The sequence below is a fragment of the Streptomyces sp. NPDC107559 genome, from assembly GCF_055657365.1.
Genome location: NZ_JBVKBD010000010.1, coordinates 1 through 112957 on the forward strand (window position 1 = coordinate 1; position 112957 = coordinate 112957).

The 112957-nt window shown below is 72.7% G+C and carries 104 protein-coding genes, 1 pseudogene and 1 riboswitch (1 of these 106 cut by a window edge); of the genes and pseudogenes, 59 read left to right on the forward strand and 46 right to left on the reverse strand.

Annotated elements, in window-relative coordinates:
• The 3 genes from ACZ7OY_RS27005 to ACZ7OY_RS27015 form a co-directional block, all read right to left on the reverse strand.
• Positions 1-877: RNA-guided endonuclease InsQ/TnpB family protein (locus tag ACZ7OY_RS27005; RefSeq protein ID WP_471913755.1), on the reverse strand; the 877-nt coding region annotated here is incomplete at its 3' end.
• A 111-nt stretch (positions 878-988) separates the two neighbouring features.
• Positions 989-1429, reverse strand: a complete 441-nt coding sequence (locus tag ACZ7OY_RS27010) for an Lrp/AsnC family transcriptional regulator (RefSeq protein WP_351606356.1) — start codon at positions 1427-1429, stop codon at positions 989-991.
• A gap of 54 nt (positions 1430-1483) precedes the next feature.
• On the reverse strand, positions 1484-2833 hold the full coding sequence (locus ACZ7OY_RS27015; RefSeq protein ID WP_471913756.1) for a transaminase: 1350 nt from the start codon (positions 2831-2833) through the stop codon (positions 1484-1486).
• 329 nt (positions 2834-3162) lie between these two features.
• A riboswitch (cyclic di-AMP (ydaO/yuaA leader) is annotated at positions 3163-3337 on the forward strand.
• Between the two features lie 8 nt (positions 3338-3345).
• Between ACZ7OY_RS27015 and ACZ7OY_RS27020 the strand changes: the two genes are divergently transcribed.
• Positions 3346-5205, forward strand: coding sequence for a C40 family peptidase (locus ACZ7OY_RS27020; RefSeq protein ID WP_471913757.1), 1860 nt, complete (start codon positions 3346-3348; stop codon positions 5203-5205).
• 173 nt (positions 5206-5378) lie between these two features.
• Here the strand turns inward: ACZ7OY_RS27020 and ACZ7OY_RS27025 are convergent, their stop codons facing one another.
• Positions 5379-7526: a DUF1996 domain-containing protein gene (locus ACZ7OY_RS27025; RefSeq protein WP_471913758.1), complete on the reverse strand. Its 2148-nt coding sequence runs from the start codon at positions 7524-7526 to the stop codon at positions 5379-5381.
• 310 nt (positions 7527-7836) lie between these two features.
• On the opposite strand from ACZ7OY_RS27025, the gene ACZ7OY_RS27030 reads away from it, so the two are divergent.
• The gene (locus ACZ7OY_RS27030) at positions 7837-9039 is read left to right on the forward strand and encodes a cysteine desulfurase-like protein (protein ID WP_471913759.1); all 1203 of its coding nucleotides are present in this window, start codon (positions 7837-7839) and stop codon (positions 9037-9039) included.
• A gap of 154 nt (positions 9040-9193) precedes the next feature.
• Positions 9194-9910 (forward strand): YoaK family protein, encoded by a 717-nt coding sequence (locus ACZ7OY_RS27035; RefSeq protein ID WP_471913760.1) that lies wholly within the window; start codon positions 9194-9196, stop codon positions 9908-9910.
• 7 nt (positions 9911-9917) lie between these two features.
• Here the strand turns inward: ACZ7OY_RS27035 and ACZ7OY_RS27040 are convergent, their stop codons facing one another.
• From ACZ7OY_RS27040 to ACZ7OY_RS27055, 4 genes are all read right to left on the reverse strand, one after another.
• Entirely contained in the window at positions 9918-10040 is a 123-nt protein-coding gene (locus ACZ7OY_RS27040) for a 50S ribosomal protein L36 (protein WP_469386588.1), read from the reverse strand.
• A gap of 72 nt (positions 10041-10112) precedes the next feature.
• The gene (gene rpmG / locus ACZ7OY_RS27045; protein ID WP_152889071.1) at positions 10113-10277 is read right to left on the reverse strand and encodes a 50S ribosomal protein L33; all 165 of its coding nucleotides are present in this window, start codon (positions 10275-10277) and stop codon (positions 10113-10115) included.
• Between the two features lie 71 nt (positions 10278-10348).
• Positions 10349-12799, reverse strand: coding sequence for an ABC transporter permease (locus tag ACZ7OY_RS27050; protein ID WP_471913761.1), 2451 nt, complete (start codon positions 12797-12799; stop codon positions 10349-10351).
• A complete protein-coding gene (locus ACZ7OY_RS27055; RefSeq protein ID WP_471913762.1) occupies positions 12793-13530 on the reverse strand; it encodes an ABC transporter ATP-binding protein in 738 nt (245 codons plus the stop codon). The genes ACZ7OY_RS27050 and ACZ7OY_RS27055 overlap by 7 nt, the downstream gene beginning before the upstream one ends.
• Before the next feature lie 302 nt (positions 13531-13832).
• On the opposite strand from ACZ7OY_RS27055, the gene ACZ7OY_RS27060 reads away from it, so the two are divergent.
• From ACZ7OY_RS27060 to ACZ7OY_RS27085, 6 genes are all read left to right on the forward strand, one after another.
• Complete coding sequence (locus ACZ7OY_RS27060; protein WP_471913763.1) at positions 13833-15122, forward strand: sensor histidine kinase; 1290 nt, start codon at positions 13833-13835, stop codon at positions 15120-15122.
• Positions 15122-15754 (forward strand): response regulator, encoded by a 633-nt coding sequence (locus ACZ7OY_RS27065; protein ID WP_471914001.1) that lies wholly within the window; start codon positions 15122-15124, stop codon positions 15752-15754. The genes ACZ7OY_RS27060 and ACZ7OY_RS27065 overlap by 1 nt, the downstream gene beginning before the upstream one ends.
• A gap of 290 nt (positions 15755-16044) precedes the next feature.
• Positions 16045-18579, forward strand: a complete 2535-nt coding sequence (locus ACZ7OY_RS27070) for a SpoIIE family protein phosphatase (RefSeq protein WP_471913764.1) — start codon at positions 16045-16047, stop codon at positions 18577-18579.
• 118 nt (positions 18580-18697) lie between these two features.
• Entirely contained in the window at positions 18698-21496 is a 2799-nt protein-coding gene (locus ACZ7OY_RS27075; protein WP_471913765.1) for a SpoIIE family protein phosphatase, read from the forward strand.
• 124 nt (positions 21497-21620) lie between these two features.
• The gene (locus tag ACZ7OY_RS27080) at positions 21621-22985 is read left to right on the forward strand and encodes an FAD-dependent oxidoreductase (protein WP_471913766.1); all 1365 of its coding nucleotides are present in this window, start codon (positions 21621-21623) and stop codon (positions 22983-22985) included.
• A 248-nt stretch (positions 22986-23233) separates the two neighbouring features.
• Positions 23234-24199, forward strand: a complete 966-nt coding sequence (locus ACZ7OY_RS27085; protein WP_471913767.1) for a DUF1152 domain-containing protein — start codon at positions 23234-23236, stop codon at positions 24197-24199.
• Positions 24200-24213: 14 nt separating this feature from the next.
• Here ACZ7OY_RS27085 and ACZ7OY_RS27090 read toward each other — a convergent pair whose 3' ends face one another.
• From ACZ7OY_RS27090 to ACZ7OY_RS27100, 3 genes are all read right to left on the reverse strand, one after another.
• A complete protein-coding gene (locus ACZ7OY_RS27090; protein WP_471913768.1) occupies positions 24214-25077 on the reverse strand; it encodes a hypothetical protein in 864 nt (287 codons plus the stop codon).
• A 91-nt stretch (positions 25078-25168) separates the two neighbouring features.
• Positions 25169-26347 carry a DUF2306 domain-containing protein gene (locus tag ACZ7OY_RS27095; RefSeq protein WP_471913769.1) on the reverse strand — a complete coding sequence of 393 codons (1179 nt, stop codon included), beginning with the start codon at positions 26345-26347 and terminating at the stop codon, positions 25169-25171.
• An 85-nt stretch (positions 26348-26432) separates the two neighbouring features.
• Positions 26433-26963, reverse strand: coding sequence for a PadR family transcriptional regulator (locus ACZ7OY_RS27100; protein ID WP_471913770.1), 531 nt, complete (start codon positions 26961-26963; stop codon positions 26433-26435).
• Positions 26964-27373: 410 nt separating this feature from the next.
• On the opposite strand from ACZ7OY_RS27100, the gene ACZ7OY_RS27105 reads away from it, so the two are divergent.
• Complete coding sequence (locus ACZ7OY_RS27105; RefSeq protein ID WP_471913771.1) at positions 27374-27799, forward strand: hypothetical protein; 426 nt, start codon at positions 27374-27376, stop codon at positions 27797-27799.
• 15 nt (positions 27800-27814) lie between these two features.
• Here ACZ7OY_RS27105 and ACZ7OY_RS27110 read toward each other — a convergent pair whose 3' ends face one another.
• From ACZ7OY_RS27110 to ACZ7OY_RS27125, 4 genes are all read right to left on the reverse strand, one after another.
• A complete protein-coding gene (locus ACZ7OY_RS27110; RefSeq protein ID WP_450664444.1) occupies positions 27815-28189 on the reverse strand; it encodes a roadblock/LC7 domain-containing protein in 375 nt (124 codons plus the stop codon).
• Between the two features lie 118 nt (positions 28190-28307).
• Positions 28308-28823, reverse strand: a complete 516-nt coding sequence (locus ACZ7OY_RS27115) for a roadblock/LC7 domain-containing protein (protein WP_471913772.1) — start codon at positions 28821-28823, stop codon at positions 28308-28310.
• 38 nt (positions 28824-28861) lie between these two features.
• The gene (locus tag ACZ7OY_RS27120) at positions 28862-29638 is read right to left on the reverse strand and encodes a hypothetical protein (RefSeq protein WP_384724540.1); all 777 of its coding nucleotides are present in this window, start codon (positions 29636-29638) and stop codon (positions 28862-28864) included.
• Entirely contained in the window at positions 29635-30063 is a 429-nt protein-coding gene (locus ACZ7OY_RS27125) for a hypothetical protein (protein WP_471913773.1), read from the reverse strand. Before ACZ7OY_RS27125 ends, ACZ7OY_RS27120 begins: the two co-directional genes overlap by 4 nt.
• Before the next feature lie 374 nt (positions 30064-30437).
• Between ACZ7OY_RS27125 and ACZ7OY_RS27130 the strand changes: the two genes are divergently transcribed.
• Positions 30438-31631 (forward strand): hypothetical protein, encoded by a 1194-nt coding sequence (locus ACZ7OY_RS27130; RefSeq protein WP_471913774.1) that lies wholly within the window; start codon positions 30438-30440, stop codon positions 31629-31631.
• A gap of 70 nt (positions 31632-31701) precedes the next feature.
• On the opposite strand, the gene ACZ7OY_RS27135 is transcribed toward ACZ7OY_RS27130, so the two are convergent.
• Positions 31702-32352 (reverse strand): TetR/AcrR family transcriptional regulator, encoded by a 651-nt coding sequence (locus ACZ7OY_RS27135; protein WP_471913775.1) that lies wholly within the window; start codon positions 32350-32352, stop codon positions 31702-31704.
• A gap of 73 nt (positions 32353-32425) precedes the next feature.
• Between ACZ7OY_RS27135 and ACZ7OY_RS27140 the strand changes: the two genes are divergently transcribed.
• The 4 genes from ACZ7OY_RS27140 to tgmB all read left to right on the forward strand — a co-directional run bounded on the left by ACZ7OY_RS27140 (position 32426) and on the right by tgmB (position 35157).
• Positions 32426-33139: a carboxymuconolactone decarboxylase family protein gene (locus ACZ7OY_RS27140; protein ID WP_471913776.1), complete on the forward strand. Its 714-nt coding sequence runs from the start codon at positions 32426-32428 to the stop codon at positions 33137-33139.
• Between the two features lie 384 nt (positions 33140-33523).
• Positions 33524-33805, forward strand: coding sequence for a YkvA family protein (locus ACZ7OY_RS27145; protein ID WP_351606533.1), 282 nt, complete (start codon positions 33524-33526; stop codon positions 33803-33805).
• A gap of 157 nt (positions 33806-33962) precedes the next feature.
• The gene (gene tgmA / locus ACZ7OY_RS27150; RefSeq protein WP_152887452.1) at positions 33963-34154 is read left to right on the forward strand and encodes a putative ATP-grasp-modified RiPP; all 192 of its coding nucleotides are present in this window, start codon (positions 33963-33965) and stop codon (positions 34152-34154) included.
• A gap of 16 nt (positions 34155-34170) precedes the next feature.
• A complete protein-coding gene (tgmB, locus tag ACZ7OY_RS27155; RefSeq protein ID WP_471913777.1) occupies positions 34171-35157 on the forward strand; it encodes an ATP-grasp ribosomal peptide maturase in 987 nt (328 codons plus the stop codon).
• Positions 35158-35191: 34 nt separating this feature from the next.
• Here tgmB and ACZ7OY_RS27160 read toward each other — a convergent pair whose 3' ends face one another.
• Together ACZ7OY_RS27160 and ACZ7OY_RS27165 are read right to left on the reverse strand one after the other, a co-directional pair.
• Positions 35192-35401, reverse strand: coding sequence for a hypothetical protein (locus ACZ7OY_RS27160; RefSeq protein ID WP_351606527.1), 210 nt, complete (start codon positions 35399-35401; stop codon positions 35192-35194).
• Between the two features lie 64 nt (positions 35402-35465).
• The gene (locus tag ACZ7OY_RS27165) at positions 35466-35768 is read right to left on the reverse strand and encodes a DUF5133 domain-containing protein (protein WP_471913778.1); all 303 of its coding nucleotides are present in this window, start codon (positions 35766-35768) and stop codon (positions 35466-35468) included.
• 140 nt (positions 35769-35908) lie between these two features.
• Here ACZ7OY_RS27165 and ACZ7OY_RS27170 point away from each other — a divergent pair, with 140 nt between their 5' ends.
• On the forward strand, positions 35909-36268 hold the full coding sequence (locus tag ACZ7OY_RS27170) for a hypothetical protein (RefSeq protein WP_471913779.1): 360 nt from the start codon (positions 35909-35911) through the stop codon (positions 36266-36268).
• A gap of 76 nt (positions 36269-36344) precedes the next feature.
• On the opposite strand, the gene ACZ7OY_RS27175 is transcribed toward ACZ7OY_RS27170, so the two are convergent.
• On the reverse strand, positions 36345-36890 hold the full coding sequence (locus tag ACZ7OY_RS27175) for a hypothetical protein (RefSeq protein WP_471913780.1): 546 nt from the start codon (positions 36888-36890) through the stop codon (positions 36345-36347).
• 562 nt (positions 36891-37452) lie between these two features.
• On the opposite strand from ACZ7OY_RS27175, the gene ACZ7OY_RS27180 reads away from it, so the two are divergent.
• Positions 37453-37683 carry a DUF397 domain-containing protein gene (locus ACZ7OY_RS27180; protein WP_471913781.1) on the forward strand — a complete coding sequence of 77 codons (231 nt, stop codon included), beginning with the start codon at positions 37453-37455 and terminating at the stop codon, positions 37681-37683.
• A 127-nt stretch (positions 37684-37810) separates the two neighbouring features.
• Positions 37811-38731: a helix-turn-helix domain-containing protein gene (locus tag ACZ7OY_RS27185; protein WP_471913782.1), complete on the forward strand. Its 921-nt coding sequence runs from the start codon at positions 37811-37813 to the stop codon at positions 38729-38731.
• A gap of 24 nt (positions 38732-38755) precedes the next feature.
• Here the strand turns inward: ACZ7OY_RS27185 and ACZ7OY_RS27190 are convergent, their stop codons facing one another.
• Positions 38756-39574, reverse strand: a complete 819-nt coding sequence (locus ACZ7OY_RS27190; protein ID WP_384724549.1) for an SAM-dependent methyltransferase — start codon at positions 39572-39574, stop codon at positions 38756-38758.
• Positions 39575-39827: 253 nt separating this feature from the next.
• Here ACZ7OY_RS27190 and ACZ7OY_RS27195 point away from each other — a divergent pair, with 253 nt between their 5' ends.
• From ACZ7OY_RS27195 to ACZ7OY_RS27225, 7 genes are all read left to right on the forward strand, one after another.
• Entirely contained in the window at positions 39828-40109 is a 282-nt protein-coding gene (locus ACZ7OY_RS27195; RefSeq protein ID WP_471913783.1) for a hypothetical protein, read from the forward strand.
• Positions 40110-40295: 186 nt separating this feature from the next.
• Positions 40296-41183, forward strand: coding sequence for a Gfo/Idh/MocA family protein (locus tag ACZ7OY_RS27200; protein ID WP_471913784.1), 888 nt, complete (start codon positions 40296-40298; stop codon positions 41181-41183).
• A gap of 270 nt (positions 41184-41453) precedes the next feature.
• The gene (locus ACZ7OY_RS27205) at positions 41454-42572 is read left to right on the forward strand and encodes a PP2C family protein-serine/threonine phosphatase (RefSeq protein ID WP_471913785.1); all 1119 of its coding nucleotides are present in this window, start codon (positions 41454-41456) and stop codon (positions 42570-42572) included.
• A gap of 194 nt (positions 42573-42766) precedes the next feature.
• Positions 42767-42973 carry a hypothetical protein gene (locus ACZ7OY_RS27210; RefSeq protein ID WP_471913786.1) on the forward strand — a complete coding sequence of 69 codons (207 nt, stop codon included), beginning with the start codon at positions 42767-42769 and terminating at the stop codon, positions 42971-42973.
• Between the two features lie 77 nt (positions 42974-43050).
• Positions 43051-44454, forward strand: coding sequence for a Si-specific NAD(P)(+) transhydrogenase (gene sthA, locus ACZ7OY_RS27215; protein ID WP_471913787.1), 1404 nt, complete (start codon positions 43051-43053; stop codon positions 44452-44454).
• 254 nt (positions 44455-44708) lie between these two features.
• Entirely contained in the window at positions 44709-46181 is a 1473-nt protein-coding gene (locus tag ACZ7OY_RS27220; RefSeq protein ID WP_471913788.1) for an APC family permease, read from the forward strand.
• Between the two features lie 11 nt (positions 46182-46192).
• Complete coding sequence (locus ACZ7OY_RS27225) at positions 46193-47158, forward strand: hypothetical protein (protein WP_471913789.1); 966 nt, start codon at positions 46193-46195, stop codon at positions 47156-47158.
• 71 nt (positions 47159-47229) lie between these two features.
• Here ACZ7OY_RS27225 and ACZ7OY_RS27230 read toward each other — a convergent pair whose 3' ends face one another.
• From ACZ7OY_RS27230 to ACZ7OY_RS27240, 3 genes are all read right to left on the reverse strand, one after another.
• Positions 47230-49572 carry a glycoside hydrolase family 65 protein gene (locus tag ACZ7OY_RS27230; RefSeq protein WP_471913790.1) on the reverse strand — a complete coding sequence of 781 codons (2343 nt, stop codon included), beginning with the start codon at positions 49570-49572 and terminating at the stop codon, positions 47230-47232.
• Positions 49569-49748 (reverse strand): hypothetical protein, encoded by a 180-nt coding sequence (locus ACZ7OY_RS27235; RefSeq protein WP_471914014.1) that lies wholly within the window; start codon positions 49746-49748, stop codon positions 49569-49571. Before ACZ7OY_RS27235 ends, ACZ7OY_RS27230 begins: the two co-directional genes overlap by 4 nt.
• Positions 49749-49836: 88 nt before the next feature.
• A complete protein-coding gene (locus ACZ7OY_RS27240) occupies positions 49837-51228 on the reverse strand; it encodes a TerD family protein (protein ID WP_471913791.1) in 1392 nt (463 codons plus the stop codon).
• 207 nt (positions 51229-51435) lie between these two features.
• Here ACZ7OY_RS27240 and ACZ7OY_RS27245 point away from each other — a divergent pair, with 207 nt between their 5' ends.
• Positions 51436-52071: a maleylpyruvate isomerase N-terminal domain-containing protein gene (locus ACZ7OY_RS27245; protein WP_471913792.1), complete on the forward strand. Its 636-nt coding sequence runs from the start codon at positions 51436-51438 to the stop codon at positions 52069-52071.
• A 99-nt stretch (positions 52072-52170) separates the two neighbouring features.
• On the forward strand, positions 52171-52890 hold the full coding sequence (locus ACZ7OY_RS27250) for a nucleoside/nucleotide kinase family protein (RefSeq protein ID WP_471913793.1): 720 nt from the start codon (positions 52171-52173) through the stop codon (positions 52888-52890).
• 23 nt (positions 52891-52913) lie between these two features.
• Here ACZ7OY_RS27250 and ACZ7OY_RS27255 read toward each other — a convergent pair whose 3' ends face one another.
• Positions 52914-54746, reverse strand: a complete 1833-nt coding sequence (locus tag ACZ7OY_RS27255) for a hypothetical protein (RefSeq protein ID WP_471913794.1) — start codon at positions 54744-54746, stop codon at positions 52914-52916.
• A gap of 406 nt (positions 54747-55152) precedes the next feature.
• Here ACZ7OY_RS27255 and ACZ7OY_RS27260 point away from each other — a divergent pair, with 406 nt between their 5' ends.
• Positions 55153-56961, forward strand: a complete 1809-nt coding sequence (locus ACZ7OY_RS27260; RefSeq protein WP_471913795.1) for an ArnT family glycosyltransferase — start codon at positions 55153-55155, stop codon at positions 56959-56961.
• Here the strand turns inward: ACZ7OY_RS27260 and ACZ7OY_RS27265 are convergent.
• On the reverse strand, positions 56949-57365 hold the full coding sequence (locus tag ACZ7OY_RS27265; RefSeq protein ID WP_471913796.1) for a DUF3662 domain-containing protein: 417 nt from the start codon (positions 57363-57365) through the stop codon (positions 56949-56951). The two genes, ACZ7OY_RS27260 and ACZ7OY_RS27265, sit on opposite strands and share 13 nt — an antisense overlap.
• A gap of 144 nt (positions 57366-57509) precedes the next feature.
• Here ACZ7OY_RS27265 and ACZ7OY_RS27270 point away from each other — a divergent pair, with 144 nt between their 5' ends.
• Both ACZ7OY_RS27270 and ACZ7OY_RS27275 read left to right on the forward strand, forming a co-directional pair.
• Entirely contained in the window at positions 57510-58457 is a 948-nt protein-coding gene (locus ACZ7OY_RS27270; protein ID WP_471913797.1) for a MurR/RpiR family transcriptional regulator, read from the forward strand.
• 287 nt (positions 58458-58744) lie between these two features.
• Complete coding sequence (locus ACZ7OY_RS27275; protein WP_471913798.1) at positions 58745-59128, forward strand: hypothetical protein; 384 nt, start codon at positions 58745-58747, stop codon at positions 59126-59128.
• A 249-nt stretch (positions 59129-59377) separates the two neighbouring features.
• Here ACZ7OY_RS27275 and ACZ7OY_RS27280 read toward each other — a convergent pair whose 3' ends face one another.
• A complete protein-coding gene (locus tag ACZ7OY_RS27280; protein WP_471913799.1) occupies positions 59378-60070 on the reverse strand; it encodes a peptidoglycan-binding domain-containing protein in 693 nt (230 codons plus the stop codon).
• Between the two features lie 62 nt (positions 60071-60132).
• Positions 60133-60960: an ATP-grasp domain-containing protein gene (locus ACZ7OY_RS27285; protein WP_471913800.1), complete on the reverse strand. Its 828-nt coding sequence runs from the start codon at positions 60958-60960 to the stop codon at positions 60133-60135.
• Between the two features lie 236 nt (positions 60961-61196).
• Here ACZ7OY_RS27285 and ACZ7OY_RS27290 point away from each other — a divergent pair, with 236 nt between their 5' ends.
• The 3 genes from ACZ7OY_RS27290 (at position 61197) to ACZ7OY_RS27300 (ending at position 65444) form a co-directional block, all read left to right on the forward strand.
• Entirely contained in the window at positions 61197-61919 is a 723-nt protein-coding gene (locus ACZ7OY_RS27290) for a TetR family transcriptional regulator (RefSeq protein WP_351616768.1), read from the forward strand.
• A gap of 151 nt (positions 61920-62070) precedes the next feature.
• On the forward strand, positions 62071-62484 hold the full coding sequence (locus ACZ7OY_RS27295) for a Zn-ribbon domain-containing OB-fold protein (RefSeq protein ID WP_351616765.1): 414 nt from the start codon (positions 62071-62073) through the stop codon (positions 62482-62484).
• Between the two features lie 161 nt (positions 62485-62645).
• Positions 62646-65444 (forward strand): alpha/beta hydrolase family protein, encoded by a 2799-nt coding sequence (locus ACZ7OY_RS27300; protein ID WP_471913801.1) that lies wholly within the window; start codon positions 62646-62648, stop codon positions 65442-65444.
• Between the two features lie 48 nt (positions 65445-65492).
• Here the strand turns inward: ACZ7OY_RS27300 and ACZ7OY_RS27305 are convergent, their stop codons facing one another.
• Complete coding sequence (locus tag ACZ7OY_RS27305; RefSeq protein WP_471913802.1) at positions 65493-65882, reverse strand: PPOX class F420-dependent oxidoreductase; 390 nt, start codon at positions 65880-65882, stop codon at positions 65493-65495.
• A 146-nt stretch (positions 65883-66028) separates the two neighbouring features.
• Complete coding sequence (locus tag ACZ7OY_RS27310) at positions 66029-67207, reverse strand: MalY/PatB family protein (RefSeq protein ID WP_471913803.1); 1179 nt, start codon at positions 67205-67207, stop codon at positions 66029-66031.
• 193 nt (positions 67208-67400) lie between these two features.
• Between ACZ7OY_RS27310 and ACZ7OY_RS27315 the strand changes: the two genes are divergently transcribed.
• A complete protein-coding gene (locus ACZ7OY_RS27315; RefSeq protein WP_471913804.1) occupies positions 67401-68789 on the forward strand; it encodes a S1 family peptidase in 1389 nt (462 codons plus the stop codon).
• 164 nt (positions 68790-68953) lie between these two features.
• Here the strand turns inward: ACZ7OY_RS27315 and ACZ7OY_RS27320 are convergent, their stop codons facing one another.
• Positions 68954-69139, reverse strand: a complete 186-nt coding sequence (locus ACZ7OY_RS27320; protein WP_351619541.1) for a hypothetical protein — start codon at positions 69137-69139, stop codon at positions 68954-68956.
• 235 nt (positions 69140-69374) lie between these two features.
• Between ACZ7OY_RS27320 and ACZ7OY_RS27325 the strand changes: the two genes are divergently transcribed.
• Positions 69375-70577 (forward strand): Gfo/Idh/MocA family protein, encoded by a 1203-nt coding sequence (locus ACZ7OY_RS27325; RefSeq protein WP_471913805.1) that lies wholly within the window; start codon positions 69375-69377, stop codon positions 70575-70577.
• A 23-nt stretch (positions 70578-70600) separates the two neighbouring features.
• Here the strand turns inward: ACZ7OY_RS27325 and ACZ7OY_RS27330 are convergent, their stop codons facing one another.
• From ACZ7OY_RS27330 to ACZ7OY_RS27350, 5 genes are all read right to left on the reverse strand, one after another.
• Entirely contained in the window at positions 70601-71296 is a 696-nt protein-coding gene (locus ACZ7OY_RS27330; RefSeq protein WP_471913806.1) for a L,D-transpeptidase family protein, read from the reverse strand.
• A 94-nt stretch (positions 71297-71390) separates the two neighbouring features.
• The gene (locus ACZ7OY_RS27335; protein ID WP_471913807.1) at positions 71391-72230 is read right to left on the reverse strand and encodes an SDR family NAD(P)-dependent oxidoreductase; all 840 of its coding nucleotides are present in this window, start codon (positions 72228-72230) and stop codon (positions 71391-71393) included.
• A gap of 3 nt (positions 72231-72233) precedes the next feature.
• A complete protein-coding gene (locus ACZ7OY_RS27340; RefSeq protein ID WP_471913808.1) occupies positions 72234-73148 on the reverse strand; it encodes an SDR family oxidoreductase in 915 nt (304 codons plus the stop codon).
• A gap of 142 nt (positions 73149-73290) precedes the next feature.
• Positions 73291-73920 (reverse strand): MBL fold metallo-hydrolase, encoded by a 630-nt coding sequence (locus ACZ7OY_RS27345; RefSeq protein WP_471913809.1) that lies wholly within the window; start codon positions 73918-73920, stop codon positions 73291-73293.
• Positions 73920-75008: an S-(hydroxymethyl)mycothiol dehydrogenase gene (locus ACZ7OY_RS27350; RefSeq protein ID WP_385531570.1), complete on the reverse strand. Its 1089-nt coding sequence runs from the start codon at positions 75006-75008 to the stop codon at positions 73920-73922. Before ACZ7OY_RS27350 ends, ACZ7OY_RS27345 begins: the two co-directional genes overlap by 1 nt.
• Positions 75009-75204: 196 nt before the next feature.
• Here ACZ7OY_RS27350 and ACZ7OY_RS27355 point away from each other — a divergent pair, with 196 nt between their 5' ends.
• Positions 75205-76608 (forward strand): rhodanese-like domain-containing protein, encoded by a 1404-nt coding sequence (locus ACZ7OY_RS27355; protein ID WP_471913810.1) that lies wholly within the window; start codon positions 75205-75207, stop codon positions 76606-76608.
• Entirely contained in the window at positions 76605-77351 is a 747-nt protein-coding gene (locus ACZ7OY_RS27360) for a sulfite exporter TauE/SafE family protein (RefSeq protein WP_471913811.1), read from the forward strand. The genes ACZ7OY_RS27355 and ACZ7OY_RS27360 overlap by 4 nt, the downstream gene beginning before the upstream one ends.
• A 78-nt stretch (positions 77352-77429) precedes the next feature.
• Here ACZ7OY_RS27360 and ACZ7OY_RS27365 read toward each other — a convergent pair whose 3' ends face one another.
• Positions 77430-77711, reverse strand: coding sequence for a metal-sensitive transcriptional regulator (locus tag ACZ7OY_RS27365; RefSeq protein WP_351619568.1), 282 nt, complete (start codon positions 77709-77711; stop codon positions 77430-77432).
• Positions 77712-77813: 102 nt separating this feature from the next.
• On the opposite strand from ACZ7OY_RS27365, the gene ACZ7OY_RS27370 reads away from it, so the two are divergent.
• Positions 77814-78395: a rhodanese-like domain-containing protein gene (locus ACZ7OY_RS27370; RefSeq protein WP_471913812.1), complete on the forward strand. Its 582-nt coding sequence runs from the start codon at positions 77814-77816 to the stop codon at positions 78393-78395.
• A 115-nt stretch (positions 78396-78510) separates the two neighbouring features.
• The gene (locus ACZ7OY_RS27375) at positions 78511-80268 is read left to right on the forward strand and encodes an ABC transporter ATP-binding protein (protein ID WP_471913813.1); all 1758 of its coding nucleotides are present in this window, start codon (positions 78511-78513) and stop codon (positions 80266-80268) included.
• Positions 80269-80344: 76 nt separating this feature from the next.
• On the opposite strand, the gene ACZ7OY_RS27380 is transcribed toward ACZ7OY_RS27375, so the two are convergent.
• A complete protein-coding gene (locus ACZ7OY_RS27380) occupies positions 80345-80638 on the reverse strand; it encodes a hypothetical protein (protein ID WP_471913814.1) in 294 nt (97 codons plus the stop codon).
• A 171-nt stretch (positions 80639-80809) separates the two neighbouring features.
• On the opposite strand from ACZ7OY_RS27380, the gene ACZ7OY_RS27385 reads away from it, so the two are divergent.
• Positions 80810-81175 carry a nuclear transport factor 2 family protein gene (locus ACZ7OY_RS27385; protein ID WP_471913815.1) on the forward strand — a complete coding sequence of 122 codons (366 nt, stop codon included), beginning with the start codon at positions 80810-80812 and terminating at the stop codon, positions 81173-81175.
• Between the two features lie 48 nt (positions 81176-81223).
• Here ACZ7OY_RS27385 and ACZ7OY_RS27390 read toward each other — a convergent pair whose 3' ends face one another.
• On the reverse strand, positions 81224-81739 hold the full coding sequence (locus ACZ7OY_RS27390; RefSeq protein ID WP_471913816.1) for a MarR family winged helix-turn-helix transcriptional regulator: 516 nt from the start codon (positions 81737-81739) through the stop codon (positions 81224-81226).
• 129 nt (positions 81740-81868) lie between these two features.
• On the opposite strand from ACZ7OY_RS27390, the gene ACZ7OY_RS27395 reads away from it, so the two are divergent.
• Positions 81869-82642 carry a hypothetical protein gene (locus tag ACZ7OY_RS27395; RefSeq protein WP_471913817.1) on the forward strand — a complete coding sequence of 258 codons (774 nt, stop codon included), beginning with the start codon at positions 81869-81871 and terminating at the stop codon, positions 82640-82642.
• Positions 82643-82715: 73 nt separating this feature from the next.
• On the opposite strand, the gene ACZ7OY_RS27400 is transcribed toward ACZ7OY_RS27395, so the two are convergent.
• A complete protein-coding gene (locus ACZ7OY_RS27400; RefSeq protein WP_471913818.1) occupies positions 82716-84674 on the reverse strand; it encodes an RICIN domain-containing protein in 1959 nt (652 codons plus the stop codon).
• Positions 84675-84966: 292 nt separating this feature from the next.
• On the opposite strand from ACZ7OY_RS27400, the gene ACZ7OY_RS27405 reads away from it, so the two are divergent.
• The 5 genes and pseudogenes from ACZ7OY_RS27405 (at position 84967) to ACZ7OY_RS27425 (ending at position 88175) form a co-directional block, all read left to right on the forward strand.
• The gene (locus ACZ7OY_RS27405; protein WP_471913819.1) at positions 84967-85866 is read left to right on the forward strand and encodes an LppP/LprE family lipoprotein; all 900 of its coding nucleotides are present in this window, start codon (positions 84967-84969) and stop codon (positions 85864-85866) included.
• Between the two features lie 300 nt (positions 85867-86166).
• Positions 86167-86418: pseudogene (locus ACZ7OY_RS27410) on the forward strand (DDE-type integrase/transposase/recombinase); the annotation flags it as partial.
• Between the two features lie 145 nt (positions 86419-86563).
• Positions 86564-87229, forward strand: coding sequence for a class I SAM-dependent methyltransferase (locus ACZ7OY_RS27415; protein ID WP_471913820.1), 666 nt, complete (start codon positions 86564-86566; stop codon positions 87227-87229).
• Positions 87226-87516 carry a sulfurtransferase TusA family protein gene (locus ACZ7OY_RS27420; RefSeq protein WP_471913821.1) on the forward strand — a complete coding sequence of 97 codons (291 nt, stop codon included), beginning with the start codon at positions 87226-87228 and terminating at the stop codon, positions 87514-87516. The genes ACZ7OY_RS27415 and ACZ7OY_RS27420 overlap by 4 nt, the downstream gene beginning before the upstream one ends.
• A 371-nt stretch (positions 87517-87887) precedes the next feature.
• Positions 87888-88175, forward strand: coding sequence for a hypothetical protein (locus tag ACZ7OY_RS27425; protein ID WP_471913822.1), 288 nt, complete (start codon positions 87888-87890; stop codon positions 88173-88175).
• A 376-nt stretch (positions 88176-88551) separates the two neighbouring features.
• On the opposite strand, the gene ACZ7OY_RS27430 is transcribed toward ACZ7OY_RS27425, so the two are convergent.
• Positions 88552-89166 (reverse strand): hypothetical protein, encoded by a 615-nt coding sequence (locus ACZ7OY_RS27430; RefSeq protein ID WP_471913823.1) that lies wholly within the window; start codon positions 89164-89166, stop codon positions 88552-88554.
• 285 nt (positions 89167-89451) lie between these two features.
• Between ACZ7OY_RS27430 and ACZ7OY_RS27435 the strand changes: the two genes are divergently transcribed.
• Positions 89452-90183: a hypothetical protein gene (locus ACZ7OY_RS27435; RefSeq protein WP_471913824.1), complete on the forward strand. Its 732-nt coding sequence runs from the start codon at positions 89452-89454 to the stop codon at positions 90181-90183.
• 529 nt (positions 90184-90712) lie between these two features.
• A complete protein-coding gene (locus ACZ7OY_RS27440) occupies positions 90713-90979 on the forward strand; it encodes a hypothetical protein (RefSeq protein ID WP_471913825.1) in 267 nt (88 codons plus the stop codon).
• 261 nt (positions 90980-91240) lie between these two features.
• Here the strand turns inward: ACZ7OY_RS27440 and ACZ7OY_RS27445 are convergent, their stop codons facing one another.
• Complete coding sequence (locus ACZ7OY_RS27445) at positions 91241-93103, reverse strand: cellulase family glycosylhydrolase (protein ID WP_471913826.1); 1863 nt, start codon at positions 93101-93103, stop codon at positions 91241-91243.
• Between the two features lie 67 nt (positions 93104-93170).
• Positions 93171-95141 (reverse strand): GTP-binding protein, encoded by a 1971-nt coding sequence (locus ACZ7OY_RS27450; RefSeq protein ID WP_471913827.1) that lies wholly within the window; start codon positions 95139-95141, stop codon positions 93171-93173.
• Between the two features lie 219 nt (positions 95142-95360).
• Here ACZ7OY_RS27450 and ACZ7OY_RS27455 point away from each other — a divergent pair, with 219 nt between their 5' ends.
• Positions 95361-96467, forward strand: a complete 1107-nt coding sequence (locus ACZ7OY_RS27455) for an XdhC family protein (RefSeq protein ID WP_471913828.1) — start codon at positions 95361-95363, stop codon at positions 96465-96467.
• A 73-nt stretch (positions 96468-96540) separates the two neighbouring features.
• Here ACZ7OY_RS27455 and ACZ7OY_RS27460 read toward each other — a convergent pair whose 3' ends face one another.
• Entirely contained in the window at positions 96541-97041 is a 501-nt protein-coding gene (locus tag ACZ7OY_RS27460; RefSeq protein ID WP_471913829.1) for a metallophosphoesterase family protein, read from the reverse strand.
• Between the two features lie 229 nt (positions 97042-97270).
• Here ACZ7OY_RS27460 and ACZ7OY_RS27465 point away from each other — a divergent pair, with 229 nt between their 5' ends.
• Genes ACZ7OY_RS27465 through ACZ7OY_RS27475 form a run of 3 tightly spaced genes read left to right on the forward strand, consistent with a single transcriptional unit; the run spans position 97271 to position 99761 of the window.
• Positions 97271-97750, forward strand: coding sequence for a MarR family winged helix-turn-helix transcriptional regulator (locus ACZ7OY_RS27465; protein WP_471913830.1), 480 nt, complete (start codon positions 97271-97273; stop codon positions 97748-97750).
• Entirely contained in the window at positions 97747-99174 is a 1428-nt protein-coding gene (locus ACZ7OY_RS27470) for an MFS transporter (RefSeq protein ID WP_471913831.1), read from the forward strand. The genes ACZ7OY_RS27465 and ACZ7OY_RS27470 overlap by 4 nt, the downstream gene beginning before the upstream one ends.
• 5 nt (positions 99175-99179) lie before the next feature.
• On the forward strand, positions 99180-99761 hold the full coding sequence (locus ACZ7OY_RS27475; RefSeq protein WP_471913832.1) for a hydrolase: 582 nt from the start codon (positions 99180-99182) through the stop codon (positions 99759-99761).
• A gap of 153 nt (positions 99762-99914) precedes the next feature.
• On the opposite strand, the gene ACZ7OY_RS27480 is transcribed toward ACZ7OY_RS27475, so the two are convergent.
• Positions 99915-100133 carry a hypothetical protein gene (locus ACZ7OY_RS27480; protein WP_471913833.1) on the reverse strand — a complete coding sequence of 73 codons (219 nt, stop codon included), beginning with the start codon at positions 100131-100133 and terminating at the stop codon, positions 99915-99917.
• Between the two features lie 892 nt (positions 100134-101025).
• Between ACZ7OY_RS27480 and ACZ7OY_RS27485 the strand changes: the two genes are divergently transcribed.
• Positions 101026-101634, forward strand: coding sequence for a hypothetical protein (locus tag ACZ7OY_RS27485; RefSeq protein ID WP_471913834.1), 609 nt, complete (start codon positions 101026-101028; stop codon positions 101632-101634).
• A 223-nt stretch (positions 101635-101857) separates the two neighbouring features.
• Here ACZ7OY_RS27485 and ACZ7OY_RS27490 read toward each other — a convergent pair whose 3' ends face one another.
• Positions 101858-104314: a SpoIIE family protein phosphatase gene (locus tag ACZ7OY_RS27490; protein ID WP_471913835.1), complete on the reverse strand. Its 2457-nt coding sequence runs from the start codon at positions 104312-104314 to the stop codon at positions 101858-101860.
• 227 nt (positions 104315-104541) lie between these two features.
• Here ACZ7OY_RS27490 and ACZ7OY_RS27495 point away from each other — a divergent pair, with 227 nt between their 5' ends.
• Complete coding sequence (locus ACZ7OY_RS27495; protein WP_471913836.1) at positions 104542-106701, forward strand: PP2C family protein-serine/threonine phosphatase; 2160 nt, start codon at positions 104542-104544, stop codon at positions 106699-106701.
• Positions 106702-106880: 179 nt separating this feature from the next.
• On the opposite strand, the gene ACZ7OY_RS27500 is transcribed toward ACZ7OY_RS27495, so the two are convergent.
• The gene (locus tag ACZ7OY_RS27500) at positions 106881-108263 is read right to left on the reverse strand and encodes a S1 family peptidase (RefSeq protein WP_471913837.1); all 1383 of its coding nucleotides are present in this window, start codon (positions 108261-108263) and stop codon (positions 106881-106883) included.
• 187 nt (positions 108264-108450) lie between these two features.
• Between ACZ7OY_RS27500 and ACZ7OY_RS27505 the strand changes: the two genes are divergently transcribed.
• The 5 genes from ACZ7OY_RS27505 to ACZ7OY_RS27525 form a co-directional block, all read left to right on the forward strand.
• Positions 108451-108864, forward strand: coding sequence for a PaaI family thioesterase (locus tag ACZ7OY_RS27505; protein ID WP_471913838.1), 414 nt, complete (start codon positions 108451-108453; stop codon positions 108862-108864).
• A gap of 477 nt (positions 108865-109341) precedes the next feature.
• On the forward strand, positions 109342-109557 hold the full coding sequence (locus ACZ7OY_RS27510; RefSeq protein WP_351619889.1) for a type A2 lantipeptide: 216 nt from the start codon (positions 109342-109344) through the stop codon (positions 109555-109557).
• Between the two features lie 170 nt (positions 109558-109727).
• Complete coding sequence (locus tag ACZ7OY_RS27515) at positions 109728-110534, forward strand: hypothetical protein (protein ID WP_471913839.1); 807 nt, start codon at positions 109728-109730, stop codon at positions 110532-110534.
• On the forward strand, positions 110531-112753 hold the full coding sequence (locus tag ACZ7OY_RS27520) for an NHLP family bacteriocin export ABC transporter peptidase/permease/ATPase subunit (RefSeq protein WP_471913840.1): 2223 nt from the start codon (positions 110531-110533) through the stop codon (positions 112751-112753). Before ACZ7OY_RS27515 ends, ACZ7OY_RS27520 begins: the two co-directional genes overlap by 4 nt.
• 1 nt (position 112754) lies before the next feature.
• On the forward strand, positions 112755-112957 hold the beginning of the coding sequence (locus ACZ7OY_RS27525) for an NHLP bacteriocin export ABC transporter permease/ATPase subunit (protein ID WP_471913841.1). It continues 2647 nt past the right edge of the window; only the first 203 of its 2850 coding nucleotides appear in the window; its start codon is at positions 112755-112757; its stop codon lies off the right edge, out of view.

Sequence of the window (112957 nt, forward strand, 5' to 3'; positions counted from 1 at the left end):
CGTGCACGGACTTGGCGAGCCGGGTGCGCGCGAGAGCGGACACCGCAAGGTCTTCCACATACACCGCTTGGGTCTCGCGGATGATCTTCGTGGATACTTTGTGGTGCCAGTCCCGGCGCCGGTCCGCCGCACGGGCGTGCTGGCGCGCGACCTTGGTGCGGGCCTTGGCCCGGTTCTTCGACCCCTTCGCCTTGCGGCTCAAGTCCTTCTGCAACCGCTTGAGCTTCTTCTCGGCGCGGCGCAGGAAGCGGGGGGAAGCGATCTTCTGTCCGTCGGAGAGGACCGCGAACGCGGACAGGCCGAGATCGATACCGGTCTCGGCGTGGGTCCGGGGCAGGAACTCCGGGTCGGTGTCCACGACGAACGATGCCCAGTACCGGCCGGCCGCGTCCATGATGACCGTGACCGAGGTAGGCACCGCCGGAAGCGGGCGTGACCAGCGCGCCCGCAGGTCCCCGACCTTCGCCACGTACAGGCGGCTGTTGCCGCGCAGCAAGAACCCGTTGGCGGTGAGCCGGATCGACTGCCGGTTGTCCCGCTTGGACTTGAACCGGGGCGGCGCAACCTTCGGGCCCTTGCGCTTGCCGGTGACGCAGGAGAAGAAGTTGCGGTAGGCGGTGTGCAGGTCCCGCAGGGACTGCACCAGCACCACCGACGACACCTCGGACAGCCACACGCGTTCCCCGGTGCGCTTGGCGGCAGTGATGACCTGCTTTTGAAGGTCGGTGTCCTTGATATACGGCAGCCCCGCCGCGTGTGCTTCCCGACGGGCCCGAAGGCCGTCGTTGAAGACCACGCGGGCACACCCGAACGCCCTGGCCAGCGCATCACGCTGTGCGGGCTCGGGGTACACGCGGAAGTTGTACCGGAGCTGCATGTGAACAAACTACTGCCCGGCACTGACAACACCGGCCTGGACAGCCTCGCCCTGCGGACCATTCCGACTTACCCTGCCCTGAAGGACGAGGCTTGCGCCGAGCCCAGCCCGTCAGCCGACGTCCCACAGGAACCGGTGGGTGTGGATCCCGAAGTACGGGAAGGACTGCACCTGCCGGACTCCGTCGATCGGCCTGACGACGTCGTTGACGAAGTCCAGGAGGTCCTTCGGGCCGGGCGTGACCACCTCGGCGAACAGGTCGAACCCGCCCGAGGTGAGTACGGAGTAGACCACCTCGGGCCGTTCCGCGAGCGCGTCGGCGACCGTGCGCGGGTCGCCGTCCACGCCGATGCCGAGCAGTGCCATGGCCTGGCCGCCCATGGCCATCGGGTCGGTCACGCCGACTACCTGGACGGCCCGGGAGTCCAGCAGGCGTTGCAGCCGCTGCCGGGCGGCGGAGGCGGACAGGCCGACCTTGGGGCCGAGGTCGGCGTACGCGATACGCCCGTCGGTCTGAAGTTCCCGCAGGATGGCCCGGTCGATCTCGTCCACGTCTGCTGGTCCCCTTTCCTTCCCGGCGGCTCGCGCCCACCCTATCGGCGCACGTCAGCCGACGAGTTCGGCGAGGGCGGCGGCGAACAGCCCGGTGTGGGTGTCCACGTCCTGCTCCGTGGTGTCGGGGCACATGAGCGCCATGTTGTGGAACGGGGTCAGCAGGATGCCGCGGTTGGCGAGATAGAGGTGGAGGAAGTCCTCCAGCTCGGTGTCGCCGGCCGCCGCGGACTCGGCGCCGGTGCGCGGGGCCGGGTCGGCGAAGCGATACTCGGTGCGTGCCCCGAGGCGGCTGACGGACCAGGGCAGACCGTGGGCGGCGATGCCCGCGCGCACCCCTGCCTCGAAGCGCTCGGACAGCTCGGACATGTGGGTGAAGGCGTCGTCGGTGAGGACGTGTTCCAGGGTGGCGCGCATCGCGGCGACGGACAGCGCGTTGCCCGCGAGGGTGCCGCCGACGCCGCCCATGTCCACCAGGTCGAGATCGGCGCGGGACAGCAGCCGGTCGGCCAGGTCGGCGGAGAGGCCGTAGGCGCCCGCGGGGATGCCGCCGCCGATCGCCTTGCCGATGGTCAGGACGTCCGGTTCCAGGTCCCAGGCCGCGGTGCAGCCGCCCGGACCGGCGGAGAAGGTGTGCGTCTCGTCGTTGATGAGGAGGGTGCCGTACTGCCGGGTCAGGGCGCGGACCCCGGCCAGGTAGCCGGGTTCGGGGAGCACGATGCCGATGTTGGTCAGCGCGGGCTCCATCAGGACGGCGGCGACGTCGCCGTGGGCGAGTTCGCGCTCCAGCCGCTCCAGATCGTTGAACTCGGCGACCCTGCTGGTCAGCGTGACGTCGCAGGGTGCACCGACGTTTCCGGGCCGAGCGGCGCCCAGGCCGTCGGGCCCGACGACGATGAGCGACTCGTCGACGCTGCCGTGGTAGCTGTAGCCGTTCACGAGGATCTTGGAGCGGCCGGTGACGGCGCGGGCGAGCCGGATGGCCCAGCGGTTGGCGTCCGTCGCCGTCAGCGAGAAGCTCCACCGGGTGAGCCCGAAGCGGCGGGTCAGCTCCGCGCCGACCCATTCGGCGTCCTCGGTGGGCAGCATCGCGGTCGCGCCGCCCAGCTCGGCGAAACGGTGCCGGACGGCTTCGGCCACCACCGCCGGCGAGTGGCCGGCCATCGCGCCGGTGTCGCCGAGGCAGAAGTCGATGTACTCGTGTCCGTCGATGTCGGTCACCCTGGCGCCGCGCGCGGTGTCCAGATAGCGCGGGAAGGCACCGGCGGTCTTGTTCATCCAGGTCATCGGCACCCGGCCGAAGAGATGCTCGGACCGCGCGTAGGCGGTCTTAGAGCGGGGGTTGCGACGGTCGGCCTCGGCGCTCTCGCGGGCCAGGAGGTGCTGAAGGCGGGTGCGGTCCATGACTACCTCGTAGAGCGACGGCGGATGAGCACACAGAGCGTACGACTGAATCGTATGCCGATTCAAGATTCGACGACGGAATCGATCGTCACGACAATCGATTCACGTGCACCGATCGAAGCGAGCGAAGCGATCGAGCCAACAGGGCGCGGAGCGCGACGGCCGCCGCCCCACCCCCACCCCTCTCGCCTCCGGCCCGGAGCGCGACGGAGGGAAATGAAGGTCACAATACGTATCGGACATACCGCACTTCAACCTTCACACGAGCCGCACAAATTAGCTAAGTTGGCGCCAGGCCGCTCGGTTCCTCCGGCGAATCCCGCCGGGCCGCGCTGCCTCCGCCGAGTCCGGTGAACCACTGCGGCCGCCGGAGCCGGGGACCCAACCGATCCTTTGGGGTGAATCGGCCCAACCGCCCTGCGGGGCAAGGGCCGTAGGGCACGCCTTCCGGAACCTCCGCCCGAACCCGACAGCTAACTCGGTAGGCGGAGCACGGAAGGAGTACGTCGCCGATGGCGCCAGGACGCGACAAGCGCCCCGAAGGTCTCGGCCTCCCCGGTATGTCGGACGCGGTCAGCGGCGAGGAGATCCGGCAGCGGATCAACACCCTCTACGACCGCGCGGAGACCGACTCGGGGACCTACAACGCCACCCGCGCGATGTCGGTCGGCGACCGCAGGACCGGCCGCCCGGCGCGTCCCGCCCAGCGCAAGCCGTCCGACCCCGCCCTCGACGCCGTCGCCCGGAAGTGGTTCGACGGAGCGCGCGCCAACGTGGGCCCGATCGTCGCGGCCGTGCTGCCCGCCGACCGGATGCCCGCCCCGTCGGCCCGTCCCGCACCGGCGCCCGCGCCGGAGCTCCCGGCCGCCATTCCGGCCCCTCGCCCCGAACTTGAGGCTCCCGCCCGGCGCGCCCCGGAGCTCACCGCCGGGCCCGTCGCGCCCATCGCCGCGCTCCCGGCCGCGCCGGAGCGCCCACGGGACGCCTTCCCGGCTCTGCCCGCCGCCCCTTCCGCGCTCCCGGCCGGACCGCCCGCGGCCGCACCCACGGTGACGCCTGCTCTCGCGGTCACGCCCGCACCCGTGCCTGCGGCCACGCCTGTGGCTGACACCGCGGCACGGCAGATCGCGCGGCGGTCGGCCAAGGGGCAGAACCAGGAGAAGCTCACCCAGGCCCGGAGGCTGCTGACCCGGCAGGTCGCCCTGCGTACCGCTCCACCGGCCCCGGAGAGCGCACCGGCCGCCGCACCGCGCTGGCCGGTCCCGGAGCAGGACCCGCTGTTCGGCGAGGGCACCGGGTGGCTGACCCAGCCGTCGCCCGCCCCCGGCCCGCTCGCCGGAGGCGGCGAGTACCCGAGCGCTCCCGGCGCCACCGGTCAGTTCGGCACCGTTCCCAGTGTCGCGGGATACCCGAACACCCCCATCGCCACCGGGCAGTTCAGCCTCCCCCTCGATGCCGCCGTGACGAACCCGCCGGCCGACACCGGGCAGTTCAGCGCCATCCCGAGCGTGGCCGCCTATCCGAACACCCCCGTCGACACGGGGCAGTTCAGCCTTCCCTTCGAGGCCGGTCTCACCAATCCCCCCGCCGACACGGGGCAGTTCAGCGCCGTCCCGAGCATGGGGGCCTACCCGAGCGCCCCGGTCGCCACCGGCTACCCGAGCGCCCCCGCGAGCCCTGCCTACCTCGGCGCCCCCGCTGACGTCGGCTACCCGGCCACCCCTGCCGACCCGGCCTACCCGAGCGCCCCTGTGACCGCCGCGTACCCGAGCGCCCCGGTGACCGCCGCGTACCCGAGCGCCCCGGTGAGCCCCGGTTATCCGAGCGCCCCCGCGGTCGCCGCCTACCCGGGCAACCCCGCCGACACGGGCCAGTTCGCCCTGATGAACACCGGCCAGTTCGCCGCACCCGCCATGCCCGCGGCACCCGCCATGCCTGCCATGCCTGCCATGCCTGCTGCCCCCGCCATGCCCGCCCCGGTCGCGGTCGGCATTCCGGAACCGGCGGGGTACGGCGGCAAGGCCGCGAAGGCCCTCGAGTTCGCGCGCGCCCAGATCGGCAGGCCGTGCCTGTGGGGTGCGACCGGCCCCGAGTCGTACGACTGTTCCAGTCTCACCCAGGCAGCCTGGCGGGCCGCCGGGGTCGCGCTCCCCCGCGCGGCGGCCGACCAGGCCCGCACGGTCTCGGCGATCCCGCTCACCGACCTCCAGCCCGGCGATCTCATCTTCTTCCACGGCGACACCAGCCATGTCGGTGTCTGCGCCGGACCCGGCACGATGATCCACGCCCCGGGGCCGGGTGCCCTGATCCGCGAGGAGTCCATCTTCTTCGCCGGGCAGGCGGCGATCCACAGCGCGGCACGGCCCGCCTGACCCTCGGGACTCACACCGAGGACCCACCCGAACCGCGAACTGCCCGGACGGATCATTCCGTCCGGGCAGTTCGCACGTTACGGCGGCACGGTACGCCGGGCATGGATCGGCACGGCGCCCGGACCGTCGGTACCGGTCCGGGCGCCGTGCCGTGGGTGCTCACCCGGGCGTCGTCACACGGGGCGTCGCCTGGTGCGGATCAGCAGGACGACACCGGCGATGGCGAGCACGCCGCCGAGCGCCGCGGGCCACAGCTGCGCGCCGGTCTCGGCGAGACCGCCCTGGACCGCCTGCGGTTCGGTCTGCGGCACGGTCTGGGGGGCCGGCTGCGCGGCGGAGGTGGCCTGCCCGCCGTCGTCCGCGGCCTGGGTCTGCTCGGCGCCGCCCGTCGAGCCCGATCCGGCGGCTGCCGTGTCGTCGGCTTCGGGGGCGGTGGTGACCAGGCCGGAGCCGTTGCCGCCCGAACCCTGCTGTCCCGAGTCGTCCTTCGGGCGGTTGGTCGCCGAGGGGGAGGAGTAGGGCTTGGGCTGGGTGTTGCCGGGACGGGTGGCGGTGGCCGTGGCGGCGGGCGGCTCCATGGTCGCCTGGCCACCGTTGCCTGCGTTGCCACCGTTGCCTGCGTTGCCACCGTTACCGGCGTTGCCACCGTTACCGGTGTCGCCACCGGTCTGCCCCTGCGCGCCGTTCCCGTCCTTCGGAGGCTCGGGGGTCTGCGTCTGCTGGCCCTGGTCGCCGTTGCCGCCGCCGTTGCCCGCGCCGTTGTCGCCGCCGTTGCCGCCGTTACCGGCCCCGTTGTCGCCGCCGCCGTTGCCCGGCTCGGCGCCCACGCCGCACTGCCGGCCGCCGTTGATGCAGTCGACCATCTCGTTCATCAGCTTCTCGTCGAAGACGTTGATGAAGTCGCCGTGGTCCGTGATCGGCTTGTGCAGGTTCTCGGGGAAGGAGTCCACCGCGAACAGCGGGGTCGTACGGCCGCCGTCCTGCAAGCTGGGCGCGTCCACGTCGTACACGATGCGCTGCACCAGCTGCGGAATGGCCTGGAAGCCGCTCGGGCAGGAGCCGTCGGCGGCGGCGAACGCCACGTGCGTACGGTGGTTGGCGCTGTCGATGTTCCGTCCGTCCCAGCAGCTCTGGAACTTGAACGTGCGCACGACGTCGCTGCCGCTCGGGCAGAGCGGGTACTTGTCCTTCAACTGCCGGTCCTCCAGGCCCGTGCAGCTCCAGGACGCGTTGGCGTTGGCGGGGCCGTTGACGAAGGCCTTGGCGTCGCCGGTGATGATGCGCAGCAGCCGCGGCATGGCGGTGACCTTGCTGCGGGGGTTGCCCACGAAGGTCATCGTCACCTGCTTGGGCGTGACGATCTGACCGGCGTTGCCCTCGGTGCCGCCACCGGGCGATCCGGCGTCCCGCTCCTGGGTGCCGTTCTGGAGACGCAGCACGGGCCAGAAGTACGACGACTTGTCGCCCTGGTCCTGGCAGCTGGTCTGTGCGTTCGCCAGGTCGCCGTCGCTGGCGAAGGCGCTGTTGGACTGGTTGCCGACGTAGTCGTGGAAGTGGTGGGCTCCGTTGCTGACGCCCGGGGCGACGATGACGTTGTCGGAGTTGAACAGCCCGTTGGCGTTCACACCGCAGCTGGTGGCGAAGGTGCCGCGGGAGGCGTCCGCCTGGAGTGCGGGGCTCTGCGCGTTGGGCTGGGCCGAGTTGATGTCCGCGTAGTCGGCAGCGACCGGGCCGTTTCCGGCCTGCCCGCCGTTTCCGGCCTGACCCTGCCCCTGGTTCTGCCCCTGGTTCTGCTGGCCCTGGTCCTGGTTCTGCTGACCCTGGTCCTGGCCCTGGCCCTGCTGGCCCTGATCCTGCGTCTGCTGGCGCAGCGTGCAGGCGGCCAGCGCCTCCAGATCCTCCGGACGGTCCCCGGCCTGGCCGATGGCGACCGCGATGCGCTCGATCGTCGCGGCCCGCGTCTCCTTCAGCGGATTCATGATCTCGCTGTCGGCGAAGCCGCTGTCGTCCTGGACGGCCTGCGCCGACTCCTGGAGCTTCTTGTAGGCCTCCGCGACCTGCTGGTCCAGCAGCGCGAGTTCCTTGTCGACGTCCGCGCGGGCAGCATCGGGAACGTCCGTCAGACTGTCGCCGACGTCCGGACAGTCGATCGTGCCGGGACCCCACCCGCCCGACTGCTGCGTGTCGCCGCCCTGCCCGCTCTCGCTCGCGGAGGCGTACACGTTCGCCACGACCAGTCCTCCGCCGCCCAGGATCAGAGCGGCTGCGGCAAAGGTCGCGCGTCGTGCGCCTGTTGGGCGTCTGCGCGTGTTGCGTCCCACGGAAAACTCCTACGCGTCGTGACGAGGCTCCGGGTATGAAAATCCCTCGTCCCATACGGAGCCGGGCCCGGAGGCGTTCAGGCGCCTCACGAATTCACAGCATTTTCTTATCGCGTACCGACGTCGTCACAGGGAGTGCCTGCTAGGGCGTCTCGCATTCCGGGACTTGGCGCAGCCTGCCGAGGCCGTGGAAGCCGCCGGTGAGACGGACCCGGCCCCGCGGCGGGACACCCGAACTGCGATCATGTGCGGTAACCGCCCGGTACGGGTGGGATGCACGCACCTCACCCCCTTGTCCCAGGGAGTTGGCATGGCCTTCGACGTCGCAGCGCTCCGCGCCCTGATCCCCGCCCTGAAGTCCGGGTCCGCCCGGTTCGACGCTCCCGGCGGTACCCAGACGCCGCAGCCCGTCATCGACGCGATGGTGGAGACGCTGGCCGCACCCCTGGCCAACCGGGGGCAGACCACCGAGGGCGAGCGCAACGCGGAGGCGGTCGTCGCCGCCGCCCGCGCCGCGCTGGGCGACCTGACCGGCGTACCGGCGCGCGGCGTCGTCTTCGGCCGCAGCGCCACCCAGCTCACCTACGACCTGGCCCGCACCCTCGCCAAGACCTGGAACGCGGGCGACGAGGTGGTCGTCACCCGGCTCGACCACGACTCCAACATCCGGCCCTGGATCCAGGCGGCGGAGGCCGTGGGCGCGCGGGTCCGCGAGGCGGACTTCGACCCGGCCACGGGCGAGCTGCGGCCCGAGCACATCGAGGCGGTGCTGTCGTCGCGCACCCGGCTGGTCGCCGTGACCGCCGCGTCCAACCTGATCGGCACCCGCCCCGACATCCCCGCCGTGGCCCGACTGGCACACGACGCCGGGGCGCTGCTGCACGTGGACGCGGTGCACTACGCGGCGCACGCGACCGTGGACCTCGCCGAGCTCGGTGCGGACACCCTGGTGTGCTCCCCCTACAAGTTCCTCGGGCCGCACCTGGGCGTGCTGGTGAGCCGGCCCGAACTGCTGGAGACGCTGCGGCCCGACAAGCTGCTGCCGTCCTCGGACGCCGTGCCGGAGCGGTTCGAACTCGGCACGCTGCCCTACGAGTTGCTGGCGGGCGCCCGTGCCGCGGTGGACCTCCTCGCCGACCTGGCGCCCGGCGCGCAGGGCACGCGGCAGGAGCGCCTGCGCGCCGCCTTCACGGCCGTCGAGGCCCACGAGGACGCCCTGCGGGCCCGGATCGAGCGCGGGCTGGCGGACCTCGGCGGTGTGACGGTGTACTCCCGCGCCGCGCACCGCACCCCGACCCTGCTGTTCTCCGTGGCCGGCCACCGGTCGGCGGACGTCTCGCGCCATCTCGCGGACCACGGCGTCGACGCCCCGGCCGGCTCCTTCTACGCGCTGGAGGCCTCCGTGCGCCTCGGGCTCGGCGGTGAAGGGGCGGTGCGGGTCGGCCTGGCACCGTACTCCGACGAGAACGACGTCGACCGGCTGCTCGCGGCCCTGGGCGCGCTCCGCGCCTGAGCGGGCCGCAGCGGGGGTCGTACGCCACCGGCCTGCGCCGTACGCCACCCCCCCGTGCCGTACGCCCGGCGCTCGTGTCGTGCGCCGTGGCGGCACGGGGTGGGTGAGAGCGTAGGGCGAAGGCCGCTGCGCAGCCGGCCGCCGGAGGTGGAGGGTGAGCGTCCCGGAACCGCTGCCGACGTCGCAGTCGGTGCGACTGGGTGTGCTCCTGGCGATGGTCGGCGGGGCGCTGGACGCCTATACCTTCGTGAGCCTGGACGGCGTCTTCGCCAACGCGCAGACGGGGAACGTGGTCCTGTTCGGCATCGAGGCGGCCCACAGGCAGTGGGGGCAGGCGTGGCGCCACGTTCCGCCGATCCTGGCGTTCATCGCGGGTGTCGTGGCGGCGGAGACGCTCAAGCGTCCCCGGCCGGCCGGCGTCGTGCGGTGGCCTCCCGTGGCGGCGCTGGTGCTGGAGATCGTGGTGCTGGCGGGCGTCGGGCTGCTGCCCGCCACCGCACCGGACGCGCTGGTCGTCGTACTGATCTCGTTCACCGCGTCCGTGCAGATCACCGCGTTCCGCAAACTCGTGGACACCGCCTACAACAGCACGATGACGACGGGGAACCTCCGGACCGCGACACAGAGCGCGTACGAGGCGCTCGTCGACGGCGACCGGGAGGCGGCGCGCCGGGCCGGTCAGTTCACGGCCGTCATCCTGGCGTTCCTGGCCGGCGCGCTGGGCGGTGCGGCCCTCACCGTGGCGGTGGGCGTGCACGCGGTGTGGGCCGCCGCCGCGGTGCTGACCTGCGGCCTGGCGCTGTTCGTGCACGACGAACGCACGGCCCGCAGGCGAACCGCGGCGGCGGCCCGTACGGACACCCGGGGTTGAGACCGGGTCAGCCCTGGCGGGCCTTGAAGCGGGGGTTCTTCCGGTTGACGACGAACGTCACACCCCGTCGCCGGACGACCTGCGCCCCCGGCTTGGACTTGAGCGCGCGCAGCGACGTACGCACCTTCATGGCTGCGTTCTCCTTCGGTTCGATCGGGCGTCGGTGGCCGCGGTCAGCGGCGCGCCGGAGCGTGGACCGTGGTCATCGCTCCTCGCGGAAGGGGACGTGCGCCCCTGCCACCGGGTCGTACTTGCGCAGGACCAGCCGGTCCGGGTCGTTGCGGCGGTTCTTGCGCGTCACATAGGTCACACCGGTCCCGGCCGTCGACTTCAGCGTCACGACGGGACGGACCTCGTTGCGGGCCATGCATTCTCCTCTCACCGGCATCGCACCCACTGATCGGTGCATGCCAGTCACGAGGCCTACAACAGCGGGCCTCACCGGGACATTCCCGGCGTGTCCCCGCACCGGCGCAACGCGATCCAGGCGGGCAGGACGGAGGAGATCACGGCAAGTGCCGCGCAGGCGCCGACGGCCCCGCCGAGGGCCGTCCAGGGGAGCTCGATCACGGCGCGCACCGACAGCACGCGCAGCGCGCACCACATGCCCGCCAGGTCGACGCCCGCCACCAGGAGTCCCAGCACGGCGCCGACCCCGACGACCAGCAGCGACTCGGCGGCCACCAGGCGCAGCACCTGCCGCCGCGTCGCTCCGGCCAGCCGCAGCACGGCCAGGTCGCGGACCCGGTCGGAGGTCGCCATGGTCATGGTGTTGGCGAGCGAGATGCCGGTATAGAGGAGAGCGATACCGAGGACCAGGAACAGCCCGATCCGGGTCGTCCGGTTGCTCCGCGGGGAACTCGCCCGCACCCACTGCGACCCGGTGAGGACCCGGCCGCCCGACGCGCGCACGGCCGTCCGCAGCCCGTCGGCCACGGTGGCCGGTTCGGCGCCGTCCACGAGGGCGACGTCGACGCGGTCGACGCTCGCGCCCGGGGCGTTGCGCGGGGTGACGTAGACGCCGTTGCCGCCCGTGCCCTGCCGCAGCACCGCGACGATCCGCAGGGTCCTGGGCGTGCCGTCACCGAGCCAGATCCGCACCCGCTGCCCCACGGTGTGCTGTTCCCACTCCTCGTTGACGACGATCGAGTCGTCGTCGAGGGCGCGCACGCTCCCGGCCACGACCGGCAGATCGGTGGTGGCGGCCAGCGGCCCGGGATCGGCGGCGCGGGCGTCGTCCCTGCGGAGCGACACGCCGTCCTCCAGGACGTGCACGGCGCTCGCCGAGGTCGCGGACACCTCGGCACCGGACACCCCGCGCAGTCTGCGCAGCGTCGTCGCGTCGAAACCCGCGTCGCCCGCCGGGACGACCACGAAGGCGGCGGCCGTCCGCTCCCCGAGCTCGCCGGCCTTCGCCCGGTCCAGGGTCGCGGTGGCCCCGAGGAGCGAGCCGGTGAGCGCGACCGTCACCAGGACCGGCGCGGCGATCGCGGCGGTACGGCGCACGCCCGCGGCGGCGTTCTCCCGTACGAGCATGCCGCCCGCGCCGGGCAGCCGGGCCGGCAGCCAGGCGAGCAGCCGGGTCAGCGGGCGCACCACGGCCGGAGCGAGCAGCGCCACCGCGCTGATCAGCAGCATCGGCCGGCTCACATAGGTCTTGCGGTGCAACAGGTCGGCCGGGTCGGTGAGCAGGGCGACCGCGCAGGTCACCGCCGCGGTCAGCAGCAGCGCGGCGCCGGACGCCCGTCGGCCCCACGTCATCGTCCGGGTGTCGACGGAGGCCTCGCGCAGGGCCTGGACGGGACCGGTGCGGCCCGCACGCCAGGACGCGGCCGTCACACCGCACAGCGCGACGAGCAGGCCGGTCGCGAAGGCCGCGCCGTACGGCCAGGTGGCGCCGCCCACGGTGAACCAGTCCGGGGCCAGGCCGCCGTCGACCACCCGGGCGGCCAGCCGGGGTGCCTCGTGACCGCCGAGCAGGCAGCCGGCGGCAGAGGCGAGCACCCCGACCAGGAGGGCCTCGACGAAGACCGTCCGGCGGATCTGCCCCGGGGTCGCCCCGGCCGTGCGCAGCAGCCCGAACTCGCGACGCCGTTGGGCGACCGAGAACGCGAAGGTGGACGCCACCACGAACACCGACACGAAGGTGGTCACCCCGCCGGCGGTGCCGAACAGTGCGTTCATCGCGGTGAGGGCCTCGCCGTCCCGGTCGGCATCGGCGTCGGCCCGGCGGCGCGCGTCGCCCGTGAGGACCTGGACACCGGTACCGCCCACCGCCGCACGCACGGCCGACGCCTCGGCGTCCACGACCGCCCGGGTGCTGGTCGGCCGGATCCCGGCCGCGCGCCGGTCGGTGTAGAACACGGCGTTCTCGAAGCCGTGTCCGGCGACGGTGCCGACCACGTGCACGGTGCCGTGATCTGTCCGTACGCGCCGGCCGGGCCGGGTCCAGTCGCCGCTGACGACGACCTCGTCGTCCGCGGTGGGCGCGCGTCCCGCGTCGAGCTCGTACGGTGCGAACGCGGCGGTGGACCAGGGGTGTCCCACCAGGTCGCCCGGTCCGCCCCGGGCCCGTACGGCGAACGACCGGTCCTCGACGACGGGGCCGAGCCGCCGCAGCCGCGCGAGTACGGCGGCGGGCAGGGCGCGCGGCCGGTCCAGCCTGCGGACCCGGTCGCCGTGCGGGGTGGGCACGCGCAGGGTGTCGGACGCCTGCACCACGACGGGCGCCGCGGCGAACCGCTCCGGGTCCCGGCCGGGCGCGTGCAGCGTCGAGGCGAGGGCCAGACCCATGACGGTGGTCAGCGCGACACCGAGCGCGAGGGCGACGAAGCTGCCGGCGAAGGTGACCCAGCGGCTGCGCAGGGTGCACAGGGCGACGGTCAGCACGCTCCGGCCTCCAGTTTCGTCATCCGCGTGGCGATGTCGTCGGCTTGCGCCCCGGCCAGCTCGCTCTCGATCCGCCCGTCGACGAGGAAGACGACGCGGTCGGCGTACGAGGCGGCGACCGGGTCGTGCGTGACCATGACGACCGTGCGGCCCTCGGTGTCGACCATGGCGCGCAGCAGCTTCAGCACCTCACGGCCGGTGTGCGTGTCGAGGGCGCCGGTCGGCTCGTCGCCGAAGAGCACCTCGGGGCGGGTGATCAGCGCTCGGGCCAGGGCGACGCGCTGCTGCTGGCCGCCGGACAGCTCCGTCGGCCGGTGCCGCGCCCGGTCGCCCAGGCCGACCTGTTCGAGGACCTCGCGCACCCGGGCCCGGGGTGGTCGGCGGCGGGCGAGCCGCAGGGGCAGCGCCACGTTCTGCTCGGCCGTCAGGGACGGCAGCAGGTTGAAGGACTGGAAGACGAACCCGATGCGTTCGCGGCGCAGCAGGGTCAGCCGGGTCTCGCTCAGCCTCGTCAGGTCGGTCCCGCCCACGACGACCGAACCCGAGGTGGGGCGGTCCAGTCCGGCGGCGCACTGCAACAGGGTCGACTTGCCCGAGCCTGAAGGGCCCATGACGGCGGTGAAGGTGCCCTGCGGGACGGCGAGCGAGACCCGGTCGAGCGCCGTCACCGCGCTGTCCCCCGTCCCGTACCGCCTGCTGACGGAGTGCAACCGGATGGCGTCCTCGTTCATCTGTCCCCACCGTTCTCGCTGTCCGTGCCGCACCGATGTCCATGTCCGTGCCGCACCGTTGCCGATGTCCGTGCCGCACCGTTGCCGATGTCCGTGCCGCTCGGTTGGCCATGTCGGCGCCGCACCGCTCGCGATGTCCGTGCCGCTCGGTGAACCGGTGCTGCCCGATGGCCCCACGAAACCGTGTGACGGCGTGCCCGCGCAGTGCGGCAGGGGCGAGACCTGGGGTAGGGCCGGCCCTACCCCAGGAGCTCCCCCTGGACCGATGGCACCGGCCCCGCCGGAGCTTCTACGGTGATCGCATGCGCCCTCGGAACGTATGGCAGGCCATGTCCGGGCCGGGCTACCTGCTCTCGCTCTGGCCGTGGCGGTCGGCCGCCTACCTGCTCACCGGCATACCGGCCGGGGCGGCCGCCCTCGTGGGGATCGTGAGCACGACGGCGGTCGGCTGTGTCCTCTCCGTCGTGCTCGTGGGGCTCCCCCTGCTCGGCTGTGTCGCCCTCGCCGGGATTCCGGTGGCGTGGGCGGAGCGGCACCGGCTGCGCCTGGTCGACCGCGACCCGGTCACCGGCCGCCACCGGGCACCGGCCGCACGGGGTCTGTGGCCCTGGCTGACGATGCGGCTGCGGGAGCGGGCCACCTGGCGGGAGCTCGGCTACGCGCTGCTGTTCGCCGTTCTGCTGTGGCCGGTCGACGCCCTCGCGCTCACCGTCGGGCTCCTCGTCCCCCTGTCGGTGATCGCGACCCCGCTGCTCCTGGCGACCGTCGGCGACGGCCGGCAGACCAAGGTGCTCAAGGTCTGGACGGTCACCGACTGGCCGACCGCCTTCGGGTTCGCCGTGCTCGGGCTGGCCCTGCTGCTCCTGGGCGGCTACGCGCTCGCGGCGATCGCCGGCGGCCGGGCCGAACTGACCCGTCTGCTGATCGCGCCGCGCGACGGCGATCTGGGCGAGCGGGTCGTGGAGCTGACGCGCTCGCGCGTCCGGCTGGTGGACGCCTTCGAGGCGGAGCGCCGGCGCATCGAGCGCGATCTGCACGACGGGGCGCAACAACGACTGGTGGCGCTGACGATGACGCTGGGTCTGGCCCGCCTGGACGCACCGCCGGGGCCGCTCGCCGACCAGCTGGCCCAGGCCCATCGACAGGCGGGCGAGGCGCTGGCGGAGCTGCGTGAACTCGTCCACGGCATCCATCCCAAGGTCCTCGCGGACTACGGCCTCCCGGCGGCGGTCGCCGACGCGGCGGACCGTTCCGCGGTACCCGTGGACGTCACCCTGGAACTGTCCGCGCGCCTGCCCCAGAGCGTCGAGGCCGCCGCGTACTTCGTGGTCTGTGAGGCTCTCGCCAACATCGCCAGGCACAGCGGCGCCCACCGCGCGGAGGTGACCGGGGAGCATCGCGACGGACGCCTGTTCCTGCGGGTGCGCGACGACGGCCGGGGCGGCGCGGCCGCCGGGAACGGAAGCGGGCTCACCGGACTTGCGGACCGGGTGTCGGTGCTCGATGGCAGACTCTCCCTGTCCAGCCCACCGGGCGGACCGACCCTCTTGTGTGTGGAGTTTCCTTGCGAGCCGACGGACCGCTGCGCGTAGTGCTGGCGGAGGACAGTGTGTTGTTGCGGGAAGGGCTCGTCGGACTGCTCGACCGCGGCGGACACGAGGTGGTCGCGGCGGTCGGCGACGCGGTGGCGCTGGTCGAGGCGGTCGAGGAGCACGCCCCCGACATCGTCGTGACCGACGTCCGGATGCCCCCGGGGTTCCAGGACGAAGGACTGCACGCCGCCGTCCGGTTGCGGGAACGGCGCCCGGGGCTGCCCGTGCTGGTGCTCAGCCAGTACGTGCAGCGTACGTACGCCGCCGAACTGCTGGACTCCGGCGACGGCACGGCGGTCGGTTACCTGCTCAAGGACCGGGTCGGCCAGGTCGTGGAGTTCCTGGACGCCCTGGGCGAGGTCGCCGCCGGCGGCACGGTCGTCGACCCCGAGGTCGTACGCCAGTTGCTGCGCCGCCGCCGGGATCCGCTGCAACGGCTCACCCCGCGCGAGCGGGAGGTGCTGGCCCTGATCGCGGAGGGCAGGTCGAACGGGTCGATCGCCCGCGAACTCGTGGTGTCCGAGGCGGCCGTCGGCAAACACATCGGCAGCATCCTCGGCAAGCTGGACCTGCCGCAGACGGACGAGACCCATCGGAGGGTGCTGGCGGTCCTCGCGTTCCTGCGCGCCTGACCGGACGCCGCCTGTTCCTCCGGACACCCTCGAGACACCCCGGCCCGTCCTGGCACACCTCGCGTACACCTCCGCCCCGCCCGGCACACACCCGCCCCCCGCCCGGCACACCCGGAACGCACCCGCCCTCGCCTGGCACACCTCACACGCACCCCTGCCCCCACCCGCCACACCTCGCACACCCCAGGCCACCCCCCTCGCGCACCCCGCGCGGATGCGCACCGGTGCCCGTGTGGCGCATTCTTTCTGTGTCGCCCGCGTGAGCGGCGCCAGAACGAGGTAGGGCCGATGTGACTGGGAGCGCCGGGAACGGGGCAGGAACCGGACGGCTGGCCGGGCTGCTGACCCAGGCCGCGGCACAGGCGATCCGAACGGCCGATGGGCCGGTGGCAGGCGTGTACCTGCGGGCCGGCACACCCGGCCTGCTGCGACTCGCCGTCCTAGCCGGGCTGCCCGCGCCGCTGTTCCACCCCTGGTGGCGGCTGCACGTGAACCGGCCCTTCCCGGTGGCGGACGCCTACCGGCTCGGGGTCCAGGTGATCCTGCCCAACGCGACCGAGGCGATGCGGCGCTACCCCCAGTTCGCGGCGGGGCTGCCCTTCCAGTTCGGCTCCCTGTACGTGCCGGTCACCGGCGGGGCCGGACCGTTCGGTGTCCTCACGATGCTGCGCCCCGCCGTGGCCGACGCCGCCGAGTTGCGCTCGGACCAGGCGCAGCTGACCCGTCTGGCCGCCGACCTGGGCCGGTCACTGCACCGTCTGGAGGCCGAGGGACCGCCCCTGGCCTGGGACGGCCGGCCCCTGTCCGTGCGCACACCGGCCGCTGGGCCGGCCGCGGACCGCTCGGCGGGCTTCTCCTGGGATCCGGCCACGGACCTGGTCACGCCCGACCGTGAGGTGCACGCCCTGCTGGGCCTGCCCCCGGGAGAGTTCCCGGCCACCCTGCGCGACCTGGCCCGCACCCTCGCCCCCACCGACTCCCCGCAGCTCCTGGCCCTGCTGCGGGAGACCGCCGAGGGCAGACCACCGCCCCTGTCCGTGCCGGTACGGGCGGCGGACGGCGCGCTGCGGCTGCTGCGGCTGCGGGCTCCGGAGCCGGGTGCCGGTCCCGGCGGAGCGGGCGCCGGGGGTGTGCTGCGCGACCCGCGGGCCGACTCGCCCGCCGACACGGCGGCCGGTCTGCTGCCGGAGGGTGTGTTCTGTCTGGACCGGCTGGGCCTGGTCGTGTACGCCAATCCGCGGGCCGCGCACCTGCTGGGGCTGTCCCGGAGCCGGCTGCTGGGCCGTGCGCTGTGGGACAGCGCCCCCTGGCTGCGCCAGCCCGCGTTCGAGGAGCATCTGCGCGGCGCCCTGCTGGCGCCGGACCCCGTGCATTTCCATGTCCGGCGCCCGGCCGCGGACGACGAGCAGGCGTTCGAGGGCGAGTGGCTCGCCGTGTCGGTCTACCCCGGTTCCAACATTCTGACCTGCACCGTCACGCCGTCGAACCGGATCGCCGAACCGGTCGATGTACGCCGGACGACGGCGGAGGAGCCTGCCGCCGCCGACCTGCCCCGGATCGGCGGCCTGCTGTCGGGCACCGCCCCGACACCCCCGCAGTACCGGCCGATCGTGCTTGCGATCGCGCTGACCGAGGCGGTGACCGCCCGGCAGGTGTCCGCGGTGGTGATGCAGGAGCTGCTGCCCGCGTTCGGCGGCCGCAGCCTGGCCATCTACCTGTTGCAGGAGCGGCATCTCTACCTGGCCTGGGAGAGCGGTTTCCCCGAGGGTTTCCTCGCCCCCTTCGAGGGGGTGGGTCTGGACGCCCGGCTGCCGGGCGTCGAGACCCTCACCACCGGCCGCCCGTTGTTCTTCGACTCCATGCAGCAGATGCAGGCCGCCTACCCCGGGATGCCGGTGGACACCACACAGGGCGCCCGCGCCTTCCTGCCGCTGATCGCCTCCGGTCGCCCGGTCGGCTCCTGCATCCTCGGTTTCGACCGGCCGCACAGCTTCAGCACCGAGGAACGCACGGTACTCACCGCGCTCGCCGGGCTGATCGCCCACGCGATGGAGAAGGCACAGCGCTACGACACCGAGGCGGCGCTCGCCCGTGGGCTCCAGCAGGCCCTGCTGCCCCGGCGGCTGTCCTCGCACCCGATGCTGGAGACCGCCGGGCGGTACCTGCCCGGCACCCAGGGCATGGACGTCGGCGGCGACTGGTACGACGTCGTCGAGGCGGGGGACGGCCTGGCCCTGGTGATCGGGGACGTCCAGGGCCACGGTGTGCAGGCGGCCGCCACCATGGGGCAACTGCGCAGCGCCGTCCGTGCCTTCGCCCTCGGCGGTCATCCGCCCGACGAGGTGATGAGCGGGACCAACCGGCTTCTCGTCGACCTCGATGCCGGCCAGTTCGCCAGCTGCTGCTACCTGCGGCTGAACCCCGCGACCGGCCTGCTGCGGGTCGCCCGCGCGGGACACCCGCCTCCCCTGCTGCGCCAGGCGGACGGCTGTGCGCAGGTCGTGGACATCCCCGGCGGCGTCGTCCTCGGCGTGACCCCCGACGCCCACTACCCGGTGATGGAGCTGCGGCTGGAACCCGGCGCGATCCTCGCCCTGTACACGGACGGGCTGGTCGAGCGGCCCGGCTTCGACATCGACGACGGCATCGACACGCTGCGCGAGGCGCTGGACCGGGCCGCCCCCGCGGTCGCCCCGCAGGGCGAGCAGTCCCTGGGGGATCTCGCCGACCGGCTCACCGCGACCGCCCGGCACGCCGCCGACCGGCCCGACGACATCGCGCTGCTCCTGGCCACCCGCCACACCACACCCCGGCACCGCGGCTGACCTCGCCGATGCCGCACCACCAGGGAGCGGCCCCCGGAGCAAGGCCCCCGGAGTGAGGGGGTCCGCACACGCGGTGACACCTGTCGCCTCGCGGAGTCCGGCAGTGTAGACATGGCACATGGTCCGACTCCTGAGTCGAGTGGGGGCTGAGACGATCCGTCCGAACGGTCGCCGCACACCGCGCGCCCCGGACCGCACCGACGACACCCGCGGGCGGCAGACGCGGGCGGCGTCCGGCGCGCCGGACGGACCGCGCGCCGACGGGGAGCGGCCGCGCCGCGAAAAACCCGGGCGCCTGCGGTCCGCGCTGGGCGGACGCAGCCTCGCCGCGCAGGTGTTCGTACTGAACGTGGTCATCGTGCTGCTGCTGGTCGTGGCCGCGGCGGTGGCGCTGGTGCTCCAGGTGCGGCACGACACGACCGCGGAGGCCCGCGGCCGTTCGCTCGCCGTGGCCCAGACCTACGCCCACTCCCCCGGCATCCGCGTTGCGCTGCGCAGCGCGCATCCCACGGCCCTGCTCCAGCCGTCCGCCGAGGCCGCCCGCAAGGCCGCGAACGTCGACTTCATCGTCGTCATGAACACCCAGGGGATCCGCTACACGCACCCCAATCCGCAACGCATCGGCAAGCAGTTCGTCGGGACGCTCGGACCGGCACAGCAGGGCAACACGGTGGTCGAGGAGATCGACGGGACCATCGGGCGGCTGGTGCAGGCCGTGGTGCCGGTCAAGGCGCCGGACGGGAAGGTCGAGGGCCTGGTCTCGGCCGGGATCACCACGGAGCACGTGGGCGGTGCCGCGGAGCGGCAGCTGCCGCTGATGCTGGGCGCCGCGGCCGCGGGCCTCGGGCTGGCCACGGCGGGCACGGCGCTGGTGAGCCGACGGCTGCTGCGGCAGACCCACGGCCTCGGCCCGAACGAGATGACCCGGATGTACGAGCACCACGACGCGGTGCTGCACTCCGTACGGGAAGGGGTGCTCATCGTCGGCGGTGACGGCGACCTGCTGCTCGCCAACGACGAGGCGCGCCGGCTGCTGGACCTGCCGGTGGACGCCGAGGGCCGCAATGTGCACGACCTCGGACTCGATCCGGGCACCGCCGAGCTGCTCGCCTCGGGCCGGGTCGCGACGGACGAGGTGTTCCTGGTCGGCGACCGGCTGCTGGCGGTCAACCACCGGCCCACGGACCTGGCGGGCGGGCCGGCCGGCAGCGTGGCCACGCTGCGCGACTCCACCGAACTGCGCGCCCTGTCCGGCCGGGCGGAGGTGGCGCGCGAACGCCTCGACATGATCTACGCCGCCGGGGTGCGCGTCGGCACGAGCCTGGACGTGACCCGCACCGCGGAGGAGCTGACCGACATCGCCGTACCGCGGTTCGCGGACTTCGCCACCGTGGACCTGTTCGACTCCGTGATCGACGGCGGCGAGCCGAAGCCGGGCGACGTGCTGCACCGTATCGCGTCCGGCGGCATCAACCGGGGCGCGCCGCTGTACCCGCTCGGCTCCCGGATCGAGTTCGTCGCGTCCTCGCCGCACGCACGCAGCCTCGCCACCGGCCGGGCGGTCCTGGAGCCGCGGCTGGACCGGGCGCCGGGCTGGCGTGCGCAGGACCGGGAGCGCACCGAGCAGGTCGTGGAGTACGGCATCCACTCGCTGATCACCGTTCCGGTGCGGGCGGGGTCGCTGACCCTGGGCGTGGTCGGCTTCTGGCGTTCGCAGCGGCCCGAGCCGTACCACGAGGACGAGGTGACCCTCGCCGAGGAGCTGGTCGCCCGCGCCGCGGTGTCCATCGACAACGCCCGCCGCTACACCCGCGAGCACAGTACGGCTGAGGCGTTGCAGCGCAGTCTGCTGCCGCGCAGCCTGCCCGAACAGAATGCCCTGGACGTCGCCTACCGCTACCTGCCCGCGCAGGCGGGCGTCGGCGGCGACTGGTTCGACGTCGTGCCGCTGTCCGGCGCCCGGGTGGCACTGGTCGTGGGCGACGTGGTGGGCCACGGGCTGCACGCGGCGGCCACGATGGGCCGGCTGCGCACGGCGGTGCACAACTTCGCCGCCCTCGACCTGGCGCCCGCCGAGCTGCTCGCCCTGCTCGACGAGCTGGTCAACCGCATCGACCAGGACGAGTCGGCGGAGGGGGCCGGCGCGCCCGTGACCGGCGCGACCTGTCTGTACGCGGTCTACGACCCGGTCTCCCGGTGCTGCTCGCTCGCCCGTGCGGGCCATCCGCCGCCGGCCGTGATCCAACCCGACGGCCGGGTGGACTTCGCCGACATGCCGGCCGGTCCGCCGCTCGGGATCGGCGGGCTGCCCTTCGAGACGGCGGAGGTGGAGCTGGCGGAGGGCAGCCGGCTGGTGCTGTACACCGACGGGCTGGTCGAGGACCGGGAGCGGGACATCGACGAAGGTCTGGAGCTGCTGCGCGACGCCCTGGGGCGGGCCGGGGACTCTCCCGAGGCCACCTGCCGGACCGTGCTCGACGAGCTGCTCCCCGAGCAGCCGGGCGACGACATCGCGGTGCTCGTGGCGCGCACCCGGGTGCTCGGCGCCGACCAGGTCGCGGAGTGGGAGGTGCCGATGGACCCGGCGGCGGTGCAGGACGTACGGGCCCGGGTGACCCGTCAGCTGGCGGAATGGGACCTGGCGGAGCTGGCCTTCACCTCGGAACTGATCCTCAGCGAACTGGTCACCAACGGGATCCGCTACGGTGGCGCTCCCCTGCGCGTGCGTCTGCTGCGCGACCGCAGTCTGATCTGCGAGGTCTTCGACACCGGCAGCACCTCGCCGCATCTGCGGCACGCGGCGACGACGGACGAGGGCGGCCGCGGGCTGTTCCTGGTGGCGCAGCTGGCCGAACGCTGGGGCACCCGGTACACGGCCGACGGCAAGTTCATCTGGGCCGAGCAGCCGCTTCCCTGATGCCCGCCGTCTACCCATAAGCGCGGCTTATGGGTCCATAGACCGGACCCGCGTACCAACTAAGGTTTGCCTCAGTTTAGGCTTCCCGTCGAGTCGCCTGTCATCGCTCGAAGGGAACCTGATCATGCCCCGCCCCCTGCGGGTAGCCATCGTCGGAGCCGGCCCCGCCGGGATCTACGCCGCCGACGCGCTGCTGAAGTCCGAAGTGGCCGCCGAACCCGGTGTCTCGATCGACCTCTTCGAGCGCATGCCGGCCCCGTTCGGCCTGATCCGCTACGGCGTCGCGCCCGACCACCCCCGCATCAAGGGCATCATCACCGCCCTGCACCAGGTGCTCGACAAGCCGCAGATCCGCCTCTTCGGCAACGTCGACTACCCGACCGACATCAACCTGGACGACCTGCGCGCCTTCTACGACGCCGTGATCTTCTCCACCGGCGCGACGGCCGACCGGGAGATGCGCATACCCGGCATCGAGCTCGACGGCTCCTACGGCGCCGCCGACTTCGTGTCCTGGTACGACGGCCACCCGGACGTCCCGCGCACCTGGCCGCTGGAGGCCGAGAAGGTCGCCGTCCTCGGCGTCGGCAACGTGGCGCTCGACGTGGCGCGCATCCTGGCCAAGACGGCGGACGAGCTGCTGCCCACGGAGATCCCGCCGAACGTCTACGACGGTCTGAAGGCGAACAAGGCGCTGGAGATCCACGTCTTCGGCCGCCGCGGCCCGGCCCAGGCGAAGTTCAGCCCGATGGAGCTGCGGGAGCTGGACCACTCCCCCACCATCGAGGTCATCGTCGACCCCGAGGACATCGACTACGACGAGGGCTCCATCGCCACCCGGCGCGGCAACAAGCAGGCCGACATGGTCGCCAAGACCCTGGAGAACTGGGCGATCCGCGACATCGGCGACCGTCCCCACAAGCTGTTCCTGCACTTCTTCGAGTCGCCGGCCGAGGTCCTCGGCGAGGACGGCAAGGTCGTCGGTCTGCGCACCGAGCGCACGGCCCTCGACGGCACGGGCAACGTCAAGGGCACCGGCGAGTTCAAGGACTGGGACGTCAGCGCGGTCTACCGGGCCGTCGGCTACCTGTCCGACAAGCTGCCCAAGCTGCCCTGGGACGTCGAGTCCGGCACGGTCCCGGACCAGGGCGGCCGGGTCGTCGAGGAGAGCGGCGCGCACCTTCAGTCGGTCTACGTCACCGGCTGGATCCGGCGTGGCCCGGTCGGCCTGATCGGCCACACCAAGGGCGACGCCAACGAGACGGTCGCCAACCTCCTGGACGACCACGCGAACGGCCGCCTGGGCGTGCCCGCCTCGCCCGAGCCCGAGGCCGTGGACGCGTTCCTCGCGGAGCGCAGCGTCCGCTTCACCACCTGGGAGGGCTGGTACAAGCTGGACGCCGCCGAGAAGGCGCTGGGCGAGCCCCAGGGCCGGGAGCGCGTGAAGCTCGTCGAGCGCGAGGACATGCTCCGGGAGAGCGGCGCCTGAGACGACGCACCGGCCGGCCCGCGGGCCGACCAGGGCCGGTCGCCCCGCGGGGCCCGGCGGCACACCTGCCGCCGGGCCCCGCGCCCGTCTCCCCGAACGCCCGTCTCCCCCGCACGGCGCGCCCTTGCCGCCCGTGCCGCCCGGCCGACGCGGCCCTCGTCCCGCCGCGACCGGCGTCGTACGGGAACGGCCGCGGCCCCGGCGGGAAACCGGATGAAGTCCGTGCCGGTGCCTGCTAGCTTCCCCCGGTGTTCACCCTCCACGAGCCGCCCCTGTTCACCCGTCTGCGCGACGCACGGCGGATCCTCGTCGCCGGCGCGGGCGGCGGCTTCGACATCTACGCCGGGCTGCCGCTGGCCCTCGCCCTACGGGCGGCCGGCAAGGAGGTCCACCTGGCGAACCTGTCCTTCGCCGACCTGTACGGACTGAATCCGGACGTGTGGCTGGAGCAGGACGTGGCCGCGATCCGCCCGGACACCGAGGCGCGCGGCGACTACTTCCCCGAACGCACCCTCGCCCGGTGGCTGGAGGTGCACGGCATGCCGTCCACGGTGTACGCGCTGTCCCGTACCGGCGTCACCCCGCTGCGCGCCGCCTACCGCGCGCTCCTGGACCGCCTCGGCGGCGTCGACGCGATCGTGCTGGTGGACGGCGGCACCGACATCCTCATGCGCGGGGACGAGGACGGGCTCGGCACCCCCGAGGAGGACATGGCCAGCCTGGGCGCCGTGGCCGGTCTCGACGAGGTGGAGCAGCGACTAGTGGCCTGCCTCGGCTTCGGCGTGGACGCCTACCACGGGGTCAACCACGCGCTGGTGCTGGAGAACCTGGCCGCTCTCCAGCGCGAGGGCGCCTGGCTGGGCGCGTTCTCGCTGCCGTACGACAGCCGAGAGGGCGCCCTCTACGTCGACGCGGTCGCCCACGCCCAGCAGAGCACGCCGGACCACCCGAGCATCGTCAACGGGTCCGTGGCCGCCGCGGTGCGCGGCGAGTTCGGCGACGTGCGGTTCACCGAGCGGACGAAGAACAGCCGGTTGTTCGTCAACCCGCTGATGGCCGTGTACTTCTGCGTCGACGCGGTCGGACTGGCCCGTCGCAACCTGTATCTGGACCGGATCGAGCACACCGTCCTGACCCGGCAGATCAGCTCCGCCATAGCGGAGTTCCGCGACGACCTGCCGAGCCTGCGCCCGCCCCGCGTGTTCCCGCACTGAGCTCTGACCGAGTGCTAGGCGGGGACGGACGACCTCGACAGCAGCACCAGGCCGCTCGCGCCCGCACACACCAGGCCCGCCAGCATGCAGACCAGGCTCAGCGCCGGGCCGGACGACCAGTCGACGGAGCGCGCGTGGACGGCGAGGACGAGCGTCACGGCGAGCGCGGTCCCGGGCAGGGCCAGCAGGGCCGGGCGGGTGCGGGCGAGATCGTCCTCGGCTAGGGCGCCGAGCACCCCGATGCCCAGGGCAAGGGCCCATACCCCGAGCGCCTGGGCGTCGGGGCGGGCGACGTCCCAGGGGACGAAGGCGGCCCAGAACCCCGGTCGCAGCAGCAGGCCCGTGCCGATGCCCAGCCAGGCCGAGCCGAGCACGGCCAGCGGCGGCTTCGACCAGGCGGGCAGCGGCAGCGCGCGGGGCCGCGCCGGGCGGGCGGCTCCCAGATGCTGCCAGGTCAGGGTGGCCAGCGCGGCCACGCACAGCGCTCCCAGCACGAACAGCCAGCCCAGGCTGAACAGCACCGCGACGATGCCGCCGCCGCGGGCGACGTACAGCCGTCCGGCGTTGAGCAGGGTCACGGCGAACAGGCCGACGAGCACGACGCCGAGCGCGTACACGAGCGTGCGCACGTCCTGCCAGCGGGCGGCCCGGCCGACGGCGAACAGGCCCGGCGAGGTGCCGAGCATCGCGGCGCCGACCAGGCCCGGGCTGAGGGACCCGGGCGACGGCCAGGCGCCGAAGACATGACCGGTGAGGCTGACGGCGGCCAGCAGTCCGCCGACCAGGACGCTGATCACCGCCACCGCCGTGGCCAGGACGGCCACCCCGGCGGTCAGCGGCCGTCCGTCCGGGGCGGGTGTGACGGGAGTGTCCGGCACGGTGCTGTCCCTCCGATCCGTTCGAGTCGATTTCGCTGGACGATGCTGGTGTGTTCGGTCACGGGGGTGATCGCGGTCGGTCGGTTGCGGGCTACGCGACCGTTCCGCCGACCGGTGACGCGGCCGGGACCGCGACGGGAGCCGTCCGCCTGAGCACCTCGCGGGCGTACATGACCCGCAGACTCACCACGGTCGTCGCGGCGAACGCCAGGACGCCGCAGCCGATCGACACCCCGGCGACGAGCGCCGTGTGCGGATCGAGTCCCAGCCCCCGTTCCAGCAGCGGGGCCGTGCCGGCCGACAGCACCGGGGCCAGGCACAGGCCCGTCAGCTGCAGCAGCCACTCCTCCCGGGCCCAGGCGCGTCCCTGCCGTCCGGCGCGCCGGGCGCTCACGGCCATGACCGCGTAGGCGGCCGCGTACGGCAGCAGGTAGGCCCACAGCAGCCGCCGCCCCGGGCCGGCCGCGTCCAGGAAGGCGTGCACGATCAGGGCCAGGGCCGCCACGCCGGCCAGATGGGCGGTGACCAGCACCGGCAGCGGTACCCAGGTACGGCCCGCCCCGGCCAGCCGCCCGCGCCGGTCCAGGGTGCGCGAGGCGACGAGCGCGCCGAAGGCGACCACCGAGCCCAGGTGCATGATCGCCACCTGGTTGATGTCCGTCATGGGCAGTCCCGGCAGCAGCCACGGCAGCGCGCCCCACTCCAGACGCAGCAGCGGCGCGGTCAGCAGGAAGCCGTAGCACAGCAGCATCCAGCGCTGGTGCAGGTCGGGGAAGCCGCCGACGGCCGCGAGGACGCCGAACGTCACGCTGAACACCGTGCCGACCAGGATGACGGCCAGCACGATCCAGAACGCGGCGCCGCTGAACGCGTCCGCGGGTGCGGTACGGGCGAGGTACAGTCCGGCGCCCGCCATCGAGGCGTACACGGTCACGGCGAAGAGCACGCCGAGGATCCGGTGCGCCCGCCGGCGCCCGCGGGCTGCCGTCAGCAGCTGCGCGGGGCCCAGGAGCATGAGCAGCCCGCCGAGCACGGAGTGCACGATCATCGGCAGCAGGCTGTGCCGGTACGGCCCGATCCTGGTCGCCAGCGCGTCGGCCACGTACCGGGGCGAGACCGCGCGGCCGAGCAGCCACTCGCCGAAGGCCGGCGCGCCGGGACGGGCGTAGGGCCACAGTTCGGTCATCGCGATCGGCGCGTAGGCCACGCAGACCGCGGACACCGCGACGACGGCGCCACGGCGCCAGCCGGCCCTCGTTGGACGACGCACGACGGCTCCCTGCCCGCGGCCGGACCCCGGTCGCCGATAGTCTCTTCTGGACTATCGAGAAGGTAGGGGTGACCCGGCCGCGCGGTCAACGGTCGCGCGTACGTTCCTCGCGGCGGCCCACCCACTCCCAGAAGTCGGCCATCATCCGCTCGTAGCGCAGGCCGAACTCCAGCGCCTCGCGCTGCCCCGGGGTCAGCAGGTCCCCCACGCTCGCGGCGAGTTCCTCGTAGGTGCGCAGGGTGCGGGCGTGGGCGTCGAGCTGTTCGGGGACCAGCACGTCGGGGCTGCCGCCGAACCACAGTTTGAGGATGCCGCGTTCCCTGGCCTCCACCGGCACGAACTCCGGGTCGTCGAGCCAGCCGCGCAGCGCGCTCCGGCCGGACTCGGTCAGTGTCAGCACCCGGCGGTTGCGGCCGCTCTCCCGCCGTACCTGGGCCAGCAGGCCCGCCGCCAGCAGGCGGTCGCACTGCGCGTACACCTGGGCGTGCGGTACGGACCAGAACGGCGCGACGGTACGGGCCGCCTCCACCTTCACGTCGTACGCACTCGCCTCGCCCAGCTTGTCGATGATGCCGAGGACGAGGAAGGAGGAGGTGGTCAACCGGGCGTCGGACATGGGCTGACCGTATCGCCCCGGGTCCGGGTCCCGGACGGACGGCGCAGTCGGCGGCCGGGGCGCCGTCCTGAGCCGGTGCGGGCCGGGCTGGTCGGGCGGGCCGGAGCGCCGCACGGCGGGCCGCGCGCGGGGAGGGAGCGCGGGGCCGCCGTGCGACGGGTTGTGCGCCGGTGCGGCGGTCCGCGCCGGCGTGGGTCAATCCGTGGTCGCGCCGATGCTGCGAGTGCCGTCAGGACGGGTAGATCTCCTTCAGCGGCTTTCCGCCCGACACCTCCCGCGAAGGACACGTGGTCTTGGCTCTCACCTACCCTGACGCGCTCTCAGCCCGTCGTCCCGGCAGGTCCTGGACGATCCGGGTGACGGGACATCGCGACCGTACCGCCACTGTCAGCTGCTCCTCGGCGTGCAGCATGCCTCCTCGTTCCCGCGACATCGCCGCCCTGCGCCGGTTCGCCGAAGCCCATGCCGCCGCCCACGCCAAGGCGGCGTCGGTGCGTCCCGACGCGGCGTGTTCGTGCCGTCAGCAGCGCTGCGTGCTGCACGAGAACACCCGGGTGTCCTGCGGGGGCGTGGTGCTCCTCGTCCTGCGCCACGATCCCTCGGTGGGCCAGGTGTGGACGCTCAGCGAGGTCTGCTCCGCGTGCGCCCCCCTGATGTCCCACACCCGGGTGCTGGGCCGGGCCGCGCCGCTCGGGAAGCCGGCCGAGCCGGTCATGACGCCCGCGCCCCCGGGGTCCCGGGCGGCGACGCCGCGTCTGGTCCCCGGCGGGTTCAGCGGGCCGCCCGGCGGCGACGCGCCCGACCGCGCGGTGCGCGGCCGACGCGGACGTCGCTGACCCGGGACGCCGTGCTCAGATCTCCAGCTCGTTCTCGATCTTGCGCAGCTGGTGCCGGGCCATCGCCAGGTTGGCGCGGTTGGACTCCAGCACGAGGTAGAGGAACAGCCCCGACCCGTCGCGCCCCTTCAGCAGCCGGATCAGGTGGTACTGGCTGCTCAGGGTGATCAGGATGTCCTCGATCTCGCCCTGGAGACCGAGGTGTTCCATCGTGCGCAGCTTGGACCGCACGACATCGGTGTTGCCCGCCGCCGCGACCTCCAGGTCGAAGTCCTTGCCCCCGCCGAGCGTGCCCAGCGCCATGCCGCTGGTGTAGTCGACAAGGGCTGCCGCGGTCGCGCCGTCGATGGAGCTGAGGCATTCCTTGAGGGAGACTTCGAGGTTGGCCATGGGTCATGTCCTTTCAGATCAAAGGGGGTTGAGCAGGGGCGAGATGGTTCGGGTCGGCATCACGGCGGTTCGGGCCCCGGACCTCGGGCCTCGGCGCCGGACCGCCGGTGCCGCGTGACTAGTTGCCGGCCTCGGGGCGCAGCCAGTGCCGGGACTGCTGTGGTATCCGCAGCGGAAGGGTGCCGAGCGCGCGCCCCGGGTCGACGGGCGGCGGATCGTCCGGGAGCGCCCGCCAGGGGCGGCGCACGCCCGCGTCGGAATCAGCCTGGGCCGCGACGAGTTCGGCGATCCGGGCGCCGCTGCGTCTGCCCTCCAGATGGAGCCGGCCGACGTTGGCGCGGTCGTCGGCGAGCAGGGTGAGCACGGCGGACGGCCCCGCCGCGTACGTCGCCACATAGCCGTCGGTGCCGCGCACCAGCAGCTCGCAGAACTCACCGCGCCGGGCGGTGTCCACCATGCGGTGGGCGACGCCCAGGGCTGCCGCGGTGAGGGCTGCCAGTCCCTCCGTCTCGGCGTCCGGCAGGTCCTGGGCGAGGACGAGACCGTCGACGCTGGCCGCCACGGATCCCGCGAGCAGGGGTATACGGGTGCGCAGTCGGCGTAGTTCGCTCAGGACGTCGGCTTCGACGGCCATGACCAGTCTCCTTTCGGCACGCTGTCGTCGCGCGCGGATCACAGGGCCTCCAAGGCGTTTCGAAGCCGCCGCAGCAGGGCGGTGTCGATCTCGTCCTGGGCCGCCGGTTGCCAGGGAAGGTCCGGGGCGGAGGGCACGGGCGGGGCGGATACGGTGGTGACGAGACCGTCGGCGGCCAGGCGCCGCAGTTCGACGAGTGTGGGGAACGTCCGCCAGGCCAGCGCCGAGGCGATCTCGGCGGCCGTGCGCACTCCGTCGACCTGCGCCAGCGCACGGCCGCGGCGGGCGGGCAGCGTCGCCGCGCGGACGCCGGGCACCCGCACGAGGGGGGCGTTGTCGATGTCGGGCTCGGGCCAGATGCGCTGGAGCTGGTCACGCCGCCGCTGCGACTCCCGTACGACGGTGTCCACCGGCACGGGCCGCACCGCACCGAGCCAGTGGCCGATGTCGGGGCGGAAGCGCGGCGCGCGGCTGGTACGGCCGAGGGCGAAGTACGCGGCGTCGAACAGCACGCCCAGATGGCACAGTTCCAGCGCCCCGGCGGCGAGCCGCCCGCTGTCGACGAGTTGCCGGCCGACGCTGCTGCGCCTGCCGCCCCGGTCGAGCGCCTCCTGCCAGCCGTCGGGGTCGACCGCACCGCTGCCGGTGAGCAGCAGGCCCAGGTCGGGGGCGAACGGGGAGTCCACGTGCGCGATGTGTCCGGCCAGCAGGTAGAAGGTGCCGCGCTCACCGCTGAGAGCACCGGTCGCGCGGTCGGCGGCGAGGCTTTCGAGCGAGTTCAGGACGGTGGCGTCCGTCAGCGGTAACGGGGTCATCCGAGCACCAGCCGATTCGCCGTCTCGGCCAGCCTGATACGGGCCAGGGCCAGGTTTCCGTCGGCGCGGTTCAGCCAGAGGTGGAGGAAGACGCTGCTGTCGAAGGGGGTGGAGACGAAAGTGATCACGTGGTAGGAGTCGACGGTCGTGACGATCACGTCGTGCACGGGCGGTGCCGTGTCCGGGTCGGCCTCCGCCCCGTCGCCGACGTCCGCCCCGTCGCTCGCGTCCCCGGACGCGAAGGAGCGGCTCTCCAGCGCGGCCCTGGCGAACTCCGCGGTCTCCGCGGCCGCGGCCTCGTGGTCCCCGCCGGCCGCCTCGCCGACCACGCCCAGGGCGAGCCCGCTGACCCAGTCGACCACCGCCGCGCCTCGGGCACCGGGCACCCGCATGGCGTCCAGCAGACTCTCGTCGATTCCGGGCACGCAGGAACCCCCCTTCCCGCACGGATGTATCGCGAACGTGATGTTGAGACTACGGAATGTGTCGGCCGCGGGTGAGGGCTTTGGCATTTTCCAAAGGAACATGCGCGGTTATGGCCGAGGACGATCGCTGCCCGACTCGACCCGGCAGCACCGCGAGGGCCCGTCCGCCCCGGCCCTGAGGCACGGCGGCGACCCGTCCGGCCGCGACCGCCGGGCGCCGGAGCGGGCGCCGGTCACGGGTGCGCGCCGGTGGTACACGCAGACCGTCGCGCACCGCATGGATGCGACGCGCCGGGCGACCCCCGCCTGGCCGTATGCATCCTGGGACGACGATACTGGCTCACGCACGTCGTCCCCGCACCACAGATGGACTCATGCCGACCACTCCCACCGCGCAGCCCACCCTTCCTCCGACCGTCTGGCTCGTCCGGGGTCGCCATCTCGGCCCGGCAGCGGCCGACGTCCTGCGCAAGAACCTCCGCATGCTCAAGGACACCGAAGTCATCCTGGACTGGCTGGAAGTGCCGCAGTCCGACGGCGCCCCGGACGAGCGGATCTTCGAGGCCCGCTGGTCGGCCGGAGCGCAGGTGACCGTGCGGGCGCGGCTGACGCTCACCGAGGACACGGCCTTCGGGCAGGACTGGACGCTGGTCGCGGAGGCCGAGCAGCCGTGGGACCAGCGCTGGCCCTCCCCGGCCGCCATGTTCTGGCCACAGGAGCGGGACACCGCCTGGGACCACGAGGCCACCACCCGTCTGAGGTTCCTCGACACCAACCCGCTCCCCGAGGACGACAAGGAGCTGCGGCGTCTGCTGCGCGCCGCGGTGCGCGGCAGCTGGGCCGTCCATCTCGTCGTCCACGAGGCCATGACGCCCGACCAGCGGGGGCGCCGCCCGCTGACCCCGCTGCTCGGACCCGGTCTGCACCACCGGGTGGTGGAGCACCGCGCCGCGCCGCACCAGCTGCGCTCGGTGAACTGGGCGCTGCGCGAGTTCGGCGTGGAACTGCCGCGCGGCGGCGCCGTGCTGCTGCCCGGGACCCCGGCCGCGCCCGGCTACGACGCGTCGGCGTTCTCCGTGCGCAGTGTCTTCCTGGACGGCTCGGAGCCGAGCGAGGTGCTCGACGCCGTGACACGTTTCGCCGCGTCGCCCAGGCCGCTGCCGGCCGGTGCCGAGACCGCGCTGACCCAACTGCGGGAGGACTGGCGGCTGCTGACGCTGGAGGAGGAACTGGCGCGTGAGCGCAAGCTCGTGGCGATGTACGCCGAGGCGCTGGAGGCCATGACGCAGTCGCGCGACCTGTACCGGGAGGCCGCCGAGCGGGCGAACGAGGCGCTGGCCGCCTACCGCGAGGGCGGCGCGGCACGGCCCCCGGCCGCCCGCGCGAGCGGTTCCCCGCTCCAGCAGCTGACGCGTACCCTGGAACGCTTCAAGGCCGGCCCGAAGGGACGCCCCTGGGCGGCCCCGTCCGCCACCACCACCCCGGACGCCCCCGCCGGAACAGCCGAATCAGCCGAATCAGCCGAATCAGCCGGTACGACGGGTACGGAGCCCTCGACCGACCGCTGAACGCGGCACCCGACGCACACGTCACGCGGCACCGAACCGGTTCACGCCCCCACCTCGTCACGCTTCCGCGTCACCCTTCCGCGTCACCCTTCCGCGCGGACGGGACACCGACGAGCTTCACCAGGAACCGGTCCACCTGTTCCTCCAACGGGGGCCAGGGCAGCTCGGGCTCGTTGACGCGGAGCGAGACCGCGCCGTGGACGGCCGTGCGCAGATCCATGGAGACGATCTCCGCGTCGCCGCGCGGCGCCAGCCCCGCATCCATGCAGCGGCGGATCGCCGCGGTCGTGCGCTCGGCCATCTCCTCCTTGAAGGGCATGTCCCTCCGCCGGTTGAGCGTGCTCTCGTGCAGCACCTTGTACAGCCCCGGATGCTCGCGCGACCACGCGCCGAGCACCGCCGTCCGGGCGCGCAGGGCGGTCACCGCGTCGACGCCCGCCTCCGCGGCGTCCACCGCGCGCACAAGGCCCGCGTGGCAGTGCTCCAGCGCGGCCAGCACCAGCGCATCGCGGTCGGCGAAGTGGATGTAGACGGAGGTCGCGGCGATGCCCACCTCGCGGGCGACCGCCCGCAGCGACAGCGCCTGGTCATCGGCGAGTTCGTCCAGCAGTCGCAGCGCCGCCTCGACGATCTCGCCGCGCAGCCGCTCGCCCTGGCCCCGTGGGTTGCGGCCGCGCGGCGCGGTGCGGGCGGTCGTTCGGGCCGGAGTCGTCGCGTCCATGGTCGGTCATTGTATTCGGGACACCTGTAGGGCTACGGTCGTAGCCCTACAGGTGTTCACTCAAGGAGTCACCATGACACTGCCGACCCAGGACACGGTCGGGGAACTGGACCCGGTGTTAGCGGAGATGGCCGCTGCGACGTACCGGCTCAGCCGTGCGGCAACGCGGTTGACGCCGCGTGAGTCCGCGCTTCTCAGCCTGGTCGCCGACGTCTGCGAACAGACCCTCGGGATGCCGTTCGAGGTGCATGTGCGGGCCGCCCTGGACGTCGGCGTCGACGCCGACGATCTGCGCGAGCTGCTGCGCTTCATCTCCTACGACAGCGGCTACCCGGCGGCGCTGGCCGCGCTGGAGCGGCTGGCCGAGATCGAGCGCGATCACGGCCTGCCCGGACCGACGGGCCAGGGTCACCGGGTGGACGCTGACGGTACGGGCAGCCCCCTCCCCATGGCGATGCGGGCCGAGGTGCGCGCCCTCGATCCGGACTTCGCCGACTACATGGACCTGCAGTCGCGGATGCGCGCCGGCATGTCCCGGATCAGCGTCCGCGAGCGGGCGTTCGCCACCATGACGGTCGACGTCCTCTACCAGACCCTCCAGGAGAGCTTCCGCGCCCATGTGGGCCGCGCGCTGGGCGCGGGAGCGACGCCCGACGAGGTCCGCGCCGCCGTCCGTGCCACCGCGCCGTTCGGGATGACCCGTACCTGGCGCGCCCTGCACGTCCTCGACGCACTGCTGGCCGAGCACGAGAAACCGCGCGCGGAACAGGCGCAGTCGCAGGCGTAGAAGCAGGCGGACCTGCGGCTCGGCAACGGCCGACCGCCGACGGCCCGCACCGTGCAGGAGACCCGGGCCGTCAGGCCCGTCCGACGCGGTGCGGGCCGCGGTCTTCCCGACCCGCCCCGACCGTCACGGAGAGTACTCAACCGACGCCGTGGCGCGCTCAGTCGGGGTGCGGTCGTCCTCGCGCCCCCGCGGAGCGGCACCCGACTCGGCTCGGCTCATGACCGGGCGTCCGCGCGCCCCGCGCCGCCGGGTTGGAGCAGCCGGGTGAAGCGGCCTCAGCAAACGTGCTTTCCGCCGACAAAAACGGGCATTCGACTACCAAAGACGGGGGAAAGAACCGGGGTAGACCAGACACGGCGCGGCAGACCGCGCGAGGGAGGGTCCGTGGATTCGACCACCACGTTCATCACCGTCGCCGCGGTGGTGGCGGCGCTTCTGTTCGCCCTGGCCGTCGGGGTGTTGGTGCGGCTGGTCCGGGCCAGGCGGGGCCTGCGCCGCGCGGGACTCCCGACCGGGCCGCGCTGGGTCTTCTGGGGCGCGGTCCTGTATTTCGTACTGCCGACCGATCTGTTGCCCGATCCGGTCTATCTCGACGACATCGGAGTGCTCCTGCTCGCCCTCCGCACCCTGCACCGTTCTCCCGACCGCTTCGGTGCCGAGGGCTGACCAACCGGCGCTCCTCGCGCCAAATGTCACGGAGAGTAAGGAAACCAATCACCCGTTCGATTCGTATAAGTACCTGGGGGTCGCACGAAGACAACGGGCCGAGTGACGCGGCCGGGCGACACCGCTTGATCGAGGCAGTACCGAAGAGGGAGAGACCATGCAACCGTTCGCGCTCAACTACGCACGCCCAGCTGCGGAGTTGGAGTTCGTGACTCCGTACGCCTACGACTCCGGACGGCAGTTGAACGTACTCTTCGACGGTCGGATAGCCGCCCGCGACCACGCCCTGCTGAGAGAACTCGGGACCACGACCTCGACGGCGGGCTCGAAGACCCACTTCGACGACTGAACACGAGCGGCCGACAATGACCGTACTGATCCTTACCTGTGAAGAAGACGTCACGACGGACATGGTGATCGTCCACCTGAACGCGACGGGCGTCCCCGTGGTCCGCCTCGACCCGGCGGATCTCACCAACGGCGTCGCACTGTCCGGCGAGTACGTCCACGGCTCCTTTCGCGGCCATCTGTCCTCCGCGGGGCGCCTGGTGAGCATCGAGGGCCTGCGTTCCGTCTGGGTCCGCAGGCCCGGCGCCCCGGCCGCCCATGCCGCCGGCGCCTCCGCCTGGCTGGCCGAGGAGTCCTCACAGGCCCTCTACGGCATGCTCCGCGGCAGCGGCGCACGCTGGATGAACCATCCCGACGCGGCCGTGCGCGCCCGGCACAAGCCCTGGCAGCTGCATCTCGCCCAGCGCACCGGACTGCCCGTCCCGGCCACGCTGATCACGACCTTCCCGCAGGCCGCCCGCGAGTTCGCGGAACGCTATCCGGATCTGGTCGTGAAGCCCGTATCGGGAGCGCATCCTCAGGACCCGCCGCGGGCGGTGCCGACCAGCCGGGTGGCTCCGGACGCCGACTTCACGGCCGTGGCGTACGGCCCGACCCTGCTGCAGCGCCGGGTCGCCAAGAGCGCCGACATCCGGTTGACCGTCGTCGGCGAGCGGATGCTGGCGGCCCGCAAGGCGGCGGACCCGGACGCCGATCCGGACCTGGTGGACGTGCGCTACGCCTCACCCGCCGTGCCGTGGCGACCCGTCGAGGTGCCGCCGCGGATCGCCGACGGGGTACGGGCCTACCTCCGCGGGGCGGAACTGGCCTACGGCGCCTTCGACTTCGCCGAGGACGCCGACGGCACCTGGTGGTTCCTGGAGTGCAACCAGTCGGGCCAGTTCGGGTTCGTCGAGGTGGACACCGGCCAGCCCATCGCCCATGCCATCGCGCGATGGCTGGCCCGGCCGGTGGCGGACGCGCACCCGGAACACGCCAACTGCACCGGCACCGCCATGCCGTGAACCCCGGCCCGCGCCCCCAGGCCCGTCCGTGCGGCTACTGCCCCGGCATCAGGGCCGTCCGCTGCCACCCGGCGCCGGGCGAGGAGGCACGCGACGCGGTCTCGGGATAGCCACCGAGCGCCTGCGTCGGGCGCAGCACTATCTCCAGCTCCCTGCTGACACGTTCGGCCTCCCGGCGCACCTGGCCGGGAACATCTCCGCGTTCCGCGATGAGTCGGTCGTAGATGGGGGAATCGTGGAACACCGGGCAACGTGCCTTTCGTCTGGTACGCCTCTTGCGCTGCTGCGCCTCGGCACGGTTGCCGAGTCTAGGCGCCCTCGCACACCTCGGTGTTAATTCCGGGAGAGACGGGGGAGAACCGGACAGCCGTCGACACACCGGTCTTTCCGCGCGCCCCGGACGCCCCGGACGCCCCGGACGCCAGCAGGGCGTCGGCCCGCGCGATCGCCTCACGCACCCCCTCGGTTCCCATCAGGACGCACAGGGTGTAGCTGACGTCCTCCAACTCCCGGACCCCGGCGGCCAAGCCGTCCCGCTCGGCACGGGCGATCTGCACCGACGCGTAGCGGGTGAGCAGTCTTCTGACGACCTTCGGGTCCGGAACCAGCACGCGACGCCCCTCTCTCGGATGTCCGCTCCGTCTGCCCGCTCCGCCGCCGGACATGCACCGCGTCCGAAGCCGCCCGCTTCCAAATCAGCCGAATGCAGTTGAACAGGGGGCACGCCCCTCTGAACGAACGGTGTACCCCGATGTCCCGCTCCAGCCGCTTCCTCTGCGCCCTCTATCTCGCCACCGGCTCCGGACTGGCCTGGCCCGCCGTCCTCGAGTTCCGCTTCGGGCCCGCATGGGCCGGGTGTCTGTTCGTGGCCGCGAGTCTCGTGCCGGTGATCGCCGTCCTGCGCGAGAGCGTCCTGTGCGACCACCGCGGGGAAGTGGCCCGGCTGCGGCGGCTGCATGCGGCCCCGGCCGCGCACGTCCGCCGCACCGCCCTGGACCAGGCGGTCCGCTCCCAGCTCGACGCCGCGTGCTGCGAGCGCTGGTGGACCAGCCTGGGCGCCGACCACGACTCGGCGTGCCGGCACCGTACCCACCGCAGCAGCGCGGCCTGACCGGCGCCCCGGCGGGCGCTCGGGCGTCCGCCACGCCCAGGACGTCGTGGCGGGACAGGGGGAAGGTACGGGTGACTCACTCCCCCAGCGCGCGGGCGAGCTCCGTGGTGGCGCGGGCGATCTCGGCGTCGTCCTCGGCCATCAGCTGGCTCAGCTCGGCACGGCGGGCGCGGACGGCCTGGCGTGCCTTGCGTTCCCAGACGACGTGATTCTCGCGGTGGTTGAGCAGTTTGGGGTAGACGGCGGCCGTGGTCTCCCACTGGCGGGCGTCGGCGATGTTGCCGAGCAACCGGATGATCTGCGCCCGGCAGGTGACCTGCGGGAGCCGGGCGAGCTCCCAGAGGAACGGGACGGTGGCGGCGGTGGCCTGCTCGACGACGAAGCCGAACTGGCAGATGCGTTTCCGCAAGTCGTCGAGTGCCCTTCCGGCCGTCTCGGCGTCACCCCAGGCGACACTGTTGAGCAGCAGCGGGATCGCGGCCGCGGAACCGGAGGAGTCCTTGATCTCGTGCCAGGGCACCTGCCCCAGGGCCATCAGGGGGGCGGTCCTGGCCACGCCCCGCGCGGGTGTGTCGCTGTCTGTGCGCTGCGTGCTCGGCTGTGCGGTCGGAGCAGGGCGCATGGCGGAGGGCCTTTCCACGGCGGTCGTGTCAGCGGAGGGAGCGGGGCGACGGCTCGGCGGGGGCGGCGGTGCTCGCAGGGGCCGGACGGTCCGGCTCCCGTGGTCGCGCAGGTCCTCGGACGGGGCATGGGCCGTGCCCGGACGGTGTCCCGGCGGCACGGCGGACGGCGAAGCGGACGGGTACGGGCCCTCCGTGGCCGCGGCCGACCCCCGGGACGGCCGGGGCACGGGAGCCGCTGGACAAGCCGGCTCCCGGCGGCGGCCGCTCCCCGAGATATGCGGAGTGGACGGTTCGCACCGGCGCCCCACTGATACCGGTCCCACCCGCCGACAGCGCGGCCTCGCCCGCCGGCCGGACCGCTCCGGGTGCAGGTGACGACACGGCATCCCCCTGATGTGAGGTCAGGTTGCGGCGTCCACACGGGGGTTGACGCCACGGCTATTATCCACGCTGAAGGCCTCCGCGTGCAATTGCACGAGAAATTGCGCGAAAGTCAGCGGTCGTACGCGGGGTCGGCGGGAACGTGAACAGCGGCGAGGAACGAACAGCAAGGAGACGTCGGTGCCAGGAGTACGCAACGGTGTGCGGGCCAGTTCACTGGACGTCACCTGGGTCAAGAGCCATCACAGCAACGCCGAGGGCAACTGTGTCGAAGTCGCCTCGCTGACCGGTGGAGGCATCGCGGTGCGCAACTCCCGCGACCCCGACGGGCCCGCGCTCGTCTACACGCCGGCCGAGTTGGCGGCGTTCCTCGCCGGGGCGAAGGAGGGGGAGTTCGATCATCTGCTGTGAGTCCGCCTCGGCAGCGGACGGTGAGCGAGAGCGGAATCCAACTCCCCTGCTTTCCAGCCACACATGAAGGAGACCGGAAGCGTGCGATAGGGTGGTTGGCACTTCTGCCGGTCAGCTGGGAGTCAGGATGTCCGCCGAGTCGCATCGCATCTCCCGTCTCGAACCCTATCTGGACAGACCCGAGCCTGCCCCGACTTTGCTCAAGATGCTGGTCGGCGTGCAGCTGGCCGGCTTCCGGGAGGACGCCGGCCTCTCCCAGGACCAGGCGGCGCGCACCCTGGGGTTCAGCGGGGCGAAGCTCTCCCGTATCGAGTCGGGCAAGGGCCGCAGGCCGCCGACGGAGCACGACGTCCGGGCGCTGCTCGAGCTGTACGGCACGGACGCCTACTCGACCTCGGTCCTGCTCAAGCTGCTCCAGCGCGCGGGCGAGCCGGGGTGGTGGCAGCGGTACGACAAACGGCTGATGCCGGAGTGGTTCGACCGTCTGGTCGGGTTGCAGGAGGCCGCCGCGACCATCCGGACGTTCGAGATCCAGTACGTGCCGGGCCTGTTGCAGACGCCCGCCTACACCCGGGCCGTGGTGGAGCGGGGCCTGCCCAACGCGTCGGCGGCCGAGGTGCAGCGCCGGGTCGAGCTGCGGATGCGCCGGGCGGAGCTGCTGTCGCGCAAGGACGCCCCGCAACTGTGGGCGGTCGTGGACGAGTCGGTCCTGCTGAGGGTGCTGGGCAGTCCCACGGTGATGCGCGAACAGCTGGCCCACCTGATCGAGATGGCCCAGCGGCCCCATGTGACCGTGCAGGTCGTGCCCCTGGACGTGACGCACGCGTCGGCACCCGCCATACCGGTCACCTATCTGCGCTTCGGCGGGCTCGACCTGCCCGACGTCGTCTACCTCGAGCACATAAGAAGCGCGAACTTCCTTGAGGACCGGGACGAGACGGAGGAGTACCGGCTCGCGCTGGACCGGCTGGCCGACGAGGCGCTCAGTCCGCGTGAGTCGGTGCGGCTGCTGCGCGCGACGATGACGGGGCGCTATCTCCGGTCGTGAGCGACGCTCACGACCGGAGGCGGGTCAGCGAAGGCGGCCCACGCCGCCGAACTCGATCCACTCCTGGGTGAGCTGGCGCGGCGCCACCTCGTTGTCGGGGCGCCAGCCGGACACCTCCACCAGGCCCGGTTCCAGGATGTCCGTGCCCTCGAACAGGGCCGCGACGTCCTTCTCCTGGCGGACCCGGCCCCAGTGTCCCTGCGTGGCCTTGTCCATGAAGTCGGTGACGAATTCGCGGACCTCGGCGTCCTCGCTGACCAGCTGGCACATCACCAGGAAGCTGCCGGGCGCGAGTCGCTCGCTCACCCGCTGGACGACGGCCTGCGGACCGTCGGTCTCGCTGTCCGGGATGCAGTGGAAGACCGAGTTGAACAGCACCGCCACCGGCTCCGAGAAGTCGATCAGACGCCGGGTGTCCGGGTGGTCGAAGATCTGGTCGGTGGCCCGCAGGTCGGCGTGGATGACGGTGGTGCGCTCGTCCTGCTCCAGCAGCGCCCGGCCGTGGACCAGCACCATCGGGTCGTTGTCGACGTAGACGACGTGCGTACGGGGGTCGACGCGCTGGGCGACCTGGTGCACGTTGTCCTGGGTGGGCAGGCCTGAGCCGTGGTCGAGGAACTGGCGGATCCCGTAGTCGGTCGCCAGGGTCCTGACGACCCGCTGGAGGAAGCGCCGGTTGTTCACGGCGAGCCGACGGGTGCTGGGGACGACCTTGTCGAGCTCCTCGCAGGCCGCCCGGTCCGCCGCGTAGTTGTCCTTGCCGCCGAGATAGTGGTCGTACATCCGGGCGGCAGTGGGCACATTGGCGTCGATCTTCGTGGACAGCTGCTTTTCCATGTGCATCGCTCCCCCAGCTCCGTACCGCGCCACCTGCACGACTGACAGTACATCCTAGGGACTTGGCCTTCGGCTGTTCCAGCCCGTGCGCCAAACTCCCTGCGGAGCAGCCGGATTGCTCACGCAACCTGTCAACAGGGCTTTTCCCGTCGACGGCACCGACCTGCCGCGGGCCATCACGGAGTCTTCACCTTTCGGACACGCATCAGGCGCCGGGACCGGAGCACTCGCAGGTGATGGATCGCCGGGAGGGGATGTCGTGATCGTGATCGCCGTTCTGCTGTTGCCGCTGCTGTCCGCCCTGCTGATCGTGATGGACCGGGTGGAGGACCACCTGCTGCCTCCCGCCCGCGCGAGTCGCCGGCACGCCGGCGGGCGCCGGCATCTGCGGCTGATACGGGGCGACGGCCGCCGCGGTGCGGCCGAGAACCGCGGTCGGCATCTCGCCGAGCGCCCCGCTGAACACCGCGCCGGGCACCCCGCGCCCGAGACCGGGCCCGAAGCCGGGCCGGGGACCGCCCCGGCGGCCCGCGCGGCCTGAGCACGGGCGCCGGGCATCGGAAACCGGGCGCCGGGGCACCGGGCACCGGGCACCGGCCACGAAGCACCGGCCACGGAGCACCGGCAGACGTGCATGTCGGCCGGGTCGTGTGCGAGGCTCGCCCACGGCCGACCGCCACGAGGGCGTCGGCCGGAGAAACCGTGCGGCACGGTGGAAGGCGGCGGCATGCGCATCGGACTGCTCGGAACCGGCCCCTGGGCACACCAGGTCCACGCTCCCGCCCTCGCCGCACATCCCGAGGTCGACTTCGCGGGCGTCTGGGGCCGTCGCGCCGACGCGGCCAAGGAACTGGCCGAACAGCACGGCACCCGGTCGTACGACGACGTGGACGCCCTGTTCGCCGACGTCGACGCGGTGGCCGTGGCCCTTCCCCCGGACATCCAGGCGGGCCTGGCGGCACGGGCCGCGCGGGCCGGGTGCCATCTGCTGCTCGACAAGCCCGTCGCGACCGACGTGGAGCGGGGACGCGCCGTGGTCGACGCCGTGCGCGAGACCGGTGTCGCCTCGGTGGTCTTCTTCACCACCCGCTTCCTGACGGACTCCGCGGCCTGGATCGGCGAGCAGGCGGGCGTGGGCGGCTGGTTCACCGGGCGGGCGCAGTGGCTCGGCGCGGTGTTCACCTCCGACAGCCCGTTCGCGGCTTCGCCGTGGCGACGGGAGAAGGGGGCACTGTGGGACGTGGGCCCGCATGCCCTGTCCGTGCTGCTGCCCGTGCTCGGCGACGTCCGGCGGGTGACCGCCGCGGGACCCGGTCCCGGTGACACCGTCCACGTGGTCCTCCGGCACGTCGGCGGCGCCTCCAGCACCCTGACCCTGAGCCTCACCGCGCCGGCCGCGGCGGCGGGGACGACCGTCGAGCTCCGGGGCGAGCACGGGGTGGCCCTGCTGCCGGAGCGCTCCGAGGGCGCCCTGCCCGCCTTCGGCCGTGCCGTCGACGCCCTGCTCGAGGCCGCCCGCACCGGCGTCCCCCACCCGTGCGACGCCGCATTCGCCCTGCGGGTCACCGAGATCCTCGCCGCGGCCGAGACACTGCTGACCACCGACACGGACTGACCGCCCCGGACCCGGCCGCCACGCACCGGCAGGCGCGAACCGCCGGACGCGGACCGATCGAGACCGACCGGCAGGCGCGAACCGCTCCCGCGGCCCCGCCGACGCAGAGTGGCCGATGTCGACCCGCGGCCCCCGCCGGTCCGCCGCGTTCGCCGACCCGCCACCCCCGCCGCCCCCGCCGCCCCCGCCGAGCGGACAGCGGTCTCGGCCGGTCGGCGGACGCGGGCCTGCGGACGTGCGGCGCGTGGGCGGACGTAGGAGCGTGGTGGTGTGGGAAGCGTGCGTGCCGGGTCACCCCGCCGGGAGCGCCGGGGCTGGCTGCGGGGCGCGCCGCCGCCCCGCTGGATCCGCGCGCTGCCGCCCGTCCTGATCTGCACCGTCGCGGTGGTCACGCTGCTGAGCCCCGGTCCGCTCGACATCGGCTTCCTCCTGGGCGCCATCCCGCCCCTGGCGGTGCTGTCCTACGGGCCGCTCGCGACGGCCCTGCTCGGTCTCGTCGCGGTCGCGGTGCTGATGGTCCCGGCATTCCAGCTGAACCGTCCGGGCAACACCGACCTGCTGACCGTCTGCTTCGTGGCCCTGCTGAGCATCTTCGTGTCGTACGTGCGCAGCCGCCGGGACGCCCAGCTCGATCTGGAGCGCACGGTCGCCGAGGCGGCGCAGCGCGCGGTCGTGCCGGAGGTGCCCGAGCGGGTCGGCCCGGTGCGCTGCGCGGCCCTCTACCGCGCGGCACAGCACGGCACGCTGGTCGGCGGGGACTTCTTCGACGTACGCGAGGGTCCGCACGGCGTACGGGCCGTGCTCGGCGATGTGCAGGGGCACGGGCTGGCGGCGGTGGCGACGGTGGCCCTGCTGCTGGGGGCGTTCCGGGAGGCGGCGCTGGACCACCCGGACCTGGAGTCGATCGTCGGCCGGCTGGACCGCCGGCTGCTGGTGGACGCGGCGCAGAACCGGCGCGACGAGCGGTTCGCGACGGCCGTGCTGCTGGACATCTCGCCGGAGTCGGACACGGTGCGGATCGTGACCTGCGGCCATCCGCCGCCCCTGCTGCTGCACGACGGAACGGCCCGCGAGGTCGGCAGCGTCCCCCGGCCGCCGCTGGGCCTCGGGCTGCCCGACGCCTCCTCGTACACGGAGGGCACGGTGCGGCTGCGGCCGGGCGACCGCCTCGTGCTGGCCTCCGACGGCGTCTGGGAGGCCAGGGACCCCGACGGGGCCTTCTACCCGCTGCCCGAGCGGCTCGCCGCGCTCGCCGCGGAGCACGGTGACGACCCCGAAGACCTGGCCGAGCGGATCTGGGCCGACGTCCAGCGGTTCTGCGGCACCTCGACGGTCAACGACGACGTCACCTGCCTCATCCTCGCCCCTGCTCTCGCGACACCGCGCTGACCTGGGGATTTACTGGAATTCGGGCGGTTCGCCGGGCCGGCCGGGGACCTGTTGGATCATCCGGGTGTCTTCCGCCCGTACCGGGCACCCGTGTCCTCCGGATGCGCGCCGCGCCCGCGCGATGAATGGTGATAGTGGACCCGGTGCCCGCACCGGGCCGAAGCAGTCCCCAACGGACCCGAGGAGCAGTGATCATGGAGACGTCACCGACCGACGCGTCCCGGCAGTCCCGGGAACGCGTCACCCCGGACAACCTGCTCCACACCCGCACCGGCACGGAGGTGGCACCGGAGGACCTGGTGCTCGCCACTGGCCGGGACGTGACCCCGAGCAACCTGGAATGGGCCCGGCGGAAGCTGGACCGGGAGGGTCCCGCCGCCATCGAGAAACTGCTGCCCTAGGGCCTGTCCGGCGGAAAGGTTCCGAGAAGCCGGTACACCCTTTCGAAAGGCACCTTCGGGCTGACAGACTCCCGAGGGTGCCAGACTTCGACATGCTCGTCCTCGGATCAGGACCCGGCGGCCAGAAGGCCGCCATCGCCGCCGCCAAGCTCGGCCGCCGGGTCGCCGTCGTCGACCGCCCCGACATGGTCGGTGGGGTCTCCATCCACACCGGCACCATCCCTTCCAAGACGCTGAGGGAGGCGGTGCTCTATCTGACCGGACTCACCCAGCGCGATCTGTACGGGCAGAGCTACCGCCTGAAGGACAACATCACCGTCGGCGATCTGACCGCGCGCACCCAGCACGTGGTCGGCCGCGAGGTCGACGTCATCCGCAACCAGCTCTCCCGCAACCAGATCTCGCTGTACGCGGGTGTCGGCCGCTTCGTCGACGCCCACACGGTCGCCGTGCGCGAGGCCGACGGCCAGGACCAGTTGCTGACCGCCGAGCACATCGTGATCGCGACCGGCACCCGGCCGGCCCGGCCCGAGTCCGTGGAGTTCGACGGGCGGACGATCCTCGACTCGGACAACGTCCTCACCCTGGACGGGGTTCCGCGTTCCATGGTGATCGTGGGCGCGGGTGTGATCGGCATGGAGTACGCCTCCATGTTCGCCGCGCTCGGCAGCAAGGTCACCGTGGTCGAGAAGCGGGCCGGGATGCTCGACATGTGCGACGTCGAGGTCATCGAGTCGCTGAAGTACCATCTGCGCGACCTCGCCGTCGCGTTCAGGTTCGGGGAGACGGTCGCCTCCGTCGAGCGCCATGCGCGCGGCACGCTCACCGTCCTGGAGAGCGGCAAGAAGATACCGGCGGACGCGGTGCTGTACTCGGCGGGCCGGCAGGGCCTGACCGACGGACTCGACCTGGACAAGGCCGGTCTGAGCGCCGATCCGCGCGGCCGGATCACCGTCGACGAGCACTACCGCACCGAGGTGCCGCACATCTACGCCGTCGGCGATGTCATCGGTTTCCCGGCGCTGGCCGCCACCTCGATGGAGCAGGGACGTTCGGCGGCGTACCACGCCTTCGGGGAGCCGGTCGGACAGATGGACCACCTCCAGCCGATCGGCATCTACACCATCCCCGAGATCAGTTTCGTGGGCCGCACCGAGGACCAACTGACCGAGGACTGCGTGCCGTTCGAGGTCGGTATCGCCCGCTACCGGGAGCTGGCGCGCGGTCAGATCATCGGCGACCAGCACGGCATGCTGAAGCTGCTGGTCTCCCCCGGGGACCGCAAGTTGCTCGGTGTGCACTGCTTCGGTACCGGGGCGACGGAGCTGATCCACATCGGACAGTCCGTCATGGGCTGCGGCGGAACGGTCGACTACCTGGTCAACGCGGTGTTCAACTACCCGACGCTCGCCGAGTCCTACAAGGTCGCGGCGCTGGACGCCACCAACAAGCTGCGCCAGCTGGACCGCATCGGGGACTGAACCGGGACCGGCCCGGGGACCGTATCGGGGAGCCGGGCCGGGGACGGGACCGGGGATGTTGGGGCTATCATCACTCGCACACTCGGTGTGATCTTTCGGCCGACACAGCGGTTGAGCGGCGGCCACCGGCTCCTTCGCCGTCCCTGACCCGAGGCCATCCCCCTCCGGCGCACGGCGGCCGCACTCCACCTCCCGACCTCGTCGGGGCCGGGTCGGCCGCCCTCGCGTCGTGCACGACGGAAAGCAGCACAGCCATGAGCAAGAGCAGGGGCAGAGGACTCCAGGCGGGCGTCCTCGGTACGTTCGACACGGTGATGATGGCGGTCGCGGGCAGTGCTCCGGCCTACTCGCTGGCCGCGACCACCGCGGTACTGGTCGGCACGGTCGGTCTGGCCAGTCCCGCGGCTCTGCTGTACTGCGTGATACCCATGCTCGGCATCGCGCTGGCGTTCAGTTATCTCAGTCGCATCGACGTGAACGCGGGCGCCAGTTACTCCTGGGTGGGGCGCACGCTCCATCCCTTCCTGGGGTTCGTCAGCGGCTGGGCGCTGGTGGTCTCGGCGACCATCTTCATGGTGGCCGGCTCGCTGCCCGCCGGTTCGATGACGCTCGCGCTCTTCGACGAGGGCCTCGCCGACGACACCGCCCTGTCGACGCTCGTCGGCGCGGCCTGGTTCCTGGTGATGCTGGGCGTGGTGCTGGGCGGCGCGCGGCTCACCGTCCGCGCCCAACTGCTCATGTCCGGCGCCGAGCTGGCCGTCCTGGCCCTGTTCGCGGTGCTCGCGCTCTTCCACTCGGACAACGCCCGCGCCTTCGACTGGTCCTGGTTCGGGTTCGGTCACTTCGACGGGGTGTCGGGGTTCGCGTCGGGCGCGCTGGTCGCCGCGTTCTACTACTGGGGCTGGGACGTCACCAGCAACCTGAGCGAGGAGACCCGCAACAGCCGCCGTACGACAGGACTCGCGGGCCTGATCGGGGTGGGGATCGTGTTCCTGCTGTTCGAGGTGTTCACGGTCGTGGTGAACGTGGTCCTGTCCACCCGGCAGATCGAGGACAACGCCGCCAACGTGCTGGGGGCGCTCGGGGAGGAGATCTGGCCGGGCTGGGGCGGCAAGCTGCTGGTCGTGGCGGTGATGCTGTCCACCATCGCCACCCTGGAGACCACGCTCATCCAGGTCACCCGCTCGCTGTTCGCGATGGGCCGGGACCGTACGATGCCGGCCGCGCTGGGCCGGGTGCACCGCACCTGGAACACCCCGTGGGTGGCGATCACGGTGGTCGGCGCGGTGGCGCTCGCGATGTTCGTCGCGGCCAACGCGCTGGGCTCGGTGGGCGACATCCTCGCGGCCGCCGTCTCGGCGATCGGTCTCCAGATCGCCGTGTACTACGGTCTCGCGGGCCTCGCGGTGGTCGTCGCCTACCGCAGGATGCTGCTGAGGTCGCCCGCCCACTTCGTGTTCGGCGGGGTGTGGCCGTTGTTCGGCGCCCTGTTCATGTTCTGGATCTTCGTCGAGTCGCTGGGCGAGCTGAGCGCGGCGGCCGTCGCGATCGGCATCGGCGGGCTGGCCGTCGGACTGGTCCCGATGTTCTGGTACTGGCGGCAGGGCAGCGACTACTACCGGCCCGCCCGGCTGGACGCCAGCCGCACGGTCGCGACGGAGTACGTCCCGGCCGACCGTGCCGCCGCGGCCTCGGCCGCCCATGAGGGTCTCCCCACCGATTTCTGAAGGGGATTCCGATGGCGCGAGACCGTTTCGTTCCCGACTTCGACCCCGACTGCGGGGACACGGCCGTCACCTCCGCCCGGCACGACATCGTCATCGGCCGCTGGCAGGGGCTGCGGGAACTGCTGCGGGCCACCGGCCCCGACTGGGCCGCCCGGGGACACCGGGTCCGGCTACTCGCACAGGCCTGCGCGGACAGTTCCGCGGTCGAGACCTGGCTGGCCGCCGAACCGCACAACGCCGACGCGCTGGTGCTGCGGGCGGCCACCGAGACGGTGCGGGCCTTCACCCTGGCCATCGCCGCCGGCCGGGGTGTGCCCATCGACCAGCACCGGGTCGACAACGCGGTGGTGGCGTGCCTGCGGGCGGCCGAGGCCCTGCCCCAGGACCCGACGCCGTGGGTGTCCCTGGTCTCCGTGGCCCGGCTGTACCCGTCGGGGGTGCGCAGGCAGGAACTGGCGCGCTGGTGGGACGAGTTGCACCGGCGCGACCCGTACAGCGTGGAGGGTCACCTCCAGGTGCTGCACTACTACTCCGCGCGCTGGCACGGCACCCACGGCATCATGTACGACTTCGCCCGCGACGCGGCGGGCGCGGCTCCGCCCGGCTGCGCGCTGCCGGTGCTGGTGCAGTACGCCCGGGTCGAGGAGTACCGCTACGCCCTGGACGCGGCCGGGGGCAGCCGGGCCGTGGTGCGGCTGGGCCGGCACTGGGACAACGCCGGTGCGGTGAGCGACGTACGGCGCACCTGGCAGCGCTGGCTCGCGGACCGCGCCGACCTCGGCGCGCCGGCCGAACCGAGCGAGCTGCGCGACCTCAACCACCTTGCGCACGCGGCCTGTCTGGCGGGTGCCGAGGAGTTCGCGGGTGCGCTGCTGCGGATGCTCGGCCGCCGGGCGACGCGTACGCCGTGGTCGTACACCGGCGATCCGCAGCAGCAACTCGCGAAGTGGCACAAGGAGTTGGGGTTAGGGGTGTGACGGCGGGGCGAGGGCGAAGGTGCGCGGAGCCGGGCGGGGTTCCGCGCACGCCGCGCCCTGTACCCCATGGCTCAGCGGGCGTTCGGGGTGCGGTGGGCGGGCTGTTCGGGGGCCGGGCGCGGCGGTGCCGGGGGGACCGGCCGGACCTGGGGGCCTTCGTCGTCCAGGGACAGGGACTCGCCGTGGTGGCGCAGGGTGAGCGGCGGCCCGGACAGCAGGGTGTACGTGGCCTCCTCCTGCCCGATCTCCACGCGCAGCCGGCGGCCGCGGTGCTGGAGGGTGAAGGCCAGCCGGCCCAGCCGCTCGGGCAGCCGGGGCGCGAACCGGAGGGTGCCGCCGTCGCGGCGCAGTCCGCCGAAGCCCGCCACCAGCGCCGTCCAGGTGCCCGCCAGCGACGCGATGTGCAGTCCGTCGCGGGTGTTGTGCTCCAGGTCCACCAGGTCCATCAGCGCCGCCTCGGCCGCGTAGGCGTGGGCGAGGTCGAGATGGCCGGCCTGGGCGGCGACCACGGCCTGGCAGCACGCCGAGAGCGAGGAGTCCCGTACGGTCAGCGGTTCGTAGTAGGCGAAGTTGCGGGCGACCTGCTCGTCGTCGAAGTGGTCGCCGCAGATGTACATGGCCAGGACCAGGTCCGCCTGTTTGACGACCTGCTTGCGGTAGAGGTCGAAGTAGGGGAAGTGCAGCAGCAGCGGGTACTGGTCGGGCCGGGTGCCCGCGAAGTCCCAGCGCTGGTAGCGGGTGAAGCCCTCGTGCTGTTCGTGCACGCCGAGTTCGTGGTTGTAGGGGATGTGCATCGCCTGGGCCGCGTCCCGCCAGGCCGCGCTCTCCTCGGCGTCGACACCGAACCGGGCGGCCTCCCCGGGATGGCGTTCGGCGGTGTCGGCGGCGGCCAGCAGGTTCGTACGGGCCATGAGGTTGGTGTAGGTGTTGTCGTCCGCTACGGCGCTGTACTCGTCGGGCCCGGTCACGCCGTCGATGTGGAAGGCACCGCCCGAATCGTGGTGGCCCAGCGAACGCCACAACCGGGCGGTCTCCACCAGCAGTTCGAGCCCGGTCTCGCGCTCGAAGCCGGTGTCGCCGGTGGCCTGGGTGTAACGCACCGCCGCGTCCGCGATGTCGGCGTTGACGTGGAAGGCGGCGGTGCCCGCCGGCCAGTACGCGGACCCCTCCGAGCCCTCGATGGTCCGCCAGGGGAAAGCGGCGCCGCGCAGGCCGAGTTGGGCGGCGCGGGCCCGGGCGGCGGGCAGGGTGCTGTGCCGCCAGCGCAGCGCCTCCGCGACGGCCTGGGGCGCGGTGTGGGTGAGCAGGGGCAGGACGAAGGTCTCGGTGTCCCAGAAGGCGTGTCCGTCGTAGCCGGAGCCGGTGAGCCCCTTGGCGGGTATCGCGCGCCGTTCGGCGCGGGCTCCGGCCTGAAGGACGTGGAAGAGGGCGAAGCGGACCGCCTGCTGGATCTCCTCGTCACCGTCGACCTCGACGTCCGCGCGCGCCCAGAAGTCGTCGAGGTAGGCCCGCTGGTCGTCGAGGAGGCCCGGCCAGCCGCTGTGCGCGGCCGCCGCCAGGGCGGCCTCGACCTGGTCGCTCATCGCGGGCCGGGAGCGGGCGCCGGACCAGCCGTGGGCGACCAGCTTCGCCACCCCCAGCCGCTCGCCCGGCTCCAGCACGGAGGTGACCGTCAGCCGGGCGACGTCGACGTTGCTCTCGGCGCTGGTGGTGGTCCGCTCGGGGCCGGTCACGGTGTGGTCGGCGGCGACGGCCACCCGCAGGCCGCTGCGCCGGGTGCGGTGCACGAGACGCAACCGCCGGCCGACGGCGAAGTCCTCCTCGGGTTCCAGCGGCGAGCGCAGCGCCCTGGCCGCGCGCGGGTCGCCGTCCGGTTCGGGCAGGCTCTCGTTGGCGACCAGCTCCGACTGGATCACCACCCGGGCAGGCCCGCCGACGGCCTCCACCTCGTACGACACGGCGGCGATCGCCCGCTGGGTGAGAGAGACCAGCCGCGTCGAACGCACCCGTACGGTCGTCCCGGCGGGCGAGGTCCACTCGCAGACCCGCTCCAGCACGCCCGCGCGCAGGTCGAGGACGCGCTCGTGGGAGACGAGCCGTCCGTAGCGCAGGTCGAAGGGCTCGTCGTCGACGAGCAGCCGCAGCACCTTGCCGTTGGTGACGTTGATGACGGTCTGGCCGGACTCGGGGTAGCCGTAGCCGGCCTCGGCATAGGGCAGCGGATGCAGTTCGTGCACGCCGTTGAGATAGGAGCCGGGCAGACCGTGCGGTTCGCCCTCGTCGAGGTTGCCGCGCCAGCCGACATGGCCGTTGGACAGCGCGAACACCGACTCGCTCTGGGCGAGCACGTCGAGGTCGAGATCCGTCTCGCGTACGGCCCACGGCTCCACGGTGTACGAGCGGTGGGTGATCACGCCCGGCCCCCCAGTTCGGCGAGGTCCTGCACGACGACGCCCGCGCCGTGCGCGCGCAGGGCGTCGGCCTGTCCGCTCCGGTCGACGGCCGCGTGCACCACGGCGGTCTTGGTGACGACCCCGTCGAGGTCGAAGAGGCAGGCCACGATGTGTTCGGGCAGACCGAGCTCCGTCATACCTTCACCGTTCCCCGCCCGACGCCGTCCACGGGGTGGCACGCACCACATCTCGCCGACTCGGCGTCCCGGTGCCGGGCTTCGCCGGTCAGCGTCGCTTGAACTCCACCGGTCCCGCGTTCATCGCGATGGTCCCGTCCGGGTTGAGGACCGGACGGCGTTCCGTCATCCGGCCGCTGTAGGCCTCGATGTGGTGGATCGCCGCACCGTCGGCACCGGTGAAGTCGACGAGGGCGATCGCCACCCAGTAACGGGTCTTGGTGTTCTCGAAGAGCGGGACGGTGACGGTGGAACCGCGCCCGTCGTCGACGACGACCCGCGCACCGAAACTGCGGAAGGAGCCGAAGCCGTTGCTGACGGCGGAGTAGGCGCACAGCAGGACGTATCCCTGCTCCTCGGGACGCACGATACGCAGCGACTCACGGCCCGGAGCCCGTGCGTCGCCGTCGAGGCAGATGTAGGGCGGACTCGTCACCGAACCGAGGTGCTTGTAGTAGACGACGTCGCCGCCCTTCCCCTCGTTCGCCGTGTCCGAAGCGGCCCTCGTCCCGGCGACCGCCGGCCGGGGGCGCACCGGCTCGCCCTGCGCCACATGACCGGCCTTGACGAGGGTGCCGGGCGCCGTCTCGCCGCGCACGGCCTTCGAGGCGGGCACGAACAGGGCGTACAGGTCGAGGTCGGCGCCCATCCTGCGGCGCCGGTCGCTGCCGCCGTCCCACTCCAGGGAGGCGGTGACCACCGAGTCGCGGTCCGTCTTGTCCAGCCCGATCGAGATCCGGCCGCCCTTGTCGAGGCTGACTCTGCCCAGCGGGGGCTTGCGCAGGCTCGTCGGCCCCGCGGCACCGACGGACGGCGGGCCGGGCTCCGGCTCCGGCTCCGGCTCCGGCTGCACCGCCGCAGGGGCGTCGGGCGGGGACCCCTCGTGGACGGCATCGGGACGCTCCCCGGCCGAGGCGGACTGCGACTCCTCGACCCGGATGCCGAAGTCGGTGGCGAGGCCGGCCAGTCCGTCGGCGTAGCCCTGCCCGATGGCGCGCAGCTTCCAGACCGGACCTCGGCGGTAGAGCTCCATCAGGAGCACGGCGCGCTCGCGGTCCACGAGGGCAGGCGGGCAGAACCGCACCGGTTCGGCACCGTCCTGCCCGGCACGTACCAGCACGTCCTTGACGCCACTGAAGGTACGGGTCGTGTCGTCGGGGTCGCAGCTGCCCACCAGGACGACCCGGTCCACGTCCGTGGGAAGTGCGGCCGGATCCACGGCGATCCGCTCGGGCCCCCCGGCGTCGGCGGCAACGTGCCGGACGGCTCCGGACTCGGCGGAGGGCTGGTTGTAGAAGACCAGGTCGTCGTCGGACCTGACCTTCCCGTCCGCGGCGACCAGCAGGGCGCTGAGATCGACCGCGTCACCCACCGTGTGCAGTTCGACGGTGACGCACCCGGAGCCCACAGTCGTGTTCTCACCTTTACGAAGCTCAGTCATGCCGTCCTCCCCGCGGTCTCCCCGTCACCTCGTCGCACCTTGTCACACCATGGCCGCGAGACCGAGCCCTTCCTCGGCCCGGGGGCCGCGACCGCGGTCCGCCCGGATGTGCCGCATCCGGCTTCGGGCGCAGTTCCCGGACCTATGATCGGATGCGCTGCCCGGTCGCCGATCGGCGTACCGGGGCCGACCGGTGACGGGGGCGTGATGGGTCTCGCAGACGCATATCTGGGTGCCGCGACTCAGGCGGTGACATTGCTGAGCGCGCCGGAGGTCGCCGCTTCCTGGGAGAAGCCGAGCGCGTTGGCGGAGATGTCCGTCGCCGCCTTGGCCGGTCATCTGGCGTACCAGGTCTTCAGCGTGACTCCGGCGCTGCGGGAATCCGCGTCGGGGCAGGCACCGATCCCCCTTCTCGAGCACTATGCGCGTGCCGCGTGGATCGATGCGCCACTCGACGCCGCGGTGAACACCGGTATCCGGGCGAAGGGGGCGGAGATCGCGTCCGGGGGCGTTCGTGCGCTGCTCGCGCACACCGACGCGGAACTCGCCCGACAGCGGTTCGCCCTGCCGGAGATCCCGGGCGACCGGGTCGTATTCCTGCCCCAGACAGGTTGGGCCCTGGGCCTCGACGACTTCCTTGTGACGCGGATGACGGAACTCGCCGTTCACATGGACGATCTGGCGGTCAGCGTGGGAATCCCCGCACCGGAACTCCCGGCCGCCGCGTTCGATCCCGTGCTGGCCCTGCTGGCCCGACTCGCCGCCCGGCGGCACGGCCGGACGGCGCTGCTGCGCGCACTGACCCGCGCGGAACGCGCGCCGTCGGCGATCAACGCACTCTGAAGGCTGCTCGCCCGCGGAATCGGAAGCCGGTGCGTTCGGGCGGCTCGGCCGCCGTCCCGTTCCCTGGTCAGGGCGTCCGATCGGCTGGATGATCGCCTCATGTCCCCTGACGCACCGCCGACCGAGTCCGATCCGACTTCGGGGAAGGGCGCCTCGCGCCCGGCCTCCGCGGACCTGCTGCGCCGGGCCGCCGCGCTCGTGCGGCCGGGCCGGCGGGCGATCCTCGGGATCGCCGGCAGCCCGGGAGCGGGCAAGAGCACGCTCGCCGCCTGGCTGGTCCGGGAGCTGAACGGGGACGGGCCGGCCTGGGTGGCGCAGGTCCCGATGGACGGCTTCCATCTCGCCGACGTCGAGCTGGACCGGCTCGGCCGCCGGGACCGCAAGGGCGCGCCGGACACGTTCGACGCGGCCGGGTACGCGGCGTTGCTGCGGCGGTTGCGGGAGGAGTCGGAGGGGGACGACCCCGTGTACGCGCCCGGGTTCGAACGGGAGCTGGAACAGCCGCTCGCGGGGGCGGTCCCGGTGCCGTCGACGGCGCGGCTGGTCGTGACGGAGGGGAACTACCTGCTGCTGGGCACGGGCGCCTGGGCGCGGCTACGGCCGCAGCTGGACGAGGTGTGGTTCTGCGAGGTGGACGAGCAGGAGCGGATCCGCCGACTGGTGGCCCGGCACGAGGAGTTCGGCAAGGGGCCCGAGGAGGCCGTGGCGTGGGTACTGGGCACGGACCAGCGCAACGCCGACCTGGTGGCGGGAACCCGGGAGCGGGCTGATCTGGTGGTGCCGGAGGCGGCCTTGCCGCAGGCCGCGGCAGGTGCCTGACAAGGGGGCGGGACGGCCGTCGCTCAGGTGTGGAGCGTCAGTTCCGGTTCCCCCGACATGTCGCCCGCCGGCTGTCCGATCAGTGCGGTGAAGGCCTCCGTGCGGACCGTCAGGCCCGTTGCGCCGTCCTCGAAGGCGGGGGCGAACGGGCCGCCCTCGGGGCCGTAGCGCACCGCGAACACATGCAGGTGCTCCGGGGCGCCGGGGGCCGGGTCCGCCTCCAGCGCGCTGGAGGACACCAGGTGCCGCCAGCCCTCGTCGGGGTTGCCGTACACCCGGGGGTCGGCGGCCAGCGCGAAGGCGGCCTGCTCCTGCGTGGTCGCGGCGCGGGTGTCGAAGTGGTCGACCCCGGTGGAGCGGGGGTGGGTGAGCCGCAGCGGGCCCGCGGCCATCACCCGCGCGTGCGCGGTCCTGCGTACCCGGTCCCCGTCGTCGGCGGCGTAGGGCAGTCCGGCCAGCAGGTACGGCGTACCGTCCAGCCGCTGCACGACGACCGTCGTCCACAGGCTCGTGCCGTCGGTGACGTACAGGGACCGCACATGGCGCAGCACGTGGTCGCGGCCGACGACCGGCTTGGTGACCAGTTTGGCCGTCAGGCCGTCCGCGCGTACGTCCCGGACGCGGACCTCGCCCGCCGGGCGGCACATCAGGAAGCCGTCGAGCACCGGTCCGAAGCCGTGCTGACGGTTCACGGCGGCGGCGAGGCAGTACGTGCCTGCCGCCTCGACGAGCGCCGGGGTCATCCGGTCGTCGAAGGCCACCGAGACGGTAACCGCGCGCAGTTGGTGCCGTGCCGCCGAGGCGGCGGGCGTGCGGTGCCACCGCGTGGGGTCCTGGATCTGCCAGACCAGCATGAACGCGAAGTGGCCGTCGAGACCGTCGCCGCCCCTGGTCGCATGACGGCCCCAGCGGCTGTCGCCCCGGTAGCGGCCCAGGTCGGAGCCGATGCGCCGGCCGAAGTAGCGCAGCCCCAGGACCGATTCGAAGCCGGAGTGCTGTTCGCTGTAGCGGGGGCCTCCGATGTCGAAGCCGCCGTTGGTCAGCCGGGCGTCGAGATAGCGGGCCAGCGCGTCCCCGTCCTCGGCGAACATCCCCTCGCCGCTGACCCGGTGGGCCTGGGCGAGGAAGGAGAGGGAGATCGGGCCGTAGTTGTTGTCGTACGCCCCGCGGTGCTCGGGGGGCAGCAGCGCGCCCCGGTCGCGGATCCGGCGGGCGCGGATCTCGTCGGCGTAGAGCGTGAGCGCGCGTAAGCGTACCGACTCCCCCTGCTCCGGCGGGAGATGGCGGGCCAGCATCAGTCCGCCCACGACACAGCCGATGGCCTGGTTGCCCGCCTCCTGCGGGTTGAAGAAGGTCGCCTCGGTGAGCCGGCGCCAGTAGCCGTGCGCGGTGTCGAGGAGTTGCGCGCGCTGGGTGTCGGCGACCAGCCCGTCCGCCGCGTCCAGCACGTTCACCGCCTGGAGCAGCGCCCACACCGTGCTCGGCCAGTCGCCGATCGGGTGCGCGCCCGCCTCCAGAACATAGCGGGCGTACGGCAGTTGCGTGTCGCGCCGCCGCAGGTTGGGGTAGCCGGGGTTGTCCTCGCGGTAGACGCGCTCGCGGAGGTGGAAGGCGAGGCTGCGGCCGACCGCCGCGGGCAGACGCGGGTCCCGGGAGCGCTGCCAGGCGAGCGCCAGCAGCGAGGTGACGCCGAGCGAGGTGTCGCCGATGTCGTCGCCGCCGGCGGGGTGTTCGAGGCTGCCGTCCGGGGTCAGCCGGGCCAGTGCCTGCTCGGTGACGTCGGCGAGGACGGCGTCGTAGGCCTGCGGACTGTCGGGCAGGTCGTGCAACGGGCCGCGCTGGTAGGGAAGGTGCATGTGTGCTCAGCCCTTCGGTGCAAAGGTCGCCGTGCTCCCGGCCAGCTTCTTCGGGCCGGAGAGGAAGCAGATGAGCGCGGGCGGGAGTGCGGGCGTCCACCGGGCGAACATCGCGTGACACGGTGCGCGCAAGCGCGGCGCGGCGCGGGCGCGGGCTCGGCGCGGGCGCAAGCTCGGGGCGGGCGGTCCGGGCGGGCGGTCCGGGCGGGCGGTCCGGGCGGGCGGTCCGGGCGCGGGGGCTGAACTCCGGAGTGCCGCGAGCCGTACCTGTTCACACGGCGGAAGGTCTGCCGGTACGACTCCTGAAGCGGTGCCGCCCTGCGTGGCGGGAGCTGAGGCAGAGTACGTCCATGCGGCGACTCAGGAGCGCTCCCGCCACCACACACAGGGCGGACGCCGGGGGCGGATGATGGCGAGCGAAGAGACGACGGTCGTGCTCGACCGTGAGGAACCCACCGGCGCGGCCACCGCCGGGCCGGCCACGGCGGCGGGGCGGCCCCGGCAGTGGCTGCGGCGCCACCGCCGCCGGGTGCTGCCGCTGGTCGTGGCCGTGCTGCTGGCCCAGATGGCCGTGGCGATGGTGACCACGGCGTTACGGCAGACCCCGACCATCGACGAACCGGTGTACGTCGGCACGGCCGCGGTCTCCCTGCACGAGCACCGGCTGCGCTACAACCCCGAGCATCCGCCGCTCGGGAAGCTGATCGTCGGGGTCGGGGTGGCGCTGGCCGATCCGCAGGTCGACCTGGCCTTCACCGGTGACCAGGGCCAGGTCGGGCGCCATCTGCTGTACGAGTCCGGGAACGACCCCTGGCGGCTGATGCTGTGGGCGAGGCTGCCGGTGATCACGCTGACCCTGCTGTTCGGCCTGGTCGTGTTCGGTTTCGCCCGGGACCTGGTCGGAGCGCGGGGCGCGGTCGCGGCGCTCGCGCTGTACGCCTTCTCCCCCGATGTGATCGCGCAGGGTTCGCTCGCCACGCTCGATCTCCCGGTGACCGGGTTCCTGGTCACCTCGGTCTGGCTGGTGTGGCGGGCCCGGCGGCGCCCCCGGCTCTGGCTGCCGCTGTCCGGGGTGGCGCTCGGCGCGGCGCTGGCCACGAAGATGTCCGCGCTGCCCGCGGTTCCGGTGCTGATGGCCCTGGCCGCCGGGTCCGTGTGGGTGTGGCACGGTCGCCGGGCGGACGTACCGCCCGCGGCCCCCGCCGCTCCCCCGGCCCGGCGTGGCGCGCTGTCGCGGCTCGGCACGGCCCCGCGCGGCGCCCTGTCGCGGCTCGGCGCGGACCGGCGTGGCGCGCTCATGGGAGCCGTCACGGGCATGACCGTGGTGGCGCTGACCGCCGTCGCCGTCGTGTGGGCGACGTATCTGGCGGTCGATCCGCGGCTGCGGTGGACGCCCGAGCAGCCCGTCCCCGCCGCGCACGGGCTGCACGGCCTCCTGGTACGCCTGATGCCTTTCCCGGACGCCTACCGGGACGGGATGCGCATCCAGTTCGCCTTCGAGAACGCCCCCTGGAAGGGCTTCCTGTTCGGGCGGCTGTACTCCGGCTCGCTCTGGTACTACCTGCCCGCCGCGCTGCTGGTGAAGACGCCGCTGGGCATGCTGGCCCTGTGGGCGGCGGGCGCGCTCGCGCTGGTGACGGTACGACGGCTGCGGCCCGCCGCGCCCTATCTGCTCGCGCCGACGGCCGTGCTGCTGGCTGCGGCCATGCTGGGGTCGCGGGACTTCGGCACCCGCTACGCGCTGTTCATGCCGGTGTTCCTGGCGGTGGCGGCGGGCTGTGCGCTGGCGGTACGCCTGCGGTGGACGCCGGTGGTGACATGGACGCTGGTGCTGTTCGTGGCGGTCAGCTCGGTGCGCACGTTCCCGTACTACCTGCCTTACTCCAACGAGGCGTTCGGCGGGCCCGCCAAGACCCATCTGCGGCTGCACGACTCCAACGTGGACTGGGGCCAGGACCTGGGCGCGCTGGCCGACCGGTTGCGCGATCGCTACCGGGGCAAGCGGGTCTGGCTGGTGTACAAGGGCAGCGGGGTGCCGTCGTACTACGGCATCCACGCGGCCGATCCGCGCAGGCGGCCCGCCGCCGACGTGCACGGGCTGCTGGTCGTGTCCGACTCGGCCGTGGCCAAGGCGACGGGCCGGCTGGCCGCGCTGATCCACGGCAGCCAGGAGATCGACGAGGTCGGTCACTCGATCACGATCTACCGGCGCTGACGGTCCCGGGGTCGGTCGGCGACGGCCTCCGCGCCGACGTGGGCCGTCGCCCGGCCGGTCACCCGGTAGCGGCCGTTGGGCAGGTGCGTGGACCGCACGACACGGACCGTGAGCGGCCCCGCCCAGGCGTAGCCCTCGCGGTCCGCGTGCCGGGCCAGGCTGTCGGTCAGGGCCTGGCCCACGTGGCTGTCCCGGCGCGTCAGTTCGTCGTGGACGGCGGCGTCCAGCTCGACGTCGTAGGCGTTGGGGACCACGACGAGGCGTTCGCTGCACACCACGGCGTGGTCGTCGCACTCGCGGCGCAGCGCGGCGAGCAGCTCGACCGGCTCCTTGCCGACGACGCGGGCCCACAGGGCCTCCCAGTGGTGTTCCAGAGTCAGTTCCCATGCGCTGAGCGCACCCATGTGTGTTCGCCTGCCTGCTCGGGGTCGGTGTTCCTCGGCGTCGGGTGCCCGGGGTGCGCCCGGATATCCGCACCGGTGTGCTGAGCCCCGGAGCCTGCTCCACAATCCCTGGTCACCGCGGTGGGTGAGCTATGTTGAGTCTCTGTGGGAGACAAAGAAGACGCGCCGGCCCCCTCGTTGCAGCAGGCGCGCGCACAGGCATCGGCGATCACGTCGGGGAAGACCGACCCTCAGGCGGAGGTCTCCCCCACCTCCCGGCTCAGGGAGCTCTTCGACGGGCCCCATCTGTCTCCCGGGCAGCGGCGTATCGCGCAGTACCTGATCGAGCACATCACCGAGGCCGCCTTCCTGTCGATCACCGACCTCGCCGACCGGGTGGGCGTCAGCCAGCCCTCGGTGACGCGGTTCGCGGCCGCGGTGGGCTTCAGCGGCTACCCCGCGCTGCGCGAGAAGCTCCAGGCGATCGCGCTGGGCACCCTGGCTGGCGGTCCCGCGGCGGACGAGGTGAACCGGGGCAACGAGCTCCAGGCGGCGGTGGACGCCGAGATCGAGAACCTGGAGAACCTGCGGCGCGACTTCGCGGATCCCGACCGGGTCATCGAGATCGGCCGCGCCCTGTCGGAGTCGTCGCCGTTGACGGTGCTCGGGCTGCGCATCTCGGTGTCGCTGGCCGAGTACTTCGCGTACGCGGCGCGCCGTGTCCATCCGGACGTGCGGCTGGTGACCCTGGGCGGCAGTGTCGCCTACGACGCGCTGCTCCAGTCCCGTGCGGCGGGCGGCACCTGGGTGCTGGCCTTCTCGATGCCCCGGCACGCGCAGGAGACCCTGGCCGCGCTGCGGGTCGCGCGGGGCGCGGGACTGAAGGTCGCGCTGATCACCGACCTGGCGCTGGGGGCGCTGGCCGACGAGGCCGACGTCACCTTCGCCACCGGCACCGGCTCCCGGCTGGTCTTCGACTCCTACGCGGCGCCGGGCGTGCTGGCCGCCGCGCTGCTCCAGGCGATGACGGACGCCGGGCCCGAACGGACCCAGGCGCGGCTGGAGGAGTACGAACAGATCTCCGAGCAGCACCAGTTCTTCCTGCGGGAGTGACGGCGGCCCCGGCACGGCCGGGTGTCCGCCGCGGCCAAACGGCGTCACACACGGATCATTCAGAACAGATCGCGCATGAATGTTTTCATGCACCTTGCAAAGCGAACGGCATATATAAATACTGCTGACGGCCGCACCCGCCCCGAGCCCGCCGTCCCTACCCACGTCGGCGCCGGGGCGCGGTCGGGCGTCGCCTGCGCGCGCCCGTGGCGGCTCCGGTCGTCCCCTGGACCGGGGCCGCCCCACCTCGTCGGACCACCCGTCCCGACGCCGCACACCCGGAAGCGATGATCATGGCTCTCACGACGACGCGCATCAGCCCGGACTGGCCCTGCCAGGTCAAGACGCCAGGCAGCTACGACTGGGAACGCTCGGCGGCCAAGTGGCTGCGGGAACTCGTTCCGGCCCGCTACTCGAGCTACCCGGTACTGCTGCGCCACCCCGTGCTCCTGGCCCGGCACGCGATGATCCAGGTCCAGCAGGAGATCCGGGTCGCCCGCACCGCGCTCCAGACCGCGCGCGCCGATCTGCCGCGGCTGGGCCTGCCCGAGTCGGTCATCGAGCACACGATCAAGCTGTACGCGGCCGAGGTCATGCAGCTCCAGCACATCGCACGCAGCGTCCGGGTGGTCACCGAGGCGCTCGTGGAGCACGGCGCGGCCGCCCGCTGACCGCGCGGGCCGGACGATCAGTCGTCGTCGCGGTGCCTCCAGTACCAGAACGCGCCCACGACGAGGGCCAGCAGGAAGGCGGCGGGCAGCAGCAGGCCCGGAATGCGGGAGCCGATCATCGCAACGGCTTTCGTTCGAGGCGGGCCGGCCGCCCCGTCGCGTCGGCCCCCGAGATCATCGTGAGCCAGCCCCCGCACCCCGATCACGGCGTTTTCCTCAGCTATTGCCCGGCGTTCGATTCTCCGGCCGTCAGCCGCCGCTCGTCCGCGCCTCCAGGTCGCGGCGGGTGTCGTCGCCGTAGACGCCGGACTCGTCGCCCCGGATGCCGTACCAGACCTGGAAGCGGGCCACCGCCGCGGTGAGGTCGGCGCCGTAGCGGCCGTCGGCGGCTCCGTGGTCGTACACGTTCGGGATGCGCAGCAGGCGCTGCTGGAGGTCGGTCACCTCGGGGCCGGAGTCGCCCTCGCGCAGAGTGCCGGCGCCGTCGGGGTCGGCGGACGCCGCGGCGGTCGGAGCGGAAGCGGTCGGAGCGGGCGCAGCGGGCGCGGCCGCGCCGGCGTCGTTCATGCGGGGCAGCAGGAGGGCGCCGGCGAAGCCGACGAGGGCCGCCGCGCAGACGCCCAGGGCGATGGCGGCCCGGCGCTGCCCCGCACCCCAGCCCGGTCCGGTGCCGTACCGCTGGGCACCCCCGCCCGGACCGGTGCCGTACCGCCCCGGACCGGCGTCCCGCGAGGCCGGCCGGTCGTGGAAGGGCGGCAGTTCCTGGGTGTCCGCCTCGGCCGCGGCCGGGGCGTCACGCACCGGCACGGACTCGTAGGCGGTGTCCTGCGTCATCTCGCGGAACAGCTCGGCGAGCACGTCGGTGCGGCGGGGGCGCAGGACCCGGATCGGTTCGAGGACCGGGCGGTCGTACGGCTCCCCGGGCTCGGGCGGTGTCGGCACGCTGCTCTCCTTCGGTACCTCGGGGCCCCCGGGGAGTGATACGAGCGCGCCGGTGCCCGGGTTCAGCCCGCGAGGAAGCCGTGCAGGGATCGCGCCATCGCGGCCACGAAGGCCTGCCGCCGGGTCTCGTCGAGGGCGTCCAGGGAGAGGTAGGGGTTGAGGTCCTCCAGCTCGACCAGCAGCAGGCGGCCGTCGGGGGCGCGGCAGGCGTCGACGCGCTGGATGCCGGCCTCGAGGGTGTTCCAGGCGATGAAGCGGTGGGCGAACTCCAGGTCCTCGGCGGTGGGTTCGTACGGCCGCAGCTCCCAGCGCCGGTCGGGGTCCGGGGCGTACAGGGCGTACTGGAAGTCGTGGTCGACGAAGTAGAAGGAGACCTCGTACGTGAAGTCGATCCGCGGCTGGACCAGGACCGTGCCGTCGGCGAGGCCGGGCAGCTCCTCGGCGGTGACCGTGCGCAGGCCTATGGAGTCGGCGCCGAGCTTCGGCTTGACGATGTAGCGCCCGGCCTCGGGCAGCCGCCCCAGGTCGGCCGGGCGGTCGACGGTGGGGATCACGGGCAGGCCCGCGGCGCTCAGGTCGAGGAGGTACTGCTTGCCGGCCATGTCCGCGCTGCCGGTGAGCGGGTTGTAGACCCGGGTGCCGCTGCGCAGCGCCCGCTCGCGGAAGGCGTCGTACTGCTCCTGGTACGCCAGGACCGGGCCGCTGTTGCGGACCACGACGGCGTCGAAGGCGTCCATCAGGGCGGCGGCGTCCCGCGGATGGCACAGAGCCAGGTCGAAGTCCGCGCGCAGCCGCGCGGTGAGGAGGATGTCCTCGTCGCAGTAGCGGCGCCCGCGGGCCGGGTACGCCAGATCGGTGACATAGAGGACGCGGGGGCGGGCGGCGGGCATGCCGGGATCTCCTCGGAAGCGGGTGCACTGCGGTGCAGGGGGTGTCCTGCGGTGCAGCAGGTGTACTGGGTGCGGCGGGTGTCCTGCGGTGCAGCAGGTGTACTGGGGTGCGGCGGGTGTCGTGCGGTGCAGGAAGGTTACGCCGGGGGACGCGGAGTCTTCACGGGGGACACTCAGTTCCCCCACGAGAGGGAACTGAGTGCCATCCTGGTGGACCAGGTGCTACGTTCCCCTCCATGAGCTCCAGTGACAAGGCGGAGGAGGCGGCCGCGAAGCCGCCCATGCGGGACGCCCTGGTCGCGGCGGCCTTCCAGTTGTTCCTGGAGCGCGGCTACGAACAGACGACGGTCGACGACATCGTGGCGCTGGCCGGGGTGGGCCGGCGGTCGTTCTTCCGCTACTTCCCCTCCAAGGAGGACGTGGTCTTCCCCGACCACGAGCGCTGCCTTGCCGACATGACGGCCTTCCTGGCCGCGAGCGGCGACGAGGACGAACCCGTGCGGCGGGTCTGCGACGCGGCCCGGCTCGTGCTGCGGATGTACGCCGAGAACCCGGCGTTCTCCGTGCAGCGCTACCGCCTCACCAAGCAGGTGCCGGGACTGCGGGCGTACGAACTGTCGGTGGTGTGGCGCTACGAACGCGCCCTGGCCGCGTACCTGCGCGCCCGCTTCGCCGGCCGGCCGGACGGCACCCTGCGGGCCGATGTGATCGCGGCCGCCGTGGTCGCGGCGCACAACAACGCGCTGCGCTCCTGGCTGCGTTCGGACGGGAAGGACGACGCAGGGGCCGCGGTGGACCACGCCCTCGGCCATGTCCAGGAGACCTTCGCCCGGCCGTCGGGGCCGGCCGCCGGGCTCCCGGCCGCGGACCAGGAGGACGTCGTCGTGGTCGTCTCCCGACGCGGGGCACCCCTGTGGCGCGTGGTGCAGGAGATCGAGACCACGCTGGCCCGCGACTGACTCCCCCGCAATTTTGGGGTACCGAGTGCCTTTACGAGTGACACTCAGTGCCATACGCTGTGGCCGTGCGCGGCGGCACGACGAACCGCGCACGGGCGTGCCCGGGCGTTCCGGGCACGCGGTTTCCGGCCCGGCGCAGGGAGTTGACAGCGTGTACCACCACTCAGGAAGCGCAGTTCAGCAGGGAACCGGCTCCGCCACGGGCGTGCTCGAACCGGCGGCCGCGAACACCGAGACGATCCTCTACCAGCGCTGCACCTGGTGCGGCACCGCGATGTACCACCGGCTGCTGTGTCCGGCGTGCCAGGGCGGCGACCTGCGCACCGAGCGCAGCGAGGGCACGGGTACCGTGCGCCACGCCACGGTGGTGCACCGCAACACCCCCGCCGCGCGCAATGTGTCGCTCATCGAGATGGCCGAGGGCTTCGTCGTCCGGGGCCGGGTGATGGGACCGCTCATCGGCATCCACAGCGGCGACCGCGTACGGCTGTCCACGGCCAAGGACCCGGTCCGCGGCGAGCCCGTCTTCCAGCTGCTCGACGAGCCCTTCCGCGCCTGGCACTGAGGGGCCACCGCGAAACGGTCATGTATGGCCGATAACCGCTCCGTTGCCGCATCGGATCGCACAACACAGGCAACCCACAGATTCTCTTTGCCCTCCTCCGGTAGGCGAGAGGCCCCCGTTACGGACGGGGCGCCCGCGCACGAGGCTGGAGGAGGGGAACATTGTTCCGTGCCCGGCGAACCGCAGTCGCCGCCTTGGCGGTGCTCGCGGCACTGGCAGGATCACCAGGACTGGCACAGGCCCGACCGACCCATGAGAGCCGGCCGTCGGCAGCCGTGTCCGACGACGCGCTGCCACCGGGCTGGCGGCTCACCGGGGCGGGTGACGGGCGCGCTCTGGTCTGGCGGTCGTCCGTGCCCGTGCCCATGGGGGACGCGCGCGTCGAGTTCCACGCCGCGGGCAGACTGCTCGGCGTGCCGTCGGCCGACCGCGACGGCAGGACCTTCCGGCTCGACCTGGCCGGTGCCCCCGCCACCGGCCTGACGGACCTGCAAGTACAGGCCGGCGGGCGCCGGTTGGACGCGCCCACCACGTCCACCGCGCCATCCACGTCCACCGCGCCCGGTGGCGACCCTGACGGGATCCCCTCCGTCACCGCCGCGCAGCCGCCCGCCCCGCTGCCCGCGGGCTCGGTCGACCCCGGCAAGGCAGGGCCGTACCGCACGTTCACCGGCGAGTACGACCTCGCCCCGGTGCGCCTGCCCGGGTTCACCGCACCGGTCGAGATGCGCGCCGTGGTGGTGGCGCCGAAGGGCGCCACCGGCAAGCGCCCGCTGGCGCTGTTCCTGCACGGCCGCCACACCACCTGCTACGCCGGGACCGAAGCGACCGGCGACTGGCCCTGCCGGGCCGGTGCCAAGCCGATCCCGAGCTACCGCGGCTATCTGCGCGACCAGAAACTCCTCGCGTCCCAGGGCTATGTGACGGTGTCGGTGTCCGCGAACGGCATCAACGGCCAGGACTTCGCCGCCGACGACGGCGGCGCGCAGGCCCGTTCGTCGCTGGTCCGGCAGCACCTGGCCCGCTGGGCCGGCTGGGCCGCCCACCCGGCCGGCGCTCCCCCGGTGGTGCGCCAGGCACCGCGGGCCGACCTGTCCCGGGTCCTGCTCGTCGGCCACTCGCGCGGCGGCGAAGGCGTCAACCGCGCCGCGATGGACACTCTCTACCCCCCGCCCGCCGCCCAGGACGGCTATCGCGGACCGGTGCGCTGGCACATCCGCGGCACCGTGCTGATCGGACCGACGGTCTTCGGACAGAACCCGGTGGCCGACGTGCCCTCGGCGACGATCCTGCCGGGCTGCGACGGTGACGTCTCCGACCTCCAGGGCGAGGTGTACGTCGACGGCACCCGCGGTGTCGGCCGGGGCGCCGCGCTGCACAGCGCCGTCTACGTGGTCGGCGCCGACCACAACTTCTTCAACAGCGAGTGGACCCCGGGGCAGGCCGTGGCACCCGCCGAGGACGACTTCTGGGACGACCCCGAACAGCCGGACCCGGTGTGCTCGAAGAACGCCCCGACCCGGCTGACCGCCGACCAGCAGCACCGGGCCGGCGCCACCTACATCGCCACCGCGGCCCGGCTGTTCGTCGCCGGTGACGACCGCGCGCGCCAGTTGCTCGACGGCACGGGACGGCGGGCCCCCTCCGCGGATCCCGCCCGGGTGCTGACCCACGCGGTGGGCGGGAACCGGGGCGCGGGGTTCCTGCCGGACGGCGCGGTGACGGTGTCCGGCGCGAAGCTGTGCTCGGCGGTGGATCCCGACCCGGCCGCGGCCTGTCTCGGCATGGGCACGCGGGGGTCCTCGCCGCACTTCGTCCCCTGGTTCGTCGACCCGGAGAAGGGCCGCAGGGCCGTGGCCCTGCACTGGTCGTCGGCCGGCCGCACGGCGTGGGTACGCCCCGCGAAGCCGGTCTCGCTGAGCGGCGCGAAGGCGCTGACGCTGCGGGTGATCGTGCCGCCCGGCACCCGCGGCACCCGGCTGGACGTCTCCGTCACCGACACCGCCGGCCGGCGGGCCACGCTCGGCCAGGTCGGCGTCGACGGTCTGCCGGGCACGGAGCGGACCTCCTCGTACTGGGCCCGTGAGATACGGGTCCCGCTCACGGCCGCCGCCCGCGCCGGTCTCGACCTGCGCCGGGTGCAGTCCCTCGGTCTCACCCCGCGGACCCGGTCGGGCCGGGCCTGGCTGATGGACGCCTGGGCCTGGCGGCCGGGCACCCCGGCCGTGCGCGCGTCCGCGCTGCCGCGTGTCGACCTCGGCACCACCACCGTGCGGGAGGGCGACTCCGGCGTGCGCACCTACCGGGTGCCGGTGCGGGTGTCGGGTCACGGCAGCGGCCAGGTACGGGTCTACGTCGTCGACCCCGTCACCGGAAAGGCGAAGGACCGGCTGGTGACGGTCCGGGCGGGCGGACAAGGCATCGACGTACGGGTGCGGGTGCAGGGCAACACCCGCTTCTCCTACGACGTCTCGCACGACGTGTTCGTGAAGGCCGTCCGGGGCGCGGTGGTCGGCACGCCCCACGGCGGAATCCTGGTGCGCAACGACGACCCGATGCCGAAGATGTCGGTGACGCCGGTCGCGGACCGGGTGGCCGAGGGGCAGCCGCTGCGCTGGCGTCTGTCCCTGTCGGAGCCCGCCGACACGGACACGTACGCCGCCTTCGTGGTGCGGCCGGTGTCCGGCGGCGCCGAACTGTCCACCAAGGACGTCGACCCGGCCTGGCTCGCGGACATGACCGGCGCGTCCGCCGACCCGGAGCGCCCGCTGTCCGCGGTGGACCATCTGTACCTCTGGGTGGCCGTCCCCGCGGGCCGGACCCAGGCGGAGCTGAGCCTGCCCACCGTGCGCGACCAGGTGGCCGAGCCCGAGGAGTCGGTGCGGTTCCAGTGGGCCGACGACTCCGGTGAGCCGGGCGACGGACCGGTGCTGACCGGCACGGTGCTTGACGTGCCCTAGGGCATCCGGTGCGGGCCGGCCGTGTCGTGCGGCCGGCCCGCTCCCGGCTCAGCCGGGGAAGGTGATCCGAATCCCGACCGTGCCGTCCGTCCCGCGCCGCAGGCGGCTGCCGAGGAGGGTGAGCCGGCCGACGATGCCGTACTTGCGGGCGATGAGGTCCCGGTAGCGGGCGGTGGTCCCGGCGTCGCAGATCTCGGCGGTGGCGGGAACCGGGCCGCCGGTCGGGTTGCCCCGCACGTCGCACGGGCCGACGAGGACGTCGCCGCGGGCCCGGATCCGCCGCACCTTCCAGGAGTCGACGACCGTCCAGGCGCCCAGAGCGTCCTCGCCGTCCCGCACGACCCACACCGGGGTCGGCACACCCGTGCCGTTCTTGCGGTAACTGGTGATCAGCAGATACTTGCCCGCGCCGAGCCGGGCCACCGACGTCTCGTCCATGCCGCGCAGTCTAGGCAGCCGCCCGCTCCGCCACCGCGGCGGACCGGAGAACCGGCGCCGCGACAGACCCGCGCCGCTATAGACCCGCCGCACGACAGACCGGCGGCACGGCGGACCGCCGCCACGGCGGACCCGCGCCGCGGCCGTCAGGCCACCGCCTTCGCCATCCTGCGCACGGCTTCCGTGATCACCTCGGGTGAGGTCGCGATGTTCAGCCGTACGTGGCCGGTGCCGCCCGTACCGAAGTCCGTACCGGAGTTGAGGGCCACGCGGCCGCGCTCCAGGAAGACCTCCGCCGGATCGTCGCGCAGGCCGAGCGCCCGGCAGTCGAGCCAGGCGAGGTAGGTGGCCTCGCTCGGCCGGTACCCGATCGCGGGCAGCTGCTCGGCGAGGAGTGCGGCGAGCAGGCGCCGGTTGTCGTCGAGGCCGGCCAGCAGGGCGTCCAGCCAGGCGGTGCCCTCGCGCAGGGCGGCGGTGTGGGCGAGGACGCCGACATGGCTCGGGCCGTGGCTCACCTCCTCGGGCAGCCGGGCCAGATCGGCCGCGGCCGCGGGGCCCGCCACGGCCAGGGCGGCCTTGAGCCCGGCGAGGTTCCAGCCCTTGGAGGCCGACATCAGCGACAGGCCGTTCTCCCCGCCCGGCACGCTCAGATACGGCACGAAGTCCACGCCCTCGACGACCAGCGGCGCGTGGATCTCGTCGGCGACCACGCGCACCCCGTACCGTCGGGCGAGCGCGGCCACCGCGGTGAGCTCGTCGGCGGTGTGCACCGTGCCGGTCGGGTTGTGCGGGCTGCACAGCAGATAGGCGGCGGGCCTGTTGCCTGCCACGGCCCGCCGGAAGGCCTCCTCCAGCGCGCCGAGGTCCAGCCGCAGGTCCGGGCCGAGCCGAGCCTCGCACAGCCGCCGGTCCATGTGCCCGACGAACTGGAAGAACGGCGGATAGACGGGCGGGTTGACGACGACGGAGTCACCCGGCCCGGTCACCAGCCGCAGCATCTCCACCACGCCCAGCATCACGTCCGGCACGATCGCGGTGCGCGCCACCTCGAGTCCGTCCCAGCACCATCGCGCGGCGGCGAAGGCGGCGAGCGCCTCGGCGTAGGCGGTGCCCGCGGGGTAGCCGGTGTCGCCCAGCTCCATCGCGTCGGTGACGGCGCGCACGACGGGCTCGGCGAGCGGTACGTCCATCTCGGCCACCCACAGCGGCAGCACGTCCTGCGGGTAGGTGCGCCACTTCATGCTGGTACGACGTCGCAGGCGGTCGAGGGTGAGTGCGCGCAGGGGGTTCGGCTCGGCGGGCGTGACGTGCGGGATGCGTGTCATGGGGCACAAGATAGGGCGCTGGACGGTGTGCCGGAACGGTACGTCCGGGGGCGCGCGCGGCAGCCGGGCGTTCGGTTCCGATCTTGCGCGCGGTGAACACCCGCCGGTCGGCGTACGTATGGGAGTCAGGGCGCTCGACGACCGGAGGGCCCCGCGGTGTGACCACCGCGCGTTCGGGGTTCGGGAGCCATGCATGAGGCACGCACGACGACGGGTCGTCCGGCGGGCGACACAACTGACGGCCGTCGGCGGACTCCTCCTGGGAGGGGTGATGGTGACGCAGGCCATGGCGAGCGAGAAGCCGGCCGCGTCCGCCGTCCCGCGCAGCTCCGCGCAGTCCGTCGCGGACACCGGGGCGCAGCTCGTGTCGCGGCTGGGCACCGCCCGTACGGCGGGCAGCTGGATCGGCGCCGACGGCAAGCCGGTCGTGGCGGTCACCGACGAGACCGCGGCGGCCGAGGTCCGCAAGGCGGGTGCCGAGGCCAAGATGGTCGGGCACAGCATGAACGAGCTGAAGTCGGCCACGACGGCGCTGCGTTCGGCGCCCCGGGTGGCCGGCACGGCCTGGTCGGTGGACCCCCGCACTAACCAGGTCGTGGTGCTGGCCGACCGCACGGTCTCCGCGGCCGACTGGTCGGCGATGACCCAAGTGGCGGGCAGGATCGGCAGTTTCGTCCGGATGGAGCGCACCGGCGGCGCGTTCACCACGCGGCTCAACGGCGCCCAGCCGATCCTGTCGACCGGGGGCCGCTGTTCGGCGGGCTTCAACGTGACCAACGGGCAGAGCGACTTCATCCTCACGGCCGGCCACTGCGGGCCCAGCGGTTCGCTGTGGTTCGCCGACAACCAGGCCACCCAGCAGGTCGGCCGGACGGTGGACAGCTCGTTCCCCGGCGCCGACTTCTCGCTGGTGCAGTACGCGAGCGGCCGCGCGGGCGACGGTGCCGACATCGTGGCCATCGGCAACGGCAACGGGGTGCGGATCACGGGCGCTGCCGATCCGACCGTCGGGCAGCGGGTGTTCCGCAGCGGCAGCACCAGCGGGTTGCACGACGGAACGGTGACCTCGATGAACGCGACGGTCAACTACCCCGAGGGCACGGTCACGGGCCTGATCGAGACCAACGTGTGCGCCGAACCCGGCGACAGCGGTGGGCCGTTGTTCTCCGAGGGGATCGCTCTCGGCGTGACCTCGGGCGGCAGCGGGGACTGCACGACCGGCGGCACCACGTTCTTCCAGCCGGTGACCAGGGCTCTGTCGGGGCTGGGGGTGCAGTTGATCGTGTCGAAGCAGGCCGCAGGCCAGGGGGGCACGTCCCCGTCGGCCGCCTCCTCGGCCCCGTCCGGCTCGGCCACGCACAGTGCGATCGCTCCCGGCGCCGCCCTGCCGGGCTCGACGGCTCCGGTGGCGGGCGCCGCGACGGACTCGACGCTGCTGTCGGTGCTCACGGACCCGGACAACCTCGGCCCCGGCATGCTGGTGATCGCGGTGAGTCTGATCGCGCTGGTCGCGACCCGGTACATCCGCGCGGAGCAGGACCGCAAGGCCTATCAGCGCTACTACTCGGCGACTTGGGGATGATGGCCCGTCCCGGCACGAGCGGGACGGGGTGACGCGAAGGCCACGGCATCGCATGCGATGCCGTGGCGCAGGGAAGCCGGTGGGAGAAGGACACCCGGGCGCTCGCTGCGCCAGGGGCGATGCCGCGATGCCGCGGCGGCGCGCCGTTCCCGGAAGGGCGGGCCTCAGGCCGCCCGCTGCGACTGCGGGGCCGCGGCGGCCCACTCCAGGACGAGCCGCCGGTACTCCTCGCGCTGCTCGCCGCTCAGTGTCCCGCCCGACCGGAGCCACAGGGCCCGGATCTCCTCGTTGACCTCCGCCGCCGATCGGTCGGATACGGGTTCAACACTGGTGGACATGCCGTGAAGCATACGACTCGCTGCGTGAAGGCCGTGTGAGTAATCAGGAGCATATCGGGCATATGCGACAGTGTTACTGATCACGTCCATCTGCCGGAACTCCGGCTGAACCCGGACCGCCGCTCATCCGACGAGGGCGTGCCCGCATGTCGATTCGCGCCGGAAACCACCCCTTCACGTCATAATTGTTCCGCTCCCGCGGTGAACACGTTCCTCTCCTAGTGTCCTAGTGAAAGGCACGCACTCCATGACGTTCTCGCTCGGCATCGTCGGCGCCGGCCAGTTCTCCGGCCGGTTCGCCCTGCTGTTCCAGGCCCACCCCGGTATCGACGACGTCTATGTCACCGACCTGCTGCCCGAGCGGGCCGAACGGCTCGCCGCCGCCCAGCAACTCACGGGCACCTTCCCCTCGTACGAGGCGATGCTGGAGTCGCCGGCCGTCGACGCGGTCGCGGTCTTCACCCAGCGCTGGACGCACGGCCCCCTGGTGCTCCAGGGACTGCGGGCCGGCAAGCACGTGTACTCCGCCGTCCCGATGGCGGTCACCGTGGAGGAGATCGCGGACATCGTCGACGCGGTCCGCACCACTGGACTGACGTACATGATGGGCGAGACCAGCCAGTACCACCCGGCGACCGTGCACGCCCGCAACCGGATCGCCGAAGGCGCCTTCGGACGGCTCTTCTACGCCGAGGGCGACTACGTCCACGACATGGACCTGGGGTTCTACGACGCCTACCGCTACAGCGGGGGCGAGAACTGGAAGGCGACCGCCAGCTATCCGCCGCTGCTCTACCCGACGCACTCGGTGGGCGGGGTGCTCGGCGCCTGGCGCACGCACGCGGTGAGCGTGTCCGCGATCGGGGTTCCCGACGAGCGCCAGGACGGTGTGTTCGACAAGGAGATCAGCCAGTTCGGCAACGACCTCTCCAACGCCACCGCCCTGTTCGCCGTGGCCGGCGGCGGTTCGTTCCGTACGAACGAGTTCCGGCGGGTGGGCTACCCCTCACACATCAGGGAGTCGCGCTTCCGCTTCTTCGGCACGGAGGCCAGCATGGAACAGCTGGCCACGGTGGCGCTGTGGCAGGACAAGAAGGGGGTGCAGGACATCAGCGACCTGCTGGAGCCCCGGCCCACCCTCGCCCCCGACGACCCGTCGATGCAGCACATCGCCCCGGAGCTGCGGGCCGCGTTCACCTCGGGCTCGGCGCCGGTGCACGACCGCTCCCGGCTGCCGCGGGTGTTCGACACCCTGCACAACGGCCACGAGGGCAGCCACCACTTCCTGGTGGACGACTTCGTGACCGCCGTCGAGAGCCGCACCCTGCCGTCCGTGAACGCGTGGGTGGCGGCCCGCTACACCCTGCCGGGCATCATCGCGCACGACTCGGCGCGGCAGGGCGGGACGCGGCTGGACATCCCGGACTTCGGGGACGCCCCCGGGGCCTGACCGGCCAGCCGGGCCGGGTGTCGTCAGGTGCCCGGCTTGCGGCCGTAGACGAAGACGTCGTCGCCGTTCTTCAGCAGAGACCAGTACTTCTTGGCGTCGGTCTTCGTCATGTTGACGCAGCCGTGCGAGCCCGGCGGGTTCCACATGCTCAGGCCGACGGAGTGGAAGGCCTGGCCGCCGTCGAAGAACTGGCTGTAGGGCATGGACACGTTGTAGATGTTGGAGACGTGGTCGATGTCGCGCCAGTAGATCTTCTTCAGGCCGGTACGGGTCTCGTAGCCGTTGCGTCCGGTGCGCACCGGGACGGGTCCGTAGACGAGCCTGGAGCCGTCCTGGATCCAGCTGAGCTGGAGCGTGAGGTTCACGCAGGCGATACGGCCCTTGTTCGTCGGGCACTTGCCGGCCGCGTTGGGCTTCTTGCCGACGGCCTTCTGCTTGTTCATCAGGTCCATCACGCCCCAGGTCACCGGCCCGGCGTAGCCGATGTTCGGCGTGATGCCGTGCTTGGTCTGGAAGGCCTGGACGGCCTTGCAGTCGGCGGCGGACTGCCTGCCGTCCACCGGACGGCCGAGGAACTTCTCCACCTGCTTCTGGTACGGGCCGGCCTGCGTCGTGCAGCTCGCGGCCTGGGCCGGCGCGGCGGTGACTGCGAGTGTGAGCGGGGCCACCAGCGCGGTGATCCCGAGCGCGACGGCGCCCCGTCTGTGCATGTCCCCCATGGCGGACTCCCTCTCGTACGTCCTGCGATCTCAGTTGCGTAGACCGGTAGTACGAGAGGAAAGTTGCACGGCCGACCGCGCCGGGACACAACGGTTACACGCCAGGTCCCGCAGGACGTACGCCGGTTGCTCCCCGCTCCCCCCGGCTTCCCCTGGCCGCGTGGAAACCGGTGTGGACCGCCGTGAGGCCGCCGTCGACCGTGAGGGCCGTCCCGGTGATCCAGGCCGCGTCCCGGGAGGCGAGGAAGGCGACGGCGGCGGCGATGTCCTCGGGTTCGCCGACCCGGCCCAGCGGGTACAGCCCGCCGATCTCCTCCAGGCGGTCCTCCTGCCCCTCCCAGGCGGTGGTGCGTACGGTGCCGGGGACGACCATGTTGACCCGCACCCCGCGGCCGGCGGCGTGCCCGGCGAGGGTGCGGGTCAGCGATCCCAGGCCCGCCTTGGCGGCGCTGTAGGCGTGATTGCCGAAGTCCTGGAGGCCGTTGACCGAGCCGATGCTGACGACGGCGCCGCGCCCCGACGCCGCGAGGTGCGGCAGGGCCGCCCGGCAGCAGCGGTAGGCGCCGGTCAGGGTGAGGTCGAGGTCGCGGGCCCACGCCTCGTCGGGTTCGTCCTCGAAGCGGGCCGCGTCCGGGGTGCAGCCGTAGGCGTTGTTGACCAGGACGTCGAGGGCGCCGAAGGTGTCGACGGCGTGGCCGACCGCGCGCTCCACGGAGGTGCGGTCCGCCACGTCGCAGCCGAACGCCTCGGCGCCCAGGCCCTGTTCGCGCAGCGCGGCCGCGGTCCGCTCGGCCGCGGGCAGGTCCACGTCGGTCACCAGGACCCGCGCGCCCTCCCGGGCGAGCCGCCCGGCGGTGGCGGCTCCGATGCCGCGGGCGGCGGCGGTGACGAGGACGGCGTACCCCTGGAATCGTGTGCTCTCGGATCGTGTCATGGCCTACCGATACCCGGTCACGTCCGCCGGCCTGCCCCGGTCCTGCACCTCGGTCAGATAGCGCCAGGCGTCGGGGCGGCTGCCGTCGAGGTCGGTGAAGCCGTACTCCAGGGCCAGGCCGCCGCTGGAGAGGGAACGGCCGTTGAAGCGGGCCACCTCGGGGTCGGCCGCGAGGGCGGCGACGGCGCGGCCCACGTAGTGCGGTGTCTCCGAGATCGCGAAGTGCGGCTCGCGGCCGAGGGCGTCGCGCCAGTTGTCCTCGCGCACCCCGAAGGCGTCGAGCATGATCTCCGAGCGCATCCAGCCGGGGGTGAGCGCGACGGCGGTGGCGCCGCGTGGACCGAGTTCGTGGCCGAGGGCGAAGGCCATGCGCAGGACGGACGCCTTGGCGAGGTCGTAGAAGAGGTTGACCCGGTAGGTGTCGCGGTTGTACTCGGCGGTGCCGTCCGTCATCTCCACCACCAGACCGCCGGTCCCCTCCAGCAGCAGCGGCAGGGCGTGGTGGCTGGTGATCGCGTGGGTCTCGACGGCGAGGCGGAGCAGCGTGAGTCCGTTGTCGAGGTCGTGCTCCCAGACCGGGGTGTCCCACTCGAAGAGCTTCTCGCCGCCCCAGATGTCGTTGACGAGGACGTCGAGGCGCCCCTGTTCCCGCGCGATCCGGTCCACGAGCGTGCGGACCTCGGCCGGGACGAGATGGTCAGTGGGTACGGCGATGCCCCGGCCGCCCGCCGCGGTGACCAGGTCGGCGGTGTCCTCGATGGTCTCGGGGCGGTCGTACGCGGAGCGCCGGGCGCGGGTGCTGCGTCCGGTGACGTAGACCGTGGCGCCCGCCGCGCCGAGTTCCACCGCGATCCCGCGTCCCGCTCCGCGCGTGGCCCCCGCGACCAGGGCGACCTTGCCTGCCAGCGGTCCGGACATGTCCGACCTCCCGTACCCGTACGACCGATGTCGTCTTCGAGGGTGCCGGGTGAACCGGACATCTTCTGTCGCCTTTGGCGCGGTGTCCGTCGTCACGCCCGGCCGGTCACCCGGCCGGGCGCGAGGCGGTACCGGTCGTTCCTCAGTGGCCGCGCGCGATCCAGTCCTCCAGGTGCGGGGCCTCGGCGCCGATGGTCGTCGGGTCGCCGTGGCCGGTGAGCACCTTGGTCTCCGGCGGCAGGGTGAGCAGGCGGTCGCGGATCGAGTCGATGATCGTCGGGAAGTGGGAGTAGGAGCGGCCGGTCGCGCCGGGGCCGCCGTGGAAGAGGGTGTCCCCGGTGAAGACCGTGGCCAGCCCGGGTTCGTACAGGCAGACCGCGCCGGGCGCGTGGCCCGGGGTGTGCAGGACGGTCAGGTCGGCGCCCGCGGTCTCGATGACCTGGCCGTCGGCGAGATGGGCGTCGGGCTCGCGGTCCGGGTGGGTCTGGTGCCAGAGCAGCAGGTCGTCGGGGTGCAGCCAGATGGTGGCGCCGGTCAGGTCCGCGAGGGCGGGCGCGGCGCCGATGTGGTCGTTGTGGGCGTGGGTGCAGATGATGGCCGACAGACGGCGCTCGCCGACGGCCTCGGCGATCGCCTCGGCGTCGTGGGCGGCGTCGATGACGACGACCTCGCGCTCGTCGCCGACGATCCACACGTTGTTGTCGACGTCCCAGGTGCCGCCGTCGAGGGTGAACTTCCCCGAGGTGACCAGGCGTTCGATGCGTACGGTCATCAGAGCACCACCACCGAGCGCAGGACGTCGCCCTGGTGCATGCGCTCGAACGCCTTCTCCACCTCGTCGAGCTGGATGGTCTCCGTCACGAACGCCTCCAGATCCAGGCGCCCTTGCAGATGCAGGTCGATGAGCATGGGGAAGTCACGCGAGGGCAGGCAGTCGCCGTACCAGGAGGACTTCAGCGATCCGCCGCGGCCGAAGACGTCCAGCAGCGGCAGTTCGAGCTTCATCTCCGGGGTCGGCACCCCGACCAGGACGACCGTGCCGGCCAGGTCGCGGGCGTAGAAGGCCTGCTTGTACGTCTCGGGGCGGCCGACCGCCTCGATGACGACGTCGGCGCCGAAGCCGCCGGTCAGTTCGCGGATCGCCTCGACGGGGTCGGTGTCCTTGGAGTTGACGGTGTGGGTGGCGCCCATCGTGCGGGCGGTGACCAGCTTGCGGTCGTCGATGTCCACGGCGATGATCTTCGCCGCGCCGGCCAGGTTCGCGCCGGCCACGGCCGCGTCGCCGACCCCGCCGCAGCCGATGACGGCGACGGTGTCGCCACGGCCGACGTTGCCCGTGTTGAGCGCGGCGCCGAGGCCCGCCATCACGCCGCAGCCCAGCAGCCCGGCGACCGCCGGGGAGACCGCCGGGTCGACCTTGGTGCACTGGCCTGCCGCGACCAGGGTCTTCTCGGCGAAGGCGCCGATGCCCAGGGCCGGGGAGAGCTCCTGGCCGGTCGAGGCGAGCGTCATCTTCTGCTTCGCGTTGTGGGTGTCGAAGCAGTACCAGGGCCTGCCCCGCAGACAGGCCCGGCAACGGCCGCACACCGCACGCCAGTTGAGGATCACGAAGTCCCCGGGCTCGACGTCGGTGACACCCTCGCCGACCGACTCCACGACACCGGCCGCCTCATGGCCGAGCAGGAAGGGGAAGTCGTCGTTGATACCGCCCTGCTTGTAGTGCAGGTCGGTATGGCACACACCGCAGGCCTGGACACGCACGACGGCCTCTCCGGGCCCGGGGTCCGGCACGACGATCGTCTCGATCCGCACCGGCTCGTCCTTGCCCGGTGCGATCACGCCGCGTACTTCCTGCGCCATGGTGCTCAGCCCTTTCGTCGACGGGGATCCGTCCCGGTCCGACCCTACGCGTGACCGCTCGGTAGGGGCATGCCCCACGAGCGCCGCGCCTTCCTCCACCTGGGGCGACACATACCCCCGGGGGTACCTCTGCTACGGTGGTAGACATACCCCCGGGGGTAATTTCCAGCGTGTTCACGACGAGAGGAGTGCTGCCGTGTACTTCGTCGACACGATCGACGTGCCGGGGCTCGGCAACCGTGGCTACCTGGCGGGCGGGGCGCACGGCGCCGTGGCCGTCGATCCGCCCAGGGACATCGACCGGGTGCTCGCGGCCGCCGCACGGCGGGACGTGCGGGTGACGCACGTCGTCGAGACCCACGTCCACAACGACTACGTGAGCGGAGGCCCGGAGCTCGCCCGGATCACCGGCGCCGAGTACCTCGTGCCGGCCGCGGCCCGGATCGCCCACCCGCACACGCCCGTCTCGGACGGCGACGTCGTCGAGGTCGCGGACGGTCTGGTGGTGCGCGCGCTCGCCACCCCCGGCCACACCCCGCACCACACCTCGTACGTCCTGGAGGAGGCCGGACGCGCGGTGGCCGTCTTCACCGGCGGTTCGCTGCTGATCGGGACCGTCGGCCGTCCCGACCTGGTGGAACCCCGGCTGACCGCGCGCCTGGCGCGGGCCCAGTACGACTCCGCCCACCGGCTGGCCGCCGGTCTGCCGGACGACACGGCGGTCCTGCCCACCCACGGTTTCGGCAGCTTCTGCTCCGCCGCACAGGCCGAGGGCGACGCGACGACCACCATCGGCCGGGAGCGCGCCGTGAACGAGGCGCTGGTCAAGGACGTCGACACCTTCGTCGCCGACCTGCTCGCCGGGCTGGACGACGTGCCCGCGTACTACGCGCACATGGCCCCGCTGAACACGCGGGGGCCCGCGCCGGTGGACCTCACCCCGCCGCGCAGGGCCGACGCCGAGGAGATCGCCGCCCGGCTGGCCGCCGGGGAGTGGGTGATCGACCTGCGCAACCGGGTCGCGTTCGCCGCCGGGCATGTCGACGGGTCGCTGAACTTCGCGGCGGAGGGACAGCTCGCCACGTATCTGGCCTGGCTGCTGCCCTGGGGCAGGCCGGTCACCCTGCTCGCCGAGTCGGCCGGGCAGCTCGCCGCCGCCCAGCGCGAACTGGTCCGGGTCGGCATCGACCGGCCGGCCGCGGCCGCGACCGGCTCCCCCGCGCAGTGGGTGCGCCCCGGCGAGCGGCCGCGCGCCTTCCCGCGGGCCGACTTCGCCGCGCTCGCGGCCCAGACGGCACCCGAGGACGCCCCGGTCGTGATCCTCGACGTGCGGCGCGACTCCGAACGCGCGGCCGGGCACATCGCGGGCTCGGTGCACATACCGCTGCACCGGCTGCGCGACCGGCTCACGGAGATACCGGACGGCACGGTGTGGGTGCACTGCGCCGGCGGTACGCGGGCCGCGATCGCGGCCTCGCTGCTCGACGCGGCGGGGCGGGACGTCGTCGCCGTCGACGACGGCTTCGACGCTGCACACGCGGCCGGGCTCCCGATGGCCCACCCCGCCGCGGCCGACGCCTGTCACCGTACGGCGCCGTGACCGCGCTCGTCCTCGCCCTCGTCGCCGGTGCCGTCACCGGCATCGCACTGGGCGCGCTGGGCGGCGGCGGCAGCATGCTGGCCGTACCGGCCCTGATCTATCTGCTCGGTTCCACCCCGGCCGCGGCCACCACCGCGAGCCTCGTCGTCGTCTCCGTCACCTCCGTCACCGCGCTGGCCGCGCACGCGCGGACCGGCACCGTGCACTGGCGGGCCGGCGCGCTGTTCGCCGCGGCGGGACTCCTGCCCGCCGCCGCGGGCGGGGCGCTCTCCACGCGGCTGCCGTCGGCCCTGCTCACCGGCGCGTTCGCGGTGATCGCCGGGGTCTCCGCGCTGCGGATGCTGCGCCCCGCCGCCACGGCGCGGGACGGCGCCGCGATGCGTCCGCTACGGGTCGCCGGAGCCGGGGCCGGGCTCGGTGCGGTGACCGGCGTACTGGGGGTGGGCGGCGGCTTCCTCGCCGTACCCGCCCTGGTGAACGTGGTCGGCCTGCGGATGCGGGTGGCCGTCGGTACGAGTCTGCTGGTCATCACCGTCAACTCGCTCGCCGCGCTGGGCGCCCGCGCGGGCGCGGCGGTGAGCGTCGACTGGACGCACCTCGCGCCGTTCACCGCGGCGGCCGTGCTCGGTGCGTGGGACGGCAGGCGGCTGTCGGCCCGGCTCTCCTCGGACCTGTTGCGCCGCCTCTTCGCCTGGGCGCTGCTGCTGGTCGCCACGGTGATGCTGGCCGACGCGGTGCTGTGACCCGCTCCGGCGCCGGGAAGCGGCTCCCTCGTCCGGGAACCGCCCCCGCGCCGGCGAACCGCTCCCGCGGAACAACCGCTACGCCAGCGACAGGAACAGCTTCTCCAGCCGCGCCTTCATCTGCTCCGTCGTCTCCGCCCGGCCGTCGCCCGCGTCGGTCAGGCACTGCTGGAGACCGGTCGCGATGATCGCGAAGCCCGCCCGGTCGAGGGCGCGGGAGGCCGCCGCGAGCTGGGTGACGACGTCCTCGCAGTCGCGCCCCTCCTCGATCATCTTGATCACTCCGGAGATCTGCCCCTGCGCCCGGCGCAGCCGGTTCAGCACGGACTTGAGCTCATCGCCCTCGAACTGAAGCTCCACGACCACTCCTCTACATACCCTTGGGGGTATTTTACCTCCCCCTCGGATCTCCCCTGCCCGGATCTCCCCCGCCGGTTCGACCACCCCCGAAAGGATCGCACCATGACCACTCCCCCCACTCCCCCCGCCCGCTCCGCCCTCGACGCGAGCGAGGCGCACGCCCGGCTGGCCGCGCTGACCGTCGTCGACGTGCGGACACCCGGCGAGTTCGCCTCCGGCCACCTGCCCGGCGCCCACAACATCCCGCTGGACCGCATCGGGCACGCCGTCCCCACGCTGCGCGAGATCCGCGGCGAACTCCTCGTCGTCTGCGCCTCCGGGGCACGTTCCGAGAGCGCCCGGCAGGTCCTGGCCGGGCACGGCGTCCACGCCCTGTCCCTGACCGGCGGCACCCAGGGCTGGGTCCGGGCCGGCCATGAGGTGCACCGCCCGGCGGGCGCCCGCACCGGCTGGGCGATGGAACGCCAGGTCCGCCTCACCGCGGGCACCCTGGTGCTGGCCGGGCTGGGCCTCGGACTCCTGCATCCGGCCTGGCAGTTGATCTCCGCGGGCGTGGCCGGCGGGCTGGTGTTCTCGGCCCTCACCGACACCTGCGGCATGGCCGCCCTGCTGTCCAGGCTGCCGCACAACCGGCCGCGCGGCGCGGAACTGGAGGCCACCCTGGCCGCGTTGAACCAGCGTTGACCGACGACGGCTCGCCCGTGCCCCGGACCCGGTCCGGGAGCCGCACGGGCGCCCGCCGCCGTGCCGCAGGACGACGACCTGGCCCGGGAGTTCGGCCCGACCGGTGAGGAGCACCGTGACCACCGCACAGACGCAGCCCGGCCCGCCCCCGTGGCGGCTGCTGCTGGGATACGTACGCCCGCACCGCTGGGCCCTGGCGGCCGGGGCGGTGCTGTCCCTGGTCACCGGCGCCACCGGGCTGCTGCTGCCGCTGGTGGCGCGCGGGCTGATCGACGACCTGGCGCACGACCGGGCGATCACCGGGGCGCTGCTGGCGATGGCGGGCCTGGTCGTCGCCAACGCGGCGGTCGGCGCGCTGGGTTCGTACGTCCTGCGGCGCACCGCCGAGTCGGTGGTGCTGGGGGCGCGGCGCTCGCTGGCGTCGTATCTGCTGCGGCTGCGGATCCCGGCCGTCGACCGCAGCGAGCCGGGCGATCTGATGGCCCGCGTCACCTCCGACACCACGCTGCTGCGCGAGGTCACCACCGACTCGCTGGTCGGGCTCGGCACCGGCGGCCTCACGCTCGTGGCGACGGTGGTGCTGATGGGGCTGGTGGAGCCGGTGCTGCTGGCGGTCACCCTGGCCGTGATCCTCGGCGCGGGCCTGGTGCTGGGGCTGATCGTGCCGCGGATCAACCGGGCCAGCCGGCGCGCGCAGGACGCGGTCGGCGTGATGGGCGCCGCGCTGGAGCGGGTGCTGGGCGCGCTGCGCACGGTGAAGGCGTCCGGCGCGGAACAGCGCGAGGAACAGACGCTGCACGCGGCGGCCGAGGAGTCCTGGCGGCAGAGCGTGCGGGCCGCCAAGTGGGCGGCGGCCGCGGGCAACACGGCCGGGCTGTCGATGCAGATCGCGTTCATCACGGTGCTCGCGGTGGGCGGGGCGCGGGTGGCGACGGGCGCCGTCGACATCGCCACGCTGGTGGCGTTCCTGCTGTACGTCTTCTATCTGATGTCGCCGATCCAGCAGCTCGTCGGCGCGATCACCCAGTACCAGACGGGGGCCGCGGCCCTCACCCGCATCCAGGAGGCGCTGCGGCTGCCCGCGGAGCCGCCCGCGCGTCCCGCCCCGCTGCCGTCCGCCGACGCCCGGCCCGCGTCGCTGGCGTTCGAGGACGTCCGCTTCCGGTACTCCGAAGAACTGCCGTACGTGCACGAGGGGGTGACGTTCGCCGTGCCGGCCCGGGGCATGACGGCGTTCGTCGGCCCGTCGGGCGCGGGCAAGACCACCGTCTTCTCCCTCATCGAACGGTTCTACGAGCCCGGTTCCGGGGTGATCACCCTGGACGGGCTCGACGTCACGCAGTGGGAGCTGCCACGGCTGCGGTCCGCGATCGGCTATGTCGAGCAGGACGCTCCGGTCCTGTCGGGCTCACTGCGCGACAACCTGCTGCTGGGCAGCCCGGAGGCGGACGACACGGCGCTGGCGCACGTCCTGAAGACGACCCGGCTCGACGGTCTGGTGGCCCGGCTGCCCCAGGGGCTCGACACGCTCGTCGGGCACCGCGGCACCCGGCTGTCCGGCGGCGAGCGTCAGCGCGTGGCGATCGCGCGGGCCCTGCTGCGCCGGCCCCGGCTGCTGCTCCTGGACGAGGCCACCTCGCAACTGGACGCGGTGAACGAGGCGGCGCTGCGCGACACCGTCGCGGACGTCGCCCGGACCACGACCGTCCTCGTCGTGGCGCACCGGCTGTCGACGGTCACGATGGCCGACCGGATCGTGGTCATGGACGCCGGCCGGGTGCGCGCGGTCGGCACCCATCGGGACCTGGTGTCGGCCGACCCGCTGTACGCGGAGCTGGCGGCCACGCAGTTCCTGGCGACCGCGGACGACTGACCCGACCGCACCGGCCGTGCGGCCGCACAGGGCGCAGGGCCGCCTCGACGGGCGGCCCTGCGTCGTACCGCGGTCGTCACTGAACGGCGGGCAGCAGTCCCGTCACCGGTGCCGCGAGGTCGGTGAGCTGGTGCAGCTGGCCGAGGTCGTTGAGTTTGCCCAGGCCCGACAGCTGCTCGCGGACCTGCGGGACCTGGCCCCGGTACTGCGCGGGTACGTCACTGGCGGCCAGGGAGTCCAGCACCGCGATCGGGCTCAGCTTGCCGTCGGCCGGGGCGGTCGCCTCGGCGGCGCTCGCGAGCGGGGCAGCGAGGCCGGTGACCCCGGCGGCGAGGCAGGCGGCGGCGACGATGCGTCGAGTGGAGATCATGCCCGGGCAACGGCAGGGACGCGGCGGCGGACACGGGCGCGGCGCCGCACTCACCCGTGAGGAGGAGCCCGCGGCCCCGCTTGCCGAGCCCGGCGGGGCGGGGGACGCTCGGAGGTGGGAGTGCCGTGGCCCGTCCGTCCGCCGGACCGCGGCCCTCGTGAGGAGGTCAGCATGGGCAGCGCGGCAGGCTCCGCCTTCGACACCGACACCCTGCGTCAGGGCATCGAGGGGACCACGGCGGCGACGCTCCTTCGGCTCTACGCGGACGACGCCGAGATACGCGTCATCGACCGCAACTCCCAGCCGAGCCACCCGAAGATCCTGCGTGGCCGTGACGAGATCGGCGCGATGCTCGACGACGTCTACAGCCGCGACATGACGCACAAGCTGGAGAACTGCGTGATCCAGGGGGACAGCGCGGCCTTCAGCGAGTCCTGCCGGTACCCCGACGGGGTGCGTGTCCTCGCCGAGTCGATGATCACGTTGCGCGACGGCAAGATCAGCGAGCAGATCATGATCCAGGCATGGGACGAGTAGGCGGCAGAGCGGCGAGGGTCCAGGTCACCTCCAGGCTGACCTGGACTTTCACTGCTCGGGCGACGCTGGGGGCAGGTCGGCCTCGGCGGCCGCGACCAGTTTCCGCAGCAGGTCTGCGAGTGTCCGCTGCTCTGCTGCGCTCAGCGCTGCGAGCAGCGCGTGCTCGCCCTCGGCCTCCGATGCCGCGTGCGCTTCGAACGCGGCATGACCGGTCGCGGTGAGCCGGACGCGTACCCGGCGCCGGTCCCCCGTCTCGTGCGTGCGGACGATCAGCCCGGCCTCCTCGACGGCCGCGAGCCGCGCCGAGAGCGCGCCCCGGGTCAGCCCGAGCTCGTCGGCCAGCCGCAAAGGGCTGCTCTCGTAGGGCGGTCCGAGCCTGCGCAACTTCAGCAGCACCTTGAAGTGCCCGTACGCGAGTCCGTCCGCGTCCAGTACCTCACGCCGGGCCTGGGACGCGTGCCGCGCCAGGACCGCCAGCCGGACGAAGATCGCCTCCTTGACCGGGTCCATCCAGGCGAGTTCCTTCGACCACTCCGCCACATGACGGTCGACCGAGTCCTCCATTGACTGCCTCCCGCAGTGATTTTCTTGTGGATAGTTTTTCGAATAACTACCTTCCCTGTCATGACGATTGCCACGAGCAACCCGACACTGTCCGTGCGAGCCGACGAACTGTAGTGTGCAGCACAAGAGTTGGGACTGGCGGGGCGCTGGGACCGGGCGCTGGCGCTGCTGGACGCGGCGACCGCCGACGCCCCGGAGATCCGATCCCGAATTGTCCTGACGGCCGCTCAGACAGCCCTGGAGAAGGACTGGTTCACCGGAGGCGACAGCGCACGGGAGCGGCTGGCGGCCGCGGAGCGGGAACTGCCCGACGGCGACTGGGACGTGGACTTCGCCCGGCTGCGGCACACCTACCGGCTGCTGCTGCTCGTCGACGGCGCCCCGCGCTTCGGCCCGGCCGGCAAGGACCCCGAGGCGCTCGGGACACTGCGCCGACAGGCCGAGGCACTCCGCGACCGCGCCCCGGACGAGGGACGCCGCGGCTGGGCAGCCATGTACGCCGGGCTCGTCGCGGACAACCACTTCGCGGACCGCGCCGCCGCCCCCGTCTGCTACGCGGCCGCGCTGGACGCCGCGGAGTCGGCCGGTGTCCCCCTGCTGGCCCGGGAGGCCCTGCGCCATCTCGGCGACCACGACCACGACGCCGGCGAGGACGGCCTCGCCCTGGAACGCTGGCGCCGGGCCACCGCGCTCGGCGCCGGCGCGGGCGCGGTGCCGGGCACGCTCTCGCAGCAGCTGCTCCTGGCGGTGCTGGCCCGGGACACCGGCGACCGGGCCGGCGCCGCGGCCCTCGCGGCGGAGGTGGCCCGCTGGGCGGACGCCCTGGGGGCCACCCCGCTCGCGGCGCAGGCGCGCGCCTTCCTGGCTGGCGCCGACCCGACCGCGCCGCCGCCCGCGCCCTAGATCCGCGCCCTGGACCTGCGCCCTGGATCGCGCCCTGGATCCGCGCCCTGGATCCGCGCCCTGGATCCGCGCCCTAGGTCAGCGTCCACCGCTGGTTGGCGCCGCCGTTGCAGGTCCACAGCACCATCCGGGTGCCGTCGGCGGTACCCGCGCCGTAGGCGTCCAGACACAGGCCCGCGTTGACGTTGGTGAGAGTGCCGTCGCTGTTGACGTTCCACTTCTGGTTGTTCTGGCCGTTGCAGTCCCAGATGACGACCTTGGTGCCGTCGGTGATGCCGAGGTTGTAGGCGTCGAGGCACTTGCCGCCGTACACCACGAGTTCCTTGCGGGAGGTGTACGTCCAGGCCTGGTTGCGGCCGCCGTTGCAGGACCACAGCTCGGCCTGGGTGCCGTTGGTGATCGTGCTGTCGTAGACGTCGAGGCAGCGTCCGGACTGCGCGCCGACCACGAGCGTGCCGTTCGTGCCCGGCAGGGGGCGCACGGTCAGGTCGGCGAGCGCGGGGGCGCCGGAGAAGGTCAGGGTGTTCGAGGCGCCCTTGGACAGGGACACGGCGACGGAGACCGTGCCCTGGGCGGAGCCCGTGGGCGGGAACGAGATCGTCGTCGCCGTCTGGCCGTTGACCTGGAGGGTCGCGGTACGGGCGGTGGCGGCGGTGTTGGTGTAGGCGACGTCGACGACGTCCAGGCCGGTGTGCGCGGCGCTCACCCCGGTGAAGCTCGACGTTCCGGTGTAGGTGGCGCTCGCCGCCTCGGTGCCGCCGGTGACGGTGAGCAGCACCGAGCCCCCGGCCGGGACGCTCGCGGTGTACCCGGTGGCGTGGTTGCCGAGTCCGCTGCGCGACCACAGGTCGCGTACGGCGGCGGAGGCCGCGGTCAGGCCGAGGTCGGCCCAGCGGACGGTGATGTTCTGTGTGGCGGAGGCGCGGTTGAGCAGCACGACGGCGCGGTTGCCGGTACCGGCCAGGACCTTGCCGTACACCTGCGCCCCGGTGGTGTCCTCGGCCACCTTCACGCCCTGGAGGCCGCGCGGGTCCTGGTCCACGGCGACGACCTCGGGGTTCTTCAGGACGGCGGCGGTCTCGGAGGTCATCGTCGCCAGGTTGTTGCCGGCCAGCAGAGGTGCGCCGGAGATCGCCCACAGGTTCATGTGGGTGCGGTTCTGGGCGGCGGTGAAGCCGTCCATGCCGACCATCAGCATGTCCGGGTCGTTGTAGTAGCCGGTGTGCTGGGCGGTGGGGTGCAGGGCCTGGTCGAAGTTGGACAGCAGGTTCGCCATGGCGGGACGGTCGCCCCAGTAGATGATGTCGGTGCTGGTCCGGTACATGGGAGCGAGGCCCGGGGCCCAGTTCCAGGGGTTCTGCTCGCCCCAGTTGCACAGGGAGAGGGTCAGCGGGCGGCCCGTCGCGGCCGTGGCCGCGGTGACCGCGGCGCTGATCGACCGATACGTGCTCGGCGCGTCGAGTCCCTCGGCGTGACCGCCGCACCAGTCGACCTTTACGAAGTCGAAGCCCCAGGTGGAGAACTGGAGCATGTCCTGGGCGTAGTGGCCCTCGCTGCCGCTGCCGGGTGCGGCGGGACGGCCGGTCGGGTAGTAGTAGCCGCAGCCGTCCTTGCCCGCGTCGGTGTAGATGCCGGCCTTCAGGCCCTTGCTGTGGATGTAGGCGGCGATGGCGCTCATCCCGCCGGGCCACTCCGCCTCGTCGACGGTGATGTTGCCCGCGCTGTCCCGGGTGCCCTGCCACCACCCCTCGTCGATGTTGATGTACTGATACCCGGCCGCGGGCAGACCGGCCGCGACGAACGCGTCGGTCTGCTGCTTGATCACCCCGTAGTCGATCTGGGCGGCGAAGCTGTTCCAGGAGGCCCAGCCCATCGGAGCGGTGCCGACGGGGATCTGACGGGTGGTCGCGGCCTGTGCGGGGCCGGGCCGGGCGAACAGGAGTGCGGCGGTCACGGTCAGCGCCAGGACGAGGGCGCGTACGACGGCGTCCCGGCGACGCCGTGCGCGGCTCGTTCGGGGTGGGGGAAACATGCGGCTCCTTCGGCCGGAGACATGGACGTCTCGACAGGTTCGACATATCGAACATGGATCGACTTTCCGAACATTGCGGCGCGCGCCGAAGGTAGAGCCGCGGGAGGGTGAAGTCAACAGATGTGACACCAGGCGGCAACTCGCCACCGCACAGCCGCCGTTGACTCAGGAAGGCCGCATGCAAATGTGAAGATCTTGCAAGCTACATATGTAGATGTCATGATCACGGACGTCTGGAGGTCCGGACGCAGGAACGACGATGGGGATGTCCGGCATGCAGGGTGAACAGGACGTGAGCACACAGGAACCGGTCCGGCGCAGGACGCGCTGGCCTGTCGTCCTGGTGGTCATCATGCTGCTCGCGGGCGGATTGGGCTTCTCCGCCGCCCGCTGGGACCTGGCCGGGAAGCTGGGCCTCGGCAACACCACCGCCGAGGCCGGTGGTTCGACCCGGGCCGACGGACGGGGCAGCGCGGTCCAGGCCGACCCGAGCTCGCCGACCGCCGAGAAGTCCGCCGCTCCGGCGCGCACACAGCGGACGGACTGCCCCGCGGACTCGACCCTCCTGGCCGCCGCGCACAAGCGACTCAACACCGACGGAGACCCCGCCCTGGGGCTGAAGCAGTGCTGGCCCGGCTGGGACACCGCGGTGCTGGTCACCACGGGCTCCGCGGACGCCATGGCCCACGGGGAGCTGGTCGTCTTCCGGGACGAGAACGGCACCCCGACCGAAGCGGCAGCCCTGACCACCGGCTCGACGACCGCCGCCTGCGACGGACTGCGCCGGATGAACCCGCCGGCGGACCTGCTCGGCTACGCCTGTGAAGGCAAGGCCGATCCGGAGCCCTTCGACAAGGACGCGGCGCTCAGGACAATGTCCGGGCTCGGCTACCAGCCCGTGAAGCCGATCGGGGAGCCGAACGGGCCGCTGCGCGCCGTCTGGGGAGTCGTCGACGACGGCGGCCACTTCAATCAGGTCTTCCTCTTCTACGGGAACCGCTTCCTCGGCTCCGCTCCGCTGTCGGACGTCGGTGACATTCCTCAGCCCGGCGGCTCCTCGGTGACGCTCCAGGGGAACCTCCGCAACCCGGACGACCCCGAGTGCTGCCCGTCCGGCGGATCCGTCGACTACATCGTCAAGTGGAACGGCACCCAACTGATCTCGAACCCGCCGTTCCCCACGGACTCCTGAACAACCGAAGCATCCGCAGCGCGGCGGGAGCCGTGTGCGCAGTTTCGAATCTCGCCGGGAGCACTTCGCATGAAGTGCCCAAGGACCCCGTCACCAGCGGAAACGCCGAGGACGGGGTCTTCCTGTCCGCGCAGGTGGATGCCGCCGGAAGCAGCCGTTTGCATCAAGTCCAAGCTCGCCAAGAGCGCCATAGCCGTGGCCGTCACCGGCGCGGCGCTCCTTGGCACCACCACCGCCGCCGAGGGCTTAATACCCTCGAACTGGCCCTTCGGCGCGATCACGGCCGTGCCACACACGTGCCTCTACGCAATCAAGGACGTCTTCAGCAACAGGATCGTGGGCTACTCCATCGACGCGCGGATGAAGTCCCGCCTGGCCGTGACCGCCGTGGACAATGCCGTTGCCCGGCGTGAACACGTCGCCGGATGCATCCTGCGCAGCGATCGCGGATCGCAGTTCCGGTCCCGGAAATTCGTCCGGGCCCTCGACCGCCATCGGACGGTCGGATCGATAGGGAGAGTCGGTGCGGCCGGCGGCAACGCGACCATGGAGTGTGGGGCGACGGCAGACGGGATGGGAGCTGGGGGAAGCGGTGGGTTGCGGAAGGGAAGAGCTGTGCGGCGCCGCGCTGTCGACCGGGGCCCTTTAGGCTGTCCAGCGCAATCCGGCGCCAGGCGGAGAAGCGGAGCGAAGAAACGTGAGCGACGACGCGCAGGAGCTGGCCGATGTGCAGCGGCAGCACTGGCAGAACAGCTACACCGCCCACCCGGGCATGTACGGCGAGCAGCCCTCCACACCTGCTGTCTACGCTGCCGAGATGTTTCGATGGGCCGAAGCCGATGACGTGCTGGAGCTGGGAGCCGGACATGGCCGCGACGCCCTCTTCTTCGCTCGTGAGGGCTTCACCGTCCAGGCCACCGACTTCAGCCCCGTCGGGCTGGAGCAGATGCGGGACGCCGCCCATTCCCAAGGAGTCGAGCATCGGGTAACGACCGCCGTGCACGACGTGCGGGACCCGCTGAGGCTGCCCGACGCGTCGGTGGACGCAGTCTTCGCGCACATGCTGCTGTGCATGGCCCTGTCGACCAAGGAAATCCATGCCCTGGTCGGCGAGGTCAGCCGAGTGCTGAGGCCGGGCGGGGTATTCGTCTACACCGTCCGTCACACCGGAGACGCTCACTACGGTGCCGGCACCCCGCACGGTGACGACATCTTCGAGCACGGTGGCTTCGCGGTGCACTTCTTCCCCCGGCACCTTGTCGACTCGCTCGCTGAGGGATGGACTCTCAACGAAGTCCATGACTTCGAAGAAGGCGATCTACCCCGCCGCCTGTGGCGCGTCACGCAGACCCTGCCCCGGTGAGCGCCGCACCGATCCCCGCAGCCGGCATCACCGTCGACGGCACAGGCCTGCTGTGCGTGACGCTCCTGCTGCGTCTGCGCAAGCAGATCAAAGCGGCACAGCCAGGCACCGTCGTGCACGTGATCGCCACGAACCCGGCCGCACCGCTCGACATGCCCGCCTGGTGCCACATGGTCGGACACGACTACCTCGGCCCCGTGCCCGGGGATCGACCGGTGTACGCGCTCCGACTGGCCGGCGACGCACGTCCCACTCGCCCCGGCGCACCCTGGCACCCGGCCCCATGACGTTGGGGTGGCCAACATGACTGCCTGAGCCAAGCGCTGGTCAAGTACCTGAGGCGGTGGGCCGCGCGGGTGCTGTACAGCAAAGAAGTACAGCAGCCACCCCAGCCACAACTGACCACCACCAGTCCTAGGCGACCGTCTGACGGGCCCGGCAGGCCTCCGCGACCATCGTGCCCATAGGTTCACATCGAGGGGCCGCGGGGCGTGCCACTTCCGTGCCAGAACGGGCGGGGACTCATGGGGAATCGAGGTTCCCCAGGGTACGCACGGCCCTACGCCGCCCAAGGCAGGGATTCCCGGGTCAGACCCGGAGTCCCCCAACTTCGCTCCTAAAGCGATGCTTCACATCTGGCGGGTGAGACCATCCGTGGATGACGGACGCACAGCTCCCCTCGGGATGGTCCCTCCAGCAGATCCGTGACGTATCCGGGGACAAAGAGGCTGTCGCACTGGATCCAAACCGGGCGGTGAAGTGGGTAGCCCGCCCCGGAGCGCCCGACGAGGTCCTGCACCCGGAGATCGTTCTCGGGTTCCACAGCCTGTGCCTCGTGAAGCCTGTTGATGATGACGACTGGTACATGGGCAGCCTGTACGACGACGGCAGCATCGACTGTTGGGCAGCCTACGCCAATCTGTATGAGGCGCTGCGTGGTCTGTAAGGGGCCCAGGCTGAAGGCTGACGAGATCAGTGATCCCACGGCTGTTGCAGTGGCCTCTGCACAACAGCAGAAGGCTGGGCAACGACGCCGACGGCTTCTCCGTCTCGCTGCCCGCCGGCGGCACGATTCCTGACATCAGCAGCTGCCTTCGACGTCCCAAGACGTCAACGGATGAGACTGGTTACTGACGGAGCCGTCACCGTGCGCGGCCGAGGCATTTGGCAGGTCGAGGCGACTCGGGGCTCGAAGTTGTGAGGCAGTGGTCAGCGACAATGCTGTACAGCAGCGACAGGGGCAGACCATCGAGCGGTCGCACCTGACAGAAGCCCACAGCATCCGAACCGGTCGGAGCTGTGGGCTTCTTCGGTGGCGCCGGTCAGCTGTCGGTGGCCTGGCGACGGCCTCCGTACGAGGTCACCAGCGCGTCGGCGACGGCCGCCGCGTCCGCGTCGGCTACGTCCGCCGGGTACTCCGGCAGGAGGTCGTCCCAGACGGGCATCCATGACCCGAACAGCTGGGCCTGCCCCTCGGGCCGGGCGAAGAACCAGATGTGCAGGTGCGCTGCTCCGTCCCCGATCCGGTAGACGTGGGCTCGGGAGACATGCGGCAGTGACTGCACATGGCGGACGATGTGAGTGGTGAGCACCCCGAGTTCGGCGGCCATTTCGTCGGGCAGATCCGCCATGTCGTAGTGGTCCCTGGAGAACAGCATCAGTACCAGAGGCACGCCGACGCCCTTGATCCGGGCCAGTCGCCAGCGTTCGTTAAACCAGATGCCCTCGTCTCGGGCGCGGCACGGGTCGCAGTTCGCCGGGTCCTCGCCATGCCGTGCCGGCTCAGGCAGAACGGGCGGACGCAGCGGCGCGACGCGAAGTCCCTCGGGTTCGAACGGGCTTATCTCCCAGCTGGTCATCCGCGCCAGCGGAAGCCGAAGCTCACCGTCCGCGGCCGCGCGTGCGTGGTCGTAGAACTCATCAGGTCGCAAAGCCATGATCGGAGACTAGCGTTGCCCTCCGGTGCCCCGCCCGTGCCATATGCATGCCGGATCATGCGAGGAGCCTCGGGAAGCAGCGGAAGCTCAACTCCGCAGACGGAAACCGTCTGAGCCGCTGTAGCGCAGGTCGACTCCACCACCACCGACAGACCACCTGAGCTTCCCGAGCGCCGCGGACATGCCGTCGGCCACGTCGACCTTCCCTGTCAGCCATGCACAAAGGGTTGGAAGCGCCGGCTCTGGCAGCACGGTCGAAGCCCGCTTAAGATCACGCCACTTGACATGACCTTGGGAGAACTCATGCATGCCCGGATGCCGTTGACGGCACACGTCACCCTGACCCTGGTTACCGTGGCGACGTTGGCCGGCTGTTCGGCTACAGACGTCACGACCACGGCTTCCGGAGCCGAACCGCCCTCCGCGCCTGCCACCGCGCGGACGAGGCCACTGAGCGAAGCCGAGCTGAGGGCGCTGACCTTGGAAGATGCGGAGTTGCCCGAGGCCCGCCCGGGAGGAATCTCCGTCCAGGACCACAGTGACCCGACCGACTACCCCTCCTTCAAGCCCGACTCCGATCCTGACTGCCAGTCAGTACATGACATCCGCAACGCGAGGACGGCTTCAGCGGTCGTCACCCAGGTGATCAACTGGAAGGACGGGATCTACGGCGGTGGAGTCACCCTGGCCTCCTACGACGATGGTGAGGCCGAACAGCTCTTCGCAGAACTCAAGCGCGCCCTGAACTCGTGCCACACGTATCAGGGCGACGGGTGGACAGGTACGTATACGTCCACCATGCAGACGCAGAAGGCGCCGAAGGCGGGCGACGAGGCTGTGCAGTTCAGGGAGTACTCGCCGACCGAACAAGGCAGGCGTGACCAGTTGTCCGTCATCGTGCGGACCGGCAATGTCATCGCAACCTACGGCTCCCTGGATGTCGGCCGCACATCGACATTCCCCACCGAACCGATCATCAAGCAGGCTGAACGGCTGCGCGACGCGCAGAACAAGTAGAACGAAGCAGTGGTTCGTCGCCTCGGGGGCCGTGCCACACGCTTGCCACTACGGCCGCTCGAAGCCCTCCGCGGACGACTCCACGCTTCCCGAGCCGAGGGCGCTTGCGCGAGCGCTGTGGCCGGCGGCTCCTGAAACCCTGATACCCGATCGGACGCATGGCATCACACCAGAGATACGTCTGAAATGCCAGCTATGAGAGCTGTCGGTACGTTCATCGGAGGTCGGTTACCCGGCCGACGTCCGTCCGACAGAGAGAAATGACATGCCTTCGCATACTTTTGCCGTGGTCGGCACCGGAATAGCCGCGACCGCCCTGGTAGCCGCCGGCATCACCTACGCCCCGGCCGTCGGATCCACCCCGGCGTCCCACTCTGTCCACCGAGCGGCCCACTCTGTCCATCGAGCGGCCCGGCCTGTGCAGCGAGCCGCTCCTGTCGCGGCCATCTCGGGCGGCAGGAGCGCGAGCAAGGAGAGGAACGAGGGCCACGAGGAGGGCGGACCCGACTACGGTCGCGGGGAAGGCGGAATGATCTACTTCAACGAGCGTACGTACTCCGCCTCCTCCGATGGCTGCATCACTGCGGCCAGCTCCAGCAGCTTCAGTATTTTCAATGACAGTCGGCAGACCGTCGAGGTCTTCCGAGGCTTCGACTGTGCCGGCGCTCCGGTCGCCACGGTGGGCCCCCACGGCGAGACCTCTGGCACTGTGACCCGTACCGACCTCGGGGGCATGTTCGGTGACGATGGTGTCGTGAGCAGCTTCCGGGTGATCGACGACCACGACGAGTGGTGACAGCGGCGCCCGGCGCACAGGAAGGCCCCGGCCCGCCTGACATTCACACCTGACATCAATGCAAGGCAAGATGCCGTGCTGGTCAGCCCCTTCGTCAAGCCCCTTCGTCAACATCCAGGGGCGATCTCCTCCGGCCGCCCCCGTCCCGGCTTCACGAGGACGGGAACGGCCTTCGCCGGTGCGGCTCCATATCCCCCTGGACCTTGGTCAGGGGCACTGCACCAGGCTCTCGGCGCGTGGACGAGCCTCCGGATCCGTGGGTCAGATCCGGCCCGCCCAGGCCGTCAGTTCCGTGCGGGCCGCGGTCAGCAGGGTGGCGGAGGGGGACGTCGCCCCGTTGGTCACCAGTGCGTAGTGCACGACGCCCGTGTCCGACGTGGTGAGGAGCAGACGGCGGCTTCCGGTGCCGCCCGGTTCGGCGGCCACGGCGACCGGGGTGGTCTGGGTGTACGCGGGCAGGCCGTAGGCGGTGCCGAGGTCGGAGACCACCGTGGTGGACGCCGTCGGGAACGACGCCGGCAGGTGCAGTTCGGTCGGCGCCGAACGGCCCGCGGAACGCCACACCAGCAGTGCGTACTGGCCGGAGCCGACCAGCTGCGCCACGTTCGGCAGGGAGGACGGGACCGGGTTCCAGGTCAGCGTGGTCGAGCCGTCGCGGGAGCGGTCCTCGTAGGTGAAGGCGACCGTCGTACCCGAAGTGGCGCTCGGGTAGACGCGGTCGAGGAGCCGGGCGTCCTGGCGCAGGACCGCCGTGCCCGAGTCGTCGAGGCGTACGGCGGACAGGTCCTCGTCGTTCCAGGCGTCGCCGGTGGTGAGCACCTTGCCGGTGTTGCCGTTCATCAGCTCGTGATGACGGCCGCTGTAGAGGTCCCACTGCCACTGGGAACCGGACAGCACCGGGCCCGAGGCGGCCGGGCTCGACCACCAGCTCGCGCCCTTCACCCGGGAGTCGAGGGCCTGGTACATCGCCTTGAGGACGGTCGGCGCCTTGTCCGCCACCGTGCCCGACAGCGGATGGCCGAACTCGCTGACCACGGCCGTCGTCCCGGCGGCCGCCGCCCGGTTGCGGACCGTGCCGAAGTCGGTCACGTACTGCCCGTCGGCCGCCTTGCCCCACATCAGGATCCCGGAGATCGCCTTCTGGTCGTAGAAGTGGGTGTTGAAGACGTAACGGGAGCCGAGCGTGCCCGCGTCGAGCAGACCGCCGGTCTGCTTCTGGGAGTCGATGTTGGAGTTCCAGAAGAGGTTCGGCTCGACGAGAGCGGGCTTGTCCTGCCAGCCGGCCGCGTCCATGCGGGCGCGGAACTTCACGTAGAACGGCCACAGGACGTCCCGCTCCCAGGTGCGGCTGGTCTGCCCGGAGTCGTAGGTGCCCGCGTACGGCTCGTTGAAGGGGTCGAAGCCGGCGACACCCGCGAACTCCTCGGCGGACAGGTGCTGTCCGAGGTAGGTCATGGTCTGCTGGGCGGTGGCCAGGAAGGCGTCCTGAAGGCCGTAGGCGTTGTGCCAGAAGTCGTACGACGCTGCCTTGACCGCGCCGTTCTGGGTGATGTTCTGGCCCCAGAAGAGGCAGATCCCGCAGGACTCGTCCGGATAGGAACCCGCGTCCACGGCCCACTTGGGGGCGCCGTCGCCGGTGTACCAGCTGTCCTCGTCGAAGAGGTAGCGGGAGTAGAGGTCCTGGTGGAAGTCGGGGTGGACGCGGATGCCCGCGTCGAGGAAGGCGCGTATCTGGTCCGTCACCGCGGCCAGGTAGGCGGTGTCGACCTGGCCGCGGACCGGCTCGGCGTGCGCCCAGGAGAGCAGGAAGCGGACCGAGTTGCCGCCGCCCAGGGCGCGCAGCGCGGTCGCGGACTTCTTCGCGTCGGCGACCGAGGCGAAGGGGAGGCCGCCGTTCTCCTCCAGTTTCGTCTCGCCGGAGACGTTGTAGCCGCGCAGCACGACCTCGCGGCCGAGGCCGTCGGTGAACCTGCCGTTCGACACGGTGAGGGCCGTGCCGTCGAACCAGAGGGAGTCGGGGACGGTGGTGGCGGCGGTGGCGGACGGGGTGCCCGCCACCGTCAGGAATCCACAGAGGACAACCAGAACCACGAGCAGACGTGCCCGGATATTCGGCATGTCCATTACATTCCGAGGATGTCCTTCAACAGTCAACACCACTGACTCCGGAGTAAGTTCACCCCCGGCCGCCTCATCCGCCGACCCTGCGCGTCACCTGCAGCAGGTACTCCTTCCGGCTCAGCGGGTTGTGGTCGGTGCGGGCCCGCTCGGGGACCGGGCCGCGCGCGACCGGCGCGTAGTGGTCGAAGGCGCTCTCGAACTCGCCCTCGCCACGGGTCAGTCCGGGCAGCCGCTGCTCCAGGACGTGCACCTCGGCGGCCGGCACCGTCCCCTCCAGGACATAGACCTCGCCGCGTGTGTCGGCCGTCCGCGGCACGGCCCGCAGGGCGGCCAGCACCGGCAGCAGGGCGCCCAGGGTGTCCGCCGGAGCGTCGAGACGGAACCCGTGCATCGGCTCGTGCACCCGGGTGCCCGCCCGGCGCAGCGCCTCGACGAGCACCAGCGGGGTCAGTCCGCGGAAGTCGGCACCGGTGCTCGACATGCTCTTGTCGAAGCGCTGGTGCGCATGGCTCTGCCGGGGCGAGTAGCCGCAGTGGGTCATGGTGACCGCACAGTCCGGCACCTGCCAGCCGTGCAGGCCCTGGCCGAGGGTCTCGCGCACGGTGTCCTCGACCGCCTTGAAGAAGGCGTACGGCATCGCGCCCAGCTCGACCGCGAGCGCGAAGGAGACGCCCGAGCCGACGGGGGCCGGTTCGACGCGCAGTCCGACGGTCGCCAGGAACGGGTTGCCGTCCTTCTTGTTGAACTCGACCGCCTCGCCCGTCCCGGCCGGCCGCTCGACACACAGCGGCGTCGTCCCGCGGAAGGAGACGTCGAGTCCGTACTCGTCGGCGAGGGTCGCCTGGACGACCTCCTTCTGCACCTCTCCGTACAGGGACACCGAGATCTCGCGGCGCGCCTCGTCGTGCCGCAGGTCGATCAGCGGGTCCTGCTCGGCCAGCTGGGTGAGCGCCGTGTGCAGCGCCCCGGTGTCCGTGCCCGGACCCGGTACGACGACGGTCTCGAGGGTCGGCGGCGCGAAGAAGTGGCCGTACGGCTTGCGGGGTACGCCGATCGGGTCGCCGATCCTGACGTCGGCCAGTCCCCACAGCCGGGCGATCCGGCCCGCGGCGACGGCACCGGACGGGGTGTCCGTGCCGTGGTCGAAGACACCGATCCCGGTGATCCTGCCCTCCCGGCCGTCCTCGCCGAAGGCGATCCGGTCGCGCACCCGCAGGGTTCCGGAGAACATGCGCGCGTAGGCGACCTTCTCCCCCGCCGCGCCCCGCTCGACCTTGAAGACGGTGCCGGAGACCGGGCCTTCGGGGTCGCCGCAGGCGGTGGGCAGCAGGTCCCTGATCCCGCGGACCAGCTCGGGCACGCCCGCGCCGGTCGTCGCCGAGCCGAAGTACACCGGGTGCACGTCGGCCCGCCGGGTACCGGCGACGAGGGCCGAGCGCATCCGGTCGTGGCCGACGGCGCCCTCGACGAACGCGGCGAGCAGGGCGTCGTCGTGGTCGGCGAGGACATCGAGCGCGCCGGGGCCGAGACCGGGCGTGAACACCGCCCGGCGGGTGCCGAGTCCGGTGGCCCGGCCCATGGGCACGACCGCCGCCGCGAGGCGCTCGGACAGCGCGCGCAGCACGTCCGCGTCGCGGGCGCCACGACGGTCGATCTTGTTGACGAAGACCAGCGTGGGGATGCGCAGCCGGCGCAGCGTCCGCATGAGCACCCGGGTCTGCGCCTGGACGCCCTCGACGGCCGAGACCACCAGCACGGCCCCGTCGAGGACCCCGAGGACGCGCTCCACCTCGGCGATGAAGTCGGGGTGGCCGGGGGTGTCGATCAGATTGACGGTCACGTCGTCGACCGGGAAGGAGACGACCGCCGATCTGATGGTGATACCGCGCTGCCGCTCCAGCGCGAGCGTGTCGGTGCGGGTGCTGCCCGCGTCGACACTGCCGATCTCATCGATGACCCCGGCCGTGTGCAGCAGCCGTTCGGTCAGACTGGTCTTACCCGCGTCGACATGCGCGAGGATTCCGAGGTTGAGCAGGTGCACGAAGCGTCATGTCCTTCGAAGAGTGGGTTGTTCCTTCCGGGGTGGACATGAACGCTGCTCGCATCGGTGCTCCTCGATCCGTGGGGGGCTGGTCACTCTCAGTGCAGCAGAGTCGCGGGCGGCACGGCAACGGATTAACCCCCGGCGGCGGCAGCGTGGCGGTGCGGTGACACCGGTACGGCGGGTGCGACGCTGACCTCGGCGAGGACAGGGGTGACGATGCGTGACATTTTCCCGGCGCTGAGCGGCTGGTACGCGGCCGGTGCCCCGTTCGGTCTCGCCACCGTGGTCGCGGTCAGCCGCAGCGCGCCGCGCGATCCCGGCGCCGCCATGGCCGTGGGACCGGACGACGAGGTCGTGGGCAGCGTGTCGGGAGGCTGCGTGGAGGGCGCGGTCTTCGAACTCGCGCGGGAGGTGGTGGCCAGCGGCCGGGCCTGCCTGGAGACCTTCGGCTACGACGAGAAGGACGCCTTCGCGGTCGGGCTGACCTGCGGCGGCGAGCTCACCGTGCTGCTGCGGCCGGTCTCCCCGGTGCTCGACCCGGCCTTCGGCGCGGTCGCCGAGTCGGTCGCCGCCGGCCGTCCGGTGACCGTGGCGACGGTGACCGGCGGACCCGCGCCGCTCGGCGCCGTCCTCGCCGTCTGGCCGGACCGGGCCCTCGGCACACTGGGCACACCGGGGCTTGACGTGGCGGTCGTCGCCGACGCGCGTGGCGGTCTCGCGCTGGGCGCGACGGGCGTACGGCACTACGGGCCGCACGGGGAGCGGCGCGAGGACGCCGTCCGCGTGTTCCTGCACTCCTTCGCGCCGCCGCCGCGCATGCTGGTGTTCGGGGCGATCGACTACGCGGCCGCCGTCGCCCGGATCGGCGACTTCCTCGGCTACCGGGTCACGGTGTGCGACGCCCGCCCGGTCTTCACCACCGCGAAGCGGTTCCCGGCGGGTGTCGAGCTGGTCGTGGACTGGCCTCACCGCTATCTGCGGGGCACCGACACCGACGAGCGCACGGTGGTGTGCGTGCTGACCCACGACCCGAAGTTCGACGTGCCGCTGCTCCAGGAGGCGCTGCGCCGGCCGGCCGCGTACATCGGGGCGATGGGCAGCCGCCGTACCCACGACGAGCGGATGCGGCGGCTGGCCGAGGCCGGGCTCGGCCCGCGCGAGCTGTCCCGGCTGCGCTCACCGGTCGGGCTCGACCTCGGGGCCCGTACCCCCGAGGAGGTGGCGGTGTCGGTCGCCGCCGAGATCGTCGCGGTGCGCTGGGGCGGCAGCGGCGCCCCGCTGACGCGGACGCGGGGCGCCGTCCACCCGCGCACGGCGCGGTGAGTGCGTACGGGCTTGCGTGCGGACTTGCGCCCGGGCGGCCGGTCCGGGGTGCGCACGATGGCCGCGTGCGGCGTCAGCGCGGCGGCAGCCGGTGCAGGACCACGTCGGTGAGGGCGCCGTCGGCCACGGTGGCGGTCATGTACGTGCAGTGGGGCTGACGTCTGCGGTCGGTCGGCGATCCGGGGTTGAGCAGGCGCAGTCCGCCGGGGGCGGTGGTGTCCCAGGGGATGTGGCTGTGGCCGAAGACCAGGACGTCGAGGTCGGGGAAGCGGGCGGCGCAGCGGGCCTCCCGGCCCTGGGCGGAACCCGTCTCGTGGACGACGCCGAAGCGCAGGCCGCCGAGTTCGGCGTACGCCACCTCGGGAAGGCGGGCGCGCAGGTCGGGGCCGTCGTTGTTGCCGTACACCCCGACGACCGTGCGGCTGCGGCTCTCCAGCAGGTCGAGGGTGTCCGTGTCGACCCAGTCCCCGGCGTGGAGTACGACGTCGGCGCGCGGGAGTTCGGCGAGGAGCGGGGCGGGCAGCTCCTTGGCGCGCCGCGGGAGGTGGGTGTCGGCGGTCAGCAGCAGGCGCACGGCTTCAGCGTACGGCGTCCGCCCCTCGGGCCGTCCGCAGACGCTCAGACGCTCAGACGCTCTCCGGACGATCCGTCGGCGATCCGTCCGCAATCCGTCCGCAATCCGTCGGCGACCCGCTGAAGATCCACTGGCGATCCACCGGCACGGACCGCTCACAGGAGATCTACAGATAAAACTGTTCAGTTGAAACTGGACAGTTTGCGTCGGCAAGTTTTACGGTGGACCCATGGAGCAGCCCATTCCGGAAGCCGCCGAGGCACCCGGACCGCCCGACGGCGTGTCCGAGTCCGCAGCCCGTGCCGCACGCGATCTGCGGGTCGTGTTCAGCCGGCTGCGTCGGCGGATCAGGGAGGTCTCCGAGGACGAGGAGCTCACGCCCTCGCAGGAGTCCGCCCTCACCCTGGTCGGCAAGCACGGGGCCGCCACGGCGAGCGCGCTGGCGGCCGCCGAGGGGGTCCGGCCGCAGTCGATGGCGACCACGCTCGCCGCGCTGGACCGGCACGGTCTGATCCGGCGCAGCCCCGACCCCGACGACGGCCGCCGTCAGCTGGTCACGCTGACCGACGCGGGACGCGAGCGGGTCGAGGGCAACCGGCGGGCCCGGGCCGAGTGGCTGGCCCGCGCGTTCGAGGACCGGTTCACGGAGGACGAGCGGCGCACGGTCCTGACCGCGTTCGCCCTGATGGACCGGCTCACACAGCAGTGATACCGCGACTCTCCCGGCGCGGCCCGGCCACGGCGGCCGGCCCCGCCCCCGACGCCTTCGACCGGCGGCTGATCGCCCCGATGGTGCTGGGCTCCGTACTCAACCCGATCAACTCCTCGATGATCGCGGTCGCGCTGGTGCCGATCGGGATCGCCTTCGGGGCCCCGCCGTCGCAGACGGTCTGGCTGGTGTCGGCGCTCTATCTGGCCACGGCCGTCGGGCAGCCGGTCATCGGACGGCTCGTCGACATGTACGGGCCGCGTCGCCTCTACCTCGCCGGGACCGGCCTGGTCGGGGTCGCCGGTCTGCTCGGCGCGCTCGCGCCGACCCTGGGCGCGCTCATCGCCGCCCGGGTGCTACTGGGGTTCGGCACGTCGGCCGCGTATCCGGCGGCCATGCAGCTCACCCGCAGCGAGGCCGAACGCACCGGGCGGGACAGCCCGGCCGGGGTACTGACCGCGCTGGCCGTCGCCGCGCAGACGGTCGCCGTCGTCGGCCCCACCCTCGGCGGGATCCTGATCGGCCTGGACGGCTGGCGGGCCGTCTTCACCGTCAACGTGCCGCTGGCGGCCGCCTGTCTGGTGCTGGGCGCGCTGCGGCTGCCGCGGACCCGGCGCCCGGCCGGCGACCGGCCCGGCGTCGACCCGCCCGGCATGGCCCTGTTCGCCGCCACGCTGATCGCGCTGATGCTGTTCCTGATGAACCCGCGCCTTGAACGCTGGTACCTGCCGGTGCTCAGCGCCGTCGCCGCCGTCGCCTTCGTGGCCCGCGAACTGCGGGTGCAGAACCCGTTCGTCGACGTCCGCGTCCTCGGCGGCAACCTTCCGCTGATCGCCACCTATCTGCGCCAGTTCCTCGGCTACACGACGTCGTACGCCTATCTGTACGGCTTCACCCTGTGGCTGGAGGAAGGGCGCGGGCTGACCACGTCCACCGCCGGGCTGGTGCTGCTGCCGCTGTCGGCGAGCGCGCTCGCCGTCTCCACCCTGACCGGACGCCGCGAGGCCGTACGGAGCAAGCTGATCGTGGGATCGCTCGTGCAGATCACCGGGTGCGCGGCGCTGCTGCTGGTCGGTTCCGGCAGCGCGCTGTGGGTGCTGCTGCTGACGGGCGCGGTGATGGGCGTACCGCAGGGGCTGATCGGGCTCGCCAACCAGACCGCCCTGTACCGGCAGGCCGAGCCCGCCCGGATCGCCTCCGCCGCCGGGCTGCTGCGCACCTTCATGTACCTCGGCGCGCTGGGCGCCGCCGCCGCCGACGCGGCCTTCTTCACCCAACGCGCCGACACCGCCGGGCTGCACGATCTCGCCCTGTTCATGCTCTGCGGGTCCGTGCTGCTGCTGACGGCGACCCTGGCCGACCGCTCCCTGAGCACCCTCACTCCCCACGACACCCGAAACACTCGAAACACCCGAAAGGCCTGACCCTCATGGCACTCACTGCCCTCGACCCCCGCACCGCCCTCGTCGTCATCGACCTCCAGGCGGGCATCGTCGCCGCGCCCACGCAGCCGTACAGCGGCCCCGAGGTCGTCGCCCGCTCGGTGGAGCTCGCCGACGCCTTCCGCGCCCAGGGCCTGCCCGTCGTCCTGGTCCGGGTGTCCTTCGCCGCCGACGGCGCGGACGCCGTCCCGGGCCGTACCGAGGCCGGGCACCCCCGCGCCGCCCGGCCGGAGGGCTGGGACGTGATCGTCCCCGAGCTGGCCGGGCACCCCGGCGACATCACCGTCACCAAGCACAACTGGGGCGCCTTCCACGGCACCGACCTCGATGTGCAGCTGCGCCGCCGCGGGGTCACCCAGATCGTGCTGACCGGCATCGCCACCAGCATCGGCGTCGAGTCCACCGCCCGTGCCGCCCACGAGCACGGCTACCACGTCACCCTCGCCACCGACGCGATGAGCGACATGGACCCCGAGGCGCACCGCGGCAGCGTCGAGCGGATCTTCCCGCGGCTCGGCGAGACGGGCACGACGGCCGAGGTCCTCGACCTCCTGGCCAAGACGCGCTGAACCGGTCCGGGAGGTCGGCCGGCCTCCCGGATCCGGCACGAGCCGGGCGGCCGGCCGGTTCCCCGGCCTCCGCCCGGCGCGGGGCGTGCCTCCGCCCGGCGCGGGGCGTGCCTCCGCCCGGCGCGGGGTGTGCTTCCGCCTGGCTCGCGGTGTCTAGTCCTCGCCCCTGACGATGTTCCCGTCCGGTCCCGGTTGCCGTACGGCAGCGCCGCCGAGGTCGTCGACGGCCGGGACGCACGTACGCACCACCGGCCGGTCCCGCAGCCGCCGGGCCCTCGCCCAGCCCGTCTCGGACGGGCGGTCGGCTGCGCTCTCCAGGGTGTTCGCGATGTCCGTGCTGTTCGGGGTGTCCATGGCGGTGTGCGAGGTCACGACACTTCACGTTCCTTCTGACGACAGTCCCGGGGACGGCCTTCACCCGTCCTCCGCACCCTGTCGAGTTCCCGGCCGTATCCGGACCAAACACCCATTCGTGTACAGGTGCGGCCACCGGTCACCGGGGGCGCATCGCCGTTGACGGCCGGTCACCCCCGACAAGGGGGCCGCCCGGATCCGGATCATGGCGTCGAGCTCGCCGGCGGTGACGGCGCGGTACTCCGCGTCCGGCATCCGGGCCGGTGCGGCACGGAACCGCTTCCACAGGTCCGGCCCACCGGAAAGGGACACGTCCGCGGTGCGGGACGGACGGCGAACCGCCCGTCGGGGAAAAGCCGACTAGCCGACCGACCGTCATGTGCCCCCAGGCAAAGGCCTGTTGACCCCGACTGTCATCGCCTCACGGGCCGGACCGCCGGCCACCGTCACCGGCAGGTGACGCTCCGTCAGCTCCTCACAACCCGGCCGCCCCGCAAGGAAGTTGCGGTCGCACCGCATCCGGGCCCTCGGGCCGCCCCCGGGTTCACCTCTCGATCGCCCCCCCCGGTCGCCCCCTCGGCCGCTCCGCGACCTGCCGCCGGGCCGGGCGACCAGCGGGTCCCGGCACGGCAGACCCCTTGCTAACACGGCCCGTCCCGCCGCATCCACAGCGACACGCCGACGTCGCGGGATGAGCAGGCGTCAGAAGATCCATCGGAAGGACCAATGGTGCGTCAATCTGCTTGCTTTTATGGCGATATGACATCTCATCAGGCCCTCAAACAAGGTCAGAAATGCCTCGTTTGGCGCTCTTCTGCCGATCTTTCGATATGACTGATATGACCGGCATGGGTAAGTTCATTCACGAGCCGGCTGACGGGCCGGCCACCCTGAGACAGGAGATTGCGACATGGAGCTTCGTTCCACGGTGATCACCGCGACTGTTTCCGCGGCAGCGGCCCTGGCCGCCACGGGCATCACCTACGCTTCGGCCGCTTCCACTCCGGCGCTTCAGCAGGCGCCGGCCGTCGCCGCCGCCGTAGCCGACGGTGGCAACGGCGGCAACAACAACGGCAACAACAACGGCAACAACAACGGCAAGGGCAACGAGGGCAGGGGCAACGGGGGCCGCGGCGGTTACCGGCACTACGAGGGCCGCATCGAGATCAACGAGCGGTCCTACTTCGCCCACCCCGGCGACTGCATCACCGTCGTCAGCGGCCTGGGCGCCCGGAGCCTGAACATCAACAACGACACCCGTCGGACCGTCCAGGTCTTCCGCGGCGCGGTCTGCGACAACGGCGCTCCCATCGCCACCGTCGGCCCGCGCAGCTCCGCCGCCGGCGTGCACCCGGGCCACGTCCGGGGCATCCACGTCGACCACGGCGTCGTGGCCAGCTTCCGGGTGGTCCGCGACTACGGCTACGACCGCGGCGGCGACTACGGCGGCGGTCACGGCGGCGGCTACGGCGGCGGCGACGGCGGCGGCTACGACGGCGGCTACGACGGCGACTACTAGAACGCCGCAGGCCGCGTACTGAGGAGCCCCGGCCCGTCGGAATCGGGCCGGGATCCCCTTACGCACCATTCTCCGACAGCCACGCCCCGTGTGCACCCCGCGCGCCCGACGCCGTGCGCGCGGGGTACATGCGGGGCGTGGCCGTTCCCCCGGACCGACCGGTCCGCCGGGGCGTCCCCACCCCGCCGGACCGCCGTTCCCGTGCCCGCCGTGCCCGCCCCGCTCATTCGGACAGCACGAGCTCGCACCACACCTGCTTGCCGCCGCTGACGGGCACCGTGCCCCAGGACTCGGACACGGCCTCGACGAGCAGGATGCCCCGGCCGCCGGTGGCCTCCCAGCCGATGCTGGTGGGCTTCATGGGTGCGCGGGGCGAGGTGTCGAAGACCCCGACCCGCATACGGTGGTTGACGAGCGTGAGGTCGAGGCGGACCCGGCCGTCGGTGTGGACCAGGGCGTTCGTGACGAGCTCGGAGACCACCAGCAGGATGGTGTCCATGCCGGCCTCGGACACACCCCAGGTGCGCAGGGTGCGCCGGGTGAAGCGGCGGGCGTGCCGGACCGCCTCGGGGACGCGCCAGACCGTCCAGCTCTCGCGCAGGGGGCGGACGGCCATGCCGTCGTAGCGCATGAGGAGCAGGGCGATGTCGTCGCTGCGGCGGGCGTTGCCCAGCAGCGCGTCGGCGACCAGGCCGAGGTCGGCCGGGTCGGAGCCGGACAGTTCGCGGGCGAAGGCGGCCATGCCGGTGTCGATGTCGGACTCGGGCGACTCCACGAGACCGTCGGTGGTCAGGGCGAGCAGTGTGCCGGGCTGGAGCCGCAGCGGTGTCATCGGGAAGTCGGCCTGGGCCACCACACCGAGCGGCGGGCCGCCCTCGGCCTCCGCGATCTCCGTGCTGCCGTCCGGGTACAGCAGCACCGGCGGCAGATGCCCGGCGCGCACACACCAGGCGGAGCCCTCCTCCATGTCGACGTCGACATAGCAGCAGGTGGCGAAGAGGTCCGTCTCCATGTCCATCAGCAGCCGGTTGGCGTGCGAGACCACCACGTCCGGGGTGTGCCCCTCGGCGGCGTACGCGCGCAGGGCGGTGCGCATCTGACCCATCAGGGTGGCCGCGCCCGCGTTGTGGCCCTGGACGTCGCCGATGACGAGGGCGACGTGGTTGTCGGTCAGAGGGATCACGTCGTACCAGTCGCCGCCGAGCTCCAGTCCTGCGGTGGTGGGCAGGTAGCGGGCGACGGCGACCCCGCCGGGCAGCTTCGGCAGCCGGCGCGGCAGCAGCTGGCGCTGGAGCATGCCGATCAGCTCGTGCTCGGCGTCGAAGGCGTGCGCGCGCATCAGGGCCTGGCCGACGAGTCCGGCGGAGGCGGTGAGCAGGGTGCGTTCGTCGGGGCCGAAGTCGTGCGGTGCCTCCCAGCCGATCAGGCAGGCGCCCGCCGTCCGGCCGCCGGCGATCAGCGGCAGGACGGCCAGGCCGCCGGGACCGACCTCGGCGAGGGCGGGTTCCAGGTCGGCGCCGACGGGCCAGATCTGGGCGCGGCCCTCGCGCAGCGCGGCGGCGAGGGTGGGCATGGTGCGCACCGGTGCCTCGGGCCATTCGGTGCGCCACTCCTGGCGCCACAGCTCGGGCCAGGCCTCCTGGGCGGGCGGGTCCAGGACGGTGACGACGAGCCGGTCGCCCTCCAGTTCGGCGAGCGCGATCCGGTCGGCCCGCAGCGGCTTGCGCAGGGCGGTGACCACGGCCTGGCTGACGTCGCGGACGGTGCCGGCGGTGGCGAGCGCGGCCGCCAGACGCTGCACCCGGGTCACGTCGCTGACCTCGGTGCCCGGTCCTGAGGCATCCTCCACGGTGCCCACGAGCCGCGGCGGGCGGCCCTCTCCGCCCGGCAGCAGGCGGCCGCGCAGCCGGAGCCACCTCGGCGGGCCCGCGGGCTGCACGACGCGGAACTCCAGTTCGCGGTCGCCGATGGACAGGTGGTCGACCTCCACCACCGACATCAGCGAGGGCAGGTCCTCGGGGACCGTGCGCCCCAGCAGGGTCTCGACCTTGCCGTCGAATCCGTCCCGAGACAGCCCGAAGACCTCCAGGAGACCGTCGTCCACCTCCACCCGGCCGGTGTCCATGGCGAGGCTGAACGCGTGCGACGCGAGCTCCTCCCCCACCGGTGTCCCGGCCCGGGCGGGAGCGGTGACGGCGTCGGTGATCAGCGCCAGACACTCGCGTTCCTCGGCGCCGAAGCCGCCGGGGCGTTCGCTGACGGCCAGCAGGCATCCTCCGGAGCCGCCGGGCATGGGCAGCGCCGCCACGAAGAAGTCGGGGACGCCCGGCGAGGGCGTGAACCGGAACTCGGGGCACTCGGCGAGCTCCGCGGGGCCGAGCCACACGGGCCGCCCGGTGCGGTGGGCGCAGGCGGCCGGGGAGCGGCCGGACACGTGGTAGCTCTCGCGCAGCCCGTACAGCGTCCGCGGCACACCGGCCGAGTCCACCAGGCAGAGCAGACTGTCGTCGTCACCGCTCGGCGCGTAGACGACGGCCAGCGCCGCGCCCGCGAATACCAGCACCTGTTCGAGCGCGTGGTGCATCCGAACCGGCGCGTCGAGGTCCGCGGCGATCGATTTGAGGGCAAGTTCGGCACGCAACGATCGCGTTCCGCGTCCCGCATCGCCCACACTGACCACGTCCGTAATTACAGCGCGTATGTGGCCCCTGCGCAGCCCCTGTGACCGTCCGGGGAGCTCAGGGCGGCCGTCCGTCGGGGAAATCCGCCCGTTCGGAAAGTATCGAACACATCTTTACGCGTGTCTGCGGCATCGTGATCTCGTGACGGCCGTTCACCGTGCGCCTCAGGCGTACAAGGGGGAGATTTGGTCCCTGGGACCCCTCGCGGCCCCAGGAGGTGGTCGCCATGTCCGACGGGCAGAGATCCGAGCAGGCGCCGGCCGCCGCCCGGACGCCGGTCGGCCGCCCCCAGCTCTCACTCGCGCTGACCGCACTGATGGACGACGTCCACGCGCACTCCGGCGCGGTGTACCTGCGCACGCCCGACGAACCCGTGCTGGAGATGGCGGTGACGGCGGGCCTGCCGCGGGCGTTCGCGGCGCCCTGGCAGCGGGTCGGGCTGAACGCGCCGATCCCCGTCGCGGAGGCGGCGCGCGAACGGCGGCTGGTCTGGGTCGGCAGCGGGCAGGAGATGGCCCGCCGCTATCCGCGGATCTCGGTGGTCCTGCCCTACCCCTTCGCGCTGGCCGCGCTGCCGCTGGCGACCGCGACCACGGTGTACGGCGCCCTGTACGTGACCTGGCCCGGCTCGCACCCCGGACGTCTGTCCGACTACGAGCGCACCCATCTGACGGCGGCCTGCGAGCGGCTCGCGCTGCGCCTGGAGCGCGCCGTCGAGGAGAGCCGCCCGCTGGGCGCGGAGCCCGAGCTGCTCGCGCCGTCCACGGCGTCCGGCGCGGCCGACGTGCTGGGCACGATGGAGGCGGCGCGCATGGTGGCACGGCTGCCGTACGGGCTGTGCTCGCTCGATCTGAACGGACGGATCGGCTTCGCGAACGCGGCGGCGGCCGACCTGCTCGACGTCCCGGTCGGTGAACTCCTCGGCACCCATCTGTGGGCGGCCGTGGCCTGGCTCAACGACCCGGTCTACGAGGACCGCTACCGGGCCGCGCTGCTCAGCCAGCACCCCACCTCCTTCCTGGCGCTGCGGCCGCCGGGGACCTGGCTGGCGTTCCGCCTGTACCCCAGCACGACCGGGCTGAGCGTGCGCATCAGCAGGGCACGCGCGGTGGCGGAGATGAACCGGGCCGGTCCCCGGCCCAGGGACGGGGCGTCGCGCCTGGTCACCCTCTCGCAGATGCTGAGCCTGGCCGGCGCGCTCACCGAGGCGGCGGGCGTGCAGGACGTGGTGCAGCTGGTCGCCGACGAGATCGCCCCGGCGGTGGGCAGCCGGGCCCTGATGCTGCTGGGCGCGCAGGCGGGCCGGCTCCATGTGCTGGGGCACCGGGGCTATCCGGACGCGCACGTCGTGGAACGCTTCGACGGCATCCCGCTGACCGCGCCGACACCGGGCGCGCACGCCCTGCACACCGGGGTGCCCGCGTTCTTCGAGTCCCGGGAGCAGCTGGAGCGTCTGTACCCGCTCCGGCGGGCGACCCCCGACGGATTCGCGGCCTGGGCGTACCTGCCGCTGATCGCCTCCGGCCGGCCGGTGGGCACCTGTGTGCTCGCCTACGCCGAACCGCACCCCTTCCCCGCGGACGAACGGGCGGTGCTGACCAGTCTGAGCGCGCTGATCGCGCAGGCCCTGGAGCGGGCCCTGCGCTACGACGCCAAGCACCAGCTCGCGCACGGGCTCCAGGACGCGCTGCTGCCGCGCTCGCTGCCGTCCGTCGCCGGTATCGAGGCGGCCGCGCGCTATCTGCCCGCCACCCAGGGCATGGAGATCGGCGGCGACTTCTACGACCTGGTGGACGCGCAGCCGCTGGCGGCGGCGGTGATCGGGGACGTGCAGGGGCACAACGTGACGGCGGCGGGGCTGATGGGACAGGTCCGTACCGCGGTACGCGCGTACACGGCCGTGGGCCAGGCGCCGGAGGAGGTCATGCGCGGCACCAACCGGATGCTGATCGACCTGGGTTCCGAGCTGTTCGCCAGCTGTCTGTACCTGCGGCTGGACCCGGGGCGGGGGCGGGCGGTGATGGCCCGCGCGGGGCACCCGCCGCCGCTGCTGCGTCGGCCGGACGGGCGGGTGCGGGTACTGGATCTGGCGGGCGGCCCGCTGCTCGGCATCGACGCCTCCGTGACGTACGCGACGACGGAGGTCGACCTCGGTCCCGGCTGTCTCCTGGCCCTGTACACCGACGGTCTGATCGAGTCGCCCGGCGTCGACATCGAGGACGCTCTCGCCGACCTGGGCGCGCGTCTGTCGCTGATCGGGGACCAGCCGCTCGACGCGGTCGCCGAGGACCTCGTACGCAACTACGCGGCCCCGGAGGACCGGACCGACGACGTGGCGCTCCTGCTGCTGCGGGCGAGCGGGCGGCCGCCTGCGGACGGGCCGTAGGCGGCCGGAGAGCGAGCGGCTGCCGGCGGACGGGCCGTAGGCGGCGGGAGAGCGGACGGCCGCCTGCGGACGGGGCGCAGGCGGCCGGAGACAAGGGACGGTCCGGCCCTCCCGCCGGAGGGCCGGACCGTTCCACCGCCGGCCGGTACCGCTGGTGCCGACCGGTCAGTGGGTCCTGGTCAGCGCGAGTGGTTCTTGTGGTGCTTGGACGTCTTGCCGGCCTCCTGGCCGGCGGCGTTCTGGTCTGCGGCGTTCTGGTCTGCGGCGTTCTGGTCGGCGGCGTTCTGGTCGGCCGCGCCGGACGGGTCGGCGGTGGCCGAGGGATCGGCCGAGGGGTCGGCAGCACCCGACGGGTCGGCGGCACCGCCGACCGCGTCGCCACCGCCGGCACCGGCCTGGTCACCGGCACCTGCCTGGTCACCGGCTCCGGCTCCGGCGTCCGCGGCGCCGAGGGTGGCGCCGGTCGCCGTCAGCGCGGTGGTGACCGGCTGGAAGAAGGTCTCGCCGCCCGTGGTGCAGTCGCCGCTGCCGCCCGAGGTGAGGCCGACCGCGCCGCCGTCCCGGGTGAACAACGAGCCGCCGCTGTCGCCAGGTTCGGCGCAGACGTCCGTCTGGATGAGGCCGGTGACCGTGCCCTCCGGGTAGTTCACCGTGGCGTCGAGGCCGAGCACCTGGCCGTCGTGCAGGCCGGTGGTGCTGCCCATCCGGAACACCTGCGCGCCGACCGTGGCCTCGGCGGCCTGGAGGATCTGGACGGTCTGGCCGCCGCCGATGTTGACGTCGCTGGGCGCCTGGGTGGTGGCGTCGTCGTACTTGACGAGGGAGAAGTCGCCGTCGCCGGGGAAGACCGCCTGGTCGACGGTGGCGATCGGCTGGCCGTTCTGCGCGTCGGACCACTGCTCGGCGGCGACACCGCAGTGACCGGCCGTCAGGAAGGCGGGCGAACCGTCGCTCGCGGTGACGTTGAAGCCGAGGGAGCAGCGTGCTCCGCCGCCGAAGATGGCATCGCCGCCCGACACGAACGTCTTGAAGGTGCCGGCGGACTTCTTGATGGTGGCCATGCCCGAGCCGAGGCCCTGCACGGTCGACTCCAGCCGGTTCCACTTTGCACCGGTGACCGTGGTGTCGGCGGTCACGAGGATCTTGTTCGTTCTGGGGTCGACGGCCCAGGCGGTGCCGGGGATGGTGGCCTTCGTCTTCAGGGTCTGCGCGGCGGCGGCCAGTTCGGCCGTGCTGTTGTCGACCTGGCGGACCTTCGCACCGGCCTTCTCGGCCTGCACCACGACGTTGTTCTTGTCACCGGAGACATTGACGACGTTGACGACGAGCTGCTTGCTGTCGCTGTCGTAGTACGAGCCGGCGAAGGAGTCGCCGAGCAGGTTCTGGAGCTGCGTGGCGAGGTTCGTGGCGTCCGCAGCCTTCAGGGTCTTCGGGGCAGCCGCGTCCGACGCACCGTCCTGGGAGGCCATGGCGTTCGGAAGGAGCAGGGCCGCCGCTCCGAGTGCCGCCACGCCGCCCGCCGCTATCACGGCCTTGCGCTTCGGATTTCGCTTGTGACTCAAACTTCTCGACCTCCTGGGGGGACGGGGTCTGCGCTGCCGGCCGGCAGCTCGTACTGCGGCGCCTGGATGGCTGTAGGTACGGGCGGGACAGGCGGGGCGTTCAATTCCGTTTCGCAACTTCCCTTGCACGGAGGTGAATCGGCTGGTCGGCGGGCCGAAATGGGCGGGCTCCGGGAACAATCGAGGCATGACGATGACCACTGCCGAGGCAGACAAGATCCTTTCCGACAACTTCGCCCCCTGGGTCCTCGCCCTGGGTCTGTCCGTCGTGTCCCTGGCGGAGGACCGGGCGACCCTGCGGCTGCCCTGGTCGGCGGAGCTGGCCAGGGAGGGCGGCGGACTCTCGGGGCAGGCGCTGATGGCGGCGGCCGACACCGCGACGGTGATCGCCGTCTCGGCGGCGCGGGGCGGCTACGGGCCGATGACGACGGTTCAGCAGTCCACGTCGTTCCAGCGCGCGGTGACGGATTCGGACGTCCTGGTCGAGGCGGTGCTGACCAAGCTGGGGCGCCGGATGGCGTTCGCCGACATCACGATGACCGCCGAGCGTTCGGGCGAACTGGCGGCCCGCGCGAGCACCGTCTACGCGCTGCTGGGCTGACCCGGCCCCCACACCCCCGATCCGGGACTCCGGGTGACCGTGCGATCGCGCTCCGTCCCGAATGCGGGGCGGAATCCCGGCTTCGGCGAATCTGCACAGCCCGTGCCCAGCCGGGCCACGGGAGCGGGCGTATCTGCACATCCGCCTGAGGCTCCCGGGGCTTCGGGCTCCGCAATGCCGGATGGGTGCGGGTCGGCAAGGGGCGGTGTGCGCCGATGCCGTGGGGGGCTGTGAAGAAGTCGCCGACAAGCCGTGCCCGGGCCTGCACCGTTGACCACCTGTCAGCCTCGATTGCGCAGGTGGGGGCGGGTGATCAGGTGGAACGGCGGGCTGTGGAGCTGCTTTGATCCTGGCACCGCGAAAGCCGCCGGGGGCTCCCCGAGCGGGGCGCCCGGCGCCCGCGGTCGCGGCCGTCCCTGTCCCCAGAGGGGCCCGCACTCCCCCCTTGTGAATATCCATATGAAGGGAAGTTCCGTCATGAACTCCACCCCCCAGGTCGCCACCGCCGAGATCTCCGACGCCGAGCTCGACAACGTCTCCGGTGGTCTGTCCCTGAACGCCCTGGGCACCGTCACCGGCCTGGTGGACGGCGTCGCCCCCATCTCCGGTCTGGCCAACACGGCCGTCGGCACCGTCGAGGGTGTCACCGGCCTGAACACCGCCCCGGTCATGGGCCTGGTCGCCGGTCTCTGACCACGGCCTGCCGCGTCCGTCGGGTCCCGGAGCCGCCCCCCGGCTCCGGGACCCGACGGGTGCCGTGAACCGGTACCGACGGGCGCCATGGACGGGTGTCGCGAACCGGTGCCTTGAACCGGTGCCGTGAACCGGTGCCGTGAAACCCCCCGACAGGTGAGGGAATTCCGTTGCAGTTCCGCCAACAGGCCCTCGCCAGGCACCAGTCGCCCGAGGACCTCGACCTTCCCGTGCGTCTCGCCCGCCCGCAGGGCCGGCTCGTGCTCGCGGTGACGGTGCTCGCGCTGGCGGGCGCCGCCGTGTGGGCGACGACCGGCTCGGTGGCCTCCACGGTCGGCGCGCCCGCGATCCTCACCCACGGCGAGGGCAGTTACGTGCTGGAGAGCCCCGCGGCCGGCCAGGTCACCGCGGTCCTCGCCACGGAAGGCGTACGGCTGCCGGCCGGCGCCCCCGTCCTGAAGGTCCGTACGGAGCAGGGCGACACGGTCGTCCGGGCGGTCGCCGCGGGCCGGGTCACCGCGCTCGCCGCCACCGTCGGCCACATCGTCCGCACCGGCGAGAGCGTCGCCGTCGTGGAGAAGGTCGCCCACGCCGACGACCCGCTGTACGCGACGGTGTACGTCCCGGCCGAGAGCGCCGCCTCGGTTCCCGCGGGCGCGCCCGTCGACCTCACCGTCCAGACGGTGCCGGCCCAGCAGTACGGCGTGCTGCGCGGGCATGTGAAGTCCGTCGACCGGTCCGCGCAGTCGGCGCGGCAGATCGCCGCGTTCCTCGGGGACGGCCAGCTGGCCGAGCAGTTCACCGGGAAGGGCCGGCCGGTCGCCGTCACCGTGCGGCTCGACCGGGCGGCCACGACGAGGAGCGCTCTGCGGTGGTCCTCGGCGGACGGACCGCCGTACGTCCTCACCTCCATGACCCTGGCCACGGCTTCGATCCGGCTGGCCGACCGGCGTCCCGTCGATTGGCTGCTGCCGTGACCACCGCGCAGGACACCCGGCGCAGGCGCCGTGCCGCGCCGCCCGCCCGCAAGGTCCCCCGGGCGGGCGCGAAGACCGTCCGTACCCCCACCGTCCTCCAGATGGAGGCCGTCGAGTGCGGCGCCGCCTCCCTCGCCATGGTCCTCGGCCACTACGGCCGGCACGTCCCGCTGGAGGAGCTGCGCATCGCCTGCGGCGTCTCGCGCGACGGCTCGCGGGCCGGCAACCTGCTGAAGGCCGCGCGCGGTTACGGCCTGACGGCCAAGGGCATGCAGATGGACCTGGCCGCCCTCGCCGAGGTGAAGGCCCCGGCGATCCTGTTCTGGGAGTTCAACCACTACGTCGTCTACGACGGCATGGGCCGGCGCCTGGGCCGCCGCGGGGTGTTCGTCAACGACCCCGGCAAGGGCCGCCGTTTCGTGCCGATGGAGGACTTCGACGGCAGCTTCACCGGTGTGGTGCTGGTGCTGGAGCCCGGCGAGGGCTTCGAGCGCGGCGGGCGCCGGCCGGGGGTGTGGGGCGCGATGCCCGCCCGGCTGCGCGGCACCGCGGGCACCCTGCCCGCCGCCGTGCTGGCGAGCCTGCTGCTGGTGCTGGTCGGCGCGGCGGTGCCCGCGCTCAGCCGCACCTACATCGATCTGTTCCTGATCGGCCATCAGACCTCGCTGCTGGGCGTGCTGTTCACGTCCATGGCGGCCTGCGTGCTGCTCACGGTGGTGCTGACCTGGTTGCAGCAGGCGAACCTGCACCACGGCCGCATCATCTCCTCGACCCTCTCCAGCGCCCGCTTCCTGCGCCATCTGCTGCGCCTGCCGGTGACGTTCTACTCCCAGCGCAGCCCCGCCGACCTCGTCCAGCGGCTCCAGTCGAACGACGCGGTCGCCGAGACGCTGTCCCGGGACCTCGCGGCGGCGGGCGTGGACGCGGTGGTCGTGGTGCTGTACGCCGTCCTGCTGTACACCTACGACCCGCAGCTCACGTTCGTCGGCGTCGGTGTGGCGCTGCTCAACGTCGTCGCCATGCGGGTGGTGGTCCGGCTGCGGGCGACCCGTACGGCGAAGCTGCGTGCCGACAGCGCCCGGCTGACCAACACGGCCTACACGGGCCTTCAGTTGATCGAGACGATGAAGGCGACCGGCGGTGAGGACGGCTACTTCCGCAAGTGGGCCGGTCAGCACGCCACGACCCTGGAGGAGCAGCAGCGGCTCGGGGTGCCCGGTGCCTGGCTGGGGGTGGTCGCGCCGACGCTCGCGATGCTGAACAGCGCGCTGATCCTGTGGATCGGCGGGCTGCGGGCGATCGAGGGACATCTCTCGGTCGGCCTGCTGGTCGCCTTCCAGGCGCTGGTGGCCCGTTTCACCGCCCCGCTGACCCGGCTCAACGGCGTCGCGGGCCGCATCCAGGACTTCGCGGCCGACGTGGCCCGGCTCAAGGACGTGGAGAACTTCCGGCCGGATCCGCTGCACGGCCGCGGGGGCGGCGCCGACTCCACGCGCCGGCTGCACGGCCATGTCGAGCTGGAGGACGTGACGTTCGGCTACAGCCCGCTGGACAAGCCGCTGCTGTCGGGCTTCGACCTGAGCGTCGGACCGGGCCGTCAGGTGGCGCTGGTCGGCGGTTCGGGCAGCGGCAAGTCCACGGTGTCCCGGCTGATCTCGGGCCTGTACACGCCGTGGGAGGGAGTGATCCGCATCGACGGGCAGCGGCTGGAGGACATACCGCGCGGGGCGCTGGCCGCCTCCGTGTCCTTCGTCGACCAGGACGTGTTCCTCTTCGAGGGCACGGTCCGCGACAACGTGGCGCTGTGGGACCCGTCGGTCCCGGACGACGCCGTGGTGCGGGCGCTGCGGGACGCGGCGCTGTACGACGTCGTCATGCGCCGCCCCGGCGGCATCCACAGCCGGGTCGAGCAGGACGGCCGCAACTTCTCCGGCGGTCAGCGGCAGCGGCTGGAGATCGCGCGGGCGCTGGTGCGCGGGCCCAGCATCCTCGTGCTGGACGAGGTGACTAGCGCGCTGGACGCGCAGACCGAGCTGACGGTGATGGACAACCTGCGCCGGCGCGGCTGCGCCTGTGTGGTGATCGCGCACCGGCTGAGCACCGTGCGCGACAGCGACGAGATCGTCGTGCTCCAGCAGGGCGCGATCGTGGAACGCGGGCGGCACGAGGAGCTGGTGGCGCGCGGCGGCGCGTACGCCGCGCTGGTCAGGGAGCGTTGAGATGACTTCCGTCGCGGACGGCGACCTCGTGCTGGGCGCGCTCGGCGCGCTGGGCACGCCGGTCGACTGCGCGGGCCGGGCCCGGCTGGATCTGGCGGGCCCGCAGGTGCTGTGGCTGGTGGCGGCGGGCGCGCTGGACCTGTTCGCGGTCGACGCGGCGGAGCAGGGGCACTGGCACCATCTGGGCCGGCTGGAGGCGGGCGC

Excerpts from the sequence above, each read along its gene's own strand:
- ACZ7OY_RS27390 (WP_471913816.1), bottom strand. The coding sequence starts at position 81,739 with ATGGAGGACTCGGTCGACCGTCATGTGGCGGAGTGGTCGAAGGAACTC.
- ACZ7OY_RS27235 (WP_471914014.1), bottom strand. The coding sequence starts at position 49,748 with ATGACGGAGCTCGGTCTGCCCGAACACATCGTGGCCTGCCTCTTCGAC.
- ACZ7OY_RS27335 (WP_471913807.1), bottom strand. The coding sequence starts at position 72,230 with ATGACACGATCCGAGAGCACACGATTCCAGGGGTACGCCGTCCTCGTC.
- ACZ7OY_RS27465 (WP_471913830.1), top strand. The coding sequence starts at position 97,271 with ATGGAGCAGCCCATTCCGGAAGCCGCCGAGGCACCCGGACCGCCCGAC.
- ACZ7OY_RS27330 (WP_471913806.1), bottom strand. The coding sequence starts at position 71,296 with ATGGGGGACATGCACAGACGGGGCGCCGTCGCGCTCGGGATCACCGCG.
- ACZ7OY_RS27455 (WP_471913828.1), top strand. The coding sequence starts at position 95,361 with ATGCGTGACATTTTCCCGGCGCTGAGCGGCTGGTACGCGGCCGGTGCC.
- ACZ7OY_RS27200 (WP_471913784.1), top strand. The coding sequence starts at position 40,296 with ATGCGCATCGGACTGCTCGGAACCGGCCCCTGGGCACACCAGGTCCAC.
- ACZ7OY_RS27030 (WP_471913759.1), top strand. The coding sequence starts at position 7,837 with ATGGCCTTCGACGTCGCAGCGCTCCGCGCCCTGATCCCCGCCCTGAAG.
- ACZ7OY_RS27495 (WP_471913836.1), top strand. The coding sequence starts at position 104,542 with ATGTCCGACGGGCAGAGATCCGAGCAGGCGCCGGCCGCCGCCCGGACG.
- ACZ7OY_RS27380 (WP_471913814.1), bottom strand. The coding sequence starts at position 80,638 with ATGATCTCCACTCGACGCATCGTCGCCGCCGCCTGCCTCGCCGCCGGG.
- ACZ7OY_RS27120 (WP_384724540.1), bottom strand. The coding sequence starts at position 29,638 with ATGACCCCGTTACCGCTGACGGACGCCACCGTCCTGAACTCGCTCGAA.
- ACZ7OY_RS27430 (WP_471913823.1), bottom strand. The coding sequence starts at position 89,166 with ATGGCTTTGCGACCTGATGAGTTCTACGACCACGCACGCGCGGCCGCG.
- ACZ7OY_RS27315 (WP_471913804.1), top strand. The coding sequence starts at position 67,401 with ATGAGGCACGCACGACGACGGGTCGTCCGGCGGGCGACACAACTGACG.
- ACZ7OY_RS27310 (WP_471913803.1), bottom strand. The coding sequence starts at position 67,207 with ATGACACGCATCCCGCACGTCACGCCCGCCGAGCCGAACCCCCTGCGC.
- ACZ7OY_RS27435 (WP_471913824.1), top strand. The coding sequence starts at position 89,452 with ATGACCTTGGGAGAACTCATGCATGCCCGGATGCCGTTGACGGCACAC.
- ACZ7OY_RS27265 (WP_471913796.1), bottom strand. The coding sequence starts at position 57,365 with ATGGGTGCGCTCAGCGCATGGGAACTGACTCTGGAACACCACTGGGAG.
- ACZ7OY_RS27440 (WP_471913825.1), top strand. The coding sequence starts at position 90,713 with ATGATCTACTTCAACGAGCGTACGTACTCCGCCTCCTCCGATGGCTGC.
- ACZ7OY_RS27225 (WP_471913789.1), top strand. The coding sequence starts at position 46,193 with ATGGCGCGAGACCGTTTCGTTCCCGACTTCGACCCCGACTGCGGGGAC.
- ACZ7OY_RS27075 (WP_471913765.1), top strand. The coding sequence starts at position 18,698 with ATGGTCCGACTCCTGAGTCGAGTGGGGGCTGAGACGATCCGTCCGAAC.
- ACZ7OY_RS27320 (WP_351619541.1), bottom strand. The coding sequence starts at position 69,139 with ATGCTTCACGGCATGTCCACCAGTGTTGAACCCGTATCCGACCGATCG.
- rpmG (WP_152889071.1), bottom strand. The coding sequence starts at position 10,277 with ATGGCCCGCAACGAGGTCCGTCCCGTCGTGACGCTGAAGTCGACGGCC.
- tgmA (WP_152887452.1), top strand. The coding sequence starts at position 33,963 with ATGCAACCGTTCGCGCTCAACTACGCACGCCCAGCTGCGGAGTTGGAG.
- ACZ7OY_RS27275 (WP_471913798.1), top strand. The coding sequence starts at position 58,745 with ATGATCATGGCTCTCACGACGACGCGCATCAGCCCGGACTGGCCCTGC.
- ACZ7OY_RS27040 (WP_469386588.1), bottom strand. The coding sequence starts at position 10,040 with ATGAAGGTGCGTACGTCGCTGCGCGCGCTCAAGTCCAAGCCGGGGGCG.
- ACZ7OY_RS27055 (WP_471913762.1), bottom strand. The coding sequence starts at position 13,530 with ATGAACGAGGACGCCATCCGGTTGCACTCCGTCAGCAGGCGGTACGGG.
- ACZ7OY_RS27245 (WP_471913792.1), top strand. The coding sequence starts at position 51,436 with ATGGGTCTCGCAGACGCATATCTGGGTGCCGCGACTCAGGCGGTGACA.
- ACZ7OY_RS27105 (WP_471913771.1), top strand. The coding sequence starts at position 27,374 with ATGCCTCCTCGTTCCCGCGACATCGCCGCCCTGCGCCGGTTCGCCGAA.
- ACZ7OY_RS27475 (WP_471913832.1), top strand. The coding sequence starts at position 99,180 with ATGGCACTCACTGCCCTCGACCCCCGCACCGCCCTCGTCGTCATCGAC.
- ACZ7OY_RS27325 (WP_471913805.1), top strand. The coding sequence starts at position 69,375 with ATGACGTTCTCGCTCGGCATCGTCGGCGCCGGCCAGTTCTCCGGCCGG.
- ACZ7OY_RS27115 (WP_471913772.1), bottom strand. The coding sequence starts at position 28,823 with ATGGCCGTCGAAGCCGACGTCCTGAGCGAACTACGCCGACTGCGCACC.
- ACZ7OY_RS27285 (WP_471913800.1), bottom strand. The coding sequence starts at position 60,960 with ATGCCCGCCGCCCGCCCCCGCGTCCTCTATGTCACCGATCTGGCGTAC.
- ACZ7OY_RS27240 (WP_471913791.1), bottom strand. The coding sequence starts at position 51,228 with ATGACTGAGCTTCGTAAAGGTGAGAACACGACTGTGGGCTCCGGGTGC.
- ACZ7OY_RS27505 (WP_471913838.1), top strand. The coding sequence starts at position 108,451 with ATGACGATGACCACTGCCGAGGCAGACAAGATCCTTTCCGACAACTTC.
- ACZ7OY_RS27290 (WP_351616768.1), top strand. The coding sequence starts at position 61,197 with ATGAGCTCCAGTGACAAGGCGGAGGAGGCGGCCGCGAAGCCGCCCATG.
- ACZ7OY_RS27485 (WP_471913834.1), top strand. The coding sequence starts at position 101,026 with ATGGAGCTTCGTTCCACGGTGATCACCGCGACTGTTTCCGCGGCAGCG.
- ACZ7OY_RS27190 (WP_384724549.1), bottom strand. The coding sequence starts at position 39,574 with ATGCACATGGAAAAGCAGCTGTCCACGAAGATCGACGCCAATGTGCCC.
- ACZ7OY_RS27080 (WP_471913766.1), top strand. The coding sequence starts at position 21,621 with ATGCCCCGCCCCCTGCGGGTAGCCATCGTCGGAGCCGGCCCCGCCGGG.
- ACZ7OY_RS27385 (WP_471913815.1), top strand. The coding sequence starts at position 80,810 with ATGGGCAGCGCGGCAGGCTCCGCCTTCGACACCGACACCCTGCGTCAG.
- tgmB (WP_471913777.1), top strand. The coding sequence starts at position 34,171 with ATGACCGTACTGATCCTTACCTGTGAAGAAGACGTCACGACGGACATG.
- ACZ7OY_RS27020 (WP_471913757.1), top strand. The coding sequence starts at position 3,346 with ATGGCGCCAGGACGCGACAAGCGCCCCGAAGGTCTCGGCCTCCCCGGT.
- ACZ7OY_RS27135 (WP_471913775.1), bottom strand. The coding sequence starts at position 32,352 with ATGGACGCGACGACTCCGGCCCGAACGACCGCCCGCACCGCGCCGCGC.
- ACZ7OY_RS27060 (WP_471913763.1), top strand. The coding sequence starts at position 13,833 with ATGCGCCCTCGGAACGTATGGCAGGCCATGTCCGGGCCGGGCTACCTG.
- ACZ7OY_RS27305 (WP_471913802.1), bottom strand. The coding sequence starts at position 65,882 with ATGGACGAGACGTCGGTGGCCCGGCTCGGCGCGGGCAAGTATCTGCTG.
- ACZ7OY_RS27140 (WP_471913776.1), top strand. The coding sequence starts at position 32,426 with ATGACACTGCCGACCCAGGACACGGTCGGGGAACTGGACCCGGTGTTA.
- ACZ7OY_RS27210 (WP_471913786.1), top strand. The coding sequence starts at position 42,767 with ATGGAGACGTCACCGACCGACGCGTCCCGGCAGTCCCGGGAACGCGTC.
- ACZ7OY_RS27015 (WP_471913756.1), bottom strand. The coding sequence starts at position 2,833 with ATGGACCGCACCCGCCTTCAGCACCTCCTGGCCCGCGAGAGCGCCGAG.
- ACZ7OY_RS27170 (WP_471913779.1), top strand. The coding sequence starts at position 35,909 with ATGTCCCGCTCCAGCCGCTTCCTCTGCGCCCTCTATCTCGCCACCGGC.
- ACZ7OY_RS27345 (WP_471913809.1), bottom strand. The coding sequence starts at position 73,920 with ATGACCGTACGCATCGAACGCCTGGTCACCTCGGGGAAGTTCACCCTC.
- ACZ7OY_RS27185 (WP_471913782.1), top strand. The coding sequence starts at position 37,811 with ATGTCCGCCGAGTCGCATCGCATCTCCCGTCTCGAACCCTATCTGGAC.
- ACZ7OY_RS27110 (WP_450664444.1), bottom strand. The coding sequence starts at position 28,189 with ATGGCCAACCTCGAAGTCTCCCTCAAGGAATGCCTCAGCTCCATCGAC.
- ACZ7OY_RS27220 (WP_471913788.1), top strand. The coding sequence starts at position 44,709 with ATGAGCAAGAGCAGGGGCAGAGGACTCCAGGCGGGCGTCCTCGGTACG.
- ACZ7OY_RS27340 (WP_471913808.1), bottom strand. The coding sequence starts at position 73,148 with ATGTCCGGACCGCTGGCAGGCAAGGTCGCCCTGGTCGCGGGGGCCACG.
- ACZ7OY_RS27260 (WP_471913795.1), top strand. The coding sequence starts at position 55,153 with ATGATGGCGAGCGAAGAGACGACGGTCGTGCTCGACCGTGAGGAACCC.
- ACZ7OY_RS27400 (WP_471913818.1), bottom strand. The coding sequence starts at position 84,674 with ATGTTTCCCCCACCCCGAACGAGCCGCGCACGGCGTCGCCGGGACGCC.
- ACZ7OY_RS27250 (WP_471913793.1), top strand. The coding sequence starts at position 52,171 with ATGTCCCCTGACGCACCGCCGACCGAGTCCGATCCGACTTCGGGGAAG.
- ACZ7OY_RS27350 (WP_385531570.1), bottom strand. The coding sequence starts at position 75,008 with ATGGCGCAGGAAGTACGCGGCGTGATCGCACCGGGCAAGGACGAGCCG.
- ACZ7OY_RS27100 (WP_471913770.1), bottom strand. The coding sequence starts at position 26,963 with ATGTCCGACGCCCGGTTGACCACCTCCTCCTTCCTCGTCCTCGGCATC.
- ACZ7OY_RS27445 (WP_471913826.1), bottom strand. The coding sequence starts at position 93,103 with ATGGACATGCCGAATATCCGGGCACGTCTGCTCGTGGTTCTGGTTGTC.
- ACZ7OY_RS27130 (WP_471913774.1), top strand. The coding sequence starts at position 30,438 with ATGCCGACCACTCCCACCGCGCAGCCCACCCTTCCTCCGACCGTCTGG.
- ACZ7OY_RS27510 (WP_351619889.1), top strand. The coding sequence starts at position 109,342 with ATGAACTCCACCCCCCAGGTCGCCACCGCCGAGATCTCCGACGCCGAG.
- ACZ7OY_RS27370 (WP_471913812.1), top strand. The coding sequence starts at position 77,814 with ATGACCACTCCCCCCACTCCCCCCGCCCGCTCCGCCCTCGACGCGAGC.
- ACZ7OY_RS27175 (WP_471913780.1), bottom strand. The coding sequence starts at position 36,890 with ATGCGCCCTGCTCCGACCGCACAGCCGAGCACGCAGCGCACAGACAGC.
- ACZ7OY_RS27255 (WP_471913794.1), bottom strand. The coding sequence starts at position 54,746 with ATGCACCTTCCCTACCAGCGCGGCCCGTTGCACGACCTGCCCGACAGT.
- ACZ7OY_RS27425 (WP_471913822.1), top strand. The coding sequence starts at position 87,888 with ATGACGGACGCACAGCTCCCCTCGGGATGGTCCCTCCAGCAGATCCGT.